Genomic DNA, 115,343 nt, shown 5'->3' with positions numbered 1-115,343 from the left:
GCGACTGGCCTCATATCCTTAATGCTTGCATCCGGTGCATCTGCCGAAAACATCTCCATGTGGGTTCGAAGCGGCATCGGCGATTCCTTCAAGAAAGTCGTGGAGGCCTATAATGCCGGCCATGACGACAAGGTCACGCTGACCGAAGTGCCCTTCGGCGAACTCGTGCAGAAATATGCGACCGCCATTGCCGGCGGTCAGGCGCCTGACGCCTTGTCGATGGACCTCATCTATACGCCGGCCTTTGCCGCCGCCGGCCAGCTCGCGGACCTGACGGACTGGGCCAAAAGCCTGCCCTATTTCAATTCTCTGTCGCCCTCACATGTGAAGCTCGGCACCTATGACGGCCACATCTACGGCCTGCCCTTGTCCGTCGAGACTTCAGTCTTTGCCTGGAACAAGGACCTCTATAAGAAGGCCGGCCTCGATCCTGAAAAGGCTCCGACGACCTGGGAAGAGATCGAGCAGAATGCTGAAAAGATACGCGCACTCGGCGGCGATACCTATGGCTTCTACTTCTCGGGTGGCGGCTGCGGTGGCTGCATGATCTTCACGTTTACGCCGCTCGTATGGGGCGCAGGCGCCGACATTCTCTCGGCAGACGGCAAGAAGGCGACCCTCGACACACCGCAGATGCGCAAGGCTGTCGGCTTCTATCGCGACATGGTCAAGAAGGATCTGGTGCCGGCGGGTGCCGCAAGCGACACCGGCGCCAATTTCCTCAGCATCAGCAACGGCAAGATCGGCCAGCAGAGCATCGGCGCCTTCTCGATCGGTACACTGATCACCCAATATCCCGATATCCACTTCGGCGTGACGCTGATCCCCGGCGTCGACGGCAAGCCGTCTTCCTTTGCGGGCGGCGACAATTTCGTCATCTCAAAGGGCACGAAGAAGCTCGATGCGGTGAAGAAGTTCCTCGAATACACCTATTCGCTCGAGGGGCAGAAGATCATGGCGAAATATGGCAGCCTGCCGACACGGGGCGATATTGCCGATCAGGTGCTTCAGGGTCTTGATCCGCGCATGCAGGTCGGGCTGAAGGCGATCTCCATCGCCAAGACACCCTATACGCTGCAGTTCAACGACCTGATCAACAGCGCCAACGGCCCCTGGGCCGGCTTTACCAACGCCGCCATCTTCGGAAGCGATGTCGATGGCGCTTTCTCCAATGCCCAATCGGAAATGCAGTCGATCATCGACAACGCCCAACAGTAATCGATCCATCAACACCGGGGAGCCTCAAGGCTTCCCGGTTCCTCCATCGCAACATCGGGAGCATTCCATGGCTGGCCCTGGAGCTATCGCAACCGTGCGTCCGCGAAAACGGCGACGGCGTGCCAGCTGGCACGGGTTTCTCTATATCGCGCCGGCCATGGCGCTGGTCTTGATCTTCTTCGTCCTGCCGGTGGTTTTTACCTTCTGGATGAGCTTCCACAACTGGCCATTGCTCGGCAATCCGCGTTGGATCGGCTTCGGCAACTACACACGCATGTTCTCCGACGTCCGTTTCATGGCTGCATTGCGCTTTACCGCCTATTACACCGTCATCGTCACCATTGCGATCTTCGCCGTCGCCTTCCCGCTCGCCTTCTTCGTCGAAAAGCATCGGCCGTTCGTCGGCTTTTACCGAACCATCATCTTCCTTCCCGTTGTCGTCGGGCTTGCGACGGCCTCGCTGCTCTGGGTCTGGCTTGCCAATGTCGACAGCGGCTTCTTCGCACCGGTCGCGCTGGCGCTCGGTCTCGTCGACAAGAGGCCGAACCTGCTTGCCGATTTCGACATGGCATTTGCCACGATCATCGTCATGGTGGTCTGGAAGATCGCCGGCTTCACGATGATCATTCTGCTGACCGGCCTGCAGGCGATCCCCTCCGAACTGACCGAGGCCGCGCGGATCGATGGCGCCAAGCGCTGGCAGCGTTTCCGGCATCTGACCCTGCCGCTAATGCGCCGCACCATCGCGCTTGCGCTCATCATCTCCATCACCGGATCGGTGCTCGCCTTCGACCAGTTCTACATCATGACATCAGGCGGCCCGCAAAACCGGATGATCTCGGTGGTCTATTACATCTTCAACCAGTCCTTCGTGTCCTTCAATCTCGGCTATGGCGCAGCACTTTCGATCGCGCTCCTCGTCATCCTGGTGCTGATCAGCATCGTCCAGCTCTGGCTGCTGCGTGTCGGGGAGGACAAGCCATGACCACTGCAAAGGAGCGCCGCGCAAGGCGCAAGCTCTTAGATGGCATCGGCTATCACGGCATCGGCGTCGTCATCGTTATCTTCTTCTTCGCGCCGTTCGCAATTGCCCTGCTGTCATCGTTCCGGCATGGAACCGAGGCGAGCCTTCCGCCGCTGCCGCCATGGCCGACGACCGGCTTCAGCTTCGATGCCTATCGCTCGCTCGATGGCTTCGGCGCCGGCGTGGTGCAGCATACGCTGAACTCGCTTTTCGTCTCGGTCGCAACCGTGCTTTTGACCGTCATCGTCAGCCTGCTCGCCGGCTACGGTTTCTCGCGCTATCGCTTCCCCTTCAAGGGCGCGCTCTTCATCCTGATCATCGCGACGCTGATGATCCCCTTCCAGTCGATCCTGACGCCGCTTTTCATCATCCTGGCACGGCTCGGCCTCAACAATTCACTGATCGGGCTGACGCTCGTCTATGTGACGCTGCAGCTTCCCTTTTCGGTCTTCATGATGCGCAACGCCTTCGACGCCGTGCCGAAGGAGATCGAGGAAGCGGCGCGCATCGATGGCGCCCGCGATCTGAAGCTGCTGTTCCGGGTTCTTTTCCCCCTGGTGCTGCCTGGCGTCGCGACCGTTGCGATCTTTGCCTTCCTCAATGCCTGGAACGAATTCCTGGCAGCATTGGTGCTCCTGTCGAGCAACGAGAAATTCACCCTGCCGGTGCTGATGATCGCCGTCAGGACCGGTCGGCTTGGCGCCGTCAACTGGGGTGCGGTCCAGGCCGGCATCGCCGTCATGACCATCCCCTGCGTCATCGTCTTTCTGCTTCTGCAACGCTACTACATGCGCGGGCTGATGGCCGGCGCGGTGAAATAACCCTTTAAGCAAGGATCAAAGCCATGTCTGACAAGCAAAACCGCCAGTTCCGCCCCCTGCCCGTTCCGAATGTCGAGCTTGCAGGCCTTTTCGGCGCGCGCCAGGATGCAATCTGCAATTCCACCGCGGCAACGCTGCTCGACCGCTGCGTCGAAGCCGGGATGATCCAGGCCATCGACGTCAGCCAGCCGAGCCCCGGTATCGTCATTCCCTTGCAGACCTGGTCGGGCTCGACGCAGATGTTCTGGGACAGCGATCTCGGCAAGTCGATCGAAACCATCGCCTATTCCCTTTATCGCCGCCCCAATGCCGAGCTGGAAGCGCGTGCGGACGCCATCATCGACATGTATGAAAAGCTGCAGCAGGAGGACGGATACCTGAACGCCTGGTTCCAGCGCGTCCAGCCCGGCCGCCGCTGGACCAACCTTCGCGATCATCACGAGCTTTATTGCGCCGGCCATCTGATCGAGGCGGCCGTCGCCTATTATCAGGCAACGGGCAAGCGCAAGCTGCTCGACATCATGAGCCGCTTTGCCGATTACATGATCACCGTCTTCGGACATGGAGAAGGCCAGCTGCGCGGCTATTGCGGCCACGAGGAGGTGGAGCTCGCGCTCGTCAAGCTCGCCCGCGTCACGGGCGAGAAGAAGTATCTCGATCTCGCAAAATACTTCATCGACGAGCGCGGCCAGGAACCGCATTTCTTCACCGATGAAGCGCTGCGCGACGGCCGCGATCCGAAAAAATTCGTGCAGAAGACCTATGAATACAGCCAGTCGCACGAGCCGGTGCGCGATCAGACCAAGGTCGTGGGCCATGCCGTGCGCGCCATGTACCTCTATTCCGGCATGGCCGATATCGCCACGGAATATAATGACGATACCCTGACCGCGGCACTCGAGACGCTCTGGGACGACCTGACGACCAAGCAGATGTATGTGACCGGCGGTATCGGACCGGCCGCCTCCAACGAAGGCTTTACCGACTACTACGATCTGCCGAACGAAAGCGCCTATGCCGAAACCTGCGCCTCCGTCGGTCTGGTCTTCTGGGCCAACCGCATGCTCGGCCGCGGTCCGAACCGCCGCTACGCCGATATCATGGAAGTGGCGCTCTATAACGGCGCCATGGTCGGACTGTCGCAGGACGGCAAGACCTTCTTCTACGAAAACCCGCTGGAGAGCGCCGGCAAGCATCATCGCTGGACCTGGCATCATTGCCCCTGCTGCCCGCCGAACATCGCGCGCCTGCTCGCCTCGGTCGGCTCTTATATGTATGCCGCAGCCGACAACGAGATCGCCGTCCATCTCTATGGCGAAAGCAAGGCCCGCGTGCCGCTCGCCGGCGGCGTGACCGTACAGCTTTCCCAGACGACGCATTACCCCTGGGACGGCGCAATCCGCTTCGACGTCAGCCCCGATCGTGCGGCCAAATTTGCGCTGTCGCTGCGCATTCCTGAATGGGCCGAAGGCGCGACGCTCGCGATCAATGGCGCGCCGGTCGATCTGGCAACAATCACCGTCGATGGCTATGTCCGCATCGAACGGGAATGGCAGGCAGGCGATCGTGTCGACCTCATCCTTCCGCTCATCCCCCGCACGCTGTTTGCCAACCCGAAAGTCCGCCAGGATGCCGGGCGTGCTGCCCTGATGCGCGGGCCGCTCGTCTATTGCGTCGAGACCACGGACAACGGTCACGATCTCAACGGCATTTCGCTTTCCAGCGATCCGGCATCCGCCAAAACCGCGGAAATCGCCGCGCTGGAAGGAGCGGTCGCGCTCGACGTTCCCGTGACGCGCGAGACGTCTGACTGGGGTTCCGATCTCTATCGCACGGCGCCACCGAAAAGCGCTGTTTCCACGGCGCGCTTCGTCCCCTATCATCTCTGGGACAATCGCGAACCCGGTGAAATGCTTGTCTGGATCCGCGCCGATCAGATGCAGCGCGGAGCCTAGCATGACAAAGAACAGCATGCGCCTGACCGGCGTCCGCAAGAGTTTTGGCGGGCTGGAGGTCATTCACGGCATCGATCTCGACATACCGGAAGGCGCTTTCGTCGTCTTCGTCGGCCCCTCCGGCTGTGGCAAATCCACGCTGCTGCGCATGATTGCCGGGCTGGAGGAAGTCACCGACGGCGAGATCGCCATCAAGGGCCGGGATGTCACCGATCTCGATCCTTCCGAGCGCGGCATCGCCATGGTCTTTCAGTCCTATGCGCTCTATCCGCATATGAGCGTGCGCGACAATCTCGGTTTCGGGCTGAAAATGGCCCGAACTGATGCATCCGAAATCGAAAGACGCGTGCGATCCGCCGCCGCGATCCTCAAGATCGATCATCTATTGGACCGCCGGCCGGGACAGCTTTCCGGCGGCCAACGCCAGCGCGTCGCCATCGGACGCGCCATCGTTCGCGAGCCGGACGTCTTTCTCTTCGACGAGCCGCTCTCCAATCTCGATGCGGAGCTGCGCGTCTCGATGCGCATCGAAATTGCCCGACTGCATCGCGAGCTCGGCAATACGATGATCTATGTCACGCACGACCAGACCGAGGCCATGACGCTCGCCGACAAGATCGTCGTGCTGAGAGACGGCCGGATCGAACAGGTGGGCAGCCCACGCGAGGTCTATGAAGATCCGGCCAACAGCTTTGTCGCCGGCTTCATCGGCTCGCCAAGGATGAACATGATCGAAGCGACGTGGTCCGATGACGGGACGGCGAAGGTCGGAAACGGCAGCATCAAGGTAGACCTTTTACAGACCAAGCCATCAGCGGGCGAAAAGATCCTCCTTGGCATGCGCCCCGAACATTTCGTCGTCACGTCAAATGCGGACGATGCCGTGCGAGTCACGGTCGACGTCACCGAATATCTAGGCGGCACCCGCTATCTCTACTGCCAGACAGAGGACGGCCAGGCGATCATTGCCGAATATCGCGACGGACCGGAGATCGAGCGCGGCGACACGCTCCACCTGCATTGCCCGCCCGAACGCCGGCGCTATTTCGACAAACAGGGAGGACGGCTGCGGTAGATGCTTTGCCTAGCCAACCCACATACTCATTGCCCGATGGCCGGCGGGCTGTCTGCGACCTCACCAAAGTAGGCATCATCCAGCCAACAAGGTAAAAATCGTTGGCTGGATGTCGGTATATCAAGCCGCTTTGCTGACCCGCACCGGAACGGATTTATAGGACGGTGTGCCGCTTTCTTTGTCCTGGTAGTCGATCGGGATCAGGCAATTTGCCTCCGGGTAATAGGCGGCGACAGAGCCCTCGGAAATATCGTAGGAAATCGCCGTCAGCTTCAAGAGCCGCTTGCCGCCGGAGGGAAGTGCGGTCTCGATCTCGACCAGATCGCCATGCTCCAGCCCTTTCGCCTTCAAATCCTTGTCGTTCATGAACAGGACGTCGCGGCGGCCGAATACGCCGCGATAGCGGTCATCGAGGCCATAGATCGTCGTGTTGTACTGATCGTGGCTGCGGATGGTGGCCAGCTTGAGGATGGTTCCATCCGAAAGCAAGATATCTTCGTTGAGGCCGGAAAACAGCTTGAACTCCGCCTTGCCCGACGGTGTCTTCCAGACGCGCTCCGTCGGCCCGATTGGCAGACGGAAGCCACCCGGCACGCGGATACGCTCATTGTAATCGGCGAAATCCGGGTAAACGATTTCAATCTTGTCGCGGATCAGATCGTAGTCGGTGATGAGCTCCATCCATGCAACCTTGCTGCTCGGCAGGGTCGCCTGCGCCATCGCAGCAACAATGGCAGGCTCCGAACGCAGTTGATCCGAGGCCGGTTTCAGCCGACCACGCGAGGCATGCACCATCGACATCGAATCCTCGATCGTGACCGATTGAGCGCCGGTCGCCTGAATGTCCTGCTCGGTGCGGCCGAGCACGGGAAACAGGAAAGACTCCTTGCCGATCAAGAGATTGGAACGATTGAGCTTGGTGTTCATATGAACGGCGAGATCGAGCTTGCGCATGCTTTCAGCACAGAGATCCGGATCGGGAAGCGCGATCGAGAAATTGCCGCCGAGGCAAAGCAGCACTTTGGAGCGTCCCTCCGCCATCGCCTGCATGGCGGCAACTGCATCGTGACCATGATGAGCCGGCGACGTGAAACCGAACGCCCGTTCGATGCCTTCGATCAGCGCTGGAGTCGGCTTTTCGGTGATCCCGACGGTGCGATTGCCCTGCACGTTGGAATGGCCGCGCAGCGGGCAGATGCCGGCGCCGGGCTTGCCGAAATTGCCGCGCAACAGCAAGAGGTTGGCGATCTGCTGGACATTCGCCGTTCCCTTGGCATGCTGGGTGATGCCCATGCCGTAAGCGACGATCGTTGCCTTCGACTTTGCATAAATGGCGGCAACCCGCTCCAGATCAGCGCGGGCAAGACCGGAGACCCGCTCGATATCAGCCCATTCCGTCCGGTTGATGTCGTCAACGAGAGCCTCGAAGCCCGTGGTGTGTTCGGCGATGAATGCGTGATCGAGAACATCCGGCGACGTTTCGGCAAGCGCCAGAACAGCTTTCATGATGCCCTTGAGGGCCGCGGCATCGCCACCGATCTTCACCTGATAATAGGACGATGCGATCCGCGTCGAACCGAAGGTTCCCATTTCGATGGGGTCCTGCGGGTCGGCAAAGCGCTCCAGCGCCCGCTCCTTCAGCGGGTTGAAGACGATGATCGGCACGCCGCGGCGCGAGCATTCATGCAATGTACCCATCATGCGCGGATGGTTCGTGCCGGGATTGTGCCCCATCGAAATGATCAGATCGCATTCGTCGAAGTCGTCGAGCGAGACAGTACCCTTGCCGATGCCGATCGATTGCGGCAGGCCGACGCTGGTTGCCTCATGGCACATGTTCGAGCAATCGGGGAAATTGTTGGTACCGTATTCGCGGGCAAAGATCTGGAAGAGAAACGCCGCCTCGTTGGAGGCTCGGCCCGACGTATAAAATTCGACCATATCCGGATCGGGCTGGCTTCGCATGACCTCGCCAATGCGGGCAAAGGCGTCTTCCCAGGCAATTGGCTGGTAGGTATCGGATGCCCGGTCATAGACCATCGGATGCGTCAATCGGCCGGAATTTTCCAGCTCATAATCGCTCCACGTCAAAAGTTCACTGACTGTATGCTTGGCGAAGAACTCGGGCGTCACGCGCTTGTTGGTTGCTTCCCAGGTGACGGCTTTGGCGCCGTTTTCGCAAAACTGGAAGGTGGAGGTGTGTTCCTTGTCGGGCCAGGCGCAGCCGGGGCAATCGAAGCCTGTAGGCTTATTGGTGCGCAGGAGAAGACCGGGCGCCTCGGTGATATCCATCTGCTCACGCACCGCATTGGCCGTGGCTTTCAACGCGCCCCAACCGCCAGCAGGGCTGTTATAGGGACGAATACCGGGGACTTCACGCTTCCGCGCCATGATACGCTCCTTTGGCTACCCAAACGGCTTCCTCCCAAAGGCCGGGCTTACAAGAAATAAGCTTGCGACATCAGGGAGTAAAGCACAATCAAGCGACAGAAAATCAAACAATCCCCCAGCGTGATGAAGCCATGTGCAAGCTAGTGCATTTCCGCTTTTCTTCGCATCACGAAAATGCTCTATCCTCTTGTTTGTTCTCGCATTCCGGATGGAAAACCGCTGCGCACTTTTCCTGGAATTGCTCTAGTTCTTGAAGACGAGGCAGGAGCCACCCTGCTGCCGGACCTGCGTGCAAACGGCATCCGCTTCCTCCCGTGTTTGCCGAGGAATGCGCGCCGCATAACGGACGCGGCGGCCGAAGTCGGCATTGCGCTGACGCACGATCAACGGCTTCTCAGTATTCAGCGGTGACGGCAGTTTTCTTATGTTTGCGATAAACAGACGGCGAGCGGCATCCAACTGGAAATGCTCGGCCAATTGCGCGCCCCAGGGCGCCCAGGGCCGCTCCTGCTCCAGGGGAGTGGGTTTCAGGCGCCTGCTCTGCGCAAGCGCGACGCAGGAATCGACAAACGGCTTGCTCTTATCCAGCACGGGAGCTGCGATATCTGGCGGATCATCGCGCCACTCCTCGACGCTATGGGCAGTGATCGCGCTCACATAGTTGCGCGTCTCATAGGGAAGTCCGCCGGAGTTCAGGAAATTGGCAAGACCGGCTTCGCCGGCATTATAAGCAGCGGCAGCCAATCCCAAATTGCCGAAGCGGTCCCGCAATTCATCAAGATAGGTCGCCGCCTTGCCGAGCGCCTCAAGCGCGTCGTAGCTGTCACGCACGCCACGCAGCTTCGCTGTTCCCGGCATGAATTGTGCGATGCCGCGCGCGCCCTTGGGGCTTACCGCATCGGAGCGAAAGAGGCTTTCGCGCCAGACCAGACGCGCCAGATAGTCCGGCGGCAGATGGTTGCCATGCGCGAAATATTCGATGGCAGTGCAGAGATCGCGATTGTAACTGTCCTTACGCAGGCACAGCGTTTGACCCGTCTCCGTCGTTAGTGGCCCGGAGACGCAGACGGGCGGCGCCACGCTCCATTCCGGCTGCGCGACTGCTGGACCGAAGGCCGAAACAGCAATGATACATGCAATCGCAGAGGCAACGATGGTGCCGACGAAGCCTGCCCTATGCTGCCTGCCTGTCATCTAAGCGATATCCGTCCGAAACCAACCGATCGCAAATTCGCGGCCTCTTCATAACATCGAAGGCGAGCGGCGAAAACCTCAGATGCGACGACAGTCGCTGGCAGACTACTATTACGCGAGGCGCCCGCCGCGCATCGGCGCAGGCACGCCCGTCGTGCCGGGAAAGCTGATTGGCATGCCGCGCAGCACACGCACGGCGAGAAACGCAAAGCACTCCGCCTCGACAGCATCGCCGCGCCAGCCGAGATCTTCGGCAAAGATCGGTTCGACGCCGGCCCGGCTCTTCAGCATCGCCATGATCGTCGGATTGTGCCTGCCGCCGCCACTGACGACAACCTTGCTCGGTCTGCGCGGCAAAAGATCCAGCGCCTTGCCGACGGCACTTGCCGTGAAGGCTGACAGCGTGGCGGCACCGTCTTCCGGACCAAGGCCATCCGCCATGGCGGCGCCGAAGTCGAACCGATCGAGCGATTTCGGATAGGGTGCCGTGAGATAGGGATGCTGCAGCAGCTTTTCGAGCCGTGCCTCATCGACCTTGCCGGCGCGCCCAAGCGCACCGTCGCGATCCATATCCCCGAGCCCGTGGGATTTGATGAAATCGTTCAAGGGCGCGTTGGCCGGGCCTGTATCGAAAGCAACGAAATTGCCCTCGCCATCCCACCAGGTGACATTGGCAACGCCGCCGAGATTGAGAATGGCAACCTCTCCTGCCGCACCCGCTCCGCGCAACAGCGCGGTGTGATAGGCTGCGGCAAGCGGTGCGCCCTGCCCACCGGCGCGCATGTCGGCCGAGCGGAAATCATAGGCGACCTTTGTGCCGAGGATCGAACGCATCAGCTCACCATCACCAAGCTGGCGCGTCTGCCCCAACCTGTCCTTCTGCGGTGCCCGATGCAAGACCGTCTGGCCATGAAAGCCGACGACGCCGATATCGGCCATCGTCATGCCGTTGTCTTCGACCAGTTCCCTGACCGCCTCCGACTGGGCTCGCGTCAGCGCCTCCTCGGCGGCCTTGAAGATTGCCGGCTCAGGCCCTTCGAAATTCCATGCCCGGGCCTGCCGCAGCGTCTCTTCCAGCAACTCCCGAATCCAGCTGGGATAAGGCGCCAGAACATAGGGGCCGAACTCCTCGATCCGCTCGCCGTCCGTCTTCAGCATGGCGACATCGATATTGCCGTCAAGGACGGTCCCGGTCATCAGACCGACTGCCCAGATTGGTTCCATGGTCAGGCTCCTATGCTGCGTTGACGTGATCGCTGACGGCCTGACGAAGCGCCAGTATGCCGCTGTCGAAATGGCGTGTCGGATGAATGCGGTTGGTGAGCAAGGTCCAGGCCCTGCCCCTGTCGAAGTCGATCCAGAGCGCCGTACCTGTGAAGCCCGTATGGCCGATGGTTCCGGACGAGCAGAGAGCGCCGCCATGCCAGCCGTCATGAGGCCGCTCCCAGCCATGCGTGCGCGTTGCCGAAAGCGGCGTCCGCATCAGGGCGATCGACTGGGCAGATGCGCCGCTACCGTCAAGTAATCCCCTTGCAAAATCGAGGATCGCGTCAGCCGTTCCGAACAGGCCGGCATGGCCGGCGCCCTGCAGCGCCGAGCAATTGTCGTCATGGACTTCGCCCGACAGGATGCGATGCCGCCAGGTGCAGTCTTCGGTCGCGGCGGCGAGCTCGGGCGGCGCAGAGAAGGCAAAACCCGGGCCTGCATCCATGGCCCGAATGGTTTGTCCGGCCAGTCGTTCCAGCGCAAAACCGAGCAGGATGAAATTGATATCGGAATAGACGGGCGGACCGGCTCGCCATTCGCGCTGCAGGATGAAGGCGCGCAGGAGATCCGGGTCGCGACCATAGGTATAGATCGGCTCGACCGCTGGAAACGGAGTCTGATGCCCGAGGCACTGGCGAAACGTCACCTTTCGTTCCCACGCTTCGGCGCTGTATTGGCGAAGATCGGGCAGGAGCGTCGTCAGCGGCGCATCAAGGTCGATCGTGCCGGCTTCCGCCAAGGCCAGAATGCGCGGCGTGGTGAAAATGACCTTGGTGAGCGACGCAAGATCGAACCAGGTATCGGCGAGCATCGGCCTGGCGCTCGGCACCTTCTGCGCCGAGCCGGTGGCGCGAACCTGCCGGTTGCCGTCGAGATCGATCATGCCAAGCACGCCGCCGGGAATGCGCGCCGCCGCGACCGATTGTTCGAGCGGCGTGAGGGCCCGATCGAAACGTTCTTGAAACTGCATGCTCCCCCCTGTTGCCATCTCGCCTCTCCTTCGCTCAGGCTTCCGCCAAAGCGATGTGATCCGGCGCGAAGCGGCGCCACTCGGGAACGACCGGCTCGAAGCCCAGGGGTCGCACCAGCGACGGAACCTGGCGTGTGTCGAGCGTGAAGTTTTCCTTGCGCCGCGCAACCGTCGGAACCGCTGCGATCAGCCGCCTGGTATAGGAATGCTTGGGCTCCGACAAGACGGAGGCAGCATCGCCGATCTCGACGATCTGTCCGGCATAGATCACCGCAATGCGATGAGCGATGCGCTCCACGACCGCCATGTCATGCGAGATGAACAGATAGGCAAGCCCGTATTCGCGCTGCAGTTCGATCAGCAACTCCAGAACCTGCGCCTGAACGGACACGTCGAGCGCCGACACCGCTTCGTCGAGCACCAGCACGGAAGGGTTCAGCATCAGCGCACGCGCGATGCAAAGTCTCTGACGCTGGCCGCCTGAAAACTCATGCGGGTAGCGCTCAAGGGCATTTTCCGGCAAGCCCACGCGCTTCAAAAGCATGGTCATCCGCTCCCGCGTTTCGGCGGAAATGCGGCCACCCGCGGCGATCATCGGTTCGGCGAGGATGTTGTCGACGCGCAGTCTCGGATTAAGCGAGGCATAGGGGTTTTGGAACACCATCTGCACGGCGCTGGTGCGATCGGCAGCCTTGCCGGCATTGGTCGTAAACGTGCCGCGCGTCGACTTGACCAGTCCGAGGATCGCCCGCGCAGTCGTGGATTTGCCCGAGCCGCTCTCGCCGACGATCGCCAGCGTCTCGCCGGGCATCAGATCGAAGCCGACCCCTTCGACGGCATGGACCGCGCCGGCCGACCGCCGCAGGAAGCTGCCCTTGACCGGGAAGCGGACAGTCAAGCCGTCCACTTTAAGCGCCGGCTTAGCTTGCGTCTCGTCACGCTGAAAATCCGTGCGCGCGGCCTGCCCTGAAGCGAAATGCGGAACGGAATGCAGAAGATGCTGGGTGTAGGGGTGCTTGGGATGATCGAGGATCTGATTGAGCTCGCCCTGTTCCACCGCCTGGCCGGCCTGCATCACCATCACCTTGTCGGCAATGCCGGCAACAAGGCCGATATCATGCGTAATGAAGATCATCGACATGCCCGTCTCGCGCTTCAGTTCGGCGAGCAGCGCCATGATCTGCGCCTGGACGGTGACATCGAGCGCCGTGGTCGGCTCATCGGCGATCAGCAGGCGCGGATTGCAGGCAAGCGCGGTCGCGATCATCACACGCTGGAGCATGCCGCCGGAAAGCTGGTTCGGGCAATAGGTGAGACGGCGCGCGGCATCGGGAATGCGCACGCGATCCAGGGCATCTTTGGCGGCGGCCTTTGCCTGGCTTCCCGTCAGGCCACGATGCAGCCTGAACGATTCCTCGATCTGCGTGCCGATGGTGAGAACCGGATTAAGGGACGTCATCGGCTCCTGGAAGATCATGCCGATCTCGGCGCCACGGATCTTCGTCAGCTCCGCTTCGCTGGCCTTGGTGAGATCCAGAATATTGTTGTCGGCACGCTTGAGGCGGATCGACCCGCCGATGATGCGGCCGCCGCCGAAATCGACGAGACGATTGATCGAAAGCGCCGTGACCGACTTGCCCGAACCGCTCTCGCCGACGATTGCCAACGTCTCGCCGGCTTCAAGATCGAAGCTGACACCGCGAACGATGGGATTGGCCTCAGGGTTACGCCCGAAACCGACGCGAAGATCCGAGACCGAGAGAAGCGGTGTCATACCGTGGACCTCCGCATCTTCGGATCAAGGATATCGCGCAGGGCATCGCCGAGCAGGTTGAAGCCGAGAATAGAAATCATGATGGTCACGCCCGGGAAGATCAGCAGCCACGGCGCTGTTTCCATGAGATTGCGGCTATCGCTCAGCATCAGGCCCAGAGAGGATGCCGGCGGCTGTGTTCCCAGGCCGAGGAAGCTCAGTCCGGCCTCGGTCAGCAACGACCAGGCAAGCGCCAGGGTCACTTGCACCGTCAAGGGTGCAACGAGATTGAGCAGGAGGTGGCGCGTCAGGATATAAGATCGGCTGCTGCCGAAGGTGCGGGCGGCATCGACGAAATCGCGTCCCTTCAGCGAAAGGGCCGGGCCACGCACCACGCGGGTAAAGATCGGCGTGTAAACGATCGCGATCGCGGCAACGCTGGTCCAGGTGCCAGGACCGACGATGGCGATGATCAGAAGCGCAAGCAGGATCGCCGGAAAAGCCAGAAGCACATCCATGGTGCGCATGATGACGCCGTCCCAGCGCTTGCCCGACCAGGCGGCGGTCAGGCCGAGTACGGTGCCGACCAGGGTCGCTAGCGCAACCGAAAAGAAGGCAACGGTGAAAGATTCGCCAACGCCATTCATCAAGCGGCTGGCCACATCACGCCCCAGCAGGTCGGTACCCATCCAATATGCAAAATTGGGCGATTGCAGGCGAGCCAACGGATTGCGCGCCACGGGATCATGAGGCGTCAGGCCAAGCACACCAAGGATGGCAATGATGATGTAGACGAGCACAATCACGCCGCCGATCCGGCCGCTCATATGGGAAAAAATGGCCTTGGCGATCCACATCAGCCTTCTCCCAGGCGGACGCGCGGATCAAGCGCGACATAGGCGAGATCGACGAGCAGGTTGACGATCATGAAGTTGAAGGCAATGAACAGGACGCAGCCTTGCACCAGGGCATAATCGCGCTGCTGGATTGCATCCAGGACCAGACGTCCCAGTCCCGGCAAGGCATAGATCTGCTCGACCAGCACGGCGCCGCCAAGTAGATAACCGAACTCGACGCCGCTCAGCGTCACCACAGGGATCAGCGCATTCGGCAAGGCATGGCGCCAGATGACGCCGCGCGCCGGCACACCACGGCTGCGGGCGGTCCGCACATAATCATCACTCAAGACATCGAGCATGGCAGAACGTACGACGCGCGTCACCGAGGCTGCGAAGGCGAAGCCGAGAGTTAGTGCGGGTAGGATCATCTGGCCGAGATTTTCGAGCGGGTTTTCCCAAAGGGGCGTGAAGGCGCCCATGGTCGGCAACACCCCGAAACCGGCAGACAGAGCATAGATTAACAGCAGACCGAGAACGAAATTTGGCGTGGACTGCCCGATCATGGCAACGATGCGCACGACAAGATCGGACAGCTTTTCGTTTCGCGTGGCGGCAAAGACGCCAGCCGGCAGGCCGATGGCGAGCGCGATCACCATGGAAAGCAAGGCGAGCTCCAGCGTCAGTGGAAAGCGCTCAAGGATGATATCGAGCACCGGCTTGCCGTAGGTGACGGAAATGCCGAGATTGCCCTGAAATACCCCGAGCAGCCAATGCCAATATTGGACGGGCCAAGGCTGATCGATGCCGAAATAGGCGGCAAGAGCTTGACGCTGCTCCGGCGTCAAGAGACCGGCATTGGTGCCGAGCATCGCCGTGATCGCGTCGCCCGGCACCAGCCGGATGGCGACGAAGACGAAGATGGACACGCCCAGCATGATCAGCGGGAATGTCATCAGCCGGCGCGTCAGGTATGCCATTGCGATTCCTCAAGAACAATTCCAACACATATGCGAAGTGATTTTCGCTGGAATTGCGTGAAAACAAGGAGATAGAGAGTTTCTCTAACTTCGCTTGGAAGCGGAAGCTCTCTAAATCTCGGGTACTGTTACTTGATCGAAACCTTGCTCAGGCCGAACAGCGAGCCGGTCGGCGTCGGCACGAAGCCCACGACGTTCTTCTGCTCGGCCGTATAGCCGTAAGCCGTGTAGAGCCAGATCCAGGGCGAGACTTCGGCGATATGCTTTTCGAACTCGGCGAAAATCTCCTTGCGCTTGGCCGGATCTGTTTCGACCCGGCCCTTCTGCATCAGGCTGTCGAGCGTATCGTCGATATAGTTCGCGACCTTCTGCAGATTGCCTGATTTCGTCCAGTAACGGTTGTACATCGAATAGGGGTCGGCGCTGCCGCCGTTGAGCGCGACCGCCATGTCGAAATTGCCCTTGAGCCATGTGTCGACATAGACGTTGAGTTCCATCACCTTGATATCGAGCTTGATGCCGATTTCGGCGAGCTGCGACTGGATGACCTGCGCTTCGGCCGTGGCTGTCGGCGGTTCGCCGGTTGCGGCGATGACGGTTGCAGAGAAGCCGTTGGCGAAGCCGGCGTCAGCCATCAGCTTCTTCGCCTTGGCAACGTCGCGCGTATAGCAGAAGAGCTGGCTCGGGTCGGTGGCATAGAGCGGCATCGTCAGCGGCCCGGTCACCTTGCCTTCGCCAAGAGCTGCGGTGTCCATCACGTCCTTGCGGTCGATGGCGCAGGAGATCGCCTGACGCACGGCGAGCTGATCCATTGGCTTACGCGATGGATTGAGCTGCAGGACGTTGTAGGAGAGGATCGGCGTGCGGGTGAGCTGCAGCTTCGGCTCCTTCGGCACCAGCGTTGCGACGAGCGGATCGTTGAGCAGCGCGAAATCAATCTGGCCTGTGCGCAGCGAGGCAAGGATCGCCGTTTCGTCCGGCAGCACGCTGATGTTGATGCCGTCGACGCCGATGGCGCCGCCTGCCCAGTCCTTGTTGGCGCTCAGGACTTCCTTTGAGTTCGGAACCCAGCTGTCGAGCTTGAACGGGCCGGAGCCGATCGCCTTCGTGCCGATGGTGCCGGCAGTGATTTCGCTTGCCGGAACCACCGCCGCATTGAGGCTCGTCATGGCCGTCAAAAGCGGAACGTCGGGCTGCGAGAGGTTGAAGACAACGGTATTGGCATCAGGCGTGTCGATGCTCGCGATCGACAGGAAGTTTGCGCGGGCAACCGCGGCGGTCGCCTGATCGAGAATACGCTGGAAGGAGGCCTTGACGTCAGCCGAGGTCACCGGCGCGCCGTTCTGGAACTTTGCCTTGGCATTGAGCTTGAAGGTCAATTGCTTGCCGTCGGGCGAGAACTGCCAGCTCTCGGCAACACCCGGCACGATCTGCAGATTGCCATCGAGGCGAACGAGCGGTTCATAGATCAGTTCCAGCAGGCGAATGGACGAGAAGGCCGTCTGCTTATGCGGATCAAGCCCGGTTGCGTCCTGCGACCATGCCATACGCAGCGTCGCTGCCTGCGCCGGAAACGCGACGGTCGCCAGACCAATCCCCACGGCCAGCGCTACGCCCGAAATCAGCGTCTTTGCAAAATTCCCTTTCACGTTCAGTCCTCCAAATTTTTTAAATGTCCCCGGCCGATTTTGGCCCGTTGATTGTCTCAAGCTGTTCTGGCGTTGATGGCCTTGCGCAGGAATCCATCAGCGTTTTGCAATGCCGCGCGGGCTTCTTCAATGCCCATCCCAGTAATTTCCATGAGAATGGCAAGCTTGACGTCGTTGCCTGTGAGATCGAGCACGCGGCGCGCTTCCTGCTGCGTGCAGCCGGTCGCCTGCATGACGATGCGCGAGGCGCGCGCTACCAGCTTCTTGTTGCTGGCGCTGACATCGACCATCAGGTTCTGATAGCTCTTGCCGATGCGGATCATGCTTGCCGTCGTCAGCATGTTGAGAATGAGTTTTTGCGCCGTGCCCGACTTCAGGCGGGTCGATCCGGTCAGGATCTCAGGACCGACGACAGGCGATATGGCCAGATCGGCAATGCCGGCGATGATGGAATTCGGATTGCAGGAGAGCGCAACCGTGAAGGCACCGAGGCTCTTGGCATAGTTCAGGCCACCGATGACATAGGGCGTGCGGCCGCTGACGGCGATGCCGATGACGACATCATCCCCGGTCAGCTTGATCTCCTCCAAAGCCTGGCGCCCCTGCTCCGGATCATCCTCGGCACCTTCGATCGAACGCCGCAGTGCATCCGGGCCGCCTGCGATCAACCCGACGACCATGTCGGGCGGCACGCTGAAGGTCGGCGGGCATTCGGAGGCATCGAGAACCCCGAGCCGGCCGCTTGTCCCCGCCCCCATGTAGACCAGCCTGCCGCCTTTCTGGAAAGCGGCCACGATCTGATTGACGGCGGCGGCGATTGCCGGAATCACCTTCTCGACGGCGACCGGAACCGTCTGATCCTCATAATTGATCTCGCGCAGAATATCGAAGGTCGGCAAGAGATCGATATGCATCGTATTCGGATTGCGCCCTTCGGAAACCAACTGCTCCAGTTCGGATATCAACTTCTGTTCTGTCATGGGACTGCTCGCGAAATAACGCTTCGATATCAATAGGTCAGAGTGGCATGTTCAATCACTTTGCGATCGAACAAACTAGAACAACGATCGGTTTTCAGTCAGACGGACGATCAAAGTCAGCCGGGACTGAGGACGGCCTTTGCGGCTTCGTTCCCCGTCCATTCCCTGTTTACCTTGGTTAACACTATGTCCGTTTATTCCTTTCGTCAATCCATAAAGGAATAAAATATTCCATTATGGATGTGCAAAAATTCGGCACATCGCAGACTCCTGTTCAGCCTTGGTGAATGGCTTTCTTCGCAAGAATGATCGCACCGGACACAGCGTCGCCGTCGATGGGCTTCAAGCGGCGGCGCACGTCGGGCGCGAGCCATGGCTCGAGCGGGCTCGCAAGACCGCCAAGCAGGCACACACGCGGCGCCCCTTGATCAAACAGGCTGCGCACCAGCGTGTCGACATGGCCCGCAGCACCTTGTACGATCCGGCGCGCGATCGCGTCAGCCTGATCGGCGTGACGTAGAACCATGGGCGCAAGAGCCGCGTAGTCCGTCGCCGATGCCCGGTCCATCCACGCAACCGCCTCCATCGGATCGTTCTGGAAACGCTGCATGATTTCGGCGAGCAGCGCGGCCTTCTGTTCGCGACCATCATGGGCGCGCAGTGCCAGCTGCACGGCCTTCAGCCCGAGATAGGCGCCGCTGCCCTCATCCGAGATCGGAAAACCATAGCCGCCGACCCGCAATTGCCGCCCTTCGACAAGGCCGAGCCCGATCGAGCCCGTCCCGGCGATCACGATCGCGCCGTCACGACCGGAATGGGCACCAAGGCAGGCGCCCTCGCCGTCGCTGATGAAATCGATGCTGGCAAACGGGTGCTCTATCGCCTTCAGGGCGGCGAGCGCGCCCTTGCGGCCGATCCCCGCCAATCCGACGCCGGCATGAATGCGGCCGATATCGGCGGCACTCAACCCCGCTTCTTCGATGGCGGCGTCAAAGGCTCGTGAGATCGACGCCCAGGCTTCGGCAATTCCGAGGCGGGTGGTTGCCGGCCCGGACAATCCCTGCCCCAAGACCGTGCCTTCCGCATCCTCGATGCGAGCCCGGCAGCCGGTGCCGCCGCCATCAATGCCGAGGAAATAGGAAGCGTTTTCGGATGCGGCAGTCATGACGTCAGCCGTTCGATGTCGGCGCCGCAGAGGCGCAATTTGCGGTCCAGCTGCTCGTAGCCGCGATCGAGATGATAGACGCGGTTGACGATGGTTTCGCCTTCCGAAACGAGGGCTGCGAGAACCAGCGACACGGAGGCGCGCAGATCCGTCGCCATCACCTGCGCGCCTTTAAGCGGAGCACCGCCACGCACCAGCGCCGTCGTGCCCTGCAAAGTGATGTTGGCGCCGAGCCGCGTCAACTCCGGCACATGCATGAACCGATTTTCAAATACCGTCTCCCGGATCAGCGTCGCGCCCTTGGCACAGCAGGCGAGAGCCATGAACTGCGCCTGCAGATCCGTCGGAAAGCCGGGATAGGGTTCGGTGGTGAGATCGGCTCCCTTGAGCGGGCCGTCCCTTGAAACGACGAGGCCGCGATCGCTCGGCCAGACGCTGACACCCATGGCTTCGAGCGCCTGGACGACAGAGGCGAGGTTTTCCAGCCGCGCATGAATGAGTTCGAGCTGCCCACCGGTGATCGCCGCCGCCACGGCATAGGTGCCGGCCTCGATGCGGTCGGGGATACCGTGATGCTTGGCGGGACGCCAGCCGGTGTCGCCTTCGATAAGGATGCGATGCGTCCCCGCGCCTTCGATCCGCGCCCCCATGGCGCTGAGGCAGGCCGCAAGATCGGCCACCTCCGGCTCCCGGGCCGCATTCAGGATCTCGGTTTCGCCCTTGGCCGCGCAGGCGGCCATCATGGCCGTTTCCGTCGCCCCTACGGACGGCGAACTTAACACGATCCGCGCGCCCTTCAGCCCATTGGAAGCCGAAGCGACGATCAGGCCGCTTTCGATCGCAATATCGGCACCCAGCGTCGCCAGAGCCTTGATGTGCATATCGACGGGCCGCGCGCCGATAGCGCAGCCGCCTGGAAGCGAAACACGCGCATGACCGAAACGAGCAAGCAGCGGCGCCAGCACCAGAACAGTCGCTCGCATCCGCCGGACCGTATCGTAGGAGGTCTCCTTCGAAACGATATCGCTCGCATCGATCGTCGTGCCGTGCGGCCCGCGGGCGATCTTAGCGCCGTGGAGGGCGATGACACCAAGCATGTTCTCGACATCGCTGACTGAAGGCAGGTTCGTCAATTCAAGCGGATGCGGGCTCAAAAGCGCCGCCGCGATCTGCGGCAGAGCGGCATTCTTGGCGCCGGCGATGGTCACCGCGCCCTGCAACCTTCTGCCGCCGGAGATGCGAAGTCTGTCCATGATGAAAATCCGCCGAGGAAAAGGTGAGGACGCCACGAGTCCTTCACGCGTTTCCTCTGAAGACTAATCGGCCATTCCATAGTGTCAACCGGATTTGGAATTTTTTATTCCAATTTGCTGTGATAATGTCCGATCGCACGAAGCGAGATTGCCGAGCTTCAACCGGATGCTATTTTCGGTGCACTCGTGTCGGCGAGTTAAGCAGCCTTGATGGCTCGAAGGGACAAATGTCGATCTTAAAGAAAATCAGCGCGCAGCTCGAAACCATGGCCCCCGCCGATCGCCAGATCGGGCAGTTCATCATCGACAATCCCGACCAGATGCTACGGCTGTCCTCGGCGGCACTCGCGGGAGAAACCGGCCGCAGCCAGTCGAGTGTCGTGAAATTCAGCCAGAAGCTTGGCTATGCCGGCTACCAGGAATTGAAGCTTGCCGTCAGCGAGGCGAAAGCGCAGGAATGGCAGGCGCCGGCCGGCATGATCCACGGCACGATCGAGGTGGGCGACGGCTATCTCACCATCCTGCAGAAGCTGCTGGGCAGCAAAATGCAGGCCATGCAGCAGACCATCTCCGTCAACAACGAAGCCGATATCGAAAAGGCGCTCGAAGCACTTCATGATGCCCGGCGCATCCATCTGGCCGGTGTCGGCGCTTCTTCGCTGGTAGCGCGCGACTTTTCCTACAAACTGATGAAGCTTGGCCGCAATGTGCTGCATGACAGCGACAGCCATGTGCAAATGGCCAATGCGTCGACGCTCGGGCCGGATGACCTTCTCTTTGCTCTTTCCTATTCCGGCGCCAGCATCGAGACGCTGCGGATTGCGGAACTGGCAAGCCAGCGCCAGGCAACGGTCATTGCCGTCACCGGCCTGCAGGACAACCCGCTTTCCCGCGTCGCCGATATCTGCCTCCACACCGTCGGCGATGAGGATCGCGTCCGCTCCTCGGCCATCACCGCCCGCGACGCGCAGCTGATGCTGACCGATCTGCTGTTCATTCTGTTGGTGCAGCGTCAGCCCGACGCCAACGACTATGTCCACAACAGCGAGACGGCCGTTTCCGTGCTGAAGGCCAAGCGTCTTTCATAACGGCCGACATCGGTCACCAAGCTGTGACGACGGTGGCCCTGTACGCCGGCGGCTTCGGGACATAGCTTGGCGCCCCAGCAAATCATACCGGAGAGATTCCATGGACCTTGGCCTCAAGGATAAAGTCGTTCTGATCACGGGCGGCTCGAAAGGCATCGGTTTTGCCTGCGCAGAGCTGTTTCTTCAGGAAGGCGCACGCGTCGCGATCTGCTCACGCTCGCAAGCCAATATCGATGCCGCACTCTCCAGACTTCCCGGCGCGCATGGCTACGCCGCCGACCTGATTTCCGACGAGCAGGCACTTGGGGTCGTTGACCGGGTCGAAGCGGAGATCGGACCGATCGATATCCTCGTCAACAGCGCCGGTGCGGCAGCCCGCACACCGGCGGACGACCTCACGCCCGCCATATGGCGCGCCGCCATGGACGCCAAGTATTTTTCCTACATCAACGTGATCGATCCCGCCATCAAGCGCATGGGCGCTCGTGGCTCGGGCGCGGTGATCAACATCATCGGCAATGGCGGCAAGGTCGCCTCGGCAGTCCATCTGGCCGGCGGATCGGCGAATGCCGCGCTGATGCTTGCAAGCGTCGGGCTTGCCAATGCCTATGCCGGCAGAGGCGTGCGCGTCGTCGGCCTCAATCCCGGCCTCACGGAAACCGATCGCGTTGCCGAAGGCCTCAAGGCGGCTGCGAAAGCTTCCGGCTCGACGGAGGAGGAGGCCCTTGCCGAGGCGCTGAAGCGTATTCCGATCGGCCGCATGGCGAGCCCGGTCGATATCGCCAATGTCGTGGCCTTCCTGAGCTCGGCAAAGGCAGGCTACGTCACCGGCGTCGTCATCAGCATGGATGGCGCGCAGGTGCCGGTCATCGTCTGATCCTCCCGCGCGCCTCAATTCCCATCTTGTCTGCGGAGACGGCTGGCCACCCCGAAGGGGAGCCGGTCCGGGGTCCTGCGGACCGTTCCGCTAGCTTTGGGTCGCGGTATCCAGGATCATCTCACTTGGCGCCACCTTCGCATTGCGCTGCAGCGCGTAATAGACGACGGCAGTCACGACCAGGCTGACGGCCCAGGAAATATCGGCGTCATTGAGCGCGACCGCAATCGGGCCTTCATAGAGAGGCTGATTGAGGAACGGGATCTGCACGATGACGCCGAGAACATAGCATCCGAGTGCTGTCCAGTTGTACGCGCCGTAGCGGCCCGTTGCGTCATAGAGGGCGGGAATATCCACCTTCTCTTTGGAGATGAGATAGTAATCGATGAGATTGATCGCGCTCCAAGGGACGAACACCGCCAGCAGCATCAGGACGAAGTTCTTGAATGCCGAGAGGAAATCCGCGCTGGCGAGAACGGCGATCAGCACCGACAGAGCAACAAATCCGATGATATAGAGCGCCCTCGCACCCCGCGAGATCCGGGTCTGGTTGCTGAACGAGGTAAAGGTCGTCAGGATTGCCATGAAGCCGCCATAGGCGTTTAAGCAGTTGATCGTCAGCTTGCCGCAGATAATGACGATATAAACGAGAACAGCGCCCTGTCCCGCCAGGGTTCCAAGGAAACCGACCTGGTTCGAAAGGAATTTCGCGCCGAGGGCGGCGACAAACACGCCGAACGTCATCGCCAGTTGCGAGGCAATCGCCGAGCCGAGCAATGTATAGAGGAATGCCCTGCCATCCGGTGTGGACGACGGAAGGTAGCGCGAATAGTCGGCGACGTATGGCGCATAGGTCAGCTGCCATCCGGCCGAGAGCGAGACGGCCAGCAGGAAGGTCGCGACCGTCGCGGGCTTTTGCCCGAAGGCCGTTTGAATGTCGTATTGGTGGAACAGCTGGTAGGCGAGATAAGCGAAGCCGATGACGCTGATGACCGTCGCGATCCGCCCCATGATGTGGATCACCTTATAGCCGACGAGCGCGATCACGGCGCTGAGCACCCCGAAGATCACCATGCCGACAGCCGGATTGGAAACGCCAAGCAAAAGGTTCATGGCCTGGCCGGCAAGCACCGTGCCCGTCGCGGCAAAGCCGAGATACATCAGAATGACCAGAAGCAATGGAAGTGTGGCACCTCTGACACCGAACTGCGCGCGGCTGCTGATCATCTGCGGCAGCCCGAGGCGCGGCCCCTGCGCCGAATGGAGGGCCATCACGATCCCCCCGAGGATATTGCCGACGGCAAGACCCACGATCGCCGTCATCGCCTCTGCTCCGAACACGACGGCAAGCGCGCCATCCAGCACCGCCGTGATCTGCAGATTCGCTCCGAACCAGAGCGTGAACTGGTCTCGTGGGAAACCGTGCCGCTCGCTCTCCGGTATCCTGTCTATGGTTCTGCGTTCGGCGAATCCATCGCCGGTTCTGACACCGCTCATCCTGTGCTCCTCCTGGGGGAATTCGGTACTCACGGACCAATCTATACAAAGGAAGGAGCTCTTTTGTATATACATTTACCCCATTCAGATTGCTCTCTGCGACTTCAGTTCTTGAGTTGCGCCCGTGCTGTTGCCAACGAGATCACCGCAATGCCCACACCTCAGGCCACCGCCTTCCAATCCAGCCCGATATCGAGCGTCGGCGCACTATGAGTCAGCCAACCGACGGATATGAGATCGACGCCGGATGCGGCGATCACGGCAGCCGTTGCCGGCGTGATGCGCCCGGAGGCTTCGGTGATCGCCCGGCCGCCGACGATATCGACCGCCTCGCGCAGTTGGTCCGGCGTCATATTGTCGAGCAGCACGGCATCGACGCCTTCCTGCATCGCTTCGCGAAGCTGCGCCAGCGTATCGACCTCGACTTCGATCTTGACCATGTGACCGGCTCCGGCCTTGGCGCGACGAATGGCTTCTGCGATGCCGCCGGCAATGGCGACGTGGTTGTCCTTGATCAGCACCGCGTCATAGAGCGCGAAACGATGGTTCATACCGCCGCCGGCACGAACCGCGTATTTCTCCAGGGCTCTCAGACCGGGCGTCGTCTTGCGCGTACAGACGATCGATGCCTTCGTGCTGGCGATCGCCTCGACGATGCTGCCGGTGACGGAGGCAATGCCGGAGAGATGGCCGAGGAAATTGAGCGCAGTCCGCTCCGCCGTCAGCAGACCGCGGGACGGCCCTTCGACCGTTGCAATGACCTCGCCGACACCAACCTTCGTGCCATCGGGCACGTGGCGGGTCATGACGATGGCAGGATCGACCAATTGGAAGGCAAGTTCGGACGCATCAAGGCCTGCGACCACGCCCGGCTGCCGGTTGACCATGGCGACGCGGGAGCGATGCGTGGCGGGGATGACGGCGGTGGAGGTGACGTCGCCGGCAAGGCCGAGATCTTCCACAAGCGCATTGCGCACCAGCGGTTCGACGATCAGGCGCGGGAGGGGAGCAAGCATCATGTCAGGCACTCCTTGCGATGGAATAGGGGATTGCCGATCTGGCGATATCCAGGGCGTCGGAAAGGTTCATCATGCGGCGCTGCGCATGATGCAGCTTGAGCGGAAAATCCGTGCGGGCATGGGCGCCGCGCGATTCCATCCTGAGATTTGCGAAGACGGCGATCAGCAAGGCCACCAGCGCGGGGTCGGCGGCCGGTCCTTCGCTCTCGCAAAGCGGCAGAAGCGCTGCGATCGCGCCATGAATGGCGCCAGCATTGCGCAGGACCCCGAGATGCCGCGACACGATCGGCCGCACGAGCGCCGCATCCGGCGCGACCGTCTCGGGAAGATGTTTCGGCAACCTCGTCGTAGCCGCATCCATGCCTGCAATATCGCGCGCGGCCCGCATGCCCATGACCGCAGCCTCCAGCAGGGAGTTGCTGGCAAGACGATTGGCGCCATGCAGACCGGTGGACGCCGCCTCACCCACGACCCATAGGCCGGGAACGGAGCTTCGGCCATTCTCGTCGGTCGCCACGCCACCCATGTGATAGTGAACGGCCGGACGCACCGGAATGGGGTCGCTTGCCGGGTCGACGCCTGCCTCGCGGCAAAGGGCCTCGATGACCGGAAAGCGGACAGCAAAGCGATTGCCGAGCGCATTGCGCGCATCGAGGAACACCTTGCCGCCGCGGGCGATTTCCGCGCTGATAGCCCGCGCCACGACATCGCGCGGCGCAAGCTCGGCACCTTCGACGCCAGCCATGAAGCGCTCGCCGCTTTCATTGACGAGAAGCGCGCCCTCGCCGCGAACCGCTTCGCTGACAAGCGCCAAAGGCCGCCTGCGGCTGTCGAGTGCGGTGGGATGGAATTGCACGAATTCCATATCGGCGAGTTGCGCGCCCGCGCGCGCTGCAAGCACAATCCCCTGCCCGAAATTGCCGACAGGATTGGTGGTGGCATCGAACAGGCCGCCAATACCGCCAGTCGCAAGAACGACGCGCGAGGATGGCAACACGACGCTGCCCTTGTCGGTGAGGCATAGGAGGCCGGCAACCCGATCGCCGTCCAGCAGCAGCCGCTGTGCCTGATAACCCTCGAGCACCATGATCGACGGCGTGCGGGCAACTGCCTCGGCAAGCGCACGAACGATGGCAGCACCCGAGCCATCGCCCTTTGAATGCACGATGCGTCGCAGCGAATGCGCGGCTTCGAGGCCGAGGGATAATTCGCCTGTAACATCGCGATCGAACTCGACGCCGGCGCGCTCCAGTGCAGCGATGGCAGCAGGGGCTTCCGCGACGATCTTTGCCGCTACTTTCGCGTCGCAAAGGCCGTCGCCGGCAGCGAGCGTATCGGCAAGATGCAAAGCGGCGCTATCGCCCTCGCCGACGCTGGCAGCGATGCCACCCTGAGCCCAGGCGCTCGACGTTTCCGCGCCGATCAAGGCGCGGGTAACGATCACGACAGGCCGAGGCGCCAATGTCAGTGCCGTCATCAATCCGGCAAGACCGCTGCCGACGATGACGATGCGGCCCCTCAGTTCTTCGAGGATCTCGCTCATATCGCCAGCATCCTTTCCACCGCGCGGCGTGCGTCGGCCGCGATCGCCGGATCGACCGTCACCTCATGCCGCCCTTCTTCCAGGGCCTTACGGATGTTGCCGAGGGTGATGCGCTTCATGTGTGGGCAGAGATTGCAGGGGCGGATGAACTCCACATCCGGGTGATGCACAGCGACATTGTCGCTCATCGAACATTCGGTCAGAAGCACGACGCGTGACGGGCGCTTCTTGCCGACATAGTCGGACATGACGGCGGTCGAGCCGGCGAAATCCGCGGCCTCGACGACATCGGGTGGGCATTCCGGGTGCGCAAGCACGGTCACACCGGGATAGTTCTCCCGCAGCTGGCGGATATCGTCTGCTGTGAAGAGTTCATGAACCTCGCAGTGCCCATGCCAGGCGATGAGCTCGACATTGGTTTCGCGCGCCACGTTGCGGGCCAGATACTCGTCCGGGAGCATCAGCACCTTCGGCACGCCGAGCGATTCCACCACTTGCCGCGCATTGCCCGAGGTGCAGCAGATATCGGAGGCCGCCTTTACCGCCGCCGACGTGTTGACGTAGGTAACGACAGGAACACCCGGATGGGCCTGACGCAGCAGGGCGATATCCTCGGGCGTGATCGATTCCGCCAGCGAGCAGCCGGCTTCCATGTCCGGGATTAGGACTTTCTTTTCTGGATTCAGCAACTTCGCCGTCTCGGCCATGAAATGCACGCCGGCCAGCACGATGATATCGGCATCGACCTCGACAGCCTTGCGGGCAAGCGCCAGGCTGTCGCCGACGATATCTGCAACGCCATGGAAGATTTCCGGCGTCTGATAGTTATGCGCGAGAATGACGGCGTTATGTCGTCGCTTCAGTTCGAGGATTGCCTCGACATCATCCTGGAACGACAGCCATTCGGCTTTCGGGATGACGCGGCTGACACGATCGTAGAGGGAGGATGCGGATACGGGAAGATTCATTGACCGGCTCCTTATTATACTCACTTTGAGTATATTATGCGCAAATAGATATTCTCAGTGTGAGCATATGTCAATTGCGGGAGAGTGGCAATTTCGTTCCGGCGAATTCGCGTTCTTCGAGGACGGCGCGGCGGAAGCGGAAGAGCTTGGCGGGGCGGCCGCCAGTTTCGCTTTCGGTGCCGCCGGTCTCCTCGACCAGTTCCTGCTGTTCGATCAGCCGGCGGAAATTCTGCTTATGCAGCGTCAAGCCGGCCAGCGCCTCGACGGTTTTCTGCAATTGCAGCAGCGTAAAGTTTTCCGGCATGAGTTCGAAAACGACGGGCCGATATTTGATCTTGGCCCTGAGTCGCGCCATGCCTGTCGCAAGGATGCGACGATGATCGGCAAACATCGATCGGCCGAAATTGTGCTTGAGGTCACAGCCCGCCTCGGCGACGAGATGCGCCTCGTAGAGCAGCTCATAGCGCTGTAGGACGAGATCCTCGTTCCATGCCGCCCCATTCAGCCCGAAATCGAAATCGGCACGACGGCGGCGCTGACCGCTGCGCATCGCATCCTCCTCGATCCAAGGCGTGAGACGAGCGGCGATGTCATCGACTATGCCCGGCCGGCCGTTCCGATGGTCTTCCCAGGGGAGATATTCGTACCAGCCATGCCAGCCCGGCATGCCGCCGCCGGGCGCGGCCTGCTCCCGCACCAGCCCGAGATAGCTGATGGAAATCGTGCGCCCACCGAGGATTTCGTTGTTTCGATCGCGATCGGCAAAGGTATAGAGTTGTTCCAGATAGCCGACAGGATGGGCCGTCTGATCCTGAACCCATTCGCGCAATCCGCTCTGCAGTGTACGGTGCCCAAGCTCGAACGGGCCGGACGGCAAGGCGTCGCCCGACCGCACCGTCATCACCCTTGGATCGCTGCCGGTGACAGCCGTCAGAACCGCGATCAGCTCGGCATGCGCAAGCCCGATGGTCAAGCGAACTCCATGATCTGTTTGCCTATCAACCTTCTCGCACGAAGCGAGGCGCAAGCCAATGCGGGCGCCCGCACGCTCCACATCTACCGGCAATCCAAAAGCCAGGCAGCACTTACCTGCTCACATAATCCGGATATTGTTCGCAAATGAGATCGACGATCGACAAAGTGCCTGACAGGTGTCGGCGCAAAGCAGCCACGGCAGCCTCCGAATCGGCTGAGCGGACGGCATCGACCACGGCTTGATGGTCGACAATAATCTGCTCGAGCTTGCCCGGCATCGGCAGGTTGAGCATGCGCAGCCGGTCGAGATGCACGCTCTGGCGCCGGACCGTCGACCACAGGCCGAGAATGCCGGCTCGCTCATAAAGAACGCGATGGAAATCCTTGTCGAGCACATCGAAGAGATCATAGGTTTCCTGCGACACCACATGCTTCTGACGAGCCAGAATGCCTTCAAGGATTGCTGCCGTTTCCGCAGGCGACTCGGCAGCCAGCCTGCGGACCGCCTCCAGCTCGATCGACAATCGCAGGAAATGCGCCTCGGTCGCGTTGCGGATATCGATCCTCGCGACAACCGTCGCATACTGTGGATAGACCTCCACCAACCCCTCTTCCTCAAGCCGGATCAGGGCATCGCGCACGGGGGTCTGGCTGACATTGAATTCGCTTTGCAGCGAAATGCGCGACAAGACCGTCGTCGGTGGCAGGCTCATCGAAAGAATGCGCGATCGTAGGATCTCCAGGATCTGAGGCCCAACTTGGCGGGAGCGATCGAGGGCGAATTCTTTCGGGTTGAGCTTCACTGGCGGCCTTTCTCATCGAGAGTATCTGCTCATTAAGCACAGTTCGGGGCTTGATGCACTGATACATTAGTGCTTTAGTTAGTGTAAGCCAACTTCATTTCTCAAGGGTTGGGCCAAATCGGGAGGAGCAAATGAGAGGATTTCTTCGCTGTCTGACCGCGGTCGGCATGGTGATCGCGGGCAGTTTTTCGGCCGATGCCGCCGAAAAGACCGACATCTCGATCACGCGTCAGCCGGGCATTCTTTATCTCGCCAGCCATGTGATGGAGACGCAGAAGCTGATCGAGAAGCATGCAGCGGCCGACGGTCTTCAGGGCGTCAAGGTGGAATGGCGCACCTTCAGCGGCGGTGGTGCCCAGACCGATGCGCTGCTTTCCGGCAATGTCGACATCGTCAATACCGGCACCGGCAATCTCCTGCTGCTTTGGGATCGCACCAGAGGCAAGGTCAAGGGTATCGTCACCAATTCGGCCCAGCCGGTCATCATGGTTTCGCGCGATCCGCGCATCCAGTCGTTGAAGGATATCCAGCCCGGCGACAAGATCGCCGTGCCGACGGTCGGCGTGTCGACGCAGGCAATCCTGCTGCAGATGGCTGCCGCGCAAATGTATGGCGACGACCAGGTGCACAAGTTCGACGCCAATACGGTGCAGCTTGGCCATCCGGATGCAATGGCAGCGCTCGCCAATCAGACGCATGAGGTCAAGAACCACTTCTCCGCCCCGCCCTTCCAGTATCTCGAGTTGAAACAGCAGGGCGTTCACAAGGTCGTCGATTCGCGCGACATCATTGGCGGCGAGTTGACCCAGGGCACATTCTTCACCACGACGCAGTTTGCAAACGCCAACCCGATCATCATCAAGGCGGTGCGCGAGGCAACGGCGGAAGCCATCGACTTCATCAAGAAGGATCCGAAATCGGCGGTGGAGGCCTACAAGACCGTCAGCGGCGACAAGACCAGCGTCGATGATCTTTTGGCAATTCTGAACGAGCCGCACATGATGGAGTTCCGCATGGACCCGCAGGGAACTATGAAGTTCGCGGCTCACCTCTATAAAATCGGCACGCTGAAAACCATGCCCAAGGCCTGGACAGACTATTACCTGCCGGAAGCAGCCGATCTTAATGGCAACTGACGCCTGCGGCGGCGCGAATGCCGCCATCAAGCCGCCTCTTGGAGGACCCTCATGCTTCAGGCAAAATTCGCCGATACGCCGAGCACAGAAAAAATGACCTCAAAGCCGCTCTTGAATGTTGATAGAGTGACGCTTCGCTACAAGACGCCGAACCTGTTGATCACCGCAACCGAAAACGTCAGTTTCTCGGTCGCCCAATCCGATCGCTTCGTTCTCCTCGGCCCGTCGGGTTGCGGAAAATCGACGCTGCTGAAGGCCATCGGCGGATATATGACACCGACGACCGGCCGGATCGAAATCAAGGGGCAACCGATCAGGAAACCCGGCGCCGATCGCATGATGGTCTTCCAGGAATTCGACCAGTTGCTGCCCTGGAAGACAGTGCTGGAAAACGTCATGTTCCCGCTGACGACGGCCCGCCGCCTGCCGCGGAGCGAAGCCGAGGCCATTGCCCGCGACTATATCGAAAAGGTCAAGCTCACCCGTGCGGTCGATACCTACCCGCATATGCTGTCCGGTGGCATGAAGCAGCGCGTCGCGATTGCGCGCGGCATGGCCATGCAGCCCGATATCCTCTTGATGGACGAGCCATTCGCGGCACTCGATGCCCTTACCCGCCGGCAGATGCAGGACGAACTTCTGCAGCTTTGGGAAGATACCCGCTTCACCGTCATCTTCGTGACGCACTCGATCGCCGAGGCGATCAAGATCTCCAATCGCATCCTGCTGCTGTCGCCGCATCCCGGCCGCGTCAAGGCCGAAGTGCGCGATGTGGAAACCGTCCGCGACGATCCCGCGGCGGCGGCCAAACTGGAGCAGGAAATCCACCACATGCTGTTTGCCGAGCAGGGATACAGGGAGTAAGCCATGAGTGTGCCACAGATCATCCTTGCCCCACAGACAACGGAAGCCGCTGGCCATATCGCGGCCGTCGAGCAGAAGCTCGGCGCGATGGAACTCCTTTGGCAGTCGGGCCTGTTCCGCAAGTCGTTGCTGATCATCGTCCTTGCCGTTATCTGGGAGGCCTATGCCCGGCATCTCGACAATCCGCTGCTGTTCCCGACACTCAGCGATACCTTGACGGCGCTTTACGATCGTTTCGCCGACGGCGTGCTGCCGGCCCGCATCTGGACCACGCTGAAGATACTGGTGACAGGGTACATCTCGGGAACGGTGCTCGCCGCCGTCCTGACGGTTGTTGCGATCAACACGCGCATCGGCACCGATTTTCTTGAGACCATGACGGCGATGTTCAATCCGCTGCCGGCCATCTCGCTGCTGCCGCTCGCGCTCATCTGGTTCGGCCTCGGCCCGGCGAGCCTCGTCTTCGTGCTCATACATTCCGTGCTCTGGGCCGTCGCGCTCAACACCCATGCGGGCTTTCTCGGCGTCTCGCGCACCTTGCGCATGGTCGGCGCGAACTACGGGTTGACGGGGCTATCCTATGTCTTCCGCATTCTGATCCCCGCCGCCTTCCCGTCGATCCTGACGGGCTTGAAAATCGGCTGGGCCTTCTCCTGGCGCACACTGATCGCCGCCGAGCTTGTCTTCGGCGTCTCCTCCGGCCAGGGCGGCCTCGGCTGGTTCATCTTCGAAAACCGCAATCTTCTCGATATCCCCTCGGTCTTTGCCGGCCTGCTGACTGTGATCGTCATCGGGCTTATTGTCGAAAACTTGGTTTTCCAGACGATCGAGCGCCGCACCCTGCTTAAATGGGGCATGAAGGAATGAACAGGCGCACGGACTTATCTCTTCGACCAACATTCGGATACAAGGCGCAGATACAATGAACAGCAGGAAGAAGCCCCAGGACCTACGCAGCGCCAGATGGTTTGCGCCGGATGATCTCAGAAGCTCGGGACATCGCTCGCGCACCATGCAGATGGGCTATGCGCCCGAGGAATGGGCGGACAAGCCCGTCATCGCCATCCTGAACACCTGGTCGGATGCCAATCCCTGCCATGCCCATTTCAAGCATCGCGTCGAGGATGTGAAGCGCGGCATCCTGCAGGCCGGCGGCTTTCCGCTGGAACTGCCTGCACTCTCGTTGTCGGAAAGCTATGTGAAGCCGACGACCATGCTCTACCGCAACATGCTGGCGATGGAGGCGGAAGAGCTTTTGCGCTCGCATCCGGTCGATGGCGCCGTGCTGATGGGTGGCTGCGACAAGACCACGCCTGGCCTCGTCATGGGTGCACTCTCCATGGGGCTGCCGATGATCTATCTGCCGGCCGGCCCGATGCTGCGCGGCAATTATCGTGGCGAATATCTCGGCTCAGGATCGGATGCCTGGAAATTCTGGGACGAACGCCGCGCCGGCACCATTTCGGAGAAGGAATGGGTTGATGTCGAGGCCGGCATCGCCCGCTCCTACGGTCACTGCATGACCATGGGCACGGCAAGCACAATGACGGCGATCGCGGAAGCGCTCGGCTTGACGCTGCCCGGCGCCAGCTCGATCCCCGCACCTGATGCCAATCATATCCGCATGTCGTCGGCCGTCGGCCGTCGGATCGTCGAAATGGTCTGGGAGGATCTCGTTCCTGCAAAGATCGTGACGCAGGCCGCCGTCAACAATGCCGTCGCGGTGGCGATGGCGACGGGCTGTTCCACCAATGCCGTCGTGCATCTGATCGCCATGGCACGACGCGCCGGCACCAATCTTTCACTCGACGATCTCGACAAGGCCGGGCGCACGACGCCGGTACTTGCCAATATCAGACCGACCGGCAAGACCTATCTGATGGAGGATTTCTATTATGCCGGCGGTCTGAGAGCTTTGATGGCAAAGCTATCTTCCAAGCTCGATCTCTCAGCCTTGACCGTATCGGGCTTCACCCTCGGCGAAACGCTCGAGGGCGCCAAATGCTACAACGACGACGTGATCCGCTCGCTCGACAATCCGGTCTATCATGAGGGCTCGCTTGCGGTGCTGAAGGGTAATCTCGCGCCGACCGGCGCCGTCATCAAGCCCGCCGCCTGCGATCCGCGTTTTCACAAGCATCAGGGACCGGCACTCGTCTTCGACAGCTATCCGGAGATGAAGAAGGCGGTGGACGACGAAAATCTCGATATCACCCCGGATCACGTCATGGTGCTGCGCGGCGCAGGGCCACAGGGCGGCCCCGGCATGCCGGAATGGGGCATGCTGCCGATCCCCAAGGCCCTGCTGAAACAGGGGCATCGCGATATGCTCCGCCTCTCCGACGCCCGCATGAGCGGCACGAGCTACGGTGCCTGCATCCTGCATGTCTCGCCGGAATCGCACGTCGGCGGCCCGCTGGCGCTCTTGCGCAACGGCGATATCATCCGCCTCGATCTTGAGGCGCGGCGCATCGACATGCTTGTCGACGAAGACGAGCTGCAACGCCGTCGCGACGCCTGGGTCAAGCCTCCGGAAAAGTTCGGCCGCGGCTTTGGCTGGATGTTTTCGCGCCATGTGGCGCAGGCCGATACCGGCTGCGATTTCGACTTCCTGGAAACCGGTTTCGGCCCGACACCGGGCGAACCCGACATCTATTGATTATAAAGGATATATCGCATGAGCAATTACGTGCTGAGCACCGAGACGCGCGACAAGCTGATGGGCGTCGCGACACCGACAATCGCCACCGCGCTTTTCAGGCGCGGCCTGCGCAATCAGTTCATTCAGGATGTCCGACCGCTTTCGCCGAAGAAGGCGAACATGGTCGGCCAGGCCTTCACGCTGCGCTATATTCCGGCACGCGAGGACCTGAACACGCTCGAAGTCTTCCGCAACCCGGAGCATCCGCAACGCGCCGCCGTCGAGCAATGCCCGCCCGGCTTCGTGCTGGTCATGGATAGCCGCAAGGATGCACGCGCCGCCTCGGCGGGCTCGATCCTGATCTCGCGCCTGCAGGTGCGCGGCGTAGCCGGCGTCGTCACCGACGGCGGTTTCCGCGACAGCCCGGAAATCGCCGCCCTCGATATCCCCTCCTATCATCACCGCCCGTCCGCCCCGACGAACCTGACGCTGCATCAGGCGATCGAAATCAATGGTCCGATCGGCTGCGGCGATGTCGCGGTCTTCCCCGGCGACGTTCTCGTCGGCGACAATGAGGGCGTTATCGTCATCCCCGCCCATCTCGCCGATGAGATCGCCAATGAGACCGTGGAGATGACGGCCTACGAGGACTTCGTCACCGAGGAAGTCATGAACGGCGCGACCATCATCGGTCTCTATCCGGCAACCAGCGACGCGCCGAAACTGAAATTCGCCGAATGGCGCAAGCAAAAGGGCCGCTGATCCACTTTCAAGCGGGCGCAGCCGGAAGCATTCGTCCGACTGCGCTCCTTGGCGCTATTCTTCCCTGACCAGCTTCAGAACGAGCTGCTGGAGATTGCCGCCATCGCTGAATTCGACCTTGTCGAAATCGCTGTTGCGCTGCCGCTCCCTGTTGGAAATCTCGCCGAGCCGCTTCGTGAGTTCAACGCGGATCTTGCTGCATTTGGGATCATCGGGCACGGAAAAACCGACGCTCACAGCTTCGATTTCCTTGACCATGTCCTTGATGAAGCCACCATGCACCCGCTCATGCGCTTCGACGCCTGCGATGAATTTCTGCCAGCTTTTGCGGGTCGATGCCGGCAATTGCGCCGAAGGCTTCGGCAATGTGTAGGTGATGATCAGTTTTGGTATGTTGACCGTGATCGTGCAGGCGCCATCCGGCTGCGGTTCGTATTTGCGCGTCCAGGTCAGCTTGAAATCGGTATGGGCGATCGCCCGCACTTTCGGCCCGAGCAATGGACCGCGCTCGCCGATCGAGTCGTAAAGCTCGGCCCCGCTTGTCCCGGCAATCGCATAGGTCTTGGTCGTCTCCACCGCCTGCCAATCGGCATGGGCCACCATCGGCAATGAGACGATGGCGATCGCCATCGCGAACAATCGAATAGCTGCTTTCACGAATTTCCCCTGCATGCCGCATTCAAGCGCGGCAAAGCTAGCGGGTGGCCTCAGCCATTTCAATGAGCATTGAACTTCAGAATGCCGAGGCCGACAGCAATAGTTCTTCGGCGTCCTCTCGTTCCATATCGAAGACCCTTTTGCCGATGGCGAAGCTGAAGCCGTTGCGGGCGAAGGCGGATAGTTCTTTTGCCTTGCGCTTCTCGTCCAGATCACCACGCCGGAAGGGGCCGAAGCCGCGCTTCCTGGCAAAGATAATGGCGGAGTGGAGATCATCGACCTCCTCCACTGCCGCAACGACGGTTTCGCCATCTATGCCCTTGGATGCGAGTTTGAAGGCGATGGCTTTCTTCGATTTGCCGGAACGAACCGCCGAGCGTGTGCTGATCTCGGCAAAGGCGACATCGTCGAGCACCTTCAGTTCGTAGGCGAATTTGACGGCGAAATCCGCAAGTGCCTTGATCTGCGCATCGCTGATATCTTCGAATTTCTGCTTGGCTTTCTTGGCGATGGCGTCGAATAGCTGTTTCTCGGTCATCATCCGGCGCTCGAGGCGATAGATGGTGGAGTTGCGTGCCCAGGAAAGCATGCGGCTTGTCGGCGTTTCATCCATACAGGAAGGCATTCGGCGAGAAAGGAATCATCACGGAGAATTTTACGCAAGCCGGGCCGCCCAGGCAATGAATACGCTTGGTAATCATGGGATGATTGGTTATGCTCTCTTTGCGGCCGAGGCGGTAAAAACGCCAAGCGTCGAACCCCATCGACGGTGGAGGCCGTCTCAAGCACCACATTGCTATGGATCACGGAGCCTGCGGCTCGCCCGAAAGCTTTGCCGATCGGGAACCAGCGCTCCGTTCAGAGGAGGCAGGAATGGATTATCGCAAGCTCGGCCCAAGCGGGGCCGTCGTCACGGCCTATTGCCTTGGCACCATGACGTTCGGCGCGGAAGCGAGTGAGGCCGCGTCGCATAAGCTTCTGGACGATTATTTCGCATGGGGCGGCAACTTCATCGATACCGCCGATGTCTACAGCGCAGGCAAGTCGGAAGAGATCATCGGCCGCTGGCTGAAGGCACGTCCGACCGAGGCCCGCCAGGCCGTCGTCGCTACCAAGGGCCGTTTCCCGATGGGCAAGGGGCCGAACGATATCGGTCTTTCGCGCCGGCATCTGGGCCAGGCCCTGGACGACTCGCTGCGTCGTCTCGGCATCGACCATATCGATCTCTATCAGATGCACGCCTGGGACGCGTTGACTCCGATCGAGGAGACGCTTCGCTTTCTCGACGATGCCGTGCGCGCCGGCAAGATCGGCTATTACGGCTTTTCCAACTATGTCGGCTGGCACATCGCCAAGGCGGCTGAGATCGCCAAGGCACAGGGCTATACGCGTCCCGTGACCCTGCAGCCGCAATATAATCTGCTCGTGCGCGATATCGAGCTTGAGATCGTCGATGCCTGCCTCGATGCCGGCATGGGCCTGCTTCCCTGGTCGCCGCTCGGCGGCGGCTGGCTGACCGGCAAATACAAGCGCGACGAAATGCCGACCGGCGCCACAAGACTTGGCGAAAACCCCAATCGCGGCAGCGAATCCTTTGCGCCGCGCAATGCGCAGGAGCGGACCTGGGCAATCATTGCTGCCGTGGAGGAAATCGCCAAGGCGCGAGGCGTCAGCATGGCACAAGTGGCGCTTGCCTGGACGGCTGCACGCCCGGCCGTCACATCCGTCATCCTCGGTGCCCGCACCGCCGAACAGCTTGCCGACAATCTCGGCGCCGCCAAGCTGTCTCTATCGGAGGCGGAGATGGATCGACTGAACGAGATCAGCGCGCCACAACCCGCGGCCTATCCTTACGGGGAAAGCGGCCGGAACCAGCGCCATCGCAAGATCGAGGGTGGCCGCTAAAACGCATTCAGCGGCGAAGCATTTACCTGCTTCGCCGCCGTCATCAGGATCGCCTACCGCGTCAAACCAGCGGCGGGTTCAGTCTGGCGAAGCCCTCCTGGCGCCGATACGGAAAATAGGGATAGGGAGCGGTCAGCTCGCTGACCTTGTCGAGCTTCCCGACCTGCTCTTTCGAAAGCGTCCAGCCGGCCGCGCCGAGATTCTGGCGCAACTGCTCTTCATTGCGCGCACCGATGATGACGCTTGAAACAGTCGGCCGGCTTAGCAACCAGTTGATGGCAATCTGCGGTACGCTCTTTCCGGTTTCACCGGCGATCTCATCCAGAACATCGACGATATCGAACAGCCTCTCATCATCGACAGGCGGGCCGAAGGATGCGGTTTCGTGCAGACGGCTTGTCTCCGGCAAAGGCTGGCCGCGACGGATCTTGCCTGTCAGCCTCCCCCAGGCCAGCGGGCTCCAGACGAGCGCGCCGACATTCTGATCGCTGCCAAGGGGCATCAGTTCCCATTCATAGTCACGGCCGGCGAGCGAATAATAGACTTGATGGGCGACATGGCGAACGTAGCCACGCTTCTCGGACATGGCGAGCGATTTCATCAACTCCCAACCGGCGAAGTTGGAAGCACCGATATAGCGGATCTTTCCCGCCTTCACGAGTTGATCAAGGGTGGAGAGCGTTTCCTCGATCGGCGTCGAGGCGTCGAAAGCGTGCAGTTGCAAGAGGTCGATGTAATCTGTCCCGAGCCGGCGCAGGGCAGCGTCGACCGATTTGATCAGGCGCAAGCGCGAGCTGCCCCAGTCGGTCGGTCCATCGCCCATCGGCAAAGCCGTCTTCGTCGAGATCAAGACAGCATCCCGCCTGCCCCGGATCGCCTCGCCGAGTACCTCCTCCGATGCGCCCGCCGAATAGACGTCGGCCGTATCAAAGAGATTGACGCCCGCTTCCAGGCAGATGTCGACCAGACGCCGCGCTTCCCTAGCATCCGTCGAGCCCCAAGCGCTGAAGAGCGGCCCGCTGCCGGCAAATGTGCCGGCACCAAAACTGAGAACCGGAACGCGTAAGCCGGAAGCACCGAGATTTCTGTATTCCATGGTCTATCTCCTGTTGGTTCCTCAGATAGATAGACGCTCAGATAAAGATGATATAGATTGCCGGAAAGAAACTGATTTATGATTTCAATTCATCATGAGCCGTCAAGAGATCAATCGTTCCGGTGAAATGGAAGTCTTCGTGCGCGCCGTGGAACTCGGCGGTTTCACCGCTGCGGCCATAGCCTGCCGGATGACGCCTTCAGCCGTCAGCAAACTCGTCACGAGACTTGAAAAGCGCCTTGGCGCTCGTCTCATCCATCGCTCGACGCGGCGATTGCAGCTGACCCCCGAGGGCTGCACATTTTTCGAGCGCAGCGTCGCGATCCTCGCCGATATTGCCGAGGCCGAACGCCATGCCTCGGCGGGAGAGCAGGTTGCGGGACATATCCGCATCAACACCAGCGGCTCCTTCGGCAATCATGTGCTGGCTCCACTCATTCCCGGCTTCATGGCGCTACATTCCAACGTTTCGCTGGAGATCTTTCATACCGATCGTATCGTCGACCTGATGGAGGAGCGCGCCGATGTCGCGATCCGAGCCGGGCCACTGAAAAGCTCCAGCCTCACGGCCCGCAAGCTCGGTGCGACACGAAATATCATCGTCGCCTCGCCAGACTACCTGCGACGACATGGCGTGCCGCGCTCCCCCGCCGAGCTGGCAAAGCATTGCCGTATCGGCTTTGCCTATTCCCGGACGGTCGAAGGCTGGCCGTTGCTAGTTGATGGCGAGGTTGCGACGATCCCCGCTGCGCCTAGCCTGCAGGTGGGCGACGGCGAAGCCATGCGGCACCTTGCGCTTGCCGGTGCCGGCCTGGCGCGCCTTGCCGCCTTTACCGTCAAATCGGATATCGCGGCCGGCCGTTTGCAGCCGGTGCTTGAAGAGCTCAATCCGGGCGACAGCGAGGAGTTCCACGCCGTCTATATCGGCCAGGGCGGCCCCTTGCCGGCCCGCGTGCGCGCATTGCTGGAATTCCTGCGCGAAAACGTCCGCCTATAAACTATAAAAATGATGCGGCCATCAAGGCCGCATCGCGTCAGCTAAAATTCTTTGGTCAGCACGCCGATCAGGCGGTCGGCTGGCGGGTCTTGCGCAGATAAGGCAATACCGTATCGAACGAGCCGAAGCGGGTGATGGCGTCTTCGTTGGAAACTGCGGCCGTGATGATGACGTCTTCGCCCTGCTGCCAGTTTGCCGGTGTCGCGACCTGATGTTTGGATGTCAGCTGGATCGAGTCGATCGCGCGCAGGATTTCGCCGAAGTTGCGGCCTGTCGTCATCGGATAGGTGAGGATCAGCTTGATCTTCTTGTCGGGGCCGATGACGAAGACGGAGCGGACGGTAGCGTTGTCGGCGGGCGTGCGGCCTTCCGAGCTTTCGCCGGCACCTGCCGGCAGCATGTCATAGAGCTTGGCGACCTTCAGGTCCTTGTCGCCGATCAGCGGATAGTCGACGTCGAAGCCGGTCGCCGTCTTGATGTCGTTCTTCCAGCGACCATGGCTCTCCACAGGATCGACGGAGATACCGATGATCTTGACGCCGCGCTTGCGGAATTCGCCTTCAAGGCCGGCCATCGCGCCGAGTTCCGTCGTGCAGACCGGCGTGAAGTTCTTCGGATGCGAGAAGAGTACGGCCCAACCGTCGCCAATCCAGTTATGGAACTGAACCTCGCCCTGCGTCGTCTCTGCCGTAAAATCCGGCGCGATATCGTTAATGCGCAAACTCATTGTCTTACCTCCAAAGAACCTGCCCTGGCGCGCTTGGAATGGCAGCCGAGGGACGAGAAGAAAAATCCGCCGCACAATGGCGTCGAATGGCCGATATGAAAAGCCCTTCTTTTAGATGGACGCCGCGATTGCCGCCGAAAACCCTTGCGGCCTGCGATGCCTGCTGCGCGCCTTCAGCATTTCGAGAAAGCCGTAACCGCTCGCCCAGCGCCCGAAACCGCTCGCTATATTGATATGCCCGGCAAGACCAATATTGCGAACATCCGAATTCCAGAGCCGTCCGAACATGCCGAGCCGGTCGAGGCTCATATAGATGTCGTTCAAACTCCCGACCGTCATGCTGGGGAAAGGCAGCGTTTCCGTCGGCATGGTGCCGAAAGACAGATGTCCGGCATGCAGGGCTTCCGTCACCGGAATATCACAAGGGGCTACAAGTAGCGCGCCTTTGACCCTTCGCGCGGCCTGGCGTCCAGCCAACCTCGCCGTCAACACGCAGCCCAGGCTGTGGGCGACGATATAGGCTTCACCCGCCTCTTCCAGCGCGGCTTCCAATTTTTCCATCCAGCTGCCGAGATTGGGAAAGTCCCAGTCGTCCTGCTCGACGAGCCGGACGTCGTGATGATCCTGCAGCCAATAGCGCTGCCAATGCCCCTCGCCCGAGCCGAAAAGGCCAGGCACAATCAGTACCCTGGTCATGTAAGCCTCACGAGAAAAAGCGATCGAACACAAAGCTCGCGACGGGAAATCAAAGGCGCACCCCTTCAATACCAGGGCGCGGGCGACGTGCACCAATAGTGGATCTCGTAGTCGCGCGCGGAGAGCTCTCGCTCCGCGGATCCAGTTCGATCAACGGACTGGATGCGTCCATTCGCATCTTGCAGCGCGCGCCCAGCAAAAATCGCCTTCAGGCGGCTAATGACATTCCATTTCATGTAACCCTCCATTTGGTTGATAAATCCGAGGCAGCGGGATGCAATTGTCCATCAACCCATCATTCGGCCGCAGCGAGCACCCTTACCGAATGCGGGAAGAAAGCCGATAGCTCACCGACGACTTCATCGATCCGGTTGGCGAGCGGTTCCGAAGAGACCTTGTAGTCGGTAAAATCACGATCCGACGCATAGACGGCGGTCGGCAGGGTATGTGCCATGAAGAAACCGAAGAGCGGTCGCAACTGATGTTCCACCATCAGCGCATGTCTGTCTCCGCCGCCGGTCGCGGTGATGACGATCGGCTTGGCGCGCAGCTCGTGCGGGTCGATGAGATCGATCAGATGCTTGAACAGCCCGGGATAGGATCCCTTGAAGGTTGGCGAACCGATAATCAGCGCATCCGCAGAGACGATATCGTCGATCACGCCTTTCGCCTGATCATCAAGCTCCTTGCGCCACTGGGCAGTGCCGAGAGACGGACCAACATCATGCAGATCATAAACCCTGCTGGAGAAGCCATATCGCTCAATTGCCAAATCCGCGACGGTCTGGACCAGCGCGTAGGTCTTCGACGGCCTGTTGAAGCTGCCGGCAATGCCGACGAGTTTGGGCACACTCATTCTCATCCCTTCCGATGATCGCATGCGTTTTCGATAATGCAAATATTGTCCACAAAAATAGTAGATTAAAAGGAACAGCGATCTCTGAAGGCATGGGAATTGGAAAATCTCTTTCTACATTGCCACCAGCTGGACGGGCCGCAACAAATGTCACTCGGTCGACGGGTTAGGCGACACAACTTGCATCTTTAAAAATGTCGCGGGCGCCAAATGGCGGCCGGAATGGGATGCATTGTATCACCGGAGCTGGAACAGGGCATTGCAAGACGCATTGCCACAGGGAGGCGGCCCGCTGCTTCCTCAGACTGGTTGTCGAGAAAACCGGCTTCTCCCGCACACCATAAATGGGGGCAGCCATCCGCCTCGCATTCGGTCGCGTGGTGGATGCGCGCCTTGCAATCGGTATTGATCTTCCGCCGCTCCCAAGGAGCTCAATCAAAAAACATATGATCTTCGTCTGTCAGATAAGATCTCGCTTTTTCCGCATTCAGCGTCACTCCAAGGCCAGGAGCATCCCAAACCGCCATGTGACCATCCACGACCAAGGGCTTCGGCAACCCATCCACGATATCGTACCACCAGGACGGATCGCCGACGGTATATTCAAAGGCGACATAATTGTGCGGGAGTGCTGCACAGACTTGGACGAGAGCGGCAAGCCCCAGCAAACCATTGGCCGTTCCGTGCGGGGCGATCAGGATACCATGCAGATCGGCATATTCTGCAATCCATTTAAGCTCGGCGATACCGCCGACATCGCAAGGGTCGGGGCCAATGATATTGACCGCCTTGCTCTCGATCAACGGCTTGAAGTTCTGCCTGAGATAGATCTGCTCGCCGGTATGGATCGGTGTCGATGTCGACAAGGTCAGATCGCGATAGACATCCGCATTGACGAAGGGCGAATAATCGCCGGTCAGCATGTCTTCCAGCCAGACGAGGTTGAAGGGCTCTACGGCTTTCGCAAAGCGGATCGCGTCCGGCACGGTCCAGCCGGGGCCGCAATCGAGCGCGAGGCCGATCCCGTCGCCCAATTCCTCCTTCATCGCGGCAACGCAGGCGACCATATGCTTCAGACCGCGTTCGGTAAGCAGGCCGCGGTCGTGGGCGCCATGCATTCCGCCGGCTTCCGGATCGCCATAGAAGAAATCCGGCACCTCGACCCGCATGCGGCTGTGAAACCCGATAGGCTGTTTGACGATAGTGAAGCCCTCACCCGCCGCCTTCATTTCGCGGCAGCTCCTGGCATAATCCTCCGGCATGAAGCCGGTCATCGGCTCGCGGACGGCACCATTATAGACGCGAACCCGATCGCGCACCTTGCCGCCCAGAAGCTTGTAGACCGGCACGCCCGCCGCCTTGCCGGCAATGTCCCAGAGTGCCATCTCGACGATGCTGACGACCGCCCCCCAGGGCTTGAAGCCGCCGCGCTGCCGGATGCGCAGCATCACGCGCTCGACGTCCGTGGGATCAAGGCCGATGAGCGCATCCCGGAACGCGAGGATATAAGGCTTCAGGAACGGCTTCCAGGTTTCCGCCTGCGCATAACCATCGATACCGGCATCGGTGACGATGCGGATAACGGGGCTTGAGCCGATGACGGCACATTTGAGGTCGACGATCTTCACCTTGCTGCCCTCTACAAGCCGAGCGAGCGGATATGGTCGATCGATCGCTTGGCAAAGCGCTGCCAATCGGAGGGATTGTCGTGCTCCGTGACGATGTGATCTGCCCGGGTCCTGCGAAAGTATGGGACCAGAGCTGCCCAGTCGATAATGCCGTCGCCCGTCGCGACCCAGCCGTCGTCGATCGTCGTTCCGAGAAGTGCCGTGTCCTTGGTTTGAATGGCGACAATGCGATCGGCATAGCGTTCCAGTTCGGCAGCGGGATCGGCGCCGGCGCGCGTGATCCAGCCGCAATCGATCTCGAACAAGACTTCATAACCGGCACCAAGAATGTGATCGATCGGCCTCGATCCGTCGGCAAGCGGAGCATACTCGAAATCATGGTTGTGCCAGGCAACCTTCAAGCCGTGACGCGCCGCACGTTCGGCGCCCCGCGCAAGCTGCTCGCCGATCCTCTGCCAATAATCAGCGGTATCGATACGCTCCTCCTTCGGCACGAAAGGCGGGATCATGTAGGTCGCGCCGAGCGTCTGCGCGATCTCGATGAAGCGATCCGGCTCAACGACCAGCCCTTTCAGCGGCATATGAAATCCGAAGCAGGCAAGGCCCGCATCATCGATCTGCCGCCGCAACAGCGCGGGATCGCTTTCATAGGCCGGCAGCCACGGCTCGATCGCGTCATAGCCCAGGGATTTCAGTAGAGGGAACTGCGCGTGAAGCGGCGGGAAGTTCCTCGATGAGTACAGTTGATACGCGATCGGATAAGCCATGAATCTGCTCTCTGGGGGATGAACATCAAAGGTAACCAGCCCTACGCTCGAGCGGGCCGGCAGAAATCAGCCCTGTGGCTCCTTGTCTTTGTCGAATTCGAGCAACTCGACCATGACACCAAGGTCCTTGACGGTGTCGTAATAGGCATAGCGGCCATGACCGCCGTCAAATTCACCACGCTGCAGCAGCTGATGGCCCTTACCTTCGAGAAATGCGTTGCGCTTCGTCAGGTTACGGGTCCGAAACGCGATATGGTGGCAGCCCGGCCCCTTTTCCTCCAGCAGATCGCGCCAGGCGCTTTTCTCCGGCCCGGGCTGAAGAAACTCGACATCGATATTTCCGAACTTGAACATCATGATGCGGCAGCCGACGGCGGCAGGCTTGCCGTCGTAGATCGCCTGCGCCACATCAGGCTCCGCGGCCCTGCCCTCCTTGGGCATGGGTTTGCCTGTCAGATCGGAGAACCATTGCGCTGATTTCACCACATCGTCGGTGACGAAGCAGATCTGCATGACGGCATCTTCGTCGAGAAGTCTTGTGTCCATGTCTGCAATACCTTCCATTCCTGTTTCGCTGCCGGCGGCAAGAAAGCCTGCCGCCATGCCGAACGTCATGTTTTCGGTCGCTATTTGAGAATGGCTTCGTACTGGTCCTTGAGCGCAGCTACCGCCTGGTCCACCGTCATGTTCGGATTGCTCCAGTAGTTGAAAGCGACCTCCCAGATCGCCGACTGCCAGTCTGCATCGACCATCGAATGTGGGTTCTGCACCTGGTGCGCGGGGTCCTTCAGCATGTCGAGGACATTCTTCGAGCAGGCATCCAGCGTCGACGGGTCAACATCGGTGCGTACCGGTGTCGAGCCCTTTGCCGCCGCGAAGGCGGCGTTGATCTTCGGGTCGACGATGAGCTTGGCAAACTCGACTTCCGCCGCGTCTTTTTCGGGCGACTGCTTGCCGAGAATGCCCCAGGCATCAACAGTCACAGACAGCGCCTTTGAACCGGGAATCTGCAGGCAGCCGAAGTCCTTGCCTGCTTCCTTGCCGGCAGCGCGCCACTCGCCCTTCATCCAGTCGCCATGGATCTGCATGAGCGCCTGTCCCTCGATCACCATATTGGTAGTCATGTTCCAGTCGCGATTGACCGAACCGGGATCGGAAGCCTGCTGGAACTTGCGCAGCCACTCGAACGCGGTTCGAAGCTCTGGCGCGTCGAGCGCGGTCTCATCCTGCTTCGGACCATAGATCCTCATAAAGAGATCGGTGCCGCCGACGCTCGCGACCAAAGTATGAGTGAGATAGCCGACCTGCCACTGCTGCGCGCCGAGCGCCAGCGGCACGATACCGGCCTTCTTGATCTTGTCGAAATCGGCATACATCTCGTCCAGCGACGTCCATTTCGAAGGATCGACACCGGCCTTCTTCGCCGCCTCGATATTGTAATAGAGCATGCCGTCGATATGGATGCCGAGCGGGATCTTCATGATCTGGTCGTCGACGGTGATCGACTTGATGACCGAAGGCGGAAATTTGTCCATCGCCCCATCCGCCTTGAAGACGTCGGTCAGAGGACGACCGAGCCCCATATTCGTCAGATCGCGATAGACGGCGGGATTGTTTTCGGAAAACACGTTCGGAGGCTGGCCGCCCGTTACCAGATTCATGAGGTTGACGTTGGAACCCGTGTCATGCGGAATGGTGATGTCGATCCACTTGATCCCCTTCTCTTCGGCCGCTTTCTTCAGGACATTAAGCGCGGCGACTTCCGCCGGCGACGACCATTTCTGGTAGATGACCAGGTCCTCGGCGTGAACGACCATCGGGCAGATGACGATCGACGCCACCAGCCATGCCTTTTTCCAGTTTTTCAGCATGCGTTCCTCCCACTAGAGCCGCCGCCCGCTCTGGGCGTCGAAAAGATTCAATTTTGTTCTGGGATAAGTCACGGTGATGAGCTCGCCGGGTCTCAGCCTGGCAGCACGATCCGGCTCGATGCGCACCGCGATCAGCGAGGAGCCAAAGCTAAGCGACAGGATCGCGTCGGACCCGGTGCGCTCAACGATGCGAACCGGCAGCTCCAGCGAGCAGGCGGCCAAAGACGGAGCCTCACCGATGACGAAATGCTCGGGCCGCATGCCGATGATGATCGGCTGGTCATGGGAAGGATGCTGAGCGCAATAATCATAGCCGGAAAGATCGAAGCGCCGGCCGTCAGCCGCGATCGCGCTCAATCGGTTCCCATCCCGCGCGACGGTGGCTTCGACGAGGTTCATGGCCGGCGAGCCGATGAAGCCGGCGACGAACAGATTTGCCGGCTGTTCGTAGACCTCGTCAGGCGTACCGAACTGCTGGATCGCGCCGCCATTCATGACGGCGATCTTGGTCGCCATGGTCATCGCTTCGATCTGGTCATGCGTGACGTAGACGACGGTCGGCTTCAGCTCCTCGTGCAGTTTCTTGATCTCGAGCCGCATCTCCGTGCGAAGCTTGGCATCGAGGTTGGACAGTGGCTCGTCGAAAAGAAGCACGTCAGCGTGCTTGACGAGGGCTCGGCCGATAGCGACGCGCTGGCGCTGGCCGCCGGAAAGCTGCGCCGGCTTGCGGCTCATCAGAGATTCGAGCTGTAGCAGGCTCGCCGCCCATTTGATCCGCCGGTCCGCCTCCTCGCGCGGCAGCTTCAGCGCCGACAGACCGAAACGCAGATTTCCCTCCACCGTCTTCGTCGGATAGAGCGCATAGGACTGGAAGACCATTGCCAGTCCGCGATCCTTGGGATCGAGTTCGGTGACGTCGCGTTCGCCGATCATGATGCGCCCGCTGGAGACGTCGGCAAGGCCCGCCAGCAGGTTCAGCAATGTCGTCTTGCCGCATCCCGACGGCCCGAGCAGCACGAGAAAATCGCTGTGATCGATCGCGAGATTAAGACCGGAAAGGACTTTGATCTCACCAAATTTCTTGACGATGTGTTCGAAGGAAACGCTTGGCATCCGTTGCCCTAACCCTTGATCGCGCCGGCTGAGATTCCCTGCACGAAGAACTTGCCGAGGAGAAAGTAGATGAACAGAGGCGGAATGGCGGTCAGCAGCGCTGCGGCCATATTGGCATTATAGGCAACCGTGCCCGTCGATACCGTCACCATGTTCGCGAGATTGACCGTCATCGGCGCCGCACCAAGCCCGCCGAAGGTCACGCCGATCAGATAATCGTTCCAGATATGCGTGACCTGCATGATCAGGACGACGATCAGGATATTGCCCGACATCGGCAGGATGATCTCGATGAAGATCTGCCAGAACGAGCCTGAATCCATGATTGCCGCCTTGGTGAGATCGGCAGGGATATCCTTGTAGTAATTCCGAAAGATCAGCGTCAGGACGGGCATCGAAAGTACGGTATGGATGAAGGCAACTGCCCAGAGCGAGCCATAGATCCCCATGCCGACCGTGATGACAATCAACGGATACATGATGATCTGAAACGGGACGAAAGCGCAGAGAAACAGAAGAAACAGGAATGCGCCCGTCCATCTGACATTCCACAGCGCCAGAGCATAGCCCGTCACGGCCGACAGCGAAATCGAGGCAATCAACGATGGAAACAGGATTGCGACGGAGTTCCAGAAGCCGCCCCGAAGACCGGTGCAGGTGATGCCGGAACAGGCCTGGCTCCAGGCATAGATCCAAGGTTCGATCGTCCATTCCCGCGGCAGCGAAAAAATGGCGCCTTCGCGGATCTGGTCCATCGATTTGAAGGAAGTGACGACCAGCACATAAAGCGGCACGCAGAAGAAGAGGGCTGCCATCGACAGGAAGACAAGCACTGCGATCGAGCGCCCCTTGATGCGCTTCTTCGCTCTGGGGAACATGACCTCCACCGGTGCTTCAGCAGCAGCGACCGAAGGTCTGACGGTTGCGATATCGCTCATGCGTGACCTGCCTTGCGGGCAGCACGCTGCTGCCAGGCGGTCAGCGCCACGAGGGGCAGGAAGATTACCAGGGTTACGACGAGCATCATCGAGGCGGCGGCCGACGCGTAACCGAGATTGCTCTTCTCCGTCATCGCCTTGATCGTGAAATAGGCCGGCAGCCATGTGGATTGGCCGGGACCGCCATTGGTCATCGCGACAATGATATCGTAGGCCTTGATGACGCCCAACGACAGCAGGATGGCACAGGTGAGGAAGGTGAATTTCATCATCGGGATGATGACTTCGAGATAGACGCGCCAGAGGCTGACGCCATCGATGCGCGCAGCACTCCAGATCTCCTGATTGATGCCCTTCAGGCCGGCGAGCATGAGCGCCATGTAGAAGCCGGAGCTTTGCCAGACCGAGGCGAGAATGATCGCATACATTGCCGTCTGCCCGTCATTCAGCCAATTGAAGCTGACACCGGTAAGACCGATGCCATGCAGGAAATTTTCAAGCCCGAGCTGCGGATTGAAAATCCAGCGCCAGGCAACACCGGTGACGATCAGCGAAACGGCGAGCGGATAGAGAAAGACGGTCCGGAAGACATCCTCGCCACGCCGTTCCCGTTCAATCATGGCGGCAAGAATGAAACCGAGCACGATCGCAAGCGCGCTGCCGATCGCAAGCACGATCAGATTGCGAAGGGATATCTCCCAGCCGGCATCGGCAAAGAGCCTGGTGTACTGGCGGAATGGATTGGACCAGTCGATCTCATAATCCGGAAGACGCCGGCTGCGGGTGAACGAAAGCACGACGGTCCAGACGATCGACCCGATGAACGCGACGACCGTGATCAGCACGGCAGGCGCTAGCGCAAGCTGCGGGGTGACCCGGCTCCATCTCAATGCCATCGATTTTCCTCCCGATCAGCCTGTGCCGCCTCCTCCAGCGCTTGCACATCCTGATATTAACGTTAATACTAGCGCCTTCTCGATGGGCGTCAAGCAGGTATTTGCCGATCGGGGGTCTTTTGGAGGAGACATCATGACAGCTTCGATTCCACGGCTGGGCTTTGGGACTTGGGGGAGAACGGGCGCCGAGGGCGTCGCTGCAATTCTCTGCGCGCTCGAAACGGGCTATCGCCACCTCGATACGGCGCAGTCCTATGGCACGGAGGCCAGCGTTGGCGAGGCAATGCGGCAAAGCGGGCTGAACCGGGAGGAGATCTTCGTTACCACGAAGATCAAGGTGGACAATCTCGACCCCGGAAAACTGCTGCCGTCGCTACGGAAAAGTCTGGAAACCATCGGCGTCGATCGGGTCGACCTGACTCTGATCCACTGGCCACCACCCTATGACCGCATCGAACCGGAAATCTATCTCGAGCAAATCGCCGAAGCTCAGGCAATGGGGCTGACGCGCATGATCGGCGTCTCGAACTTTACCATTGCCCTCCTGGAAAAGGCCGAGACGCTTCTCGGCAACGGCGCTATCGCGACGAACCAGATCGAACTCAGCCCCTTGTTCCAGAACCGGAAAATTGCCGCCTATTGCACGGAGCGCGACATCCTCGTCACCTGCTATCAACCCGTCGCGCAGGGCCGGATAGGCGATATCGGGCAGATGCGGGCGATTGCCGCGCGACATGAGGTAACCGTCGAACAGGTGGCGCTCGCCTATGAACTCTTCAAGGGCTATGCGGCCATCCCGACCTCGTCGAAGCCGGAACGCATTCGCTCGAACTGGCTGGCACACAAACTTGATCTGACCACCACCGACATGGAGGTGATCGACGCCCTGCCGCAAAGTTCACGGGCGATCGATCCGCCCGGCGCGCCACTCTGGGACTAGCAGATATCAGCTTCGATCCACCAGGCTTGCCGTCCAAACGGAAGCCGCCAAAACATTGCTTTCCACCCACGCTATATTATCGCTAAAACAACTCTTTGGAGCTATATCATGGATCATATCACCGGCCTCGGCCACCTCGCCATCAAGGTCAAGGACCTCGGCGCCTCGCTCGATTTCTATCGCGATCGCCTCGGCCTCAGGGAAATGCACAGGCTGGTACGCGATGACGGGACGCCCTGGATCGTCTATCTGCGCATCACCGATCTCCAGTTTCTTGAGCTCTTCCCCGGCGCAGAAGGCAATCGTGCTCCTGGGCCTAATGCCAACGGCACCAACCATCTCTGCCTGACGATTGACAATCTCGATGTTGCGGCGGCAAAGCTGGAGAAGGCTGGAATTGCGCTCACCTCGCCCATCAAGTCCGGACTTGACGGGAATCGTGGCGCATGGATTGAAGATCCGGATGGCAACAGGATCGAATTGATGGAAATGGCGCCGGATTGCCTGCAATACAGAGCGATCGCCGCTCTGAAACAGCAAACGGTGTGACGGGAGTCGAATTTGCATGGCAAAGCCTGCGGCGCGCTTGAAGGACATCGCCGACAAGACCGGATTTTCGGTGAATACCGTGTCGCTGGCTTTGCGGGGCAGCTCGCGCATCCCGCCTGAGACCCGCACCCTCATCGCGGATGTGGCGCGCGAGCTTAATTATCTGCCCAATTACGTCGCCACGTCGCTGGTGCGGCGGGAAACCCGATCGATCGGGCTGATCCTGACCGACCTTTCCAATCCCGTGCTGACAGCCGTTGCACAGGCCGTGGAAGGCGAGCTTTCCAAGCGTGGCTATACGACCCTTTTCGCGACCTCGAACAACGACATCGCAGTCGAAGAGAGGATGATTGAAACCTTTCGGGCGCGACGCGCCGACGGCATGCTGGTCTTTCCCTGCAGCCATCGCCGCCTGGATCATATCCGCAAGCTGCGCGCACGCAATTATCCCGTTGTCCTGCTCGTCGGCGATCCGGATGCCGGCATCGATGCCGTCTGCATGGATGAACGGATGGGGGCTTATAAGGCGGTTGCTCATCTTCTTGGCAGTGGCCACCGCCGTATCGTCATCATCGATGGCGGCACGAAGCTCGGCAATTCGGAAAAGCTCGAGGGCTATATGCAGGCGTATCGGGATGCTGGCGCAGACATCGATACCGCGCTGTTTATCAAGCCGAGTGGTCACTCGGTCGCGCATGGCTATTGGGCCGCGGATACGATCTTCAGCCAGCGGCTCGGCGCATCCGCCATCTTCGCAACCAATGATTCACTGGCGCTGGGCGTCTTGCGTTATTGCGCCCGCAACGGCATTCGCGTCCCCGACGACGTCGCGCTCATGGGCTTCGACAATATCGAGTTCGGCGAATATGCGGTCACACCGATCTCGACGGTCGATTATAACGTCGAGCGTGTATCGGCGATGGCCGTCGAGCGCGTCGTCGATCTGATCAGCGCGGAGGCAGATTTGCCACCGCCACGCGTCACCCTGATCGAGCCGGATCTTCTCATACGCCAAAGCTCGAATTCGACCCTTCGCAGCTAGCGCAATTCCAGGAAAAGTGTATGGCGGTTTTCCGTCTGGAATTGCATAAAAACAAAATACCCAAACTGTCCCGGCAAGCGGGTCAGCCCGCCGACACCGGGTAGCGGACATAGGCGAAAGCGCTGGAATTCGGCGCCCAGGAATTCACGTTGATCGTGCCCTGCCCGCCATTGAAGGCATCGAGATCGCGCGCCTTGCCGCCTTCCGCGGGCATGAGCCGAAGGATGACATCCTTGTCTGCGGGGTGACCCGTCGTTCCCACCGGATAGCTCAGATAAACGAGGTCGCGGCCATTGGGCGCCGGATGCGGGAACCAGTTCACCCGCTCGTCATGCGTCAACTGCTCCAGCTCGGAGCCATCGGGACGCATGCGGAAAGCCTGTGCATGTCCGCGCTGGGTCGCCGCAGCTTCGGAGTTGAAATAGATCCATTTCCCATCCCGCGAGAACTCGGAACCGTCGACGGGACATGCGCCGTCGGTCAGGAATACGTCGTCACCGCCTGCGGAAGGGATAGTGCAGACACGCGTGAAGATTCCGCCGCCCTCGCGGCGCTCCAGCCCGATATAGGCGAGCGTTGCACCGTCAGGCGAAATGCCGTGCAGGTAATATTTGAAGCCGCGCGAAGCCTCGTGCTCGTTGGAGACGCGGCACGGCACGCCGCCTTCGAACGGCACCTGATAAAGATGACCGTCGTTGGCACTGACGAAGAAGGAGCGCCCGTCCGGCGATACGACATGGTCGTTGTTCAGATTCTCGACCGGTGCCGTGTTGATGCGATGCGGGCCATCCTGACCATCCGGAGAGATGCGAAAGAGGCGGCCGTCGCCATTATAGATCAGCCACTTGCCATCGGGCGACCAATTGGGTGCCTCGATAAGCTCGCCGGTTTCATAGATCACGCGCGCCGTCGAAGTCGCGATATCGAAGACGACGAGTTCGCTGATTTGACGCGGCAATAAACGTCGGGTTTCCGGTCCCGGGCGCATGGATGGCATGATCTCTCCTCCACTTGGATTAACGATAATACAAACAGCTTATGCGATCCCATTTTCATCAACAACCACCAAATAGCCTGAATATCGATGCGCGGACCGAAAGCCTTGGCCGTGCTGCGCCATGAGCGACAAACCGGGTGCGCAGAAAGCTGCACCTTCTTCCCCGCTAGAGAAGATTGGCGATCCGCTCGGCATTTCGAAATGCCAACGCCATGACCGTCAGCACAGGGTTGTAGCCGCCATTCGTCGGATGCAGCGAGGCATCGCAGACATAGAGATTGTCGTGGCCCCAGACCTTGCCGAAGCTATCGGTCACGGACGTCTCCGGCGTCTCTCCCATGCGGCAGGTGCCGGCCTGGTGCTGGCCCGCCGAAAGGCGGAGCGTCTGCTTCCTGCCCCAAGTCCGCACGGCGCCCGATGCCCGCATCCAGGCATCGGCCTTATCGAGGATATAGTCGGCAGTTCGAACGGTTTCGGGATGCGTCATTCCCGACAGCTGAGCGACGGAACGCCCATATTTGTCGCGGACTTCCGGATCGAGGCGAACGCGACAGTCCGCGCTCGGTATTTCATGCACTGGTCCCTTGATCTGCGCGATGCGAGTGAAGTTGTCGCGCATGAAGTGCTTTGCCGCCAGCCCATATCGCGGCAGGTCGTCCGGCAGGCCGGATTTCCAGAGGATGATCGGCAGCATGACGAAATCGTCAGCCAACATGGCGCCACCGATGACACCGTCATTGCCGTGATTGTAGTCGGTCGTCGCGATCGACACGCCGGGTCCCTTGCTGTCTTGAACGGGCTCCTCGAAAAGACCGAAGACCGTCGGATAATAGTGCCCCTGCAGATTGCGGCCGACCTGATCGCGATTGTTGCCGAGCCCGTTCGGCTCCCGCTCCGTGCGCGTCAGCAGCATGAGCCTTGCCGTTTCGATCGCGCCGGCCGACAGGATGACGATGCGCGAGCAAATGCGGCGGCGCGTGAGCTGCCCGGCCGCATCCGCCTCGAGAATATCAACGCCGATGACATTGCCTCGATCATCGGTTGCGACTTGCTCCACAACCGTCTCGGTCAGGAGATCGCAGAGCCCCGTCGCCAGCGCGCGCGGCAGCATGGTGTTCTGCGTACCGTTCTTACCGTTGCTCGGGCAGGGAAATCCGACGCATGAGCCGCAGTGGATACAGGCCCCTCGCCCGGCGCGCGGCACGGTATTGACAAGAAGCGGCGGCGTAAACGTCGAGAGGCCGAGCGCGCTGGCGCCGGCCCGAAGGTGCGCGCTCGTTGGATTGTCCGCCACCGGCGGCATTGGATAATCGCGCCCGCGCGGGCCGGAATTGCGATCGCCGTTGCCATCGCCGGAAACGCCTATTTCGTGCTCTGCCTTCCCATACCAGGGCTCCAGATTCCCATAGGAAATCGGCCAGTCGACCAATGAGGAGCCTTCCGGACGCCCATAGGTCGACGCCATACGGAAATCCTTGGGATGAAAGCGCCAGGCGAGCCCGCCATAGACGAAGGTCCCGCCGCCGACGACCGCGGCATTGACGTGGTAATTATCCTGGTGCGGCTTGACGATGTGCCGCCCGCCCTGCTGATCGATGAAGACGCGCGGGTTGCCGTCGATCTCCGGCCCGGTATTGAAGCCATAGGCCTGCAGCCGATGATTTCGCAGATGATCGCGATGACCGTCTTCGGCATAGGTTCGCCTCTTGCCGCGCTCGATGAGCAGGATGCGCTTGCCGGCTTCGGCCAGAACAGCGGCCGCGATATTGCCTGCAGCACCGGCACCCACGATGATCGCATCATAGTCGATCTTCATGCCCATAACCTCCCGCGCACGACGTCCTGCGGATTCTCCGACGGCCCGCTTGGCCCCTCCGGCAAGCCCGGGCGATAGCCGATCATTCCCCATGACACCGCATCCGGATTGGCGCCATTTGCCGGGTCGGCATAAAACCCTTCCGCAGCCAGCTCGCAAAGCATGTGGAACCAGGCTTCGTCCTTACACTCCGCGAGGAGGCGATCCTGTTCCTCGGGCAATAGCCTGGCAAAGCCGCCCGATGCCTGCGCATCCAGATCCATGAGGCCCCGGTCTATCGCCTGCGGATCGGCAACGAGACCGGCGTCCCACAGCGAGAGAATGAAGCCGTCTACGCCATTATCGAGCGCGCCGGGATAATCATCCGCAGGAATGATACGATCGAGCACGGCCCGAAAGGTTTCGAGCCTGAACGCGCGGTTCTTGGCATCTGACATGGAAAGCCTCTTGAGATCATATCATCGGCCGGCGAGCGAGCCGCCGATGCCACCGATACTGAAAAAGCGATTGAGCAAGGCAAAGATGATGACCGGCGGCGCCAGCATGATGACGGCGCAGGCCATGACGGGACCCCAATCGGTCTGGTTCTGCTGGAAGAACGTCTGCAGGCCGACAGGCAAGGTGAAGCGACTGTCCGTGCGCAGAAAGACCAGCGCCACCAGATAGTCGTTCCAGGCGACGAGAAACCCATAGATCGCCGTGGACAGAATGCCGGGCAGCGAATTGGGAAGCACGATGCGCAGAAACGCGCCGAACATGCTGCAGCCGTCGATCCAGGCTGCCTCTTCGAGATCTGTCGGTATGCCGTCGAAATAGGCCGCCATCATCCAGCAGGCGACCGACACGCTGGAGGCGACATAGATGATCGAAACACCGGCCAAGGTGTCGACGAGCCCGATCCGCGACAGCATGATGAACAGCGGGATGATGAAGACGACGATCGGGAAGCTCTGGATGATGAAGATCAGCATCGAATAGAGCGATACGGCACCACCACGGGCGCGCGACAGCACATAGCCCGCCGGCGCGGCAACGAACAGCGCCAGACAGGAGGCGATGACGGATACGATGAGGCTGTTCTTCAACCACACCAGAATATCCGTATTCCTGATGACATAGACGAATGTCTCGAGCGTCGGGCCGGTGACGTCGGAATAAAGGCGTGGCCGCAAGGCAAGGCCGAAAATGACGAGGATCGGGCTCAGGGCAACAAGCGTCATCAATGCAAGCACGAGGGTGCGCGTCCAGCCCACCGATTTGCCGATGCCGACGGTGGTGCTCGCAGCCATTGTCTTCGCAGCCATGGGAGCCTCCTAGAACTTGGCTTTGCGCACCTGCCGGAACAGCAGGAGCGAGAGGGCGACCAGAACGATCGTCATCATGAAGGAAATCGCGACGCCGTAACCGGGCAGGAAATCCTGAAAGACGGAGCGATAGGCGAGCACGATCAGCGAAGTCGTGGCGTTAACCGGGCCGCCGCCGGTCAGAAGATAAATCGTCGCGAAATCGTTGACCGAAAACATCGTCATCAGGATCCAGCTGATATAGGTGGATCGCGCAGTCATCGGCAAAACGATGTAGCGGATCTGCTGACGCGCGTTTGCACCGTCAAGCGTCGCAGCCTCGTAGACGCTGTTGTCGATGCTCTCGAGCGCTGCCGCCCCCATCATCATCATGAAGGGATAGCTGATCCATATCTTGAACAGGCAGACCGTGATCATCGCCATCGTCGGATCGGCGAGAAACAGGATCTGCCCAAAGCCCAATGTTTCGGCCAGCTGCGGCAGGAGACTGCCGGGGGTGGCGACCAGCCAGTTCCAGCTCATGGAGGTGACGACGATCGGCACGATCCATGGCAGCAACAGAAGCACCTTGAACAGGTTTCTCCCCGGAAATTGCGGCTTCAGCAGGATAGCGAGGCCAAAGCCGATCAGCCAGCTACCGAACACGCCGCAGATGGTGAACAGCAGTGTGAAGGAAGCGGCAGACCAGAAAGCGGGATCGGTCAGAACGTTGACATAGTTCTTGAAACCGATGAATTTACCGAGGCGCAGCAGGCCGCCATTGTGAACGGATTGCACGAGAGCAAATCCCAGCGGATAGGCGTTGATCAACGCCATCAGCAGGATCGACGGCATGGCAAGGCCGATCATCGTCGCCTTGCGCCCCGTCTGCGCGCCGGCGCGGGAGGCCGTCGATGCTCTCGTCAGCCGCCGTCCCTCCGGCATTGCATGCGCCTCGGCCATGTTACTGCACGACCTTTCGCAGCGAAGCTTCCAGGGTTTCGAGAATGTCCCTGGACTTCGTCTTCCCCTGGATGATCTGCTGAACGAAGGCGGCACTGGCGGCACCCCCATCGACGGCATTCAACGCGGCAAAGGCATGCGGCGCCTGAGCGCCGATCGTCTTGCCCACCGGTTGCCATTCGTTGATCGAAAGAACCAGGTTCGGGTTGCTCTGAATGATGGGCAGATCGGCGATGCTCTTCTTGACCGGCACGTCGATCGCAACCCCGCTCGTCCAATAGACATGCATGTTGTCGAGATACCAGGCCAGGAAGGCTTCCGACGATTCCTGCGAGGGTGTCGTCGTGAACATCCAAAGCGAGTTGATGTAATAGACGGTGCCGAGATCGCCGTGACGAGCTTTAACGGGGTGCGCGACCACAGCATCGGACTTGATTTCCTGCGGCAGCGTCTTGTCGAGACCCGTCTGCCCGAAGCCCATGGCGACACGGCCGGATTTCCAGTCGCTCGCCAGATTGTCCGACGTATAGCTTGCGGCATAAGGATCGATGATGCCCTTGCGCACGAGCTCGTTGATGAAATCAAGGGTCTCGATATTGCGGTCACTCACGCAGTTCAACGAACCATCAGGCGCAAAGAAGCCGCCGCCATTGTTGATCATCAGGGCCGAGACGGTGTGTTGCGCATCGGTCGTCGTGCTGCCGGCCGCAAGACCGAGGCCGATATGGCCGATTTTCTTGAGGGCTTCGCCAGCCTTGATGTAGCTGTCCCAATCGGTCGGCGGCTCGACACCAGCCTTCTCCAGAAGCGATTTGCGATACCAGATGACACGCAGATCCATCGACCAGGGAACGCCGGCATAGCCGCCATCCGTCTTCATCGCGGGCAGCAGACCCGGCAGAAAGTCGTTCTTGCCCTCCTTGTCGAGCTTGCCGATCAGATTGTCGGCCGCAACGGCCACTCCCTGCTCGAGAAAATAGAACGGCAGGAAGGCGGCACCGGAGCTTACCGCCGGCGTCGTCCCCGATGCAGCTGCCGAGGTGAATGTCTGGTACCAGTTTGCCCAGGGTATCGATTGATAGCGGACGCCGAGCGCGCCGCTGGCGGGCGTGTACTTGCCCGCCAGCTCCTTGGCGGCGGCCGTATAAGTGGCTCCCGTTCCCCAGACCATATCCCAAAACGTAAGAGCATCGTCTGCCGCAAAGACCTTGCCCGCAGCACTAGCGGCCAGAGCCGCAGCCGACGCTCCGAGGAATGATCGGCGATTCATTGTCATGCTACCCGACTTGCCGTTCATCTGTGGTTCCTCCCCCCTTGTTGAACGAAATCGATCTGCACTGATGCGAGACGATCGGACTACCGGATCGTCTTAAGATAGGAGAAGCTTCTGGCGGCAAAGCCTGCCGGATCCTTGGGATTGTCGTGTTCGACGACCATCAAGCGGGCACCGCGGGCGCTGGCAAAGGCCCAGAGATCGGGCCAGTCGAGAATGCCGGAACCGACATCGCACCAGCCGTCCTCGTCTTCATTTCGCCCGGCTTGAGCCTGATCCTTCACATGGGCGGAGACGAGTAGCCCTGCATATTTCTCCAGCCAGACCTTCGGATCATCGCCGCCGCGCGCAAGCCATGCGATATCGGCCTGCCAGACGAGCGGGCTGCCGGCTCCGCCCTGGAAAAGACAATCGAGCGGACAGGAGCCATCGCTGAAACGTGCAAGCTCCCAATGATGATTATGATAGCCGAGCGAGATGCCCCGCTCCTTCAACCGGCCGGCCATCTCGCCGAGCTCAGTACCGACCCGGCGCCAGGCATCCGCATCGCCGCTACGCTCCTCCGGCGGCAGAGCCGGCATGAAAAGTTGCGCAATACCGGCCTCCGTGGCCGCGTCCGCGACCCGCCCCAGGTCACCGCGCAGTGCCGGCAGGCCGATATGGCCGCTTGGTGCATGGAGGCCCCGGGCTGCCAGAGCCGCCTTCAGTGCCTTGGGATCATCGAGATGGCTGCCGATGGTTTCGACGTTGGTGAAGCCCGCCCGCGCAGCCGCATCGAGCTGCTGATCGAGCCCGCCCAGATGCCGAAGTGAATAGAGCTGTATCGAAAGTGTCGACGTCGTCATCCGGCCCTCCCAGCCCGCCCTGCGATATCTCCTCACATCACAGAGCATTTTTACGCAATCGATTGCGTAATACCTAACAGCGCAATCGATTGCATGCAAGGGCACGATCGAATATTTGTTGGATGTAGACGATACGATCCGGTTACAGAGGTCCGATGGCGAAACGAAAGCCAATACCCACGAATGAGAGCCGCATACCGACCATGGCGGACGTCGCCCGTATCGCCGGTGTCTCGACTTCGACCGTCAGCCGTGCTCTGGCCGGGCTCCCTCCCATTCCCGAAGAGACAAGGCAGAGGATTGCCCAGGCCGCAAAGGAAGCCGGATATGCGATCAACCGCCATGCGCGATCCCTGCGGCTCAAGCGCAGCAAGGTGATCCTTGTCCTCATTCCAAACCTTGCCAACCCGAATTTCCCCGATCTTTTGATGCATATCGATCGGGCAGCCTATGACTGCGGCTATGACATCATGATCGCACATACCGCCATCGATCCGGGCCGCTCCGACCGCTATGTCGACGAGTTGCTGGCGGGAAGCATCGATGGCGTGCTCCTGACCGCCAGTTACTGCCCGCCGCGGCTTCTCGAGTGCATTGCCGCGGGCCGGCGTCTGCCGATCGTACGAACACTGAGCCCTACTCCCGATCTCACCGGCATCACCGCGGTGCAGATCGATGAGGTGAAAGCGGCCTATGACGTCGTCGATCACCTTGCAAAGCAGGGTTACAAGCGCATCGCGCATCTCGGCGGACCGCCAAAGGAAATCATGGCGATCGCCCGCCGGCGAGGCTGGGAGAAGGCACTGGCCGATCACGGGCTCCCCGCATCCCCGGATTTCTATATCCAGTCCGGCTTCACGATGATTGAAGGACAAAGGGCGGCCGACGAAATCAGGAGCCGGCCGGAGCTGCCGGACGCCATTTTCTGCTCAAACGACGAATCCGCCTATGGTTTGATCGCCGCTCTCAAGGAACACGGCTTACGCATTCCTCAAGATATCGCCGTTGCAGGCTTCGACGACCTCAGTTTTTCGGCCGTCATGGACCCTCCGCTGACAACGGTCCGCCTCCCTCGCCGCGACATGGCCGAACGCTCGATCCAGAAACTGAAGGCGCTCATCGAGGACAATACCGACAACGACAATACGATCCTGGCCCATGAACTGGTCATTCGGGCCAGCAGCCTTCGCAACTGAGGGCTATGCCGACGGCCAAAGCCTTTGACCTAGGTTGGCAAGCATGCCGGGCCGATCGGCTCAAACGACTTGTAGGTCAGGATGAACTCCTGATGGCCGAGGCCCTCCGACTTCGTCGGCTTGCCATCGGCAACCTCCCGCAGAAGCGTGACGATTTCCTGGCCGACCTCATCGAGACTTGCTCGTCCCTCGAGAATACGGCCAGCATCGACATCCATGTCTTCCTCCAGCCGGCGATAGGTATCCGGATTGGCGCAGATCTTGATCACGGGCGAGATTGCCGAGCCTGAGACCGAGCCGCGGCCGGTGACAAAGAATACCATATGACAGCCGGACGCGATCATTTCGACAATTTCGGCATTGTCGGAAATGTTCGGAAAACCGAACCGCACCTCGCCATCGGGCACCACGTCCATCAGGTAAAGACCGCCACGCGGCGGAATATCGCCGGGCTTGATCAGGCCGGAGATCGGCGACGCCCCCGACTTGGCATAGGCGCCCATCGATTTTTCTTCGATCGTCGTCAGCCCGCCATCGGCATTGCCCGGGGCAAAGCTGCCGTAGCCAAGCGTGGCGTAATAGCGTGCAGCCTTAGCAACTGCCGCACGAAGCTCGTCGGCAAGTTCTGATGTGACCGCACGATCGGCCATGATTTCCTCGCAGCCGATGAGCTCACCGGTTTCCTCGAAAATGCAGGTCGCTCCCGCCGCCACCAGAGAATCGAAAGCCCGGCCCGCTGCCGGATTGCCGGTAATCCCGCTCGTTCCGTCGGACCCGCCGCAAACCGTTCCGACAATCAGCTCGCTGATGTCCATCGGGACCCGCTCATCGAGCGCCAACGTCTCAAGTTGCTCGTTGACCCAGGCGCGACCGGCCGCGATCGTGCTGCGCGTGCCGCCATCGTTCTGGATGGTCAGCGTCTTCACCGGCCGGCCGCTCTCCTCGATGATCTTGGATAGCGAGTATTTGTTGAAGCTTTCACAGCCGAGCGACAGAAGCAGAACTGCGCCAATATTCGGATGCGTACAAAGCCGCTCCATCATCCGTTGCGCATAGGCATTGGGAAAACAGCCGGGAAAGCCGATGAGGTGAACCTCCTGCCCGTCGAAAGCCGAGATGATCTGGCGTCCGACATGGTGGGCACATTCCACCAGATAGGCGACGGCGACGATATTGCGGATGCCTTTGCGACCATCCGGCCGCAGATAGCCTTGCAGGCTCATTTTTTGGCAACCTCCTGAATGTCGAAGAAATGGCTCGGCGTGTAGTCGCTCTTGACGTTATGCACGTGGACATGATCGCCGGTCGCGATCGGCGCGACGGCGGAACCGATCGGCGCGCCGTATTTGTAGACCTTGGCGCCCGGCGCGATTTCATGCCTGGCGATCTTGTGACCGCGCGGAATCGTCTTTGCGAGTGTCACCTCCCGGTCTCCGACGCGAATGCGTTCTCCTGCGGGAATATCCTCGCGACAGACGAGAACATTGTCCTTTTCCGAAAGCAGCAGCAGCCGCGGATCATCGGCATGTGTTAGCAGCGCGCCAGAACCCATGACGTCACATCACTCCAAACGTCGCGAAGGCTTCGACCGTGCTCATGCCGTTGCGGATTGCCTCCGCCACCTTGTTTTCGGTCCGCACCTTCTCCAGGGCGAGCGAGAGCGCTTCCTTTTCGACGGCCTTCGGGATGACGAGAACGCCTTCGCGGTCGCCGTAAAGCAGATCACCGGGTTCGATACGGACGCCTGCGATTTCGATCGGCGTGTTGTAGTCGATGACCTTGCCGCGAGGCCCCTGATCCTGAGCATAGATCCCGCGGGAAAAGGCCGGGAAGCCAAGCCGCTCGATTTCGCCGGCATCGCGCACATAACCGTCGAGGATGGCACCTGCGGCCTGCAGATGGGTGGCTCTCGTCGACATCAGGCCGCCCCACAGCGCGTAGCGAAGCGACGAACCCGTGGCGATATAGACGTCACCAGGCTTCAGCGAATCGAGCGCTTCGAACATGATGCCGAACGGCTTCTCAGCCAACGGGCCGAAGGAGCCCTTCCCGTCCGAGAAGACATCGGCCTCAAGCACCGGCATCGCACGGCCGGCGATTTTCATGTCGTCGCGCAGAGGCTTGATGCCAGCCGGCAGGAACTGCCGACGATGTCCGAGCGTATCAAGGATATCGCCAACGACAGCGGTAAAGAGCTCGGCTTTCAGCACGCGGAACAAATCGGCGTCGGTTGTGTGGGTTGCTGTGGTATTCATTGGGAGCCTCCGCTGGTGGCAATTCTAAAAGCCGATGACGGCACCGCCGTCGACGATGATGGTCTGGCCGGTGATATAGCCGGCGGCCGGCGATGCGAGGAAAGCGCATGTCCAGCCGATCTCTTCGGCCGAGCCGAGGCGGTTCATCTGGATTCGGCCCATGATTTTCGCGCGGCGGGCCGGATCGTTGGCCGTGGCCTTCTGAAACAGGTCCGTATCGATCCAGCCGGGCGCCACCGCATTGACACGGATTCCTCGGCCGGCAAACTCGGCCGAAAGCCCGCGCACAGCCCCCGTCAACGCCGTCTTGGCCGTCGTATAGCCCATCACCAATGGCTGGCCGATGAAGGATGTCATGGATGCGGTGAAGAGCACGCAGCCGCTTCCTCTCGCGATCTGACCAGGCAGAAATTGCCGGGTCAGTTCCAGCGCGCCGCGAACATGGACGTCCATGACCTCGTCGAAGTCGGCAATATCGGATTCCTCGAACGGCTTCTTCACCGTGTTCCCGGCATTGTTGACGACGATATCGACCGGACCGTGCGCCTCCTCCACTCCGGCGGCGAAAGCCTTGATCGAAGCAAGATCACGAAGGTCGAGCTGTGCTGCCTTCGCCAGAGGGCCGATCGATGCCGCCGCTTCCTCGAGGAGATCCAACCTGCGGCCAGCCAGCACCACCTCTGCGCCGGAGGCTGCGAGACAACGCGCGATCGCAAGGCCCAGTCCACTACCTCCGCCGGTCACCAGCGCGCGCTGGCCGTCCAGTCGGAATGCGCCATGCCAATCGGGAAGCGCGGTTGGAGATTTCATGCGTGCTTGCGTATTCATCTTTCGACAATCACCTTCAAAACGTCGCGGTTCTTGTCCCAAAAGGGCAATGCGCCTTCAGCCTCGGCGAAGGGTATGACCTTGGAAATAAGCGAGGCGGCACGATCGCCGATCGTCTCAAGATAAGCGATCACCGCATCGAAATCGGATTTGGTCGCGTTGCGCGAGCCCATGATGTCCAACTCCTTGAGATTGAACATTTGCGTCTGATAGGTAACGGGAGCCTTGGCATAGCCGACATAGACGACGCGCCCGCAAAAACCGGCAAGATCGATCGCCTGGCGAAAAGTTTCCGGAAGACCGACCGCCTCGAAGGCCACATCGACGCCCTGATCGCTCGTCAGCTCCACGATGCGCGCTCCGACATCCTCCGCACCGGCATTGATTGTATGGCGAGCTCCAAACTGTTTTGCCAGCGCGGTCTTTTCCGGGCTGAGATCGACGGCGATCACTTCGGCTCCGCGAGCAACGGCTCCGATCACCACGCCCATGCCGATCATGCCGCAGCCCAGCACGACGATGCGATCGCTCGACGACACGCGGCCGCGCGCCACTGCATGGAAGCCTACCGACAGCGGCTCGACCAAAGCAAGAAAGCGCGGATCGAGCGTGTCATTCAGGATGAGCTTCTCCGCGGAAAGAACGATCTCTTCGGCAAGCCCGCCATCCTGCTGGACACCAAGCGTTCGATTGTAGCGGCAGGCATTCACGCGCCCCTTCCGGCAGGAGGAGCAGGAGCCACAATTGGTATAGGGAAGAACGATGACGCGCCGCCCCGGTTGATAGGCGGACGATACACCCGCCCCTGTCTCGATGATTTCACCGCCGATTTCGTGGCCGGGAATGCGCGGTAATTCCACGAGCGGGTTCAGACCTCGAAACGTGTTGAGATCACTCCCGCAAATGCCGACATGGCGTACGGCAACGCGGACATCGCCGTCCCCGAGCTTTGGGCGAGCGACATCGGTGAAACGGCTGACGCCTTCACTTTCGATCAACAGGGCTTTCACGTGACGATACCTTTTCCGGATTGGGGGAGCGAACCGGACGCCGATGCCCGGTTCGCTGGAAGCAGATCAGTTCAGGGTGGCGATGTCGGCCGGCAGGTCGACGCCGTTATATTTCTTGTAGATCTCGTTGAGTTTGCCATTGGCGAGGTTCTCATCGACGAACTTGTCGAGCCGCTGCTTCAACGCCGCATCGCCCTTGCGGATGCCGATGGCATAGGGGAATACCTTGAGCACCATCTTCACCTCGAACTTCGACGCGGGGTTGCGCTCGTTGGCTGCCTTCATGATTTGCGGCGACGTCGCCATCACATCGACCTGACCACTGACAAGCGCCGTGACAAGGGTCGCGTCGTCATCGTAGCGTACGATTTCCGAGCCATCATTGACCTTGGTGACTTCCTTGTCGTTGACGCTGCCGCGCGTGGTGCCGATGCGCTTGCCCTTCAGGTCGGCCATGGTCTTAACGCTCTGGCCGGAAGGCGCCGCGATGACCGATTGGATCACACCATAGGGCTTGGAATAGTCGATGACCCTCTTGCGCTCGTCCGTCACGCTGAGCGACGCGATCACCATGTCCGCCTTGCCCGTCTGCAGATAGGGGATGCGGTTCGGGCTGGTGACCTGGACGACGTCCAGCGGCTGACCGAGCTGCTCGGCAAGAAGCTTGGCAACCTCCACGTCGGAGCCATAGGGCTGCATGTTCGCATCGATCATGCCGAATGGTGGCGAGCCGAGATCAAGGGCGATGAGCACCTTTTTCCGAGCCTGGATATCGGCCAGGGCATCTGCCTGCGCATGGCTGGCGAAAGTACCCAGGATCGCAACTGCAGTGGCTACTAGAATATGACGACGCTTCATGGTTCTCCTCCGGTTTATTTTTGATTGCGTTTAGCGGCTCGTTGTTCTCAAAGCCCGTTGCCGACGAAACTGCGCAGTTCCTCGGTCTGAGGGGCATCGAGCAAGGCCGCCGGGCCGTGCTCCCAAACCCTGCCGAGATGCATGTAAAGGACATTGCTTGCCACCTTCCGGGCAAACGCCATTTCATGGGTGACGAGGATCATCGTCATGCCGCCGCGCGCGAGATTTTCGATGACCTTCAGCACTTCGCCGGTCAGTTGCGGATCAAGCGCAGACGTCACCTCATCGAACAGCATGACCTGCGGCTGCATGGCCAACGACCGGGCGATTGCAGCTCGCTGCTGCTGGCCGCCAGACAGTTGCTCGGGGTAGAAAGAGGCTTTCTCCGCAAGCCCTACCCGGCCGAGACAATCGAGCGATATATCCCGCGCTTCGGCCTTGCTCAGCTTCTTGACGCAGGTCAGCGCCAGCGACGCATTCTCCAGGACGGTCAGATGCGGGAAAAGGTTGTAGCTCTGGAAGACAATGCCAACGTCGCGACGAAGTGCGCGTTTGTCGAGGTCCGACGAGTGGATCTTGTGCCCACAGACCTCGATCTCGCCGCCCTGAATGGTTTCCAGCGCATCGATGCATCGCAGGGCCGTCGACTTGCCCGAGCCGGACTGACCGATAATGGCAACCACCTCGCCGGGCTCGACCGAGAAAGAGACACCGTTCAGGACCTGCAGCGCGCCAAAACTCTTGCGGACATCGGATAATCTAACGATTGGAGACATTCAGTTTCCTTTCCAACTTCCGGCTGGCGAGCGTGAGCGGGAAGCAGATGACAAAGTAGATTGCGGCGACCACCATGAAGATGCTGAAGGGCTGGAAGGTGGAATTGTTGATCAGCTTGCCGGCCTGCGCGAGCTCGACGAAACCGATCGCCGATGCGAGCGAGGTGTTCTTGATCACCTGGACGAGGAAACCAACCGTGGGCGGTGTCGCGATACGCAGCGACTGGGGCAGAATGACCCGTGTCATGCGCTGCCAGCGCGAAAGGCCAAGACATTCGGCGGCCTCCCATTGTGTCTTGGCGATCGACCGGATAGCTCCGCGCCAGATCTCGGCAAGGAAGGCCGAGGTGTAGAGCGTAATGGCCACGCCGGCCGACAGCAGCGCCGGAAGATTGTTGAACCCGGCAATACTGAGCCCGAAATAGACGATGAAGAGCAATACCAGCAGAGGCGTTCCCTGGATCAGCTGCACATAGGCGGTCGCCGTCCAGCGGATGATCCGGCTCGGCGAAATCCGCGCCAGAGCGACAACGAAACCGACCACGCCGCCGCCGATGAAGCCGAGCGCCGACAAAGCCAGCGTCCAAAGCGCGGCTTCGAGCAGGAAGATGAACTGTGTCAGGCCGAAAGTGGGCATGGGGTTCTCCTCACAAGGCCGTGCCAAGCTTGCGCTGGCGCTTGAAGACCACGAAGCCGATCCCGAGAAGCGCCCATCGCATGAGAAAGGACAGCGCCAGATAGAGGGCACCGACGACGATGTAGGTCTCGAAGGACAGGAAGGTGTCGGACTGGATGCGGTTGGCGACTGCCGTCAGTTCCTCCGCCGAAATCTGCGACGTGATGGACGATGCGAGCATGAGCAACACGAACTGGCTGACGAGCGCTGGATAGACGCGTTCAACCGCCGGCTGGAGAATGACATGCCAGTAGGTTTGCGCAGGCGACAGTCCAAGACATTCGGCCGCCTCGATCTGGGCCTTCGGAACGGCCTCGATGCCGGCCCGCATGATCTCGCAGACATAGGCGCCGATATTGACGACGAGCGCGACGATCGCAGCGACATTGGCCGGGATGCGCAAGCCAAGCGTGGCGATGCCGAAATAGATGATGAACAGCTGCACCAACAGCGGCGTGTTGCGAATGACGTCCACATAGGCGCCAACGACTGTCTTCAGCATCGCCGAGCCGCCGGTCCGTGCGATCGCACAGAACGTGCCCAGCACAAACCCTGCGATAGTTGCGGCCACCGAAAGCTGGATCGTCAGCCAGACGCCTCTAGCAAACTGATCCCAATAGGGAAGCAGGCCTTCGAAATCGAAAGTGTAGCTCATGCGGCGCCATCTTCCCGGCAGCAGCAATGAGCACTGAAATGTGCTGGTCTCATTCCCGAGCTATCCTCCCTAGCTTGAGGCGGAATCTACACGGTTGAGACGATTGATTTAAAGTGGTATTTTATGTTTAAAAAACCAAAGAGATCAGACCAACATGCGTTCCGAAAACCTCTTCAAGCGCCAGTTCAACGAATTCCTGCGGCACGTGCAGTCTGTCGGCCATGGACACGCTCTCGGCTCGGAACGCGAGATCGGTCGAATCCTTGGCACCAGCAGGACGACGGTTCGCAAGTGCCTCACGGCCGCGACGGAGAGCGGGCTTCTTTCCACGGATAGGATCGTCCTGCGCCCGGCCGAACCATCCGAGCTCTACACTGAAGCCGAGACCATCCCGCCCACATTGATGGTCGAACGCGCCTTCCTGACATGGATACTCCAATCCGACAGCGGGCCGGGTCAGGCTATCAATGCGCTTCAGCTCGCGCGGCAATTCGGCGTGTCGACGACGACGATCCGCGAGTTTTTGCAAAGCTTCCGGCATTTTGGCCTGTTGGAGCGCGAAGCCGGCGGCAAATGGGTCTTCCGCGGCATGACGCTGGAATTCGCCAACGAGCTTTCCGATATCCGCGAAATTTTCGAAATGCGATCTGTCATGCGCTTTGCGGAACTCGATGACGGCGACCCGAGCTGGAACCAGCTGCGGAAGCTGCGGAGCGAGCATCTTGAGCTGCTGCAGACGATCGAGACCGACTATCACCGGTTTTCACTTCTGGACGAGCAGCTGCATCGCTTGATCAACAGCGCTTCCAGCAATCGCTTCGTCACCGAATTCTACCACGTCATCTCGCTGATTTTCTTCTACCACTATCAATGGAACAAGAAAGACGAGCGCATTCGCAACGAAGCGGCTGTCTATCAGCATCTGGCTTATATCGATGCGATCCTCTCAAGGGACCAAAGGAAAATTAGCCAGACCTGCACGGCACATTTGAGCGAAGCGCGCCGGACATTGCTTGCCAGCATCACCCGGGGAACTTGAAAAAGTCCGCTCGAATAGCTGCCGGCTGACGATCTCCGGTAACCATCGGCAAGACGACCGAAACCCGGTCTGCGATATTCGATACCACGGCGAAAGCAATGGAAAGGAGCGGGCATTGGATCCCGGATCTATGCCTTTGCAGCTCGGAGAAAAAACGCCAACCACCACATGCAGTGACCTGTTACTGAAGGGTTAAGCCTGATCCGATGTCAGTTCTTGCGCCGTAAGGATCGACAATGGAGAGCGCCCGGCTGAGAGCTTCGGCAAACCCATTGAGTGAAATGACGTAGCTCATGTCACGACCTGTATCGGTCGCAGCCAGCATCACGTGGAGGCTGCGCCGCCGCCGCAGGCTGGCAACCATGGCTGCATCGAGCTTCAGCTCGACGGGGCAGCCGCGCGAAGAGGCGGCACCGAACGGCTGAGCCAGACCCAAAGCAGCTTCGTCACCCCGCGACGACCGACCACTCCGCAGATGCAGCCCCAGCGGCAAGGCCAGCACGCCCCTCAAGCTCCCACCCTCGGGAGTGAGCTCGATCGAAAGTACTGGCGTGTTCGTCTGCAGATCATACAGCGTGTAGGAAATCGCATAATGCGGCCGCGTATGATCGGCAGCTCCTTGATAGACGATGGTCAGTGTCCAGTCGCCATAGCGCTCTTGCAATGTGCCTACACCGGCGGCGGCAACGGTAGTCCGGCTAGCCATCACAATCCTCCACTCGGTCGATTTGCCAATATGAGCAAGCGCCCATCGGCACGCCTTATGAGCTCGAATAACGCCATCCCATTCATATTTGCTCCCCGCAACATTATGCGCCCCATCTCGCTCTCCCCGCCTTCAAGAATCCGAATTATTCCGAACCAATAACGTTAATTTCACGCCAGCGCACCATCGAATCGATGTAGTTCAAAGAATTATTCTTTTATAATATTCAATTAATATGGCTGCTTTCGACGGAAACAAAGCTGAATTTTCAGGCTATACATAAAATTTATGACCACTAAACATACGTGTTATTTTTCATTAGCAATAGTTACTTCAACTTCACCTATATTGAAAACGGCAATTATAGACCAATAAGTGTGCATGATATTGCAAAAAGTCGCACACGAATGGAGCGGGCAGCGCACAAATCCGGACGATCAGATAGGCAGACGATGCAATTTCGCACCGGAAACCGCATCGGGCGCGTCTCGCCAGCGGTCATTTGAATGACGGCTCCCAGAAAGGCAGCATCGACAATGCTCTTTCGCCGCCCTCGTGACGGCAAGATCAGCGACAACGGTTTTTCCGGCGAAATGCTGCCCGCCAATCTTCCCGACGGCAACATCGGTAGTCCCAGCTCAAATCCATTCTGGCAGATAGTATGGACCCGATGGCGAGCAGGTTGACGGCGTGATACTTCTCAAGGGTAAGACGCCGACAGCAATGGGGTCAGCACCGGCCATTTTCGCCGTCGACAAGAGGATGTAAAGAATGCGCCCAACCGCCTTACGACCAGGCCTCTAGTGCGAAAACCTCGGCACCGATGCAATCAGTTCGCGTGTATAGGCATGGCGAGGCCGTTCGAAGACGTCTTCGACAGATCCGGCCTCGACGATCGCTCCCTGCTTCATGACGACGATCCGATGGCTGATATGCTGGATCACTCCCAGATCATGCGAAATGAAGATCATCGACAGGCCGAGCCTTGCCTGCAGATCGACCAGCAGATCCAGAACCTGGGCTTGCGTCGTGACGTCGAGTGCCGAAACGGGCTCGTCGCAAATCAAAAGCTTCGGCGTCGCGGCAAGAGCCTGTGCGATCGACACGCGCTGGCGCTGACCACCGGAAAGCGTGGTCGGCCTTCGGGCAAGCAGATCCGGCGGCAACCCGACCAGATCCAGCAGACCGATGATCCTCTCGCGCCGCTCCGATCTGCCGAGCCCGCCATGGAGAAGCAAGGGTTGCTCGATGATGCGCTCGACGGTGAAGCGCGGATTGAACGAGCTGAGCGGGTCCTGGCTGATCGTCTGTATTCCGGCCCGGAGGGGACGGCGCATGCGTTCGGAAAGCGCACTCCACGGTCGCCCTTCATACAACACCTCCCCTGCATCCGCCTGCTGTAGCGCCAGCGCGATCTTGCCGAGCGTTGTCTTGCCCGAACCGGATTCGCCGACAACACCCAGCGTTTCGCCGCCGTCGATATGAAGCGATACATCGCTGACAGCGCGCAGAAAGCTGCCATCCGTGCGCCTGAAGCTCATCGACACATTGCGGATATCCAGCAGACGCTCGCCCGCGCGAACGGGCTCGCAGGCCGGCAAGGGCGTATCCGGCGCGCTGAGACGACGACCACGATTCGCCGCCGTCGGCACGGCTGCCAGGAGCTGCCTTGTGTAGTCGTGCTGTGGCTCTGACAGAACGCTGCGCGCCGGGCCGGTTTCTACCAGCTGGCCCTTTTCCATCACGGCGACCCGATCGGCGAGCTGGGCGGCAACTGAGAGATCATGCGTGATCAGGAGGATGCCATGGCCGGCAGCGGCCAGCTCCTTGAAGATGGAGAGCACTCTTTTCTGGACGCTGACATCCAGCGCCGTCGTCGGTTCGTCGGCGACGAGCAAGCGCGGCTGGCCGGCAAGTGCGGAGGCAATCAATGCCCGTTGCCGCAATCCGCCCGACAATTGATGCGCATATTGCCCCATCCGCGATTCGGGCTCGGGAACACCGACATGTTCCAGCAATTGCACAACATGCTGCGATACGAGTAAGCGCGGCGCCAGTCGATGCGTGAGGATAGGCTCAGCGATTTCGCGGCCGACGGTTCTCAAAGGATCGAGCGATACGAGCGCGTCCTGGAGAATGAAACCGATTTCGCGCCCGCGCACACGGCGCCAGGCTTTTTCCGACAGATCGAGGAGATTGAGCGGCCGGCCATCATGAGCGGTCAGCTCTATTCTGTCGGCTTTCACCACGGAGCGCGATCCGGCGAGACCAACAATCGCCCGGGCCGTTACCGATTTTCCGGATCCGGATTCGCCAACCAATGCAAGGATTTCGCCGGGCGCGATCTGCAGCGACAAGTCGCGAACCGCATCCACGCGGCCTTGCGGGGTCTGAAAGGCCACATTCAACCCCTTGACCGCAAGCAGCGGGGACGGCTCGGAAGTGGCAGTCCGAAAGTCTCGCAGGGTGGCCTGAATATTCACCGCAGATCTCCCGTTGCGAGAAGGGTTTGCAGCCGGCGACCAAGCAGCGTGATCGAAATGACGGAAAGCGCAACCACCGTTGCCGGTAGCAGGCTGGTCCAGGGCGCGATATCGAGAAAATTGCGACCATTGGCGAGGAGCGCACCCCATTCCGCCGCCGGCGGCACGACGCCAAGGCCCAGAAAGCTCAGGGCCGATGCGGATAGTACCGAACTCCCCACGCCAACCGTCGCGAGGATGAGCAGCGGCCGGATGGCGTTGGGGATGATATGCCGGCTAATGATCGTCCATGGATGCTCTCCAAGCGCAACGGCATGTTCGACATAGCCCGACAGCTTGATTTGAAGCACCTGCGAGCGGATCAGCCGAGCATATCCGGCGATGCTGGCAAGCCCGACCGCCAACAGCGTATTTGCAGGCCCGCGCCCGAGCACTGCGATCACCAGCAGCGCAAGCAGCATTTCCGGAAATGCGAGCAGGATATCGATGATGCGCAATAAAAGCCCGCCGATCGGCCTTGGAGCCAGCGCAGCCATCGTCCCCAATACGATACCACCGAGACTGGCAATCAGGGTGGCTCCGATGCCGATGGTCAGGGATTGCGAGGTTCCGTAAACCACGCGAGAAAACAGATCCCGGCCCAGTTCGTCGGTTCCGAACCAATGTTGGCCATCAGGCGGCAACAGGATCACATTCGGATCGACGGCCTCGGGATCAAAGGAAGACAACCATTGCGGCGCCCATACCGCAACACCGAGAACGATCACAAAGGCGAAGGGAACAAGCAGCCCGAAAGACAGCCAGACCGGGCGTCCGCGCGCGACGCGGCGCTCCTGCCTGCTTTCAGCTAGCACGACATCGCTCAAAGGCCTGTCCTCCTTAGACGTGGATCAATCAGAAGGTAGAATGCATCGACAAGCAGATTGACGATGACGAAGGCAAGAGCAGACAGCATCACGAGACCGAGGATCAGCGGCATGTCGCGAGTCTTGATAGCTTGAAGCGTGATCTGCCCTATTCCCGAACGGCCGAATACCGTCTCGGTCAGGATCGAGCCGCCGAGAGTGCTCGCGAGCAACGTGCCGGTGAGGGTCGAGCCCGCCAGCGCGGCGTGCCGCAAGCCATGTCTGACACGCAGGACCGTCTCGCCGACGCCGCGTGTCCGGACTGTCAGCGAAAACGGCTGGGACAGTGCCTCCTCCAGGCCGTCGCGCAATACCTGGCTTAAAAGTGCTGCCAGCGGCAGGCTTAAGGCTATGGCGGGCAGCACAAGCGCGGATGGTCCGTCATTGCCGGTGACCGGAAACCATTCCAGATTGAAGCTGAAAATCGTCAGCAGCACAATGCCGATCCAATAGACGGGCGTACTCAGAAGGATCAGCTCTATCCCCGAGGACAGCAATGTCAGGCTTTTGCGACGGCCTGCTGTCGCCAGGGCCACGCTGATCGCCAGAAGAAGAGCAAGTGCGATCGCGCTCCCGGCGAGCTGCAATGTCGGTCCCGCCGCCTCATAGATCACCTCGGAAACGGGTTGCCTATATTGGTAGCTTTGTCCGAAATCGCCGCTCAGAGCCTTGCCGATATAATGCGCATATTGCAGCGCGAGCGGCTGATCGAGGCCATATTGATGCACCAATGCGGCCCGTTCTGCCTCATCGACGACGTTCTCCCCACCAGCCAATATCGCGACGGGATCGCCGGGAATGAGCTTGACCGCGATAAAGGCAATCGTTGCCGCGCCCCAAAGCACGGCAACGATTACCCCGGTCCGCCGCACAGCGGTTTGGAAGAGCTTAGCGGTCCAGCCAGGCATCGTAGAAATTCGGCTTCGCATTGGTGGCCCAGGAAATGCCATGGAGGCTCTTCGAGGCGCCGAGCTGATAGGCCGCCACGAAAAGTGGCACGGCATAGGCCTGCTCGATCACTTCCTTCTGCACCTCGGCATAGAGCTTCTTGCGCTCGGCATCGGAAGCCCCGACCGCTTTCGTCAGCTTTTCGTCGAGGCTTTTGACGCGCGACGCATTCTGACCGGCAGGCGGAATATAGGCCGAATGAAACACCGTTCGCAGAATGTCGGGCTCGGCGCGCACGTAGAAAAAGGATACGAGATCGTAATCATTGGCATTGGTGCGAGCGGTCCAGCCGCCGGCATCGACCGGATCGAGCTCAAGATCGAAACCCGCCTGCCGAACCTGATACTGAACAGCCTGCGCCAGGGTCACTTCCGTCGCGGCAAGTGAGGTGCTGTCATAGACATAGTGCAGCGCCAGCCGGCTGCCGTCCTTTTTGCGAATGCCATCGGCGTCCTTCTGCGACCAGCCCGCCTCGTCAAGCAGCCGGTTGGCTTTTTCCAGGTCGAAGCCCCATGAGCGGGAAATGTCATGGTCATAATAGAGCGTCGACGGGCCGAGGATATTGTCGGCCGGTTTCAGGGTTCCGAAGAAAGCGGCCTTGACCGCCGCAGGCCCATTGACGGCGCGCTGGAAAGCCTGCCGCACCTTCAGCTCCTGAAATGGTCCCTTCGAGATATTCAGGAAATAGGCACTGTTGACGCCAGGGTTTTCTCGCGTCACCACCTGCAGCTTGCCGTTACCTTGAACAGAGCGGTAGTTTGCCGGCGGCACCGCATCGATCGCCTGTAACTGACCGCTCGCCAGCGCGCCGAGGCGCACGGAAGCTTCCGGCAGATATTTGAAGACAATCTGATCGAAATGGGCCGGCCCTTTATGCGCGGCATAGCCGGGACCCCAGCTGTAGTCGGCGCGACGGCTCAGCTTGCTGCCGCTGCCCTTGGTGAAATTGTCGAGCACGTAGGGACCCGACCCGATGACCGTATTCGTCGTGCTCTGCGCCTTCTGAAGATAGGTCGGCGATTGGATACCGAGATAGGGAAGGCTCAACCCTTGCAGCAAGGGCGCGAAGGATTGGCGATAATGGATCACCACCGTACGGCCATCGGGCGCCTCGATCTTGTCGATCGGCCCGAGCAGCGACTTGGCGTAGCTGGAGGTCGTTTTCGGATCGAGAATGCGATCGAAATTGTATTTGACCGCGGTCGCATCGAGCGGAGTGCCATCGCTGAATGTCACACCCTCACGCAGATGGAAGGTATAGACGGTATTGTCGCCGTTGATATCCCAGCTTTCTGCGAGCCACGGCGTGAACTTGTTGTCTTCGGCCTGCCCGACGAGCGAGTCAACGATATTACGGGTAATCAATGCCGTGACGGAATTGCCCGTAATCGACGGATCGATGATGGAAGCATCCGTTCCCAGTCCGACATTGAGAGTGCCCCCATCGACCGGCTTTGCCGTATCGGATGCGGCATTTGCCGCGGTGCCCATCATCGTCAAAAAAGCAAATGCCAGGCCAATGCCGATCTTGCTTCGCCCGGTGCCGTTCATGCTTGGATGCCTTTTTCTCATATCCCGTCCCTATATTGGTCGCTGCGGCATCGATCATGCGGCCAAGAGACCATTCGACATCGCGCAGACTGAACGGCATGATAATTGTCTATAAAAACACTAGACTAAAGGCATTGTGGTGCGTTTATGCAAAGAGAGGCGGAAATCCGTTTCAAGATCGCTGAGGCCTTCGGTGGCAACCCGGCCCGTGGCTCGTTCATTGGCGTTGGAATGATCTCAAGCAAACCATCAGGCAGCTCGAAGCGACGGCCCTGCAAAGATCAATAGGAGCGTTCATTCAGAAAGACGCCTCTCGCCCCTGGCACGCCTTCTTTTCCTAATTACTAGTCGCTTGATATGCTTGGCGTGACGGCTCTTGTTCCACCATATCCGGATATGGTGATGCAGATGCCAATACTGCGCATGGCAAGCTGCGGCGGTTTCAACCGTCGCAGCTTGGTACCTCATTTGGGAAGTTGTGCGCCGGCCTGCTTCACCGCATTCGCAATGGTTTCGCAAAACTGCTTTTCAGTCACGTTCTGCGCTTTCGTAATGGCTGCAAGGTCCTGATTCACGCCCATGGCGGAGATCTTGCCCTTTTCACCCTCTTGCTCGGCCGCGTCGCCCTTCGACGTGTCCGAGGGTGCCGGTATGAGGGCGAGCATCTTCGTTTGGGTCTCGACAGCGGCCCCATCGATATGGCCCGCATTCTGGCAATATTTCAGCACGCCAAGCTGGTTGCGTGCCGAATTATAAGCCAATTCCATTTGGTCGTTTGAGACCTGTGCATAGCTTGGCGCGGCAAATCCGAATGCCACGATACCGATCAGAATGATCTTCCGCATATGAAACTCCTGATTGCTTCAACATGCTGCGATGTATCCTCCAACGCCTTAAAGGCAATAGCTGCAAAAATCGGAAAGTGTTCTACTCAGGAGAGCATCGCCATGGGGATCGAAAGAAAGCCAGAGCCTTCGGTATCATCGTGGTCGCCGACAGAACCTGCCCCACAGCGGTTCGCGCATAGTTCCGTTCGGCAGCAATCATACGGGGTTTCCGGCTCGCGCGCGGGGGCGCAAGGCGCAGATGACGCCGATAGCATCCAGTCATTTCCTGTGGGAAAGCTTAAAACTTCATCCGGTCAACCCATGGCATCGGGATCGATGTGGCAGTAGTCCGGATGCGCCCCGACCGCTTTGACTGTTCGGGTTTGTCTCTGCGCGGCCGTGATGCCGCCGGGGCATCGCAAGAGCGAAGGCAAAGATGGCGGGATCACCCGCGACATCCTTCGACAACAGTAACATCAGGACCTGGAGGTCTTACATGAATAAGCATATTGCTGCCGCCCTCTTCGCTGCAGCACTTTATACCTTTGCCGGCGCTGCACATGCCGATTGCGGTTCGGTCTCGATCGCCGAAATGAACTGGGCGTCGGCAGGCGTTGCGGCAAATGTCGACAAGATCATCCTCCAGGAAGGCTATGGCTGCTCGGTGGAACTCGTGACGGGCGACACGCTGCCGACCTTCACCTCGATGAACGAAAAGGGCCAGCCGGATGTCGCGCCGGAACTTTGGATCAATGCGGTGCGCACGCCGCTGGACCAAGCGGTTTCCGAAGGCAGGCTGGTCGTTGCGGCCGGCATTCTCTCCGATGGCGGCCAGGACGGCTGGTGGATTCCGAAATTCCTCGCCGACGCCCATCCCGATATAAAGACCGTCCAGCAGGCGCTGGAACACCCGGAACTCTTCCCGGCATCGGACGATCCGAAAAAGGGCGTCATCTACAATTGCCCGCCCGGCTGGCAGTGTCAGGCGTCGCTCGGCAATCTCTTTCGGGCGCTCGACGGCGAGAAGAAGGGGTTTGAAATCGTCGAAACCGGCTCTGCCGCCGCTCTTGACGGCACCATCGCCAATGCATTCGAAAAGAAGACGGGCTGGCTTGGCTACTATTGGTCGCCGACCGCTATCCTCGGCAAGTATCCGATGGTGCGCCTCTCCTTCGGCGTGCCTCACGACAAGGCGGAGTGGGATGCGTGCACCTCGGTCATGGATTGCGCCAATCCGAAGGTCAATTCCTACCCCGTCTCTGAAGTCTATACCGTCGTTACCAAACGGTTTGCCGAAAAGGCTGGCGTTGCGATGGATTATCTGAAGAAGCGGAAATGGACGAATGATGTGGTGAATGGCGTCCTTGCCTGGCAGACGGACAATCAGGGCACCAACGAAGACACCGCCCGGTACTTCCTGAAGAACCATGAAGACATCTGGACGACCTGGGTAAGCCCTGACGTTGCCGCCAAGGTGAAGGCCGCCCTCTAAAATCCGAATTGGAGACGCGGTGAGCAATCGCGTCTCCGGGCTCAATACCCACGCGCGCGAATGCCGCAATCCGCGCTTTTGGATAGCTCGGCGAAAAAACTTGCCGTCGGGGGTGGGCAGGAAAAGAATGCACGCTATTTGATGCATATGAGCGGGGAGAAATATTAGCTCGGTGGAGGAGGTCGTCCGGCACAAAGGAAGAGGATTCTTATGCCCAATTCAGTTTTGAATGCCCTTGGACAGCCACTTTACTATAGCGACACGTCGACAGGCTTCTTTTCCGCCACCGGCTCTGGCCCAGTGCTTTACGGCACTGCCGGCAACGACTCCATGTGGGGCGACGCCTCCGTCAACGTGACGATGATGGGCGGTACCGGCGACGATATCTACTATCTCTATTCCAGCCTCAATCATGCCTATGAGGCGCCCAATGCCGGCATCGATACCATCAATACCTGGATGGATTATACGCTGCCCGAAAATTTCGAAAATCTGACGGTCACCGGCAACAACCGTCATGCCTATGGCAATGACGCCGATAATATCATCACTGGCGGCAGCGGCAGCCAGACCATCGATGGCGGTGCCGGCAACGATGTGCTGACCGGCGGCGGTGGCGCCGATACCTTCATCATCAGCAAGGGCAACGGCAGCGATCTCATCACCGATTTCAGCGATGACGACAAGGTCAGGCTCAATCAATATGGCCTGACGTCGTTCGATCAGGTTGTCAGCCATTCCACACAGGAAGGCGCCAACGTCCGGCTCGATCTCGGCAATGGCGAAAGCCTGGTCTTCGCCAACAAGACCATCTCCGACCTGCATGAAGACCAGTTTCAGCTCGGGCTCGACAGATCGTCGCTGACGCAGACCTTTTCGGATGATTTCAACTCGCTTTCGCTGCACGAGGGAACGCAGGGTACCTGGGATGCGAAATATTCCTGGGCGCCGGACAAGGGCAGCAGCCTGAACGATGAGCTGCAATGGTACATCAACCCTTCTTACGCGCCGACCGCATCCGCAAACCCGTTTTCCATCTCCGAAGGCATTCTGACGATCACGGCGAAGCAAACGCCGGACGCCTTGAAGGCGATCGTCGAGAACCATGATTATACATCGGGCATTCTGACCACCCAATCCACCTTCTCTCAGACGTATGGCTATTTCGAAATGCGGGCGGAGATGCCGCATAACCAGGGCGTATGGCCTGCTTTCTGGCTGCTGCCGGAGGATGGCTCCTGGCCACCGGAACTCGATGTGGTGGAAATGCGCGGGCAAAACCCGACCACCGTCAACGTGACGGTTCATTCGAACGCCACCGGCGAGCATACGAAGACGTCTATTCCGGTGGAAGTGCCAAGCACCGATGGCTTCCACAATTACGGCGTGCTCTGGGATAAGGATCAGATCGTCTGGTATTTCGACGACGTTGCCGTTGCCCATGCCGACACGCCGGCCGATATGCACGGCCCGATGTACATGCTGGTCGATCTCGCGGTCGGCGGTGTGGCGGGCACGCCGACGGACGGCCTGCCGAACGGGTCCGAGATGAAGATCGACTATATCAAGGCCTATTCCCTGGACGATCATAACGCTCAGCTTGCCGCCTCGACACAATCCGCCCACACGACCGACTGGCATATCTGACGGGGATCCAAGGTACTCTGAATGCCCGAGCGGCAAGCATCCGGGTTAGCCGGGCTGCCGCTCAACGCCATTGCCAGCGCGCAAACTCAGCACAAAACGCCTGCGGTAGAGATTGAGTATCTCAAGTCGCGACCTGGATTTGCGTCTTGACGGAATTGGCGATGAAGCATTGTTCATGCGCCAAGTGGTGCAGTTCCGCTTGCATTGCTGCGGTCGGCGGTTCGCCGGCGTAGACGATGGTCGGCCTGAGCTCGACACGACTGACGATCAATTTTCCGTCGATCTTCTCCATCACGCCGGTCGCCTTGTCGGTATAGCTCTCGACGACGATCCGCTTGGGCGCGGCGAGAGAAAGAAAAGTCAACATGTGGCAACTGGAGATCGCCGCGATGTATGCCTCCTCCGGATCTACGTTGGCTTCCACAGAATAGGGAAGCGGAACGATATGCGGCGAGGCCGACGCCGGCACGACCTGACCGCCATCAAAGCGCCAGATATGGGCGCGGCTGTAGCGCTTGTCGGTGAAGACAGCTCCGTCTCGCTCCCAATGTACCTCGACGGTCATTTTCATGATCAATCATCCTTTGTCGGCATGGAAAGAAGTCTTGCAGTCGTTTGCGTAAGATGGCGGCGAAGATGCTGGACAGCGGCGGAGACATCTTGCCTCGCACAAGCGGCAACGATTGCAGCATGCTCCTCGAAAAATTCAGTGCGCTCCTGGGCACCGTGCTTTTGATGAAGGCATGCGCGACGAGATTCCCGCCGAAGCGCTTCTATGGTTCCAAGCAATCGAGTATTTTTACACCCGCTGTACAGGGTGCGATGGAATTGATGGTCGAGCTCTTCAATCTGCAATGGATCGTATTCCGCGAATAGCTCATCGTTGAGCCTTTCAGCTTTCCGCAAGGCAGAAGGCGAGAGCAACGGGGCCGACTGCTCCATGGCAGCGACCTCCAGGATGGCCCGAAGTTCGGTAAGTTCAGTCGCCTCCCGTTCCGAGAGGAGCGCCACCGCAAGGCTTCGGTCAGGACGTCGCACGACCAAGCCGCTCCCAAGCAGCCGGTTCAAGGCCTGCCTGACGGGCTGGCGGCTGACGCCGAAACGCTCAGCAATCAACTCTTGCTTGAGAACGGAGCCTGGCGCCAATTGGCCCGACTCGATTTCATCTTGCAGCTCGTTAAAAATCGACTTTGGATCCATGGATCCAAAGTAATCCACTCCTTCGAAGTCGGTCAAGCCTCAACCGTCGATATTCTCCTTCAATCGTGGCTCTTCTCGCCCCTCCGCCTTGGCTGGATAAACGCCGCAATCCGAGCCCGGGCACTGCCCACCCCTCTCACAGCGACCATTCTATGACAGATCGAAATGGATCTCAGCTCCGGAGCGGTTCAGCTTTTCACGGAAACTCTGAACCGCTCTATCTCTTTGTTTCCACGCAATTCCCGATGGAAAATCGCTATGCGCTTTTCCTGGAATTGCTCTAGTCTTCCCTGAACGCCCGCCTGATCTGGTCGGTCATCGGCTTTGTCAGATAGGCAAGGACGCTTCGCTGGCCTGTCTGCAGGAAGGCTTCCACAGGCATGCCGGGTAGCGGCGTAAGCTGCCCCAACCGATCCCATTCCGGCTTTGCCACCTTTGCTCGCACGACATAATAGCTTTGGCCCGAACGTTGGTCCGTCGCCAGATCCGCGGAAATAGTATCGACCTGCCCGTTCAATTCCGGCGTGATCCGCTGATTGAAGGCAGGAAAGCGCAAGGATACCGCCTGCCCTACGGTGATCTGATCGATATCCTGCGGCGCAAGCTTCAGTTCTGCGACCAGTGCGTCCTTGTCCGGAACGATCTGCAGGATCGCCTCTGCCGGCGAAATGACGGCCCCTTCGGCATGGATGCTCAGCTGATCGACGATCCCCGCCTGCGGTGCCTTGATGTCGATCCGCTTCAGATCATCTTCTGCCGCGATCAGACGCTCGGAAAACTGGCCGCTATCGCTTTCAGCCTGGCGCAATTGCTCGGACACTTCCGAACTGCGATCGGCATCGATCTGCAGAATCTGCAGCTCGGTTTCCGCAATCTTGCCGCGGGTCTGGGCGATGGACGAGACGAGGTTGCCGAGATCGCCATTCAAGGAAGCGCTTTCCCGCTGCAGCGAGTAGACCTTCGTCGCCGAAATGATGCCCTGGTTGAGCAGTCCTTCAAGACTGCCGAGTTCCTTGGCGATGAGCGCGATCTCCTGCCGCTTGCCCTCTTCCTGCGCGACGAGGCCGTCAATCTCCTGCTTGAGCTGTTGAATGCGCTCGTGAAGTTGCGATTTCTGCCCGTCGCGCGAGACCTGACGATCGCGAAAAAGCCGACGCTCGCCGGCCAGAATCGCTGCCACGTCAGTATTTTCGGCGGACGAGAGCAGATCGGCCGGAAAGTCGATATCCTGCCGGCCGTCGCGCTCCGCCGCCAGACGCGCCGTGCGTGCGGAGAGTTCGTTGAGCCGTTTGCGGATGATCGAGAGGTTGGCTCTGGTCTGGGTGTCGTCGAGCCGGACGAGCACCTGGCCGGCAGCGACATGATCGCCGTTCTTCACCAGGATCGCGTGGGCGATCCCGCCCTTCAGGTGCTTCACCGGTTTCACATAGCTGTCGACGACGAGCGTGCCAGAGGTGACGACCGCACCGGCGATCTTCGTTGCGGCAGCAAGGCCGCCCATGACACCAAACAAAAGCAGGATAGCCGCGACCACCAGCAGCGACAGGCGGCGGATCGTCCGTTCGGTCGATGGCAAAGCCTTGTCGATCATCCGTGCGTCTCCCCGCCAGCAATGGCCAGATGAGCCGTTCCGAGCTGCTTGGGCGACGGGCCGAGGATGTCCTTCTTCGACCCGAATGCCTGGACCTGGCCGCCGGCAACGATCATGACCGTATCGGCGGCGGCAAGAGCGCTCGGCCGATGGGCAATGACGATCGCAATACCGCCCCTGTCCTTCACCCCTGCAAGTGCCGCTGTCAGTGCCGCCTCACCTTCCGCATCCAGATTGGAATTCGGCTCGTCGAGAACCACCAGAAACGGATCGCCGTAAAGCGCCCTTGCCAGGGCGATACGCTGCCTCTGGCCGGCCGAAAGGCGCGATCCACCTTCGCCGATCCTCGTATCGAAACCGTCCGGGAGCTTGACGATCATGTCGTAAACGCCGGCCGCCTTCGCCGCCGCGATGACCGGTTCGGTCCGCATGTCCGCGGCAAACCGCGATATATTCTCGGCAATCGAGCCGTCGAACAGATCCACATCCTGCGGCAGATAGCCGATATGCTGCCCAAGCTCGTCGCTATCCCATTGCGACAGCGCGGCACGATCGAGCCTCACCGTGCCGATGGCGACCGGCCAAAGGCCGCAAATCGCGCGGGCCAGCGAAGACTTGCCCGATGCGCTCGGGCCGATGATACCGAGCACCGTCCCGGCTGCTATCTTGAACGAGATGTTGCGCAGGATAAGGTCGCGGCCACCCGGAGAGGTAACGCTGATAGTCTCGACGCTGAGCTCCCGTGATGGCGATGGCAAGGTGAATGCCTGTGGCTCAGGCGGCGCGGCATCAAGAAGTTTGGCAAGCCGCGTCCAGCCCTGGCGAGCGGCAACAAAGCCCTTCCACTGGGCAATTGCGAGCTCGACGGGCGCCAGCGCTCGCGTCAGCAGGATCGAGCTGGCGATGATGATGCCTCCCGTCGCTTCCTGACGAATGACGAGGATCGCGCCGACGGCGAGAACGCCGGACTGAAGCATCATGCGCGCGACCTTCGCGGCAATGGTCAGCGCTCCGACGCGGGTGCTCGCTATCGCCTGATGCTTGAGATAATCCTCATTCATCGCGGCCCACTTCTCGGTTAGGCGGCCGGAAAACCCCATGGCGACGGCAGCCTCCCAGTTGCGCCGCGCCGCCTGGGCGAAGCCGAGGCGCGCCGCCGAAGACCTTGCCGCCTCCAGGGCCGGTCTGCGCGACAGTATTTCGGCAGCCACGGTAATGATGACGAGCAGCAAGGCGCCGCACAAAGCAGTGAAGCCGATCCAGAAATGGAACAGAAAACAAAGGATCAGATAGAACGGCACCCAGGGCAGGTCGAACAGCGCGGTCGAGCCGCTGCCGGAGAGGAAGGAGCGGATCTGCTCGAGGTCACGGACGGATTGCAATCCATCGTCCGAGGTCTGTTTTTTGCTCGGCAGGAACAGAAGCGCGCCGAAGACCTTCCTGTTCATGCGTTCGTCAAGCGACATGCCGATACGCACAAGCAGCATGGATCGCAGGAATTCGATCACGCCCTGAAACAGATAGAGGGTCACGACGATGATGACGAGACCGGACAGCGTCGGCAGGCTGTGGCTCGGAATGACCCGATCATAGACCTGCAGCATGAAGAAGGAGCCGGTCAACGCCAGCACGTTGATGGCGGCACTCGCCAGGGCAATGCCGATGAAGGCTTTGCGAAGCGCCGACAGCATCAGCGCAACGAATGTTTGCGGCGGGTCTTTCGGGACGGCAAGCACCTTGCGTCGATCCTCAACATTGGCCGTCGCGTACGGCAGGATTTACATGACGCCCAAAGCACCGCCTCCCGCTCGGCGCCATGGACCTGCGAAGCGATCGCCTATGGCCTCCGCCACCGTTCCCGCTTCACGCCTAACCTTCGACGATCCCATGCAATTTAGGAAGTCGAAATCTATCCAGAATGCAGTTTCGGTGAACCCAACCTTATCGCGGAACGCCTTGTCCACTTACGGGACAATTGCGCCATGAAATGGGGCGGCAGCCTGTTCCGGCAAGATGCCTGACCCATCACTTTAGGACGAACAGGCGGCATCTTGCCGCCCGCGTCCCACGTTCAATCGAATTTCTCGGTCGTGTCCGCCCTACCCTTGACCCAATAGCCGGATGCCTTGATCCAGCTTAGCGGATAGCCACGCTCCTCGACGAGGTAGGACCGCAAGGCGCGCGTGACGGAAGCCTCGGCCGCTACCCAGACGAAAGTGCCAGGCTGCAGATCGACGGACTGAAGAATTTTCATCAACGCGGACGGATCGGTTGCCTCCGAAAGAGGTCGATACGCCCATCGCATATCGAGCCGCGCGTCGGTTTGAAAGGTCTGTCGCTCATGAACATCGGCAACCGCGGCGATGGCTGTTATGCGCGCACCTGCACGCGCCTCTTCTATCCGGCGACCGATTGCGGGCAATGCCGTTTCATCGCCGATCAACAGCCAATTCTCGATATCGGCGGAGACAACGGCCGAACCGCGGGGACCACCGATCTCCAGTCTGTTGCCAACCGAAGCGTCGAGCGCCCATTGCGTGGCCGGTCCTGCCTCGTGGACGGCAAAATCGATGACGAGCGTTCGCGCCTTTGTGTCGTATCGGCGAGGCGTATAGTCGCGCCGCTCCATCTCCTCGCCGACACCCGGCACCAAAACCTTGATGTGGTCGTCGGGCGCCAGGCTGACGAAATCGGCGAGATCTTCGCCGGCCAGCCGGATACGCAGCATGCGGGGCGTAATCCTGTCGATGGCCGTTACAGTGAGAGAGCGCCGCTTCAGTTCGTGGCGCACACGCTCGATCTTTGGTGCGGAGACGGCCGGGGTGGAAGCTTGGGGGGTATCCATGAGTGTCCTTTCGAGGCGCTTCGATCTCGATCCGCAGGACACAGTCGCGCAGACCGAAGCCGCAGAGCCGTTCGATCATACGCGTTGAGTGACGTTAACGCTTACGTGGCCGAACTATATCCGGCCAATCTGCGTCCTCTATAGAAGAAGAGTTCTCATCTCGCAACGAAAAGATGATAATTGCAGACAAGTTTTTGAGCCGCAAAAAATTGAACGCTATCGTAATCCTCTGCGAAGCGGATCGGCACGGCTGTTTCGAACCGTGCCGATCTCCTTGGGATTACTGCAGCGCCTTTTCCATCAGCCGCGCCAGTCGCTCGGCAAAGGCGCGTGGGTCGGCCGGCTTGTCGCCGTCGAGAACTCGGGCCTGATCGAGCAGGAGGAAGGCTGCATCATCACGCAAGGATGGTGCATCTGCCTTGGCGGCGATGGCCTTGACGACGGGATGGTCCATGTTGATTTCAAGGATCGGCTTGGCGCCGGACTGCAGGCGGCCAGCTCCCTGCAGGATCTTTTCAAGCTGCCGGTCATAGCCCTGCTCGGAAGCAACGAGGCATACGGCGCTTTCGATCAGGCGATCGGATGCGCGCACATCGGAGACCTCATCGGCTAGCTTCTGCTTGGCATAATCGAGGAATGCCTGCACGTCGGCGGGCGCGCTTTCGCTTTCCGGCTTGCCTTCATCCTGCTTCTTGAACTGCGCGAGATCGGCAGAGCCTTGGGTGATCGACTTGAAGCTCTTGCCCTCGAATTCCGGCGCATTCGTCACCCAGAAGCTGTCGACGGAATCGGTCAGCAACAGAACTTCGATGCCGCGAGCACGGAAACCTTCGAGCTGTGGCGAGGCCTTCAGCTGCTCCAGGCTGCCGCCGACGAGATAATAGATCGATTGCTGGCCTTCCTTGGCATCCCTAACGTAGTCGGCAAGCGAGCGATAGCCATCTCCCGAAGTGGTCGTGCGGAAGCGCGACAATGCCAGAAGCTGCGAGCGGCGCTCGAAGTCCTCGTAGAGACCCTCCTTGATGAGGCTGCCGAAATTCTCCCAGATCTTCAGGAAGGCGTCGTGATCGCTTTCGGCCTGCCTCTCGATCGCCGTGAGGATACGGTTGGTGACACCCTTGCGGATCGCCGTCAGGATCGGGCTTTCCTGGATCATCTCGCGCGAGACGTTGAGCGGCAGGTCGGACGTGTCGACGAGGCCGCGCACGAAGCGGAGATAACGCGGCAACAATTCCGCCTCGTCGGTGATAAAGACGCGCTTCACATAGAGCTTCATGCGGCCCTTGCGATCCGGGTCGAAGAGATCGAAGGGCTGCGAACCGGGCACGAAGGCAAGCGCGGAATATTCGTGACGGCCCTCGGCGCGGAAATGCACCGTCAGCGCCGGCTCGTCATATTGGCCCGAAACGCCGCGATAGAAATCGGTATATTCCTCGGCCGTGATGTCGTTCTTCGATTTCGTCCAGAGCGCGGTGCCGTCGGTGAGCTGCGTTGCCTCCTCGCCGGGTTTTTCGGCGATCTTGATCGGCACCGGCACATGGCCCGACTGTTCCTTGACGATGCGCTCCACGGTCCAGCGCGACGCGTAGCTCTTGGCATCCTCCATCAGATGCAGCGTGATACGGGTGCCGCGCGCCGGCGCTTCGCTCACGTCGACGGGCGCGACGCTATAGCCGCCCTTGCCGTCGGAAGACCAGAGCCAGGCATCTTCAGCACCGGCTCGGCGCGAGACGACATCGACACGGTCTGCAACCATAAAGCAGGAATAGAAGCCAACGCCGAACTGGCCGATCAGCTGCGCGCCCTCGCCCTGCTTGTTGGCCTCGATACGCTCCATAAAGGCGCGCGTGCCGGAGCGGGCGATCGTGCCGAGCGCCTCGATCATCTCGTTACGGCTCATGCCGATGCCGTTGTCCTCCACGATGAGCTTGCCGCCATCAGCGTCGAGCGTCAGCAGGATGCGGCTATCCGGATCGTTGGCGAGCAGGCCGGGGTGGGCGATCGCCTCGTAGCGGAGCTTCTCGCAGGCATCGGCCGCGTTCGAGATCAGCTCGCGCAGAAACACATCCTTATCCGAATAAACCGAGTGAACCATCATGTGCAGAAGGCGGGCAACGTCGGCCTCGAAAACGTGGCTCTCGGCGGTATTTTCTGCGGTGGTGGTCGTCATAAGCGTCTAGTCTCCTGGGAATAACAAAAGTCGCGCCGAACAGGTGGCGGAAGATGAGCGAAATTTCAAGCTTGCGTTGTTCCGACAAGCGCAAAACGATGCGAGAGGCTTGCCGTTCAGCAAGTACAATCGCCAATTCGGCGCGTTGTTCCAGGCTCCGGTCGAAACGACCCACAGACGCCGCCTCACATCACAAGCTCATGATTGCCATCTTCGCAGCGTTGCTATAATAACTTGAGTTTAATTTGAAGGATTATTGCGCGGGAGCGATACCGGAAGCAGCAAATGACGTTTCAGCCGAGAATGCAGAACAAGATCGGAGGCTTTTCCGTCATCGGCGGCATGCATCGCCGCTATTGGAACGGGATGGTTGCCGATATCTGGAACGTCAATTGTGCGGCGCAGGCCGGCGGATACTATGTGGCGCGCGATCCGCGCCTGTTCATTCTTCTGGAGCAGCGTGGCGCAGGCACGACCAATGTCCGACCCTCGCCTCGTGCACAGGGCCAGCTGCGGGATTACGACAGCGGTCGCATCTCCTATATCCCCGCCGGCATGGAGCTCTGGGTCGACATGGCGGGCGTCGAGTTCGTACGCCACCTCGATATTCACTTCGATGCAGAAATCATCAGCCAGCGCCTGATGGAAAACATCGATCCGGCACAGCTTGACCGGCCGCAGCTGCATTTCAACGACCAGCGTGTGATGGCGCTTGCCGAGCTCATCGCGGCCGAATGCGAAACCCCCGAGCCGCTGCACGATCTCTATGGCGACGGCCTGACGCTTTCGCTGTTGATCGATGTACTGCAACTACGGGGAACCCCGCCCCGCAAGCGCAGCGGCCTGGCCAGCTGGCAGCTGCGGCGCGCGGTCGACTATATCGAAGAGCACTGCACGCGCGCCATTCGGCTGGAGGAACTGGCCATGCTGACCGGCCTCTCGCAATCGCATTTCAGCCACGCCTTCAAGGCCTCGACCGGCCTGCCGCCGCATCAATGGCAGACGCAGGCCAGGCTCGAACGGGCCAAGCAGCTGCTGCTGAACACTGAGATGCCGCTGACAACAGTCGCCGTCGAAACAGGCTTTGCCGATCAGGCGCATTTCACCCGCGTTTTCCGCAAGAATGTCGGCGCCGCGCCGGCCAGCTGGAAGCGCAGCAGGCTTGCCTGAAAGCCACAGTCCGCGAGTAATTGTACGCTTTGCGGAGAATTGCCCAAAAACATTCAAATTCCCCCGTGACAGACAAGCCGCATCTGTAAATATGAGTTAACTACTCATCTTATCGAGGGATCGGCTGACACGGCCGAACGGGCGCAAGAATTCGGGACAAATAACGGAAATGCAGGGATTGAAGCAGGACGTATCGCGAGCGCGGCTCATGGCGACGGGCGTAGCCATTATCGCGCTGCTGGCGGGCTCTCAGGTCATGGCACAGGAAACGCCGACCGAGCTGCAGCCATTGGTCATCCAGGGGTCGCAGCAGAAAAGCGAAGATAGCGGCACGGCGCCGGTCAAGGGCTATGTCGCCAGGAAGACCACGTCGGGCTCGAAATCCGACACGCCGATCACGGAGGTGCCGCAGTCGGTCTCCGTCGTCGGTCAGCAGGAAATGCAGGATCGCGGCATCACCAACAAGGTGGACGAGGCTCTGCGCTATACGCCCGGCGTCACCGCGCAGCCCTTCGGCAATGACGGCGATACCGACTGGTTCTACATTCGCGGCTTCGACGCGACGCAGAGCGGCGTCTTCATGAACGGCCTGACGCTCTACAGCTACGGTTTCGGCGGCTTCCAGATCGATCCTTACATGCTCGAACGCGTTGAAGTGCTGAAAGGCCCCTCTTCCGTGCTTTACGGCGGCGCCAATCCGGGCGGCCTCGTCAACATGGTCCGCAAGGAGCCAACCGACACCCCCCAATATTCGACCGAGATCGGCATCAACAATCTCGGCAATGCCTTCGTCGGTTTCGATTTTTCCGACAAGCTTTCGGCCGACGGCGTCTATCGCTACCGCCTGACAGGCAAGATCGCCGGCGGCGACACCTATAGCGACGGCACCCATGATCTGCGTGGCTTCATCATGCCGCAGGTCACCATTTCGCCGGATGAATCCACCAAGCTGACCGTCTTCGGCATGCTAAGCGGCCTCGACGAGATCCACAGCGGCAACGGCTTCTTCCCCTATGTCGGTACCGTCGTCGATGCGCCTTTCGGCAAGATCAAGCGCGATGCCTTCTATGGCGAACGCAGTATCGACAATCTCAAATATGCGCAGCAGATGCTGGGTTACGAATTCTCGCATGATTTCGACGGCGGCTGGACCGTGTCGCAGAACGCGCGCTACGGCCACCTCTACAAGCGCGAGGAAGGCCCGTATCTGAACGGTTATGTCGACGGCAATCCGCTCAGCCCGTCTTACGATGACCCGAATTACATGCTGAACCGCATCGGCTTCTTCGAGCGTTCGAAGGTCGATACGTTCTCGGTCGATACTCGCGCGGAAAACAAGTTCGACACCGGCCCGATCAGCCATGATTTCCTGATAGGCACCGATTATTCGATCTATCGCCTCGACCAGATCCAGGCCTGCTGCGGCTCCAATCCGATCAGCGCCACCAACCCGGTCTATGGCACGTCGCAGGGGACCAATTTCGTCTACCTCAATCAGGTCATGACGCAGCAGCAGCTCGGCATCTACACGCAGGACCAGATGCGCTTCGGCGACGGCTGGCTGGTGACGCTCAACGGCCGTTACGATTTCGTCGATACCAATTCCGATTCGAAGGTCGGCACGAGCTACAAGTCGAACGAAAACGCGCCGAGCGGCCGGGCAGGTCTGGCCTATGAGTTTTCCAACGGTATCACGCCCTACATCAGCGCCGGCACCTTCTTCAATCCTCTGATCGGCACCAGCGTCAGCGGCGGTGGCCTGACACCGGAAAAGGGTGAACAGTATGAAGCTGGCATCAAGTATGAGCCCGACTTCATCGACGGCCTGTTCACGGCGTCCGTCTTCCAGATCGACCGCAAGAACATGGCGCTGACCGATCCTGTCACCTTCCTGCAACGCCAGGTCGGTGAGGTCCGTTCGCGCGGTGTCGAATTCGAAGGCAAGGTCAATCTCGACGACAATTGGAAGCTGCTCGGCTCCTATTCCTACACTGACCTCACGATCACCAAGGACCTCGACTCCTCCATTATCGGCAACTCGCCCTATCTGGTGCCGAATTCCACCGCATCCCTGTGGCTCGACTATGCCTTTACCAGCGATGCGCTCGAAGGGCTCAGCATCGGCGCCGGCGTCCGCTACCAGGGCAAGTCTTGGGCAGACCAGGCCAATACACTGCGCGTACCTTCGGCAACGCTTTTCGATGCGGGTATCCGCTACGAGAAGAAGGGCTGGGGTGCTGCACTCAACGTCTCGAACCTGTTCGACAAGGAATATGTCTCGGGTTGCGCTGGCGAGAATGTCTGCGGCTACGGCGAAGCGAGAACCATCACCTTCAAGCTGAGCAAGAAGTGGTAAGTTGAGTATTAAGGTATACTTTCATTCTCGATCATGGCAAAGAGCCGGGGATTGCCGCAAGGCAATCCTCGAACTCGTTTCAAATCGAAGGCAGCGCTTACGCATGACGACGCAGCGGCAGCAGAGAATTTACCGCGTCGCCGCGGGGATGCTTGCCTGGTCACAGTGCCGCAGCCCGGTCAGCGATCTCTCATGACGGCAGGAAACGCTCATGGGCTGTCGCGTCGACGGCTCCTCGCCATGGCGGGTGCCGGCGCGATCGCCAGCCTGACGCCGGCGCGCGCGGCGACGAGCCTGCGTGTGGCGACGCTCGACTGGGCCATCCTGGAAACCCTTCTGGCAATCGGCGCCAACGTGGTTGCCGGTACCGAACTGCTGCAATTCCGAGACGTTGCCGTCACCCCCGTCATTCCGGCGGGCGTTGCCGATCTCGGACTGCGAGGCACGCCGAATTTCGAAGTCCTTTATTCCGCCAGGCCGGATCTGATCTTCAATTCCAATTTCTACGCCTGGGCCGACGATCGTATGCGGCTGATCGCGCCGGTCGAGAGCCATGCCATTTATCAGCCCGGAGCGAGCCCCTACCAGCTTTCCGAGCAGGCAACACTTGCGATCGGTGAGCGGCTCGGACTTACGGCCGGCCGCGTTCTCGTCGATGCCACGCGCGAAAAGCTGGAGACCTATCGCACCAGTTTCAGCAAGGGCGATCAACGCCCGATCCTGCCGATCAATCTGGGCGACGCCCGGCATTTTCGCGTCTTCGGTTCCGATAGCATGTTCGGGGAAGTTCTGACCCGCACCGGCCTGACCAACGCCTGGCCGGATCTGACAAGCTATTCTGCGACCGCGCCGGTCGGCATCGAACGGCTCGCCGCCATGCCGGATGCATGGATCGTTCTCATCCCGCCGCATCCGGCCGAAGCCTTGGCGGAGCTCCAGCAAAGCACTTTCTGGAACGCGCTTCCCCCCGTGCGGCAGAGTCGCGTCCTCATGCTCGGCTCGATCAATCCCTATGGCGCGCTGCCGGCGGCGGAACGCTTCGCCGCTCTCCTTGCTGGAGGGCTCAACCGTGCATGGAATGATTGAGCGGCCTGTGATTGCCAAAGACAAATTGCTGGCACGCAATGGCGCCCTGCTCGGCGCTGTCTGCATCCTTGCCTTTGCAGTACTCCTCTTCCTGCGGCCACAGCTTACCGCCGATGTGCGGGAGGCAACCACCCTCAACCATATCCTGCTGATCGATAGCCTGCTGCCGCGATCGGCGATCGCGATCATCGCCGGCGCGGCACTCGGCCTTTCCGGCTGCCTGTTGCAAAGGGTACTGCGCAATCCGATCGCGGATGCCTCGACGCTCGGGATCGCCGCCGGCGCGCAGCTGGCGATGACGATCGCCGTCGGCCTCTTTCCGCTGCTCATCGGGCTGCCGCGGGAAATCTCCGCCTTTGCCGGAGGGCTTGTCGCCGTCCTGATCGTACTTGCCTTGAGCTCGCGCCGCGGCCTCGATCCGGTGACGGTGGCGCTATGCGGCATGATGGTGACGTTGGTTGCGACCGCGCTAAGCGTTACGATCATTCTCGCACGCGGCGAATACGCCATGTCCGTCTTCATCTGGGGTGCGGGCGCGCTGAACCAGCAGAGCTGGGATGGCGTCATCACGCTTGCGCCGCGTCTGGTCATCGGCTTCGCCGCCGCATTGATGTTGGTCCGTCCGCTGACCGTGATGAGCCTGGACGACAACAGCGCCAGGAACCTCGGCCTTGCATTGCACAGCATGCGCTTTGCCATTCTGACCCTCGCGGTATGGCTTGCGGCTTCGGTGACGGCACAGGTCGGCATCATCGGCTTTCTTGGGCTTGCCGCACCTCACATTGCCAGATTCTGCGGCGCGCGGCGCACACGGCAGCTGCTGATCGCCGCCCCCATCGCCGGAGCCGGCCTCCTGTTCCTGACGGATTGCGCGGTGCAGCTTCTCTCGCCGGGGTTTGCCGATCTTGCCCCGACGGGAGCAGCGACCGCACTCCTCGGCGGACCGCTCCTTTTGCTGCTCCTGCCGCGCCTGCATTCGGGCAATGCGCTCCGCGCCGACGGCGCTCCTCGGGCGCGACTGACTATTGCAGCACCGGCACGAGCCCTTGCTTTGCTCGCTATCGGCTTTGTTTTCCTGGCCCTCGTTGTTTTGTCGGTCGGGCGCAGCTTCGACGGCTGGCACGTGGCGATCGGCAGCCAGTTCTGGCACCTTCTGCCTTTTCGCCTTCCGCGCACCGTCGTTGCAGCAACTGCCGGCGCAATGCTCGCCGCAGCGGGCTTCATCATGCAACGCCTTACCGCCAATCCGCTTGCAAGCCCTGAAGTCCTGGGTGTGAGCGCCGGCGGCGGTGCGGGCTTGACGGTGGCGCTCTTCCTCTTTGCATTTCCGTCACCAGCCATCACGATCACGGCAATGACGATCGGTGCGCTGACTGCGTTCTTTGCCATGATGGCTTTCAGCGCGCGCGGAGGCTTTGGCCCTGAGCGACTGCTGCTTTCGGGCGTTGCCATCGGCGCCTTCTGCATGGCGATCGTCACCGTCGTTCTGTCCCGCGGCGATCTGCGCGCCTATCTCCTGCTGACCTGGTTGTCGGGCTCCACCAATCGGGCCGGCTCCTTCGAAGCCTGGACCGGCATCATTTCGCTCGCACTTCTCGTTCCGCTCCTGCCGATCCTGCGGCGATGGTTCGATGTGCTGCCGCTTGGCGGCGACGTCTCGCGCTCTTTAGGCCTCTCGGTTGCGGCAAGCCGGCTCACCTTGGCGGTTCTCGCCGCCCTCCTGACTGCGATCCCCTCGTTCCTCGTCGGCCCGCTTAGCCTGACCGGGCTGATCGCGCCGCATCTTGGCCGCCTCATCGGCTTTCGCAACACCGTCAAACAGTTGGTTGCGAGCTTGTTGCTCGGCGCCATGCTGCTGGTGCTTGCCGATTGGCTGTCACGAGTTGTGATCTTTCCCTATGAGGTTCCGGTCGGCCTGTTTGCCGCCTTGATCGGTGGCCCCTATCTCATCTGGTTTCTGACCCGCAAGGAGACAAAGCAATGATGCATGCCAGGGATTTCACCGCTTCCGGCGTGGCGAGCCACAAGGACGCCGGTCAGCTGCTGGATCAGTTCTGCGCGCGCTTTGCCGAACATGTCACCATCACACGGAGCGAGGCCGGAGCGCGTCTTGAGACCGTCATCGGCAGCGCCGACATCACCGTCAACAACGATCGTCTCGACATCAAACTGCGTTGCCCGACCGCAGCCATGCTCTTCACGATCCGCAGCATGGTCGCCGAAAACCTCTTCGAACTCTCTTCCAGCAACATGCTCGCCCTCAACTGGGCCGACGGGCCGCAGCCGTCGGCCATACCGAATTTTCGCGAGATCCGCGTCGTCGATGCTTACGACATCACCCCGCATATGCGCCGCGTCGTGGTGGCAACCAATGACACCAAGCATTTCGTCGAGGGCGGCATGCATGTCCGCCTGCTCATCCCGCCGAAGGGCCGCGAACCGGTTTGGCCGCATACCGAGCCGGACGGCCGCATCCATTGGCCGAAGGGGGAGGATGCGCTGACCATCCGCGCCTATACGATCCGCAGCATCGATCTTGATCACGGCAAGATGAACATCGATTTCGTCGTGCATGAAGGCGACAACGTTCCGGGGGCGACCTGGGCGATGACCGCGCGCCGCGGCGATCGCGCCGGCCTGATCGGCCCCGGTGGCGGCGGCGTTCCGGCAGCGCGCAAGCTCGTTCTTGCCGGCGACGAAACCGCACTGCCGGCCATCGCCCGCATCGCAGCCTCCGCGCCAGCCGATGCTGAGCTGCGCATCTTTCTTGAGGTCGCCGACAGACTGGAGGAGCAGGCGCTGACATCAAGCGCATCGGCGGATATCACCTGGCTGCATCGCAATGGCGCCGCGGCAGGGACGACCGATACGCTCGAGCGCATCCTGCGTGATATCGTGCCTGCCGCCGATCCCGATACCTTTATCTGGGCCGCCTGCGAACAGAAGCAGGCCCGCGCCATCCGCACCTTCGTCAAAAGTGAGATTGCCAGAGATGCCGGCACCTTCAGCATCGCAGCCTACTGGCAGAACTGCTGAGGAATTAGCCAGCAAGCAGCTTTAATGCTCAAAATTTAGGCTAAAATTTAATTCGCCTAATATTTCATCGAACACCACTTGCCCGCTTTGCTGCGTTGCGTCATAAAGACGGCATGAGCCGTCTCGATCTGACCATTCTTGTGATCGATGAAAATGCGATCCGCGCCTCTATCATCGAGGAGGGTTTGCGGGAGGCTGGCCATGCGCGCGTGACGGTCATCCACGAAGTACAGGGCGTCGCACGCACGATCGAGACGCTTCGCCCCGACGTCATCATCATCGATCTCGAGAATCCGAACCGCGACATGATGGAGCATCTGTTTCAGCTGACGCGGACGGTAGGGCGGCCGATCGCCATGTTCGTCGATCGCTCCGACACGGCCTCCATCGAGGCGGCCGTCGAGGCCGGCGTCTCGGCCTATATCGTCGATGGCCTCAAGAAGGAGCGGGTCAAGCCGATCCTCGATATGGCCGTCAGCCGCTTCAATGCCTTCAGCCGGCTGCAGCGGGAGCTGGCGGACGCCAAGTCGGCACTTGAAGAACGCAAGATCGTCGAGAGAGCCAAGGGTATCTTGATGAAGATGCGCGGCCTTTCGGAAGACGAAGCTTTCGCGCTGCTGCGGCAGACGGCCATGAACGAAAAGAAGAAGATGTCCGAGATCGCGCAAAGCGTCGTGACGGCAGCGGGGTTGCTGATGTGAGCGCATTGAGCCCCATCTCGTCCGTCGCCCTCGAAGGGGAGGCATCGGAGTGAATATGACAGTGCAAGCAACCCGTTCCGCCAAAGCCCAAAAGGCAGGCGACAGCAATCCTTCGGCACCTGCCCAGATTATCAGCGAAGGCCCGCGCACATTGCGGGCAGGCTTCATTCCACTCGTCGATGCGTCTGTCCTGATTGCAGCTGCGGAATTCGGCTTCGCCCGCAAGGAGGGGATCGCTCTCGATCTCGTCAAGGACGTCTCCTGGGCCAATGTCCGCGACCGGCTTGCCTTTCGCCAGTTCGACATCGCCCATATGCTCTCGCCGATGCCGGTCGCAGCCATGCTCGGGCTTGGCTCGAACCCCTCGCCCACGATTACGCCATTCTCGCTTGGCTGCGGCGGCAACGCCATTACACTATCGACACGGCTGTTCGACCGCATGTGCGAAGAAACAGGCCTTTCCGATCAGGCAAGCGCATTGGAAAATTCGCAGGCGCTTGCGAAAGTGGTCGAAACCATGAAGGCGCGCGGAGAGCAGCCGCCAACGCTTGGCATGACCTATCCGTTCTCGTCGCATAATTACGAATTCCGCTATTGGCTGGCCGCCGGCGGCATCGATCCCGACCGCGACGTGAAGCTTGTCGTCGTGCCGCCGCCTCTTACATCCGATGCGCTTGCCGCCGGCGCCATCGATGGCTTCTGTGTCGGCGCGCCTTGGAACATGGTCGCATCCGAACGAGGCGTCGGCCGCATCGTCGCGGCCAAACAGGATATCTGGCCCTCTGCGCCGGAAAAGGTGATCGGCATGCGCCCGGAATGGGCCGAAAGCCATCCCGAAACCGTTTCGCGCCTCATCGTGGCACTCGACGCGGCGGCGCGTTGGTGCGACCGGGCGGAAAATCATGATGCCCTTGCCGAAGCGCTTGCCGACCAACGCTATATCGCGGCCCCCGTCCACATCATCCGCCATGTGCTGGCGGGCGAATTCAATCTTGATGCGAGGGGCCATCGCCGCATCATCGACAGATATTTCAGTTTCCATGGCGGCTTTGCCAACTATCCCCGCCCCAGCCAAGCGCTTTGGATCTTCAGCCAGATGATACGCTGGGGGCAAAGCGCACTTTCCGAGCAGAACATGAAGATGGCAGCCTCAGCCTACCGTTCCGACCTCTATCGGCTGGCACTCGGCAACGAGGTGTCACCTGATGATGCAGATATCCGTATCGAGGGCGACAGGGATGGCGACCGCTTCATGGACGGGCATATCTTCGATCCTGCCGAGATCGCCGCCTATATCGCCGGATTTGCCGTGAAAACGACAAGCGCGATGCGGCCTTCGAGCGACGAAATCTAGCTTCCAGTTATGCTGCGCTGCACAGAATAAGCGCAGGATCGAAAGCCGTGGGAGCGGCATCCGCTCAAAATATTTGCAGAAATCGCAACTGCCTGAAAAGCATGCCATCTTATCACCTTCCTGAATAATTGAGTAATTACAACATCATGGCATCGCCGCCAAAAACTGGCACGCGGCTTGCTTATTTAATTTCGCTTCGATCAACGGCGATCGAGGCACGCAATGCGCGGAAAACGCGCTCGCCAAGACATCGACGTCGCAAGGTTCTTGCCCCGAGGATTCCTTTCCTGTCCCGGGCCGCATCGACCGAGCGGCGTTTTTTTATGTCCGAATTCCACGCGTCACGAGCAAAACAAGGGGAACTGCAAGTGAAGAAGATCCTGTCCGGTGGTGTTACGCGCCGCAACCTTTTGAAGACATCCGCCACGGCTGCCCTGATCGGCGCGGTCAAGGCGGCCTTCCCTTCCGGTGCCTTTGCAGCAACGTCGGGACCGGAAGTGTCTGGGGTCAAGCTTGGTTACATCGCCCTGACGGATGCCGCACCGCTGGTTATCGCCAAGGAAAAGGGCCTGTTCGAAAAGCACGGCCTTCCCGACACGGATGTCGCCAAGCAGGCCTCCTGGGGCGCGACGCGCGATAACCTCGTGCTTGGCGGCGCGGCGAACGGCATCGACGGCGCCCATATCCTCTCGCCACTCCCCTACCTCATGCATACCGGCAAGGTGACGCAGAACAACCAACCCGTGCCGATGGCGATCCTCGCCCGCCTCAACTACGACAGCCAGGGCATCTCGGTCGCAAAGGAATATGCAGAAACCGGCGTCCAGCTGGACGCATCCAAGCTCAAAGCCGCCTTCGACGCGAAAAGAGCCGCAGGCAAGGAGATCAAGGCGGCCATGACCTTCCCGGGCGGCACGCATGATCTGTGGATCCGCTATTGGCTGGCTGCTGGTGGCATCCATCCCGACAAGGACGTCTCGACCATCGTCGTGCCGCCGCCGCAGATGGTGGCGAACATGAAGGTCGGCAACATGGACGTCTTCTGTGTCGGCGAACCCTGGAACGAACAGCTCGTCAATCAGGGCATCGGCTTTACTGCCTGCACGACCGGCGAGATCTGGAAAGGCCACCCGGAAAAAGCTCTGGGCATGCGCGCCGACTGGATCGAGAAGAACCCGAATGCCGCCAAGGCATTGCTTATGGCCATCATGGAAGCCCAGCAATGGTGCGACAGCATGGATAACAAGGAGGAGATGGCGACCATTCTCGGCAAACGGCAATGGTTCAATGTTCCACCCAAGGACGTGCTAGGCCGCTTGAAGGGCGACATCAACTACGGCAACGGCCGTGTCGCCAAGGGCACAGACCTCTACATGAAATTCTGGAAGGGTGGCGTCTCCTACCCCTATCAGAGCCATGACGCCTGGTTCATCGCCGAGAACATCCGCTGGGGCAAGTTCGCACCCAACACCGACATCAAGACACTGGTTGGCCAGGTCAACCGTCAGGATATCTGGCGCGACGCGGCCAAGGATCTCGGCGTTGCCGCATCGGACATTCCGGCATCGACCTCGCGCGGCAAGGAAACCTTCTTCGACGGCAAGGTCTTCGACCCCGAAAACCCCACTGCATACCTCGAAAGCCTCTCGATCAAGGTGGCGTCGTAATGCTCGGCACTCTCTTCCAAAAAGGATTCGTTCAATGTCCGTAACCGCCCGCAAACAGCAAGCCGCCGTTGCGCAAGCGCCTGCTCCCGCAAAGAGCCATGTCGTGACATTGGCGGCCCGCCCGGCTCGGCGCATCGATCCAGGTCGTATCGCTGTCTCGGTCTTGCGTAGCGTCCTGCCGCCCCTGGTAGTCCTGGTACTTCTGCTTGGTATCTGGCAGTTGCTCTGTGAACAGCCGGGCGCCAGCCTGCCGCCGCCATCGCAGGTCTGGCAGGAAAGCTATGACCTCATCGTCTATCCCTTCTTCTACAATGGACCACAGGATATCGGGCTTGCCTGGCGCGTGCTCGTCTCCCTGCAACGCGTCGCCTATGGCTTCGGCCTTGCTGCGGTCGCCGGCGTGCTGATCGGCGCGGTGATCGGGCAATCGGTCTGGGCGATGCGCGGCCTCGACCCGATCTTCCAGGTGCTGCGCACTGTGCCGCCGCTTGCCTGGCTGCCGCTCTCGCTCGCGGCCTTCCAGAATTCCAACCCGTCGGCGATCTTCGTGATCTTCATCACTTCGATCTGGCCCGTCATCATCAACACGGCGGTCGGCGTGCGCAACATTCCGCAGGACTATCGCAATGTTGCCAAGGTGCTGCGGCTGAACCAGATCGAATTCTTCTTCCGCATCATGGTGCCGGCGGCCGCCCCCTACATCTTCACCGGACTGCGCATCGGCGCCGGGCTCTCCTGGCTGGCAATCGTCGCCGCCGAAATGCTGACAGGTGGTGTCGGCATCGGCTTCTTCATCTGGGACGCGTGGAACTCCTCGCGCCTGCCGGACATCATCGTGGCGCTCGCCTATATCGGCATCACCGGCTTTGTCCTCGATCGTCTGGTCGCAGGCCTTGGTGCCGTCGTGACCCGTGGCATGACGAGCAACTGAGGAGAACCCTATGAGCGCCTATCTGAAGCTCGATCATATCGACAAATATTTCGATCGCGGCGGCCAGCGCGCCGAAGTGCTGAAGGGCATCGAACTCGTCATCGACAAGGGCGAATTCGTCTCGATCATCGGTCACTCCGGCTGCGGCAAGTCGACCCTTTTGAACCTCATTGCCGGCCTGACGCCGGTATCAGCCGGCGCGGTGCTGCTTGAAAACCGTGAAGTCAACGCGCCCGGCCCGGATCGGGCCGTGGTCTTCCAGAACCATAGCCTGCTACCCTGGCTCAGCGTCTACGAGAACGTCAATCTCGCTGTCTCGAAAGTGTTTCGCGGCACCAAGACCAAGGCCGAGCGCCATGACTGGGTGATGCGCAACCTCGATCTCGTGCAGATGGCGCACGCCAAGGACAAGCGTCCCTCGGAAATCTCCGGCGGCATGAAACAGCGTGTCGGCATTGCCCGCGCGCTTGCCATGCAGCCGAAGATTCTTTTGCTCGACGAACCCTTCGGGGCGCTGGACGCGCTCACCCGCGCTCATCTGCAGGATGCGGTCATGGAAATTCACGCTCGCCTCGGCAGCACCATGGTGATGATCACCCATGATGTCGACGAGGCGGTGTTGCTCTCCGACCGCATCGTCATGATGACCAATGGTCCGGCCGCCCATATCGGCGATATCCTTGAAGTGCCGATCCCGCGGCCGCGCAACCGCATCGAGCTTGCCTCCGACCGAACCTACCTCAAATGCCGCGAAGCCGTGCTGAAGTTCCTCTACGAACGCCACCGCTTCGTCGAAGCCGCGGAGTGATATCATGACCCAGAAACTCGTCATCATCGGCAACGGCATGGCGCCAGGGCGCATGCTGGAGCATCTGCTGGAAAAAGCGCCCGGCCTCTATGAGGTCACGATCTTCAACGCCGAACCCCGCGTGAACTACGACCGCATCATGCTGTCGCCTGTTCTCTCCGGCGAAAAGGACTACGAGCAGATCATCATCCACGGCGACGGCTGGTACATCAAGCACGGCATCACCCTCTACAAGGGGCACAAGATCGTCGCCATCGACCGGGCTGCAAAGACGGTCACCTCCGATCATGGCGTGACCGAGAGCTACGACAAGCTTGTGATCGCGACCGGCTCCGTCCCATTCATCATTCCGGTTCCGGGCAAGGAATTGCGCGGGGTCATCACCTATCGCGACCTCGACGACGTGCAGGCGATGCTGCTTGCCGCGCAATCGCGCGAAAAGGCAATTGTCATCGGCGGCGGCCTGCTCGGTCTCGAAGCGGCGGCCGGCCTTAGCCTGCGTGGAATGGATGTCACCGTTCTCCATGTGCAGCCCACGCTGATGGAACGCCAGCTCGATCCGGCCGCCGGCTATCTCCTGCAAAAGGCCGTCGAGGAACGCGGCATCAAGGTCATCACCAAGGCCAATACCAAAGCCATCGTCGGCGACGGCAAGGTCGAGGGGATCGAACTCGATGATGGACGGGTGATCCCGGCCACGCTCGTCGTCATGGCCGTCGGCATCCGCCCCAATATCGGCCTTGCCAAGGAGGCAGGTATCGCCGTCAACCGAGGCATCGTCGTCGACGACGGCATGCAGACCTCAGACGGCTCCATCATGGCGCTCGGCGAATGCGCCGAGGTCGGCGGGATGGTCTATGGCCTCGTCGCACCTCTCTACGAAATGGCACGTGTCGCCGCTTCGCATCTGGCAGGTGAAACCGGCGCCGCCTTCGTGCACTCGGACACGCCGACAAAGCTGAAGGTGACTGGCATCGATCTGTTTTCGCTCGGCGACTTCGCCGATGGCGACGACCGCGAGGAGATCGTTCTGCGGGATGCTGCAGCAGGCGTCTACAAGCGCCTGGTCTTGAAGGACAACAGGATCATCGGCACCGTGCTTTACGGCGAGACGGGTGACGGCGCCTGGTTCAACGACCTGAAGAAGAAGGCAACCGATATCTCTGAGATGCGCGAAACCTTGATCTTCGGCCAGGCCTATCAGGGAGGGTCGCCGCTGGACCCTATGGCGGCCGTTGCAGCCTTGCCGGATGATGCGGAAATCTGTGGCTGCAACGGCGTCTGCAAGGGCAAGATTACCTCGACCATTACTTCCAAGGGCCTGACATCGCTCGACGATGTGCGCGCTCACACAAAGGCTTCAGCCTCCTGCGGTTCCTGCACGGGCCTTGTCGAACAGCTGATGTCGATCACGCTTGGCGATGCCTATAATCCCAAAGCCGTCCAGCCGATGTGCACCTGCACCGAGCTTGGCCACGACGATGTCAGAAGATTGATAAAGGCCAAGGGGTTGAAGACCATTCCTGCGGTTATGCAGGAACTTGAATGGAAGACCTCCTGCGGCTGCGCCAAATGCCGCCCAGCCCTGAACTACTACCTCGTTTGCGACTGGCCGGACGAATATGCCGATGACTACCAGTCGCGCTTCATCAATGAACGCGTGCATGCCAATATCCAGAAGGACGGCACCTATTCCGTGGTGCCACGCATGTGGGGCGGCGTCACCAATTCCGGCGAGCTGCGCGCCATCGCCGATGTCGTCGACAAGTTCGAGATTCCGATGGTGAAGGTGACCGGCGGTCAGCGCATCGATCTGCTCGGCATCCAGAAGGAGGATCTGCCCGCCGTCTGGGCCGATCTCGGCAAGGCCGGTTTCATCTCAGGTCAGGCCTATGCCAAGGGCCTGCGCACGGTGAAGACCTGCGTCGGCTCCGATTGGTGCCGCTTCGGCACGCAGGATTCGACCGGTCTTGGCATCCGCATCGAGAAATTCATGTGGGGCTCGTGGACACCGGCGAAGCTGAAGATGGCCGTTTCCGGCTGTCCTCGAAACTGCGCCGAGGCGACCTGCAAGGATATCGGCGTCATCTGTGTCGACAGCGGCTTCGAAATCCACTTCGCCGGTGCGGCCGGCCTCGACATCAAGGGCACGGAAGTTCTGGGCCTCGTCAAGACCGAGGATGAGGCACTGGAGCATATCGTGGCGCTGACGCAAATGTATCGCGAGCAAGGTCGCTATCTCGAACGCATTTACAAATGGGCCAAGCGCATAGGCCTCGACGAGATCCGCCGCCAGATCATGCAGGATCACGAGAAGCGCAAGGGCTACTACGAGCGCTTCGTCTTCAGCCAGAAGTTCGCGCAGGTCGATCCCTGGTCGGAGCGTGTGTCCGGCAAGGACAAGCATGAGTTCAAGCCGATGGCGACAGTCGGCTTCCCGCAGGCCGCCGAATGAGGAGATTGATATGACGACCTGGCCAAAGGAAACCTGGCATGCAATCGGCGATATCTCGGACATTCCCCTGCGCGGCGCTCGCTGCGTGAAAACTCCGCAGGGCAAGATCGCCATATTCCGCACGGCCGAAAACGAGGTCTTCGCCATCGAGGATCATTGCCCGCACAAGGGCGGCCCGCTTTCCCAGGGGATCGTTCACGGTACGGCTGTGACCTGCCCGCTGCACAATTGGGTGATCTCGCTCGAAACCGGCAAGGCGCTTGGCGCTGACCAGGGCGAGGTGCGAACCATTCCCATCCGCAACGACGATGGCGCTCTCTTCATCGCGCTCGAAAGCCTGATGATGGCGGCGGAGTGAGGATGAGGTTGCGTGGGAAAAATCACCCCCCTCTGTCAGCTTCGCTGACATCTCCCCCACAAGGGGGGAGATTGGCCGGAGCGAGAAGCCACCTTCATCGAACCGAAACGAAGAAATCGGCGATAGTGGCACCATGTGATCTCCCCTCTTGTGGGGGAGATGTCCCCCAGGGACAGAGGGGGGTATTCTCCCAGGCCCTAAGCTTCGCGGGCATGCTCCATGCCCATTGAAACCAAAACCACCTGCCCTTATTGCGGCGTCGGCTGCGGCGTCATCGCCAGGGTCGACGATGACGGCAAGGTCTCCGTCAAGGGCGATCCCGACCACCCCTCCAACTTCGGACGCCTATGCTCGAAAGGCTCGGCGCTCGGAGAAACCGTCGATCTAGACGGCCGTCTGCTCCACCCGGAAATTGCCGGCCGAAGGGCAAGCTGGGATGAGGCGCTTGATCTCATGGCAAAACGCTTCAGCGAGACGATTGCCGAGCATGGACCGGATTCCGTTGCCTTCTACGTCTCCGGCCAGCTGCTGACGGAGGATTACTACGTCGCCAACAAGCTGATGAAGGGCTTCATCAGCTCCGGCAATATCGACACGAACTCGCGGCTTTGCATGTCATCCTCGGTCGCGGGCCATCGCCGTGCCTTCGGCGCGGACACGGTGCCGGGCACCTACGAAGATATCGAGCTCGCCGACCTCGTCATCCTCACCGGCTCCAATCTCGCCTGGTGCCATCCGGTTATCTATCAACGGCTGGCGGCAGCGAAGGCGGCTCGGCCGGCGATGAAAATCGTCGTCATCGATCCGCGCCGGACCATGACCTGCGATATCGCCGATCTGCATCTGGCGATCCGGCCCGATGGAGATGTGGCTCTTTTCCTCGGTCTTTTCGAGCATCTGATCACAAGCAATACCATCGACCAGAATTACATCGCCGAACACACCAATGACTTTGCCGAGGCTTTCACCGCCGCCAGTTCGCTGTCGTTCAACCGCGTGGCTGACCTGACCGGTCTGCCCGCCATGCAGCTTCGCGAATTCTACCGGTTGTTTGCCCAAACCGAGAAGATCGTCACCTGCTACAGCCAGGGCGTCAACCAATCCTCGTCCGGCACCGACAAGGTCAACGCCATCATCAATTGCCATCTCGCGACCGGCCGCATCGGACGGCCCGGCATGGGACCATTCTCGCTGACCGGTCAGCCGAACGCCATGGGTGGACGCGAAGTCGGCGGCCTCGCCAATATGCTTGCCGCTCATATGGCGATCGAGAGCGCCGAGGATCGCGACCGGGTGCAGCGCTTCTGGCAATCACCGCGGATCGCCGCCAGACCGGGATTGAAAGCGGTCGACATGTTTCGCGCCGTTGCCGACGGCCGCATCAAGGCCCTGTGGATCATGGCGACCAACCCGGTGGTCTCGATGCCGGACGCCGATGCCGTCGAGGCAGCCATCAAGGCCTGTCCCTTCGTCGTCGTCTCCGACGTCCTGCGCGAGACGGATACGACGCGGCACGCGCATGTGCTGCTGCCCTCGCTCGGCTGGGGCGAAAAGGACGGCACCGTCACCAATTCCGAGCGCCGGATCTCGAGGCAGCGGCAATTTCTGACGGCACCGGGCGAAGCCAGGCCCGACTGGTGGCAGATGGCGGAGATGGGCCGACGTATGGGATTTTCAGAGGCATTCTCCTTTGCGACGAATGCCGAGATCTTCGCCGAGCACGCAGGCCTCTCCGGCTTCGAGAATGACGGCAGCCGCGACTTCGACATCGGCGCCTATGGCGCGATCGTGCCGGAGGAGTACGACGCGCTACAGCCTTTCCAGTGGCCGCAGCCTGCCGGAGCGCCGCCGAAGCTCACGCGCTTTTTCGCAGCCGGCGGGTTCTATCATCCCGATCGCAAGGCCCGCTTCATCGCCATCGAGCCGCCGGCAAGCGATCGAACCGACAGCCGCTTTCCGCTCACCCTCAACACCGGTCGCGTTCGCGATCACTGGCACACGATGACGCGCACCGGCAAGAGCGCCCGCCTGTCTGGCCATATCGCCGAGCCCTTTGCCGAAATCCATCCGCGCGACGCGATCGAGATCGGTGTCGCGGAAGCGAGCCTGATCGAGATAGAAAGCCCGCATGGCAGGGTGATCGTTCGTGCTTTGGTGACCGAGCGGCAGGCGCGCGGCAGTCTGTTCGTGCCGATGCATTGGAACGATAGCTTTGCCGCCAAAGCCCGCATCGACACGGTGGTCGCCCCGGTTACCGACCCTCTTTCCGGCCAGCCCGCTTCGAAGAATGTCGCGGTCCGTGCGCGGCGCTTCCAGGCATCGCATTATTGCTTCGCGGTCTCCGCAGCAAAGCCCCGCGATCTCAACTGTGCCTATTGGGCGCTCGCCAAGGCCGATGGCGGCTGGCGGACCGAGCTTGCATTCGACAGGACGCCGGACGACTGGATCGGCTGGTGCCGCTCGACATTCGATGTACCAGCCGACCTCGAGCCGCTCGGCTATGCAGATCAGGCTTCCGGAGACCTGCGCCTCGCCTTCTTCGATGGCGAACGGCTGCTTGCCGCTCTCTTCGTAGCCCGCCAGCCGGTTGCGGTAGCGCGAAACTGGGCGATCGCGCAGCTCTCGGCATCGCACAGCGATCTGAGGAAGAGGTTTGCTCTCATCGCAGGCAGACCGGGCGCCGATACCATCGACGCCGGCGCTACGGTCTGTTCCTGCTTCAGCGTGGGCGTCAACCAGATCGTCGCGGCCATTCGGGGCGGCTGTCACAGCGTCGAAGCCGTCGGCAAGGAGCTCAATGCCGGAACCAATTGCGGCTCCTGCCGCGCCGAAATCCGTACGATCATAGACAGCTGTCTCACCGTGACGGCTGCAGAATGAGTGCCTGACATCAGAGACGAGCTTTCATCGCAGACTCCGGTTCCACCTCATCGTCCTCGGTGCTAGAACTATTGAAAATAGCTGCATGATTTCGCTTTCCTTTTACACTCGGGGGAGGATGGGAGCGGATGGAGGTCGAGAGCCAGAAGGTTCAACTCAGCTACGGCGCCGAGCCCGGCATACGTTTCGCCGTCCTTCTCGACGGCAATGGCGGCTGTCGTAACATAGGTGCTGCCGGCCTGCAGAGCTGGAAGCCCGCGGACGGAATACTCTGGGTTCACCTGGAGCGTGACCATGAGGCCGCCGCGGCATGGGTAACGCGAAGTGGCGGTTTCGATCCGCTCGTCGCCGATGCGCTCCTGGAAGATGAATCGCGGCCGCGCGTCGAGCCGGTCGACGATGGCTTATTGATCATTCTTCGTGGTGTCTGCGCCGCCCCGCCCGAGGACGCCGAAGAGACAGCCGAAGATCTGGATCTCGTTCCCCTGCATGCCTGGGTGGACGAAAATCGTGTGGTGACGCTGCGTGACAGCGGCCATTACATCACCGCGCTTCGCGACATTCGCCAGGCGCTGGAAAAGGGCAAAGGCCCGAAGCGCACCGGCGAACTGCTTGCGCTCGTCAGCGATAAGCTCGTGAGGGACCTGGAACCCGTTCTTGATCAAATGGATGAGGAAGTTGACGAGCTGGATGAACTGATCTTCCACGGCGAGGCCGCCGAAGTCCGCGAACGACTGAAGCTGCTTCGCAGGCGTGCCGTGCAGCTGAGACGCTATCTTTCGCCGCAACGCGATGCCCTCAACCGCATCGAACACGACGACGCTCCCTGGCTTGCCGAACGCGACAAGCTTCGCATGCGCGAGGTCATCGACAAGCTGATGCGCTGCATCGAATATCTCGACGCGATCCGCGACCGGACGGGCATCCTGCATGACGACCTTTCGACCGTCATCAGCGAGCGCATCGCCCGCAATTCCAACCGGCTTGCAGCGCTTGCCGCCCTCCTGCTGCCGCCGAGCGTCGTCGCCGGCCTGTTCGGGATGAATGTCGGCGGCATTCCAGGTGTCAACGATACCTGGGCATTCGTCATTATCGTCGTATTGGTCGCGGTCACCTCCGTCGTCACCCTCTATATCCTGAAGCGTATCAACTGGCTTTGACCGCCTGGGAACCGCGCATGTGTCTGCGACGTTCCTAGCTAGTCTGAAGAAGGGATTGATACCATGCGTCGTCAAGCGTGCCTTCTCGCCATCCTTGCCGGGGTCTGCCTGGTGAAACCCGCCGCTGCCGATGAAAGCGGCTTTTTGAAACCACTGAACGGCAGCTGGACGGGAACCGGCACGGTGCTTCGAAAGATTGGTGACTCGCCGATCAATGTTTCCTGCAAGTTCGCCATCACTGTGCCCGGCCCCTCGATTTCGATGAGGGGAAACTGCCGCGGCCTTCTCATCATCAATCGCACGATCTCGGCCCAACTCACGGCAGGCGGAAACCGATATTCGGGCACCTACACCGGCCCATCCGGTGCGACCTCGCAGCTATCGGGCAGCAGACAGGGCGACGTCATCAATCTCACCGTGCGCTGGGCACGCCTCGTCAATGGCGATCGCGATGCCAATATGACGATCCGCAGGCAGGGCAGCGGCCAGCTGACGCTCCGGACCATCGACAAGGATCTGAGCTCCGGCAAATCGGTCGTAACAAGCGAAATCAATCTTCGGCGTCAATAGCATTCCGAGGAACCGTCTCAAGTTGGCCGGAGCGATCATCCGTTAGCCCTTGAGATCGGCGAGGGATGCCAAACGGAACATCAAAGGCGCGAACCGGGCCGGAAGCCCGGATCGCTTGACTTTGCAGACTCCATATGAGAACATAAAGTGAACATATGGAGATATCCATGACCAAGGCAGAACAAGTCATCGAACGTGCAATGAGCTTTGTCGCTGTCTCGAAGGCCCTTCGGGAGCGCGAACAGGAACGGCGCGCCACATGGACGCGCCGCGTTGAAATCAGCCGACCGCTACCGCCCTTGCCGCGCGCCGTTCAGCTCTCGTTGAAACTCGACAGCTGACATGGTGGGGATGGTACAGCACCCGGCAGGCTGTGAAGCGCCCGCCTTTTTGGCGGGCGCATGACCTTCGATATGCTTAGGCCTTGAAGAAGGCCAACAGGTCGGCGTTGATGACGTCGGCATGGGTGGTCGCCATGCCATGCGGGAAGCCCTTATAGACCTTCAGCGTGCCGTTCTTCAGGAGCTTGATGGAGAGCTCGGCGGAGTCGGCGATCGGCACGATCTGATCGTCGTCGCCATGCATGACGAGGGTCGGCACTTCGATCTTCTTCAAGTCTTCGGTGAAGTCCGTTTCGGAGAAGGCCTTGATGCAATCATACTGCGGCTTGGCACCGCCGATCATGCCCTGACGCCACCAATTGCCGATGATACCCTCCGAAACGGCAGCGCCGGGGCGATTGAAGCCGTAGAACGGTCCCGATGGGATATCGCGATAGAATTGCGCGCGATTGGCGGCCAGTGCTGCGCGGAAACCGTCGAACACTTCCAGCGGCAAGCCGCCGGGATTCTTCTCGGACTTGACCATGACCGGCGGTACGGCGCCGATCAGCACGGCCTTCGAAACGCGGCCATGACCGCCATATTGCGCGACATAGCGGGCGACTTCGCCGCCGCCGGTCGAGTGTCCGACGTGGATGGCGCCCTTCAGGCCAAGATGCTCGGTCAGCGCGGCGACGTCGGCGGCGTAGGTATCCATCTCATTGCCAGTCGCCGTCTGGCTGGAGCGGCCATGGCCGCGGCGGTCATGAGCTATGACGCGGTAGCCCTGGCTGAGGAAGAAGATCATCTGGGCATCCCAGTCGTCCGAGCTCAACGGCCATCCGTGATGGAAGACGATCGGCTGGCCCGTTCCCCAATCCTTGTAGTAGATCTGCGTTCCGTCCTTGGTGGTGATCGTGCTGCTGCTCATTGTGTCCTTACCTTTCGAAGTTGATTGCTTTGTAGAGGCTTGTGCAGGTTGAGCGAAGGGGGTGACAGCTGCGGCGGCAAGGCCAAGCCCGGCTGCCATAACGCCCCGACGAGTAGCTTGAGGGATCGACTGGCTCATTTCAATCTCCACTTAAATTTATTGTGCGATTTATTATCGCGACATTTATGTGCTTAACGCCTTTCGATTCCCGTGTCTACACAAAAATTATCTAGCGATTATTTATTGCGATAACTAATTGAAAGACAATGATCGGGTTCTGCAGGCTTACGGAAGCCACATCGGCCATCGAACGAGAGTTTTGAAATCAGACCCGCTTAACTGTGCATAATAATTACTGGATGGGCTTATCGACAAAATGCGCGATCGCGAACTGCGCAACGCGTTCGTTCGACTTCCTCGCATCGTCGAGCCAGAATGGGAAAATCTGCCATTGATGGATCATCCCCGGCCAGACTTCCAGGCTCACATTGCCGCCCGCCTGGCGTACCTTGTCCGCAAACCGCGTGCTGTCATCAAGCAGCGCCTCGCGAGCGCCGACCTGGATCAACAAAGGAGGAAACCCGGAGACATTGCCGTAAAGCGGCGATATGTCGGGATCGGCGAGAGGACGCTCACGCGCGAACGCATCGTGGATGAGGGTCAGCTCGGCCTTGTTCATGAAGGGATCGCTGGCGGCGTTGGCGGCCAGGGAGGGCCCCGTTGCGGCGAAGTCGGTAATCGGGCTCATCGCAACTACGGCAGCAGGAAGCGGACCACTGAGCCTAAGCTGGTTCAAGACGACCTCGATGGCCAGAGTTGCGCCAACCGACTCGCCGGCGATAACGATGTTGCCGGCCTTGTATCCCGATGTCAGAAGCCAGCGATAAGCCGCGATGGCATCATCTCTTTGCGCGGGGAAACGATTTTCCGGCGCGAGACGATAGTCGATCAACAACACGTCGGCTGAGGCCGCCTTGGCGAGCGAACCCGCTATGTTGGCGTGCGTGCGAAGCGAGCCGCTATAGAAGCCGCCGCCATGCAGATAGAGAATGGCACGCCGTCCGATCGGATGATGCAACCGTGCCGGCCAGATCAGATCACCATCCACACCATTGGCGTCGACACGCCGTATCTGGACGCGCGCCGGACCTGGCGTCGATGCCATGAGCTTCTCGAAACCGGAGCGGCGCTGCAGCAGATCGGCTCCGGACGCGCCGCCGCTGTCACGCAAAGTGCCGATCAGCTTCTCGACCTGCTCGCTCGAAGCCTTTGTCTGCGGTGCGATCTCGGAGGTCTCGGCGGCCGCAGCTTGCGATATCGACCCTAAGCCGGCGCCTATCAGAACGGTTATTGCCATGACGAAGCAGGAGATGCAGCGAAATGATCGGAACTCGTTCATCAAATAAGCCTTTTCCCCGCAAGGCTGTGGACGCCATCGTGATACCACGGTCGCAGAAAAGCTATTTGTGTCAAGTATGATGGGCGAGGCAACACTGGAATTCCAATCATCCGCCTGCCCATCATTGCCTCGACACGATCAACCGATGATCGCTTCCCTATCGGTGCTGCGTTTCATTGAGGTGACAGTGCCGGTGGACAAGTCGATACTCATCCAGGCTCATGTGCGGCGGCCGCAAGACGAGCGATGATCGCCTGCCGTGCCGTCCTCGAGCCGGCAAGGCGCTCCCTGGTTCTGGCCAACACCTCGACGCCGGCCTTCTCGGGCAATCCGGAATGAAATGGCGGCTCCGGCGCGTATTCCAACGACAATTGGATCGCTTCGGCTTCCTCCCGACCACGCAAGGCAGCAACAATCGTCAGTCCGAAATCGATACCGGCCGTAACGCCGCCCGCGGTGAAGAGATTGCCATCCCGCACGACGCGCCCCGGCGTGACAACGGCTCCGAAACTCTTAAGGAAATCAAGCGCGTTCCAATGGGTCGTGGCCTTCTTGCCCTTGAGCAGTCCGGCTGCCCCGAGGACCAGAGAACCGGTACACACCGATGTCACGAAGCGGGCTTGGGCCGCCTGTTTCCGGACAAAGCTCAGAACGACCGCATCCTCCAGCAGCGGATTGACGCCGACGCCACCAGGCACGCAGATCACATCAAGCGGCGGGCATTCGGCAAACGTCGTCGTCGGCTGCAACATCAGCTTCGTTGCCGACACGATGGGCGACGCATCCTTCCAGACGAGATGCACCTCCGCATCATCCATCGAGGCGAATACCTCGTAGGGTGCGGTCAGATCGAGTTGCTGGACGCCTGGAAAGGCAAGCAGGCCGAAGCGAATGGTCATGACGTGTCTCCGATGATTGACTTTTCCAAGCCTATGCGACAACGATCTGGCATGTTTGCCAAACCACCGTCATTTCTTGCCAATCATGCGCCACATCGAAATTCTTGCCTTCGACAACGCCCAGCTGCTTGACATCACCGGTCCGTTGCAGGTTTTCACCAGCGCCAACGAGGCGGCGCATGAGTTGGGCCAAGCGAAACCCTATGAGACTATCGTGGTTGCGGAAAACGCACAGACCCAGACGAGCTCGGGTCTCGCGCTCATGACCGCCCCACTCAGCAGTCCCTATACTCCGCTCGACACCTTGATCATCGCCGGCGGCCGGGGTGTCAATAAAGCCTGCGAGAACCTTGGCCTGATCGAATGGCTGCGCCGACGAGCCGCACGCGCCCGTCGGATAGCCTCCGTCTGCAGCGGCGCTTTTCTGCTTGCGGAAGCCGGTCTTTTGGACGGGCGGCGGGCAACGACCCATTGGAACCGTTGCGAAGAATTCGCCAAGCGCTTTCCGCATGTGACGCTCGAGCCCGATCCGATCTTCGTTCAGGACGGGCAGATCTGGAGTTCCGCAGGCGTGACTGCCGGCATCGATCTTTCACTTGCCCTGGTCGAGGCCGATCTTGGCCGCCCGCTGGCGCTTTCCGTGGCTCGCGAACTCGTCGTCTTCCTGAAGCGTCCGGGCGGCCAGGCACAATTCAGTGCGACGCTGAGGCTGCAGGACGGTGGCGAACGCTTCGACCATCTACACGGCTGGATCATGGACAATCTGCGCGCCGATCTTTCCCTGCCGACGCTTGCCGAGCAGGCCAATATGAGCGCACGCAGCTTCTCGCGCCATTATGTGAAAGCGACCGGGCGGACACCTGCTCGCGCCGTGGAGGAAATCCGCATCGAGGCGGCCCGTCGCCTTCTGGAAGAAGGCCTGAGTGTGCATCAGGTACGCACACGCTGCGGCTTCAGTTCGGAAGAAACCATGCGGCGCAATTTCATGCGGAAATTCGGGACGACGCCGCAGGCATTTCGCGATCATTTCGCTTGAGGCCTGTCTGCGGCGGCAGGCATTTGCGCGCGTCCCAAGCAAGGCGGCCATCGTGCACAATATCGTCGCAGCGCTCTTTCCTACACGTGCGGAGTCGTCATAGGCTGATGCGACCGGATTCCACACAAGGCTTAAGCAAAATGGCAATACACCGTTTCGCCCCTACCCATTATCACAATGTCATCGGCTCGCTGCCGCCGGCCTTGCATATTGCCGATGGCGATACCGTTGTCACCGAAACGCTCGATGCTGCCGGCTATGACAAAAACGATATTCGTCAGATCTCCGGCCCAAATCCGATGAACGGGCCGGTCTTCGTCGAGGGCGCGGAGCCGGGCGATTCTCTTAAAGTCGAGATTCTCGCGATGGTGCCGACGCGCGATACCGGCTTTACCCGCAGCGCGGTCGCCGCCAATGTCGTCGATCCGCAGGACGTCCGCATGCTGCCGGCAGGCGAAAAGGCGATCTGGCAGATCGATCGCCAGAGCCTGACAACACGGCTCGCCGAACCCGTGGCCGGTCTCGAATCCCTTACTCTGCCGCTCGCTCCGATGATCGGCTGCTTCGGGGTCGCGCCATCGCTCGGTCAGGCGATATCGACCGCGACCAGCGGCGAGTTCGGCGGCAATATGGACTATCGATTGCTCGGGCCAGGGACGACCATCTGGTTTCCGGTATCGGCGCCCGGCGCTCTCTTCTTCCTAGGCGATTGCCATGCCGTCCAAGGAGATGGAGAGATCGTCGGCACCGGCATCGAGACCACTTTCGAGGTGACGGTGCGCCTCAGCGTCGAAAAGAAAAAGACGATCATCTGGCCACGCGGCGAGACGGCGGAGGATATTTTCACCATCGGCAATGCCCGGCCGCTCGACCAGGCCCTGCAGCATGCCACCAGCGAGATGCTGCGCTGGCTCGGCTCCGATTACGGACTGGACAAAACCGCGGCCAGCCATCTGCTCGGTCAGGTCGTGCGCTACGATGTCGGCAACGTCTTTGACCCCGCCTACACGATGGCCTGCCGTGTCTCGAAATCCTGGCTGAAGTGCCGGTAAAACGTCAGCCGGCATCCTGGGAAAGGTCGCGCCGCTGGCGCGACACATTGCTCTCCTGCCGCTCCCGCGCCATACGGCTAACGGCGGCACGCAATTGTGGGTGCCTCGACATGAAAAGATTGAAGTCGCGTCGATCCAGCACGAAGAGCTGACAGAAATCGACGGCGACGACGTCGGCCGTGCGGCGCGCGCCCGTCAGCAGCGCCATTTCGCCGAAGAAGGCGCCGGCGCCGAGCGGAATCTCGTCATCTTCCAGCTGCACTTCGACGGCGCCCGAAGCGATGAAGAACATGCTGTCGCCGCGATCGCCGGTTCGGATGACGCGGTCGCCCGGCGAAGCCGATCTTGGCCGGAAGAGCAGCAGAAGCTCCTCATGCGCATTGTCGTCCAGTTCGGCAAACATCGGAAAGGTTTCGATGAGCTGCTCGATCTCGAGATGATGCTGGCGGTCCCGCTCCTCGCGCTGCTTGCTGATGGCGGTCAACTGACGGCGCAAGCCTTCCTGCTTCGCCATACCATATTTGTTCGCCAGGAACGGCCAGCGGGCGAACGCCCAGTGCTCCAGCTTTTCGGTGGCGTAAAAGGCGAGCGGATTGAGCGTAATCGACAGGATCGCGCCGGCAAGGATGAGATCCTGCCCTTCCCGCGTCAGCAGCCCGAGCGAAACCCCGAGGCCGGCGAGAATGAAGGAGAATTCGCCGATCTGCGCAAGACCCGCCGCGACCGCAAAGCCGATGCTGGCGGGATAACGCAATAGCAGTACGACGCCGAAGGCGATCAATGCCTTGCCGAGCATGATCAGCGCGAGCACGCCGATAATCATCAACGGTTCGCGGATCAGTACTGTCGGATCAAAGAGCATGCCGACAGACACGAAGAACAGAACCGAAAAGGCATTCTGCAGTGGCAGGGAGTCGGCCGCTGCCCTGTGGCTGAGATGGGATTCACTCATCACGAGGCCGGCAAAGAAGGCCCCGAGCGCAAAGGACACGCCAAATATTTCCGCAGCGCCGAAGGCGATGCCAAGCGCGATCGCCAGGACCGATAGCGTGAACAGTTCGCGCGAACCTGTGCGCGCCACCGAGGTCAGAAGCCACGGCACCACACGCGGGCCGATGAAGATTGCAACAGCCGCAAAGGCTGCGACCTTGAGGAGCGTCATACCGATCGTCAGCCAGATCGAACCGTAAGCGGCGTGACCGCCGGCATCCGCATGACCGCCGAGAACACCGGCAAAGGCCGGGAGGAGCACGAGCGCAAGCACCATGGCCAGATCCTCGACGATCAGCCAGCCGACGGCGACACGACCATTGGTCGAACTCACGAGATTGCGCTCTTCCAGCGCCTTCAAAAGCACGACCGTACTGGCAACGGCAAGGCTGAGTCCAAAGACCACGCCAGCGCCGACACTCCAGCCCCATAGCGAGGTCAAGCCAACGCCGAGCAGCGTCGCGATCGCAATCTGACCAATGGCGCCGGGAATGGCGACGCCGCGTACCGCCAGCAAATCCGCGGCGGAGAAATGCAGGCCGACGCCGAACATCAGCAAGATGACGCCGATCTCCGCCAGCTGCGATGCCAGGGAAACATCGGCGACAAACCCCGGGGTGGACGAGCCTATGATGACGCCGGCTACCAGATAGCCAACCAACGGCGGCAGATGCAGCCTGTCGGCCAGGTAGCCGAAAATGGCCGCAAACACGAAGCCCGCGGCAATCAATGCGATCAATGCAACGTCGTGCGGCACGGCTGTCCTTCCCGTTTCACGGCGTTAAAGCCCGTTTCCCTCTGCGAAAGGCTACCTAGCATCGCTTTTGCCGGGCCGTCTATGGGAGATATGAAAGCTTTGGGAAAACATCGCCTTGCCGAGACACGGGCTGATATCAGGCCCAAGGCAAGGCGATGTGACAGCGAAAGCCTACTGTTCCAGAACGATCTGCAATTTGACGTCTGTCGGCCTGGCTTCGACGGCGCGATCGAAGGCCTTGATGGAATCCTCGAAGGCAAAGGTCTCCGAGATCAAGGGCTTGAGATCGACGCGGCCGGACGTGATCAGCGCGATGGAACGCTCATACTGATGCGCATAGCGGAACACCGTCTCGATGCGGATCTCTTTGGTCGACGCCGTCGAGACGTCGAAGCCGACCGGATTGACCGGCAGGCCGACCGCGACGATGACGCCACCGGGGCGCGGCAGCGCCATGACCGTTTCCCAGGCCTTTGGCGAGCCTGAGCATTCGAAGACGACATCCGCACCCCAACCCTCGGTCAGGCGATCGACTTCCTCGACGAGGCTCTTCTCGCGGATATTGACCGGAATGACGCCCTGATACTGCGCGGCGATATCGAGCTTCGGCTGGGCCAGATCGGCAACGATCGCCCGCGCGCAGCCGCCGGCAAGGGCGGCAACCGCCACCATGATGCCGATCGGGCCGGCACCAAGCACGACAGCGGTGTCGCCGGGCGTAATACGCGCCTTGGTCGCCGCCTGCATGCCAACGGCAAAAGGCTCGACCATCGCCCCTTCTGCAAAGCTGACATTGTCAGGCAGCTTGAAGGTGTAATTGGCCGGATGCACGACGAAGGGCGTCAGCACGCCATGGATCGGCGGCGTCGCCCAGAAGGTGACGGCGGGATCGACATTGTACATGCCAAGCCGGCTCGCCTTGGAATTGGCATCAGGAATGCCCGGCTCCATGCAGACGCGGTCACCGACCTTCAGATGCGTCACGCCGGCGCCGACCTCGACCACGGTGCCTGCCGCTTCATGGCCAAGCACCATCGGTTCGTTGACGATGAAGGGGCCAATCTTGCCGTGCGTGTAGTAATGCACATCCGACCCGCAAACGCCGACCGTATGGATCTTGATCTTCACCTCACCCGGCCCGACCTCCTGCGGCAGATCGATATCGCGGATTGCCAGTTCATGCTGACGCTCCAAAACCAGGGCACGCATCT

103 protein-coding genes (2 of these 103 cut by a window edge) are annotated in these 115,343 nt (G+C 60.4%); 39 read left to right on the top strand and 64 right to left on the bottom strand.

Features of this window, described 5'->3' with window-relative positions; genetic code table 11:
* The 5 genes from ABOK31_RS25635 to ugpC form a co-directional block, all read left to right on the top strand.
* Positions 1-1,218, top strand: the 3' portion of a protein-coding gene (locus ABOK31_RS25635; RefSeq protein WP_174173180.1) for a sugar ABC transporter substrate-binding protein. It extends 21 nt beyond the left edge of the window; 1,218 of the gene's 1,239 nt are visible here — the last part of the coding sequence; its start codon lies off the left edge, out of view; its stop codon occupies positions 1,216-1,218.
* Between the two features lie 67 nt (positions 1,219-1,285).
* Positions 1,286-2,203: a sugar ABC transporter permease gene (locus ABOK31_RS25630; RefSeq protein WP_349959537.1), complete on the top strand. Its 918-nt coding sequence runs from the start codon at positions 1,286-1,288 to the stop codon at positions 2,201-2,203.
* Positions 2,200-3,063: a carbohydrate ABC transporter permease gene (locus ABOK31_RS25625; protein WP_349959534.1), complete on the top strand. Its 864-nt coding sequence runs from the start codon at positions 2,200-2,202 to the stop codon at positions 3,061-3,063. Before ABOK31_RS25630 ends, ABOK31_RS25625 begins: the two co-directional genes overlap by 4 nt.
* A 23-nt stretch (positions 3,064-3,086) precedes the next feature.
* The gene (locus ABOK31_RS25620; RefSeq protein WP_349959531.1) at positions 3,087-5,018 is read left to right on the top strand and encodes a glycoside hydrolase family 127 protein; all 1,932 of its coding nucleotides are present in this window, start codon (positions 3,087-3,089) and stop codon (positions 5,016-5,018) included.
* Position 5,019: 1 nt separating this feature from the next.
* Positions 5,020-6,093 (top strand): sn-glycerol-3-phosphate ABC transporter ATP-binding protein UgpC, encoded by a 1,074-nt coding sequence (gene ugpC, locus ABOK31_RS25615; RefSeq protein ID WP_174173184.1) that lies wholly within the window; start codon positions 5,020-5,022, stop codon positions 6,091-6,093.
* Between the two features lie 120 nt (positions 6,094-6,213).
* On the opposite strand, the gene ABOK31_RS25610 is transcribed toward ugpC, so the two are convergent.
* From ABOK31_RS25610 to murA, 11 genes are all read right to left on the bottom strand, one after another.
* Positions 6,214-8,484, bottom strand: a complete 2,271-nt coding sequence (locus ABOK31_RS25610; protein WP_349959528.1) for an FdhF/YdeP family oxidoreductase — start codon at positions 8,482-8,484, stop codon at positions 6,214-6,216.
* Positions 8,485-8,727: 243 nt separating this feature from the next.
* Positions 8,728-9,678, bottom strand: coding sequence for a lytic transglycosylase domain-containing protein (locus ABOK31_RS25605; protein ID WP_349959525.1), 951 nt, complete (start codon positions 9,676-9,678; stop codon positions 8,728-8,730).
* Between the two features lie 111 nt (positions 9,679-9,789).
* On the bottom strand, positions 9,790-10,902 hold the full coding sequence (locus ABOK31_RS25600) for an anhydro-N-acetylmuramic acid kinase (RefSeq protein WP_349959523.1): 1,113 nt from the start codon (positions 10,900-10,902) through the stop codon (positions 9,790-9,792).
* A gap of 10 nt (positions 10,903-10,912) precedes the next feature.
* A complete protein-coding gene (locus tag ABOK31_RS25595; RefSeq protein ID WP_349959521.1) occupies positions 10,913-11,914 on the bottom strand; it encodes a serine hydrolase in 1,002 nt (333 codons plus the stop codon).
* Between the two features lie 34 nt (positions 11,915-11,948).
* A complete protein-coding gene (locus ABOK31_RS25590) occupies positions 11,949-13,688 on the bottom strand; it encodes an ABC transporter ATP-binding protein (RefSeq protein ID WP_349959520.1) in 1,740 nt (579 codons plus the stop codon).
* Positions 13,685-14,524 (bottom strand): ABC transporter permease, encoded by an 840-nt coding sequence (locus ABOK31_RS25585; RefSeq protein ID WP_349959519.1) that lies wholly within the window; start codon positions 14,522-14,524, stop codon positions 13,685-13,687. The genes ABOK31_RS25590 and ABOK31_RS25585 overlap by 4 nt, the downstream gene beginning before the upstream one ends.
* Entirely contained in the window at positions 14,524-15,483 is a 960-nt protein-coding gene (locus ABOK31_RS25580; RefSeq protein WP_349959517.1) for an ABC transporter permease, read from the bottom strand. The genes ABOK31_RS25585 and ABOK31_RS25580 overlap by 1 nt, the downstream gene beginning before the upstream one ends.
* 128 nt (positions 15,484-15,611) lie before the next feature.
* A complete protein-coding gene (locus ABOK31_RS25575) occupies positions 15,612-17,132 on the bottom strand; it encodes an ABC transporter substrate-binding protein (protein WP_349959516.1) in 1,521 nt (506 codons plus the stop codon).
* A gap of 56 nt (positions 17,133-17,188) precedes the next feature.
* Positions 17,189-18,112, bottom strand: a complete 924-nt coding sequence (murQ, locus tag ABOK31_RS25570) for an N-acetylmuramic acid 6-phosphate etherase (protein WP_349959515.1) — start codon at positions 18,110-18,112, stop codon at positions 17,189-17,191.
* Between the two features lie 274 nt (positions 18,113-18,386).
* On the bottom strand, positions 18,387-19,277 hold the full coding sequence (locus ABOK31_RS25565; protein WP_349959514.1) for an N-acetylglucosamine kinase: 891 nt from the start codon (positions 19,275-19,277) through the stop codon (positions 18,387-18,389).
* Positions 19,274-20,530: a UDP-N-acetylglucosamine 1-carboxyvinyltransferase gene (murA, locus tag ABOK31_RS25560; protein ID WP_349959513.1), complete on the bottom strand. Its 1,257-nt coding sequence runs from the start codon at positions 20,528-20,530 to the stop codon at positions 19,274-19,276. Before murA ends, ABOK31_RS25565 begins: the two co-directional genes overlap by 4 nt.
* 227 nt (positions 20,531-20,757) lie before the next feature.
* Here murA and ABOK31_RS25555 point away from each other — a divergent pair, with 227 nt between their 5' ends.
* Entirely contained in the window at positions 20,758-21,618 is an 861-nt protein-coding gene (locus tag ABOK31_RS25555) for a MurR/RpiR family transcriptional regulator (protein WP_174173196.1), read from the top strand.
* Between the two features lie 100 nt (positions 21,619-21,718).
* Entirely contained in the window at positions 21,719-22,495 is a 777-nt protein-coding gene (locus ABOK31_RS25550; protein ID WP_349959511.1) for an SDR family oxidoreductase, read from the top strand.
* A gap of 90 nt (positions 22,496-22,585) precedes the next feature.
* Here ABOK31_RS25550 and ABOK31_RS25545 read toward each other — a convergent pair whose 3' ends face one another.
* The 6 genes from ABOK31_RS25545 to ABOK31_RS25520 all read right to left on the bottom strand — a co-directional run bounded on the left by ABOK31_RS25545 (position 22,586) and on the right by ABOK31_RS25520 (position 29,300).
* On the bottom strand, positions 22,586-23,992 hold the full coding sequence (locus ABOK31_RS25545; protein WP_349959510.1) for a cytosine permease: 1,407 nt from the start codon (positions 23,990-23,992) through the stop codon (positions 22,586-22,588).
* Positions 23,993-24,153: 161 nt separating this feature from the next.
* Entirely contained in the window at positions 24,154-25,011 is an 858-nt protein-coding gene (gene nadC / locus ABOK31_RS25540) for a carboxylating nicotinate-nucleotide diphosphorylase (protein WP_349959509.1), read from the bottom strand.
* Position 25,012: 1 nt separating this feature from the next.
* Positions 25,013-26,554 (bottom strand): L-aspartate oxidase, encoded by a 1,542-nt coding sequence (locus ABOK31_RS25535; protein WP_349959507.1) that lies wholly within the window; start codon positions 26,552-26,554, stop codon positions 25,013-25,015.
* Entirely contained in the window at positions 26,551-27,522 is a 972-nt protein-coding gene (nadA, locus tag ABOK31_RS25530; protein WP_174173200.1) for a quinolinate synthase NadA, read from the bottom strand. The genes ABOK31_RS25535 and nadA overlap by 4 nt, the downstream gene beginning before the upstream one ends.
* Before the next feature lie 70 nt (positions 27,523-27,592).
* Complete coding sequence (locus tag ABOK31_RS25525; protein WP_349959505.1) at positions 27,593-28,495, bottom strand: hypothetical protein; 903 nt, start codon at positions 28,493-28,495, stop codon at positions 27,593-27,595.
* A gap of 112 nt (positions 28,496-28,607) precedes the next feature.
* Entirely contained in the window at positions 28,608-29,300 is a 693-nt protein-coding gene (locus ABOK31_RS25520) for a GntR family transcriptional regulator (RefSeq protein WP_349959503.1), read from the bottom strand.
* Between the two features lie 131 nt (positions 29,301-29,431).
* Between ABOK31_RS25520 and ABOK31_RS25515 the strand changes: the two genes are divergently transcribed.
* Genes ABOK31_RS25515 through ABOK31_RS25495 form a run of 5 tightly spaced genes read left to right on the top strand, consistent with a single transcriptional unit; the run spans position 29,432 to position 34,703 of the window.
* Positions 29,432-30,436 carry an ABC transporter substrate-binding protein gene (locus ABOK31_RS25515; RefSeq protein ID WP_349959502.1) on the top strand — a complete coding sequence of 335 codons (1,005 nt, stop codon included), beginning with the start codon at positions 29,432-29,434 and terminating at the stop codon, positions 30,434-30,436.
* A 51-nt stretch (positions 30,437-30,487) separates the two neighbouring features.
* On the top strand, positions 30,488-31,300 hold the full coding sequence (locus tag ABOK31_RS25510; protein ID WP_349959500.1) for an ABC transporter ATP-binding protein: 813 nt from the start codon (positions 30,488-30,490) through the stop codon (positions 31,298-31,300).
* Between the two features lie 3 nt (positions 31,301-31,303).
* On the top strand, positions 31,304-32,167 hold the full coding sequence (locus ABOK31_RS25505; RefSeq protein ID WP_349959498.1) for an ABC transporter permease: 864 nt from the start codon (positions 31,304-31,306) through the stop codon (positions 32,165-32,167).
* 55 nt (positions 32,168-32,222) lie between these two features.
* On the top strand, positions 32,223-33,959 hold the full coding sequence (gene araD, locus ABOK31_RS25500) for an L-arabinonate dehydratase (RefSeq protein WP_349959497.1): 1,737 nt from the start codon (positions 32,223-32,225) through the stop codon (positions 33,957-33,959).
* An 18-nt stretch (positions 33,960-33,977) separates the two neighbouring features.
* Positions 33,978-34,703, top strand: coding sequence for a ribonuclease activity regulator RraA (locus ABOK31_RS25495; RefSeq protein WP_349959496.1), 726 nt, complete (start codon positions 33,978-33,980; stop codon positions 34,701-34,703).
* Between the two features lie 54 nt (positions 34,704-34,757).
* Here ABOK31_RS25495 and ABOK31_RS25490 read toward each other — a convergent pair whose 3' ends face one another.
* Together ABOK31_RS25490 and recX are read right to left on the bottom strand one after the other, a co-directional pair.
* Positions 34,758-35,333: a DUF922 domain-containing protein gene (locus ABOK31_RS25490; protein WP_349961310.1), complete on the bottom strand. Its 576-nt coding sequence runs from the start codon at positions 35,331-35,333 to the stop codon at positions 34,758-34,760.
* A gap of 103 nt (positions 35,334-35,436) precedes the next feature.
* A complete protein-coding gene (recX, locus tag ABOK31_RS25485) occupies positions 35,437-35,973 on the bottom strand; it encodes a recombination regulator RecX (protein ID WP_174173208.1) in 537 nt (178 codons plus the stop codon).
* A 260-nt stretch (positions 35,974-36,233) separates the two neighbouring features.
* Here recX and ABOK31_RS25480 point away from each other — a divergent pair, with 260 nt between their 5' ends.
* Positions 36,234-37,265, top strand: coding sequence for an aldo/keto reductase (locus ABOK31_RS25480; protein WP_349959495.1), 1,032 nt, complete (start codon positions 36,234-36,236; stop codon positions 37,263-37,265).
* Between the two features lie 61 nt (positions 37,266-37,326).
* On the opposite strand, the gene ABOK31_RS25475 is transcribed toward ABOK31_RS25480, so the two are convergent.
* The gene (locus ABOK31_RS25475) at positions 37,327-38,361 is read right to left on the bottom strand and encodes an aldo/keto reductase (protein WP_349959494.1); all 1,035 of its coding nucleotides are present in this window, start codon (positions 38,359-38,361) and stop codon (positions 37,327-37,329) included.
* A 94-nt stretch (positions 38,362-38,455) separates the two neighbouring features.
* Between ABOK31_RS25475 and ABOK31_RS25470 the strand changes: the two genes are divergently transcribed.
* Positions 38,456-39,358: a LysR family transcriptional regulator gene (locus ABOK31_RS25470; RefSeq protein ID WP_349959491.1), complete on the top strand. Its 903-nt coding sequence runs from the start codon at positions 38,456-38,458 to the stop codon at positions 39,356-39,358.
* Between the two features lie 67 nt (positions 39,359-39,425).
* Here ABOK31_RS25470 and ABOK31_RS25465 read toward each other — a convergent pair whose 3' ends face one another.
* From ABOK31_RS25465 to ABOK31_RS25415, 11 genes are all read right to left on the bottom strand, one after another.
* Positions 39,426-40,085, bottom strand: coding sequence for a peroxiredoxin (locus tag ABOK31_RS25465; protein WP_174173212.1), 660 nt, complete (start codon positions 40,083-40,085; stop codon positions 39,426-39,428).
* Positions 40,086-40,196: 111 nt separating this feature from the next.
* Complete coding sequence (locus ABOK31_RS25460; RefSeq protein WP_174173213.1) at positions 40,197-40,781, bottom strand: alpha/beta hydrolase; 585 nt, start codon at positions 40,779-40,781, stop codon at positions 40,197-40,199.
* Between the two features lie 65 nt (positions 40,782-40,846).
* The gene (locus tag ABOK31_RS25455) at positions 40,847-41,017 is read right to left on the bottom strand and encodes a hypothetical protein (protein WP_349959489.1); all 171 of its coding nucleotides are present in this window, start codon (positions 41,015-41,017) and stop codon (positions 40,847-40,849) included.
* A gap of 59 nt (positions 41,018-41,076) precedes the next feature.
* Positions 41,077-41,637, bottom strand: a complete 561-nt coding sequence (gene msuE, locus ABOK31_RS25450) for an FMN reductase (RefSeq protein ID WP_349959488.1) — start codon at positions 41,635-41,637, stop codon at positions 41,077-41,079.
* A gap of 431 nt (positions 41,638-42,068) precedes the next feature.
* Positions 42,069-43,265, bottom strand: coding sequence for a mandelate racemase/muconate lactonizing enzyme family protein (locus tag ABOK31_RS25445; RefSeq protein ID WP_174173216.1), 1,197 nt, complete (start codon positions 43,263-43,265; stop codon positions 42,069-42,071).
* An 11-nt stretch (positions 43,266-43,276) separates the two neighbouring features.
* Complete coding sequence (locus ABOK31_RS25440; RefSeq protein WP_349959486.1) at positions 43,277-44,032, bottom strand: sugar phosphate isomerase/epimerase; 756 nt, start codon at positions 44,030-44,032, stop codon at positions 43,277-43,279.
* Between the two features lie 66 nt (positions 44,033-44,098).
* The gene (locus ABOK31_RS25435; protein WP_349959484.1) at positions 44,099-44,647 is read right to left on the bottom strand and encodes a VOC family protein; all 549 of its coding nucleotides are present in this window, start codon (positions 44,645-44,647) and stop codon (positions 44,099-44,101) included.
* Between the two features lie 11 nt (positions 44,648-44,658).
* A complete protein-coding gene (locus tag ABOK31_RS25430) occupies positions 44,659-45,903 on the bottom strand; it encodes an ABC transporter substrate-binding protein (protein WP_349959482.1) in 1,245 nt (414 codons plus the stop codon).
* A gap of 12 nt (positions 45,904-45,915) precedes the next feature.
* Positions 45,916-47,016, bottom strand: coding sequence for an ABC transporter ATP-binding protein (locus tag ABOK31_RS25425; protein ID WP_349959481.1), 1,101 nt, complete (start codon positions 47,014-47,016; stop codon positions 45,916-45,918).
* Between the two features lie 8 nt (positions 47,017-47,024).
* Entirely contained in the window at positions 47,025-47,954 is a 930-nt protein-coding gene (locus tag ABOK31_RS25420; RefSeq protein WP_174173220.1) for an ABC transporter permease subunit, read from the bottom strand.
* The gene (locus ABOK31_RS25415) at positions 47,951-48,850 is read right to left on the bottom strand and encodes a sugar ABC transporter permease (protein ID WP_349959479.1); all 900 of its coding nucleotides are present in this window, start codon (positions 48,848-48,850) and stop codon (positions 47,951-47,953) included. Before ABOK31_RS25415 ends, ABOK31_RS25420 begins: the two co-directional genes overlap by 4 nt.
* A 133-nt stretch (positions 48,851-48,983) precedes the next feature.
* Between ABOK31_RS25415 and ABOK31_RS25410 the strand changes: the two genes are divergently transcribed.
* From ABOK31_RS25410 to ABOK31_RS25400, 3 genes are all read left to right on the top strand, one after another.
* Positions 48,984-49,790 carry an aldo/keto reductase gene (locus tag ABOK31_RS25410; protein WP_349959478.1) on the top strand — a complete coding sequence of 269 codons (807 nt, stop codon included), beginning with the start codon at positions 48,984-48,986 and terminating at the stop codon, positions 49,788-49,790.
* Positions 49,791-49,898: 108 nt separating this feature from the next.
* Entirely contained in the window at positions 49,899-50,339 is a 441-nt protein-coding gene (locus ABOK31_RS25405; protein WP_349959476.1) for a VOC family protein, read from the top strand.
* A gap of 16 nt (positions 50,340-50,355) precedes the next feature.
* The gene (locus ABOK31_RS25400; protein ID WP_174173224.1) at positions 50,356-51,381 is read left to right on the top strand and encodes a LacI family DNA-binding transcriptional regulator; all 1,026 of its coding nucleotides are present in this window, start codon (positions 50,356-50,358) and stop codon (positions 51,379-51,381) included.
* A gap of 82 nt (positions 51,382-51,463) precedes the next feature.
* Here the strand turns inward: ABOK31_RS25400 and ABOK31_RS25395 are convergent, their stop codons facing one another.
* From ABOK31_RS25395 to ABOK31_RS25365, 7 genes are all read right to left on the bottom strand, one after another.
* Positions 51,464-52,378 carry a biopolymer transporter Tol gene (locus ABOK31_RS25395; protein ID WP_349959474.1) on the bottom strand — a complete coding sequence of 305 codons (915 nt, stop codon included), beginning with the start codon at positions 52,376-52,378 and terminating at the stop codon, positions 51,464-51,466.
* Between the two features lie 166 nt (positions 52,379-52,544).
* Positions 52,545-54,194 carry a GMC family oxidoreductase gene (locus ABOK31_RS25390; RefSeq protein ID WP_349959473.1) on the bottom strand — a complete coding sequence of 550 codons (1,650 nt, stop codon included), beginning with the start codon at positions 54,192-54,194 and terminating at the stop codon, positions 52,545-52,547.
* Complete coding sequence (locus ABOK31_RS25385; protein ID WP_349959471.1) at positions 54,191-54,631, bottom strand: gluconate 2-dehydrogenase subunit 3 family protein; 441 nt, start codon at positions 54,629-54,631, stop codon at positions 54,191-54,193. The genes ABOK31_RS25390 and ABOK31_RS25385 overlap by 4 nt, the downstream gene beginning before the upstream one ends.
* Before the next feature lie 21 nt (positions 54,632-54,652).
* The gene (locus ABOK31_RS25380) at positions 54,653-55,498 is read right to left on the bottom strand and encodes a carbohydrate ABC transporter permease (RefSeq protein WP_349959468.1); all 846 of its coding nucleotides are present in this window, start codon (positions 55,496-55,498) and stop codon (positions 54,653-54,655) included.
* Positions 55,499-55,507: 9 nt separating this feature from the next.
* Positions 55,508-56,440, bottom strand: coding sequence for a sugar ABC transporter permease (locus ABOK31_RS25375; protein ID WP_349959467.1), 933 nt, complete (start codon positions 56,438-56,440; stop codon positions 55,508-55,510).
* Between the two features lies 1 nt (position 56,441).
* A complete protein-coding gene (locus tag ABOK31_RS25370) occupies positions 56,442-57,710 on the bottom strand; it encodes an extracellular solute-binding protein (protein WP_349959464.1) in 1,269 nt (422 codons plus the stop codon).
* 86 nt (positions 57,711-57,796) lie between these two features.
* Positions 57,797-58,558 carry a sugar phosphate isomerase/epimerase gene (locus ABOK31_RS25365; protein ID WP_349959461.1) on the bottom strand — a complete coding sequence of 254 codons (762 nt, stop codon included), beginning with the start codon at positions 58,556-58,558 and terminating at the stop codon, positions 57,797-57,799.
* Positions 58,559-58,713: 155 nt separating this feature from the next.
* Here ABOK31_RS25365 and ABOK31_RS25360 point away from each other — a divergent pair, with 155 nt between their 5' ends.
* Complete coding sequence (locus ABOK31_RS25360; RefSeq protein ID WP_349959459.1) at positions 58,714-59,754, top strand: LacI family DNA-binding transcriptional regulator; 1,041 nt, start codon at positions 58,714-58,716, stop codon at positions 59,752-59,754.
* Between the two features lie 29 nt (positions 59,755-59,783).
* Here ABOK31_RS25360 and ABOK31_RS25355 read toward each other — a convergent pair whose 3' ends face one another.
* The 9 genes from ABOK31_RS25355 to ABOK31_RS25315 form a co-directional block, all read right to left on the bottom strand.
* Complete coding sequence (locus tag ABOK31_RS25355) at positions 59,784-60,977, bottom strand: UxaA family hydrolase (RefSeq protein ID WP_349959457.1); 1,194 nt, start codon at positions 60,975-60,977, stop codon at positions 59,784-59,786.
* Positions 60,974-61,306, bottom strand: a complete 333-nt coding sequence (locus ABOK31_RS25350) for a UxaA family hydrolase (RefSeq protein WP_174173232.1) — start codon at positions 61,304-61,306, stop codon at positions 60,974-60,976. Before ABOK31_RS25350 ends, ABOK31_RS25355 begins: the two co-directional genes overlap by 4 nt.
* Before the next feature lie 4 nt (positions 61,307-61,310).
* Positions 61,311-62,009 (bottom strand): RraA family protein, encoded by a 699-nt coding sequence (locus ABOK31_RS25345; protein ID WP_349959456.1) that lies wholly within the window; start codon positions 62,007-62,009, stop codon positions 61,311-61,313.
* Positions 62,010-62,033: 24 nt separating this feature from the next.
* Positions 62,034-62,819, bottom strand: coding sequence for an SDR family oxidoreductase (locus tag ABOK31_RS25340; RefSeq protein ID WP_349959455.1), 786 nt, complete (start codon positions 62,817-62,819; stop codon positions 62,034-62,036).
* A 14-nt stretch (positions 62,820-62,833) separates the two neighbouring features.
* Entirely contained in the window at positions 62,834-63,847 is a 1,014-nt protein-coding gene (locus ABOK31_RS25335; protein WP_349959453.1) for a zinc-binding alcohol dehydrogenase family protein, read from the bottom strand.
* Between the two features lie 66 nt (positions 63,848-63,913).
* On the bottom strand, positions 63,914-64,705 hold the full coding sequence (locus tag ABOK31_RS25330) for a transporter substrate-binding domain-containing protein (RefSeq protein ID WP_349959452.1): 792 nt from the start codon (positions 64,703-64,705) through the stop codon (positions 63,914-63,916).
* Between the two features lie 47 nt (positions 64,706-64,752).
* On the bottom strand, positions 64,753-65,481 hold the full coding sequence (locus ABOK31_RS25325) for an amino acid ABC transporter ATP-binding protein (RefSeq protein WP_092706470.1): 729 nt from the start codon (positions 65,479-65,481) through the stop codon (positions 64,753-64,755).
* On the bottom strand, positions 65,465-66,118 hold the full coding sequence (locus tag ABOK31_RS25320) for an amino acid ABC transporter permease (protein ID WP_349959450.1): 654 nt from the start codon (positions 66,116-66,118) through the stop codon (positions 65,465-65,467). Before ABOK31_RS25320 ends, ABOK31_RS25325 begins: the two co-directional genes overlap by 17 nt.
* Positions 66,119-66,128: 10 nt before the next feature.
* Positions 66,129-66,812: an amino acid ABC transporter permease gene (locus tag ABOK31_RS25315; RefSeq protein ID WP_349959448.1), complete on the bottom strand. Its 684-nt coding sequence runs from the start codon at positions 66,810-66,812 to the stop codon at positions 66,129-66,131.
* Between the two features lie 154 nt (positions 66,813-66,966).
* On the opposite strand from ABOK31_RS25315, the gene ABOK31_RS25310 reads away from it, so the two are divergent.
* On the top strand, positions 66,967-67,851 hold the full coding sequence (locus ABOK31_RS25310; protein WP_349959447.1) for a GntR family transcriptional regulator: 885 nt from the start codon (positions 66,967-66,969) through the stop codon (positions 67,849-67,851).
* A 181-nt stretch (positions 67,852-68,032) separates the two neighbouring features.
* Here the strand turns inward: ABOK31_RS25310 and ABOK31_RS25305 are convergent, their stop codons facing one another.
* The 6 genes from ABOK31_RS25305 to ABOK31_RS25280 all read right to left on the bottom strand — a co-directional run bounded on the left by ABOK31_RS25305 (position 68,033) and on the right by ABOK31_RS25280 (position 75,289).
* Positions 68,033-68,557, bottom strand: a complete 525-nt coding sequence (locus ABOK31_RS25305; RefSeq protein ID WP_349959445.1) for an invasion associated locus B family protein — start codon at positions 68,555-68,557, stop codon at positions 68,033-68,035.
* 800 nt (positions 68,558-69,357) lie between these two features.
* Positions 69,358-71,040 carry an ABC transporter ATP-binding protein gene (locus tag ABOK31_RS25300; protein ID WP_349959444.1) on the bottom strand — a complete coding sequence of 561 codons (1,683 nt, stop codon included), beginning with the start codon at positions 71,038-71,040 and terminating at the stop codon, positions 69,358-69,360.
* Positions 71,037-71,906 carry an ABC transporter permease gene (locus ABOK31_RS25295; RefSeq protein ID WP_174173242.1) on the bottom strand — a complete coding sequence of 290 codons (870 nt, stop codon included), beginning with the start codon at positions 71,904-71,906 and terminating at the stop codon, positions 71,037-71,039. Before ABOK31_RS25295 ends, ABOK31_RS25300 begins: the two co-directional genes overlap by 4 nt.
* Positions 71,903-72,853 (bottom strand): ABC transporter permease, encoded by a 951-nt coding sequence (locus tag ABOK31_RS25290; protein WP_349959443.1) that lies wholly within the window; start codon positions 72,851-72,853, stop codon positions 71,903-71,905. The genes ABOK31_RS25295 and ABOK31_RS25290 overlap by 4 nt, the downstream gene beginning before the upstream one ends.
* Complete coding sequence (locus ABOK31_RS25285; RefSeq protein ID WP_350019284.1) at positions 72,834-74,465, bottom strand: ABC transporter substrate-binding protein; 1,632 nt, start codon at positions 74,463-74,465, stop codon at positions 72,834-72,836. Before ABOK31_RS25285 ends, ABOK31_RS25290 begins: the two co-directional genes overlap by 20 nt.
* Before the next feature lie 443 nt (positions 74,466-74,908).
* Positions 74,909-75,289 carry a pore-forming ESAT-6 family protein gene (locus tag ABOK31_RS25280; RefSeq protein ID WP_349959441.1) on the bottom strand — a complete coding sequence of 127 codons (381 nt, stop codon included), beginning with the start codon at positions 75,287-75,289 and terminating at the stop codon, positions 74,909-74,911.
* 478 nt (positions 75,290-75,767) lie between these two features.
* Between ABOK31_RS25280 and ABOK31_RS25275 the strand changes: the two genes are divergently transcribed.
* Complete coding sequence (locus tag ABOK31_RS25275) at positions 75,768-76,763, top strand: ABC transporter substrate-binding protein (RefSeq protein ID WP_174173245.1); 996 nt, start codon at positions 75,768-75,770, stop codon at positions 76,761-76,763.
* Positions 76,764-76,973: 210 nt separating this feature from the next.
* On the top strand, positions 76,974-78,410 hold the full coding sequence (locus ABOK31_RS25270) for a family 16 glycosylhydrolase (protein WP_349959439.1): 1,437 nt from the start codon (positions 76,974-76,976) through the stop codon (positions 78,408-78,410).
* A 121-nt stretch (positions 78,411-78,531) separates the two neighbouring features.
* Here ABOK31_RS25270 and ABOK31_RS25265 read toward each other — a convergent pair whose 3' ends face one another.
* From ABOK31_RS25265 to htpG, 6 genes are all read right to left on the bottom strand, one after another.
* Positions 78,532-78,981 (bottom strand): OsmC family protein, encoded by a 450-nt coding sequence (locus tag ABOK31_RS25265; protein ID WP_349959438.1) that lies wholly within the window; start codon positions 78,979-78,981, stop codon positions 78,532-78,534.
* A gap of 2 nt (positions 78,982-78,983) precedes the next feature.
* The gene (locus ABOK31_RS25260; protein ID WP_349959436.1) at positions 78,984-79,646 is read right to left on the bottom strand and encodes a GntR family transcriptional regulator; all 663 of its coding nucleotides are present in this window, start codon (positions 79,644-79,646) and stop codon (positions 78,984-78,986) included.
* 244 nt (positions 79,647-79,890) lie between these two features.
* The gene (locus ABOK31_RS25255; protein ID WP_349959433.1) at positions 79,891-81,201 is read right to left on the bottom strand and encodes an HlyD family type I secretion periplasmic adaptor subunit; all 1,311 of its coding nucleotides are present in this window, start codon (positions 81,199-81,201) and stop codon (positions 79,891-79,893) included.
* Positions 81,198-82,937 (bottom strand): type I secretion system permease/ATPase, encoded by a 1,740-nt coding sequence (locus tag ABOK31_RS25250; RefSeq protein ID WP_349959431.1) that lies wholly within the window; start codon positions 82,935-82,937, stop codon positions 81,198-81,200. Before ABOK31_RS25250 ends, ABOK31_RS25255 begins: the two co-directional genes overlap by 4 nt.
* Positions 82,938-83,272: 335 nt before the next feature.
* Entirely contained in the window at positions 83,273-84,046 is a 774-nt protein-coding gene (locus tag ABOK31_RS25245) for a siderophore-interacting protein (protein WP_349959430.1), read from the bottom strand.
* 280 nt (positions 84,047-84,326) lie between these two features.
* Positions 84,327-86,216, bottom strand: coding sequence for a molecular chaperone HtpG (htpG, locus tag ABOK31_RS25240; protein ID WP_349959428.1), 1,890 nt, complete (start codon positions 86,214-86,216; stop codon positions 84,327-84,329).
* A 285-nt stretch (positions 86,217-86,501) separates the two neighbouring features.
* Between htpG and ABOK31_RS25235 the strand changes: the two genes are divergently transcribed.
* The 16 genes from ABOK31_RS25235 to ABOK31_RS25160 all read left to right on the top strand — a co-directional run bounded on the left by ABOK31_RS25235 (position 86,502) and on the right by ABOK31_RS25160 (position 107,089).
* Entirely contained in the window at positions 86,502-87,386 is an 885-nt protein-coding gene (locus tag ABOK31_RS25235) for an AraC family transcriptional regulator (RefSeq protein ID WP_349959427.1), read from the top strand.
* 169 nt (positions 87,387-87,555) lie between these two features.
* Positions 87,556-89,742, top strand: coding sequence for a TonB-dependent siderophore receptor (locus ABOK31_RS25230; RefSeq protein WP_349959426.1), 2,187 nt, complete (start codon positions 87,556-87,558; stop codon positions 89,740-89,742).
* Between the two features lie 192 nt (positions 89,743-89,934).
* Entirely contained in the window at positions 89,935-90,828 is an 894-nt protein-coding gene (locus ABOK31_RS25225; RefSeq protein WP_349959424.1) for an ABC transporter substrate-binding protein, read from the top strand.
* Positions 90,821-92,812: a Fe(3+)-hydroxamate ABC transporter permease FhuB gene (gene fhuB / locus ABOK31_RS25220; protein ID WP_349961302.1), complete on the top strand. Its 1,992-nt coding sequence runs from the start codon at positions 90,821-90,823 to the stop codon at positions 92,810-92,812. The genes ABOK31_RS25225 and fhuB overlap by 8 nt, the downstream gene beginning before the upstream one ends.
* Complete coding sequence (locus tag ABOK31_RS25215) at positions 92,809-93,864, top strand: DUF2218 domain-containing protein (protein ID WP_234910514.1); 1,056 nt, start codon at positions 92,809-92,811, stop codon at positions 93,862-93,864. The genes fhuB and ABOK31_RS25215 overlap by 4 nt, the downstream gene beginning before the upstream one ends.
* 113 nt (positions 93,865-93,977) lie before the next feature.
* Positions 93,978-94,565, top strand: coding sequence for an ANTAR domain-containing response regulator (locus tag ABOK31_RS25210; RefSeq protein WP_092706529.1), 588 nt, complete (start codon positions 93,978-93,980; stop codon positions 94,563-94,565).
* Between the two features lie 55 nt (positions 94,566-94,620).
* Positions 94,621-95,919, top strand: coding sequence for a CmpA/NrtA family ABC transporter substrate-binding protein (locus ABOK31_RS25205; RefSeq protein ID WP_349959422.1), 1,299 nt, complete (start codon positions 94,621-94,623; stop codon positions 95,917-95,919).
* Between the two features lie 368 nt (positions 95,920-96,287).
* Positions 96,288-97,586, top strand: a complete 1,299-nt coding sequence (locus ABOK31_RS25200) for an ABC transporter substrate-binding protein (RefSeq protein ID WP_174173256.1) — start codon at positions 96,288-96,290, stop codon at positions 97,584-97,586.
* Positions 97,587-97,620: 34 nt separating this feature from the next.
* Complete coding sequence (gene ntrB, locus ABOK31_RS25195; RefSeq protein WP_349959421.1) at positions 97,621-98,517, top strand: nitrate ABC transporter permease; 897 nt, start codon at positions 97,621-97,623, stop codon at positions 98,515-98,517.
* A 10-nt stretch (positions 98,518-98,527) separates the two neighbouring features.
* Positions 98,528-99,325 carry an ABC transporter ATP-binding protein gene (locus tag ABOK31_RS25190; protein ID WP_075853956.1) on the top strand — a complete coding sequence of 266 codons (798 nt, stop codon included), beginning with the start codon at positions 98,528-98,530 and terminating at the stop codon, positions 99,323-99,325.
* 4 nt (positions 99,326-99,329) lie between these two features.
* Entirely contained in the window at positions 99,330-101,780 is a 2,451-nt protein-coding gene (nirB, locus tag ABOK31_RS25185; RefSeq protein ID WP_349959419.1) for a nitrite reductase large subunit NirB, read from the top strand.
* A 10-nt stretch (positions 101,781-101,790) separates the two neighbouring features.
* A complete protein-coding gene (gene nirD, locus ABOK31_RS25180) occupies positions 101,791-102,138 on the top strand; it encodes a nitrite reductase small subunit NirD (RefSeq protein WP_349959417.1) in 348 nt (115 codons plus the stop codon).
* 219 nt (positions 102,139-102,357) lie between these two features.
* A complete protein-coding gene (locus ABOK31_RS25175; protein ID WP_349959415.1) occupies positions 102,358-105,018 on the top strand; it encodes a molybdopterin-dependent oxidoreductase in 2,661 nt (886 codons plus the stop codon).
* 128 nt (positions 105,019-105,146) lie between these two features.
* Complete coding sequence (locus ABOK31_RS25170; protein ID WP_349959413.1) at positions 105,147-106,178, top strand: CorA family divalent cation transporter; 1,032 nt, start codon at positions 105,147-105,149, stop codon at positions 106,176-106,178.
* A gap of 63 nt (positions 106,179-106,241) precedes the next feature.
* Complete coding sequence (locus ABOK31_RS25165; protein ID WP_349959411.1) at positions 106,242-106,748, top strand: hypothetical protein; 507 nt, start codon at positions 106,242-106,244, stop codon at positions 106,746-106,748.
* Between the two features lie 167 nt (positions 106,749-106,915).
* Complete coding sequence (locus ABOK31_RS25160; protein WP_174176370.1) at positions 106,916-107,089, top strand: hypothetical protein; 174 nt, start codon at positions 106,916-106,918, stop codon at positions 107,087-107,089.
* Positions 107,090-107,165: 76 nt separating this feature from the next.
* On the opposite strand, the gene ABOK31_RS25155 is transcribed toward ABOK31_RS25160, so the two are convergent.
* From ABOK31_RS25155 to ABOK31_RS25145, 3 genes are all read right to left on the bottom strand, one after another.
* Entirely contained in the window at positions 107,166-107,999 is an 834-nt protein-coding gene (locus tag ABOK31_RS25155) for an alpha/beta hydrolase (RefSeq protein WP_349959408.1), read from the bottom strand.
* A 352-nt stretch (positions 108,000-108,351) separates the two neighbouring features.
* Complete coding sequence (locus ABOK31_RS25150) at positions 108,352-109,356, bottom strand: alpha/beta hydrolase (RefSeq protein ID WP_349961300.1); 1,005 nt, start codon at positions 109,354-109,356, stop codon at positions 108,352-108,354.
* 251 nt (positions 109,357-109,607) lie between these two features.
* Positions 109,608-110,297: a DJ-1/PfpI family protein gene (locus tag ABOK31_RS25145; RefSeq protein WP_349959406.1), complete on the bottom strand. Its 690-nt coding sequence runs from the start codon at positions 110,295-110,297 to the stop codon at positions 109,608-109,610.
* A gap of 85 nt (positions 110,298-110,382) precedes the next feature.
* Here ABOK31_RS25145 and ABOK31_RS25140 point away from each other — a divergent pair, with 85 nt between their 5' ends.
* Together ABOK31_RS25140 and ABOK31_RS25135 are read left to right on the top strand one after the other, a co-directional pair.
* A complete protein-coding gene (locus tag ABOK31_RS25140) occupies positions 110,383-111,333 on the top strand; it encodes a GlxA family transcriptional regulator (RefSeq protein WP_349959405.1) in 951 nt (316 codons plus the stop codon).
* Between the two features lie 140 nt (positions 111,334-111,473).
* A complete protein-coding gene (locus ABOK31_RS25135) occupies positions 111,474-112,385 on the top strand; it encodes an acetamidase/formamidase family protein (RefSeq protein WP_349959403.1) in 912 nt (303 codons plus the stop codon).
* Between the two features lie 4 nt (positions 112,386-112,389).
* Here ABOK31_RS25135 and ABOK31_RS25130 read toward each other — a convergent pair whose 3' ends face one another.
* A complete protein-coding gene (locus ABOK31_RS25130; RefSeq protein ID WP_174176360.1) occupies positions 112,390-114,132 on the bottom strand; it encodes a cation:proton antiporter in 1,743 nt (580 codons plus the stop codon).
* A gap of 171 nt (positions 114,133-114,303) precedes the next feature.
* Positions 114,304-115,343 carry the 3' portion of an NAD(P)-dependent alcohol dehydrogenase gene (locus tag ABOK31_RS25125; RefSeq protein ID WP_349959400.1) on the bottom strand. Its footprint extends 7 nt past the window's final position, so 1,040 of the gene's 1,047 nt are visible here — the last part of the coding sequence; its start codon lies off the right edge, out of view; it ends in the stop codon at positions 114,304-114,306.

It is taken from the genome of Rhizobium sp. ZPR4 (genome assembly GCF_040215725.1).
Classification (GTDB): Bacteria; Pseudomonadota; Alphaproteobacteria; order Rhizobiales; family Rhizobiaceae; genus Rhizobium; species Rhizobium rhizogenes_D.
Note: the sequence above shows the minus strand (reverse complement) of the source record. Positions and strands in the feature narration are given on the sequence as shown.

Coding starts and splice junctions, on each gene's coding strand:
- ABOK31_RS25440 (WP_349959486.1), bottom strand. CDS start 44,032: ATGGCTTATCCGATCGCGTATCAACTGTACTCATCGAGGAACTTCCCG.
- ABOK31_RS25535 (WP_349959507.1), bottom strand. CDS start 26,554: ATGAGCGAGATCCTCGAAGAACTGAGGGGCCGCATCGTCATCGTCGGC.
- nirD (WP_349959417.1), top strand. CDS start 101,791: ATGACGACCTGGCCAAAGGAAACCTGGCATGCAATCGGCGATATCTCG.
- ABOK31_RS25225 (WP_349959424.1), top strand. CDS start 89,935: ATGACGGCAGGAAACGCTCATGGGCTGTCGCGTCGACGGCTCCTCGCC.
- ABOK31_RS25190 (WP_075853956.1), top strand. CDS start 98,528: ATGAGCGCCTATCTGAAGCTCGATCATATCGACAAATATTTCGATCGC.
- ABOK31_RS25135 (WP_349959403.1), top strand. CDS start 111,474: ATGGCAATACACCGTTTCGCCCCTACCCATTATCACAATGTCATCGGC.
- ABOK31_RS25165 (WP_349959411.1), top strand. CDS start 106,242: ATGCGTCGTCAAGCGTGCCTTCTCGCCATCCTTGCCGGGGTCTGCCTG.
- ABOK31_RS25150 (WP_349961300.1), bottom strand. CDS start 109,356: ATGGCAATAACCGTTCTGATAGGCGCCGGCTTAGGGTCGATATCGCAA.
- ABOK31_RS25215 (WP_234910514.1), top strand. CDS start 92,809: ATGATGCATGCCAGGGATTTCACCGCTTCCGGCGTGGCGAGCCACAAG.
- ABOK31_RS25420 (WP_174173220.1), bottom strand. CDS start 47,954: ATGAGCGATATCGCAACCGTCAGACCTTCGGTCGCTGCTGCTGAAGCA.
- ABOK31_RS25345 (WP_349959456.1), bottom strand. CDS start 62,009: ATGAATACCACAGCAACCCACACAACCGACGCCGATTTGTTCCGCGTG.
- ABOK31_RS25305 (WP_349959445.1), bottom strand. CDS start 68,557: ATGGCTAGCCGGACTACCGTTGCCGCCGCCGGTGTAGGCACATTGCAA.
- ABOK31_RS25565 (WP_349959514.1), bottom strand. CDS start 19,277: ATGACTGCCGCATCCGAAAACGCTTCCTATTTCCTCGGCATTGATGGC.
- ABOK31_RS25380 (WP_349959468.1), bottom strand. CDS start 55,498: ATGGCTGCGAAGACAATGGCTGCGAGCACCACCGTCGGCATCGGCAAA.
- araD (WP_349959497.1), top strand. CDS start 32,223: ATGAACAGCAGGAAGAAGCCCCAGGACCTACGCAGCGCCAGATGGTTT.
- ABOK31_RS25325 (WP_092706470.1), bottom strand. CDS start 65,481: ATGTCTCCAATCGTTAGATTATCCGATGTCCGCAAGAGTTTTGGCGCG.
- ABOK31_RS25515 (WP_349959502.1), top strand. CDS start 29,432: ATGAGAGGATTTCTTCGCTGTCTGACCGCGGTCGGCATGGTGATCGCG.
- ABOK31_RS25605 (WP_349959525.1), bottom strand. CDS start 9,678: ATGACAGGCAGGCAGCATAGGGCAGGCTTCGTCGGCACCATCGTTGCC.
- ABOK31_RS25435 (WP_349959484.1), bottom strand. CDS start 44,647: ATGACGTTCGGCATGGCGGCAGGCTTTCTTGCCGCCGGCAGCGAAACA.
- ABOK31_RS25375 (WP_349959467.1), bottom strand. CDS start 56,440: ATGGCCGAGGCGCATGCAATGCCGGAGGGACGGCGGCTGACGAGAGCA.
- ABOK31_RS25155 (WP_349959408.1), bottom strand. CDS start 107,999: ATGAGCAGCAGCACGATCACCACCAAGGACGGAACGCAGATCTACTAC.
- ABOK31_RS25340 (WP_349959455.1), bottom strand. CDS start 62,819: ATGAAATCTCCAACCGCGCTTCCCGATTGGCATGGCGCATTCCGACTG.
- msuE (WP_349959488.1), bottom strand. CDS start 41,637: ATGAGTGTGCCCAAACTCGTCGGCATTGCCGGCAGCTTCAACAGGCCG.
- nadC (WP_349959509.1), bottom strand. CDS start 25,011: ATGATGCTTGCTCCCCTCCCGCGCCTGATCGTCGAACCGCTGGTGCGC.
- ABOK31_RS25235 (WP_349959427.1), top strand. CDS start 86,502: ATGACGTTTCAGCCGAGAATGCAGAACAAGATCGGAGGCTTTTCCGTC.
- ABOK31_RS25290 (WP_349959443.1), bottom strand. CDS start 72,853: ATGCCTGGCTGGACCGCTAAGCTCTTCCAAACCGCTGTGCGGCGGACC.
- ABOK31_RS25370 (WP_349959464.1), bottom strand. CDS start 57,710: ATGAATCGCCGATCATTCCTCGGAGCGTCGGCTGCGGCTCTGGCCGCT.
- ABOK31_RS25255 (WP_349959433.1), bottom strand. CDS start 81,201: ATGATCGACAAGGCTTTGCCATCGACCGAACGGACGATCCGCCGCCTG.
- ABOK31_RS25330 (WP_349959452.1), bottom strand. CDS start 64,705: ATGAAGCGTCGTCATATTCTAGTAGCCACTGCAGTTGCGATCCTGGGT.
- ABOK31_RS25465 (WP_174173212.1), bottom strand. CDS start 40,085: ATGAGTTTGCGCATTAACGATATCGCGCCGGATTTTACGGCAGAGACG.
- ABOK31_RS25170 (WP_349959413.1), top strand. CDS start 105,147: ATGGAGGTCGAGAGCCAGAAGGTTCAACTCAGCTACGGCGCCGAGCCC.
- ABOK31_RS25630 (WP_349959537.1), top strand. CDS start 1,286: ATGGCTGGCCCTGGAGCTATCGCAACCGTGCGTCCGCGAAAACGGCGA.
- fhuB (WP_349961302.1), top strand. CDS start 90,821: ATGATTGAGCGGCCTGTGATTGCCAAAGACAAATTGCTGGCACGCAAT.
- ABOK31_RS25315 (WP_349959448.1), bottom strand. CDS start 66,812: ATGAGCTACACTTTCGATTTCGAAGGCCTGCTTCCCTATTGGGATCAG.
- ABOK31_RS25385 (WP_349959471.1), bottom strand. CDS start 54,631: ATGTCAGATGCCAAGAACCGCGCGTTCAGGCTCGAAACCTTTCGGGCC.
- ABOK31_RS25455 (WP_349959489.1), bottom strand. CDS start 41,017: ATGAAATGGAATGTCATTAGCCGCCTGAAGGCGATTTTTGCTGGGCGC.
- ABOK31_RS25205 (WP_349959422.1), top strand. CDS start 94,621: ATGACAGTGCAAGCAACCCGTTCCGCCAAAGCCCAAAAGGCAGGCGAC.
- ABOK31_RS25545 (WP_349959510.1), bottom strand. CDS start 23,992: ATGAGCGGTGTCAGAACCGGCGATGGATTCGCCGAACGCAGAACCATA.
- ABOK31_RS25310 (WP_349959447.1), top strand. CDS start 66,967: ATGCGTTCCGAAAACCTCTTCAAGCGCCAGTTCAACGAATTCCTGCGG.
- ABOK31_RS25555 (WP_174173196.1), top strand. CDS start 20,758: ATGTCGATCTTAAAGAAAATCAGCGCGCAGCTCGAAACCATGGCCCCC.
- ABOK31_RS25495 (WP_349959496.1), top strand. CDS start 33,978: ATGAGCAATTACGTGCTGAGCACCGAGACGCGCGACAAGCTGATGGGC.
- ABOK31_RS25610 (WP_349959528.1), bottom strand. CDS start 8,484: ATGGCGCGGAAGCGTGAAGTCCCCGGTATTCGTCCCTATAACAGCCCT.
- ABOK31_RS25320 (WP_349959450.1), bottom strand. CDS start 66,118: ATGCCCACTTTCGGCCTGACACAGTTCATCTTCCTGCTCGAAGCCGCG.
- ABOK31_RS25510 (WP_349959500.1), top strand. CDS start 30,488: ATGCTTCAGGCAAAATTCGCCGATACGCCGAGCACAGAAAAAATGACC.
- ABOK31_RS25415 (WP_349959479.1), bottom strand. CDS start 48,850: ATGGCATTGAGATGGAGCCGGGTCACCCCGCAGCTTGCGCTAGCGCCT.
- ABOK31_RS25460 (WP_174173213.1), bottom strand. CDS start 40,781: ATGACCAGGGTACTGATTGTGCCTGGCCTTTTCGGCTCGGGCGAGGGG.
- ABOK31_RS25145 (WP_349959406.1), bottom strand. CDS start 110,297: ATGACCATTCGCTTCGGCCTGCTTGCCTTTCCAGGCGTCCAGCAACTC.
- ABOK31_RS25585 (WP_349959519.1), bottom strand. CDS start 14,524: ATGTGGATCGCCAAGGCCATTTTTTCCCATATGAGCGGCCGGATCGGC.
- ABOK31_RS25550 (WP_349959511.1), top strand. CDS start 21,719: ATGGACCTTGGCCTCAAGGATAAAGTCGTTCTGATCACGGGCGGCTCG.
- ABOK31_RS25285 (WP_350019284.1), bottom strand. CDS start 74,465: ATGAGAAAAAGGCATCCAAGCATGAACGGCACCGGGCGAAGCAAGATC.
- ABOK31_RS25580 (WP_349959517.1), bottom strand. CDS start 15,483: ATGGCATACCTGACGCGCCGGCTGATGACATTCCCGCTGATCATGCTG.
- ABOK31_RS25600 (WP_349959523.1), bottom strand. CDS start 10,902: ATGGAACCAATCTGGGCAGTCGGTCTGATGACCGGGACCGTCCTTGAC.
- ABOK31_RS25245 (WP_349959430.1), bottom strand. CDS start 84,046: ATGGATACCCCCCAAGCTTCCACCCCGGCCGTCTCCGCACCAAAGATC.
- nadA (WP_174173200.1), bottom strand. CDS start 27,522: ATGAATCTTCCCGTATCCGCATCCTCCCTCTACGATCGTGTCAGCCGC.
- ABOK31_RS25265 (WP_349959438.1), bottom strand. CDS start 78,981: ATGAAAATGACCGTCGAGGTACATTGGGAGCGAGACGGAGCTGTCTTC.
- ABOK31_RS25280 (WP_349959441.1), bottom strand. CDS start 75,289: ATGCGGAAGATCATTCTGATCGGTATCGTGGCATTCGGATTTGCCGCG.
- ABOK31_RS25620 (WP_349959531.1), top strand. CDS start 3,087: ATGTCTGACAAGCAAAACCGCCAGTTCCGCCCCCTGCCCGTTCCGAAT.
- recX (WP_174173208.1), bottom strand. CDS start 35,973: ATGGATGAAACGCCGACAAGCCGCATGCTTTCCTGGGCACGCAACTCC.
- ABOK31_RS25490 (WP_349961310.1), bottom strand. CDS start 35,333: ATGGCGATCGCCATCGTCTCATTGCCGATGGTGGCCCATGCCGATTGG.
- ABOK31_RS25590 (WP_349959520.1), bottom strand. CDS start 13,688: ATGACACCGCTTCTCTCGGTCTCGGATCTTCGCGTCGGTTTCGGGCGT.
- ABOK31_RS25505 (WP_349959498.1), top strand. CDS start 31,304: ATGAGTGTGCCACAGATCATCCTTGCCCCACAGACAACGGAAGCCGCT.
- ABOK31_RS25160 (WP_174176370.1), top strand. CDS start 106,916: ATGACCAAGGCAGAACAAGTCATCGAACGTGCAATGAGCTTTGTCGCT.
- ABOK31_RS25360 (WP_349959459.1), top strand. CDS start 58,714: ATGGCGAAACGAAAGCCAATACCCACGAATGAGAGCCGCATACCGACC.
- murA (WP_349959513.1), bottom strand. CDS start 20,530: ATGGACAGACTTCGCATCTCCGGCGGCAGAAGGTTGCAGGGCGCGGTG.
- ABOK31_RS25400 (WP_174173224.1), top strand. CDS start 50,356: ATGGCAAAGCCTGCGGCGCGCTTGAAGGACATCGCCGACAAGACCGGA.
- ABOK31_RS25270 (WP_349959439.1), top strand. CDS start 76,974: ATGCCCAATTCAGTTTTGAATGCCCTTGGACAGCCACTTTACTATAGC.
- ABOK31_RS25395 (WP_349959474.1), bottom strand. CDS start 52,378: ATGCCATCCATGCGCCCGGGACCGGAAACCCGACGTTTATTGCCGCGT.
- ABOK31_RS25140 (WP_349959405.1), top strand. CDS start 110,383: ATGCGCCACATCGAAATTCTTGCCTTCGACAACGCCCAGCTGCTTGAC.
- ABOK31_RS25390 (WP_349959473.1), bottom strand. CDS start 54,194: ATGAAGATCGACTATGATGCGATCATCGTGGGTGCCGGTGCTGCAGGC.
- ABOK31_RS25480 (WP_349959495.1), top strand. CDS start 36,234: ATGGATTATCGCAAGCTCGGCCCAAGCGGGGCCGTCGTCACGGCCTAT.
- murQ (WP_349959515.1), bottom strand. CDS start 18,112: ATGACAGAACAGAAGTTGATATCCGAACTGGAGCAGTTGGTTTCCGAA.
- ABOK31_RS25410 (WP_349959478.1), top strand. CDS start 48,984: ATGACAGCTTCGATTCCACGGCTGGGCTTTGGGACTTGGGGGAGAACG.
- ABOK31_RS25405 (WP_349959476.1), top strand. CDS start 49,899: ATGGATCATATCACCGGCCTCGGCCACCTCGCCATCAAGGTCAAGGAC.
- htpG (WP_349959428.1), bottom strand. CDS start 86,216: ATGACGACCACCACCGCAGAAAATACCGCCGAGAGCCACGTTTTCGAG.
- ABOK31_RS25350 (WP_174173232.1), bottom strand. CDS start 61,306: ATGGGTTCTGGCGCGCTGCTAACACATGCCGATGATCCGCGGCTGCTG.
- ABOK31_RS25365 (WP_349959461.1), bottom strand. CDS start 58,558: ATGACGACGTCGACACTTTCGATACAGCTCTATTCACTTCGGCATCTG.
- nirB (WP_349959419.1), top strand. CDS start 99,330: ATGACCCAGAAACTCGTCATCATCGGCAACGGCATGGCGCCAGGGCGC.
- ABOK31_RS25230 (WP_349959426.1), top strand. CDS start 87,556: ATGCAGGGATTGAAGCAGGACGTATCGCGAGCGCGGCTCATGGCGACG.
- ABOK31_RS25470 (WP_349959491.1), top strand. CDS start 38,456: ATGAGCCGTCAAGAGATCAATCGTTCCGGTGAAATGGAAGTCTTCGTG.
- ntrB (WP_349959421.1), top strand. CDS start 97,621: ATGTCCGTAACCGCCCGCAAACAGCAAGCCGCCGTTGCGCAAGCGCCT.
- ABOK31_RS25475 (WP_349959494.1), bottom strand. CDS start 38,361: ATGGAATACAGAAATCTCGGTGCTTCCGGCTTACGCGTTCCGGTTCTC.
- ABOK31_RS25210 (WP_092706529.1), top strand. CDS start 93,978: ATGAGCCGTCTCGATCTGACCATTCTTGTGATCGATGAAAATGCGATC.
- ABOK31_RS25625 (WP_349959534.1), top strand. CDS start 2,200: ATGACCACTGCAAAGGAGCGCCGCGCAAGGCGCAAGCTCTTAGATGGC.
- ABOK31_RS25275 (WP_174173245.1), top strand. CDS start 75,768: ATGAATAAGCATATTGCTGCCGCCCTCTTCGCTGCAGCACTTTATACC.
- ABOK31_RS25595 (WP_349959521.1), bottom strand. CDS start 11,914: ATGCAGTTTCAAGAACGTTTCGATCGGGCCCTCACGCCGCTCGAACAA.
- ugpC (WP_174173184.1), top strand. CDS start 5,020: ATGACAAAGAACAGCATGCGCCTGACCGGCGTCCGCAAGAGTTTTGGC.
- ABOK31_RS25175 (WP_349959415.1), top strand. CDS start 102,358: ATGCCCATTGAAACCAAAACCACCTGCCCTTATTGCGGCGTCGGCTGC.
- ABOK31_RS25430 (WP_349959482.1), bottom strand. CDS start 45,903: ATGCTGAAAAACTGGAAAAAGGCATGGCTGGTGGCGTCGATCGTCATC.
- ABOK31_RS25425 (WP_349959481.1), bottom strand. CDS start 47,016: ATGCCAAGCGTTTCCTTCGAACACATCGTCAAGAAATTTGGTGAGATC.
- ABOK31_RS25355 (WP_349959457.1), bottom strand. CDS start 60,977: ATGAGCCTGCAAGGCTATCTGCGGCCGGATGGTCGCAAAGGCATCCGC.